Here is a 109,898-nt window from a genome sequence, read left to right as displayed (position 1 = left end):
GCGCCTACACCAATCGCGGGCTGCGTGTCGCGCCCTTCAAGCCGCAAAACATGTCCAACAATGCCGCGGTCACCGCCGATGGCGGCGAGATCGGGCGCGCCCAGGCACTGCAGGCCCGCGCCTGCCGCCGCGACCCGCTCACCGCCATGAACCCGGTGCTGCTCAAGCCGGAAGGGGAAACTGGCGCGCAGCTGGTGGTGCGTGGCCAGCGCCGCCAGTCCATGGCCGCGCGCGAATATTTTAGGCGCCGCGCCGAACTCCTCCCAGAAGTGCTCGCCGCCTATCGCGAATTGGCCGCTGACAGTGACCTCGTTCTGGTGGAAGGGGCGGGGAGCGCCTCCGAAGTCAACCTGCGCGCCAACGACATCGCCAATTGGGGTTTTGCCCGGGCCACATCCATCCTGACAATTCTGTTAGGTGACGTTCATCGTGGTGGCGTAATTGCGGCACTGGTCGGCACTTTTGCCGTAATCGATCCCGAAGACCGCGCGCTGATCGCCGCCACCATGATCAACAAATTCCACGGCGATCCCACCCTTTTCGACGGCGCCAAGCGCTTTCTCGCCGACAAAACCGGCGTCCCATGCCTGGGCCCTATCCCCCATTTCCCCGCCGCCCACCGCCTTCCCGCCGAAGACGTGCTGGCGCTCGAAGTCAGCCAACCCATTGCCAGGGCAGGCAGATTCACCATCGCCGTCCCCCGCCTGCCGCGCATCGCCAACTTCGATGACCTCGATCCCCTGCGCGCCGAACCCGGCGTCGAGCTCATCCTCGTCCAGCCCGGCCAACCCATTCCGCGCCAAGCCGACCTTGTGATCCTCCCCGGCTCCAAAGCCACCCGTTCCGACCTCGCCGCCCTCAAGCTAAATGGCTGGGGCATCGACATAAAAGCCCATCACCGCGCCGGCGGCCGCATTCTCGGGATCTGCGGCGGCTACCAGATGCTGGGCCAATCCATCGCCGATCCCGACGGCATCGAAGGCACCCCCGGCACCAGCGAAGGCTTGGGCCTCCTCGAGGTCGCGACCATCTTATCCCCCACCAAGCAACTGCGTCTCGAGCAAGCCATCCACCCCGCCAGCGGCCAGCCCATCAGCGGCTACCACATGCATATGGGCGTCACCCAAGGCCTTGATACAGCTCGCCCTTTCGCCGAAGTTGCCGGCCAGCCGGAAGGCGCCATCAGCCCGGATGGGCGAATCATCGGCACCTATCTGCACGGCCTCTTCGCCTCCGATCCCTTCCGCCGCGCCTTTCTCGGCGCCGTCGCTACCCCCGATCTCGACTATGAAGCCGGGGTCGAGCAAACCCTCGACGACCTCGCCGCCCATCTCGAGCACCACCTCGACCTCGACGCCATCCTCGCCCTGGCCCGGACTGCGCGGCCGTGACCAACCTCCTCATCGCCCCCATCGCGCTCCTGCTCGAACGCTGGCTCGGCTACCCCGACTTTTTTCTCCGCACGGTCGGCCACCCCGTAATTTGGTTCGGCAAGCTGATTGCCTGGCTCGACCACCGGGTCGACCGCGATCGCGTTTCCCCCGCCGGACAGCGCCGCGCCGGGGTGTTTGGCCTCGGCGTGCTATTGCTGGTGACCCTCGCTATCACTCTGCCGCTGCACCTGTTTTTGGGCGCGCTGCCCTATGGCTGGTTGGCTGAAGCACTGCTTGCAACTCCATTTCTGGCCCAAAAAGAACTCGGCCGCGCCGTCAACGGGGTGGCTTTAGACCTCGACCGCTCGCTGCCGGCAGGGCGCGAAGCGGTCAGCCACATCGTCGGCCGCGACCCCGAACAACTCGACGGGGCAGGGGTCTCTCGCGCCACCGTCGAAACCCTGGCGGAAAGCACCTCTGACGGTGTCATCGCGCCCGTGTTCTGGCTCCTGCTAGCTGGCTTGCCGGGCATTGCGCTTTACAAGGCGATCAACACCGCCGATTCCATGATCGGCCATCTCAGCCAACGCTATCGCTGGTACGGCTGGGCCGCCGCTAAGCTGGACGACCTCGTCAACTGGGTGCCCGCGCGTCTGAGCGCCCTTCTCATCGTGATCGCCTGCATGCTCGTACCGGGGGCCTCTCCTAGCGCTGCCTGGGCCACTATCCGCCGCGACGCCCGCAAGCACGCCTCACCCAATTCCGGCTGGCCCGAAACCGCTTTCGCCGGCGCGCTTGGCTTCGCCCTGGGCGGTCCTCGCGCCTATGGCGGCGAAATGGTGGATCTGCCGCTACTCGGGTCGGGCAAGCGCGACCTCGACGCCAATGACATTACACGGGCGCTGGTGCTCTACCGGGCAACTCTTAATGTGCTGCTGGCGGCCTGCATCGTCCTGCTGCTCCTGGGATGGCTGGTCGACTAGCCGTAAATCAGTCGTCCGTGGCGCCCTTGAGCGTCATCGGCAATCCGGCAATTACGAAGTACACATCCTCGCAGATATCGGCGAGGCGCTGATGGGCGGCGCCCGCGAGGTCCCGGAACGTCCGGGCCATCGCATTATCCGGCACAATGCCCAAGCCCACCTCGTTGCTAACGAGGATGACGCGGGTCTTCTCCATTTTCGCCAGCCCGTCGACGAGTTCCTCTACCGCCGTGGCCACATCGGAATTGGCGACGAGCAGATTGGTGATCCAGAGGGTTAGGCAATCCACCAGCACCACATCATGGTTGTCGCCAGCGCGCAGCAGCGTCTGGCTGAGCGCCAGCGGCTCCTCGATGGTGGTGAAGCGTCCGCCGCGGCCGCGCTGGTGGGTCGCGACCCGCTCGCGCATCTCGCTGTCCAGCGCCTGCGCCGTGGCAAGATAGGCTGGGCTGCCGCCTGAGCGAATCGCCAGCCGCTCGGCAAATGCCGTCTTGCCAGAGCGCGCCCCTCCCAGAACCAGCACATGCCGCTGCATCATCGCACCTTTGTGTTTTTGGCCGCGAGGGCCGGTTCAACGTCGGCCCCACTTTGATCCTTGGTATTACGCCGATTTGGCTGTGCAAGCGAGCTTGCCCCACACTGGAGATCCGGTGCTTATTCTACTTTCGTCTTAGCAGCTTTCGCACTATGGTCCGCGCCGAAACAAGCCTTTACCATCCCGGACTTTCCAACGGAGTTGACCCGCGTGCCCCGGTTTTATCTTGGCGTTGACGGCGGCGGCACCAATTGCCGCATCCGCTTGGCTGACGAAAATCTCCAAACGCTTGCCGAGGTCAAGAACGGGCGCTCCAACCTGCAGATCGACGGCGGTGACCCTGCCTACAAGGCCATCAGCGAGGGCACCCGCGATGTGTTTGCCGCCGCTGGTCTCGGTTATGCGGAAACCGCCGACACGTATGCCTGCTTTGGCATGGCGGGCGGGCGCATGGATACGGCGCGCGCCGCGTTCGCCGCACGGCCCTGGCCCTTTGCCGGGGTCCAGGTCTATGACGACATCGACATTGCCCATGCCGGCGCCCTTGCTGGCAATGATGGCGGGGTGATCATTGTCGGCACGGGGTCTGCGGCTCTGGCCGTGGTCGAGGGGCAGCGCTTCCAATGCGGCGGCTGGGGGTTCCAGATCGGGGACCAGATGTCGGGCGCGATCCTTGGGCGTGAACTGGTGCGCTATGCTGTCGAAGCCAGCGACGGGCTGGCCGAAGCTTCGCCTCTCACTGACGCAGTGCTTGCCGCCTTGGGCGGCGACAATCAGGCGGTCATGAGCTGGTCCTTTGCGGTCGATCTCGACGTCAAGATCATCAGCCGCGACGGATCGGAAGGGTGCGATGATGCCTTGATCGGGCGAGCTCCGGCAGAATTTGGCAAGCTGATCCCGCTGCTGATGGAATACTTTGATGCTGGCGACCCGGTTGCCCAAAAGATGATGACCGTACAACTGGGCTATGTGGATGCCTATGTGCGCTGGTTCCAGGCCCGCAACGCCAAGGTGATGGCGGTGGTCGGTGGCTTTGGGCAGCGCATCTTCCCCATCCTGCGTGAACGTTATGGCAATTTCGTCGCGCTGCCGCAGTTTGAACCGCTGCATGGCGCAGTTATCCTCGCCAAGCAAAACTTCGCTTCTGCCGCCAACAAGGGACTATAGCTCGTGTCCAGCCGCATTATTCCGGTCCAACCCTTCGACTACGTGGTTTTTGGGGCCACTGGTGACCTGACCAAGCGCAAGCTGATCCCGGCCCTTTATCATCGGTTCAAGGATGGGCAGTTCGACGAGCGGTCTCGCATCATCGGCGTTTCACGCTCTCCCTTGTCCGATGCCGAGTTCCAGACCCTTGCCCGGAATGCGGTCACGGAGTTTGTCGAGCAGGAATATCACGATGAGGCAACGATCGACCGCTTTGTGTCGATCTTCTCCTACGTCGCCAATGATGTGAGCGACCCGGCGAACTGGGCCGACCTGGACGGCGCGTTGCGGGACGATCCCGAGATCGTGCGCGCCTTCTACCTGGCGGTGGCACCCGACCTGTTCGAGCCGATAGCCGAATATTTGTCGAAGAAGGGCTATTACCGGCGCGACGCCCGCGTCGTGATCGAAAAGCCGCTTGGCCACGATCTCGCATCCTCTATGGAAATCAATGATGGCGTGGCCAAGATCTTCGAAGAAGATCAGGTTTATCGCATCGACCATTATCTGGGCAAAGAAACGGTGCAGAACCTGCTGGCGCTGCGCTTTGCCAACACCTTGTTTGAGCCGGTCTGGAACTCGGCCCATATCGACCATGTCCAGCTTACCGTTTCGGAATCGGTCGGCGCGGGAACGCGCGGCTATTACGACGAGAGTGGCGCCCTGCGCGACATGATTCAGAACCACATGCTGCAACTGCTCTGTCTTGTGGCGATGGAGCCGCCAGCCTCGGACGACGCCAATGCGCTGCGCGATGAAAAGCTTAAAGTGCTGCGCTCGCTCAAGCCGATTACTGCGGGGGATGTAGCGCGCATGACCGTGCGCGGGCAATATCGCGCGGTGTCTTCGGAAGGCACTTCGGTCAAGGGCTACCAGGAAGAACTTCCGGGCGAAAAGAAGGGTTCGCGCACCGAAACCTTTGTGGCGCTCAAGGCCGAAATTGGTAATTGGCGTTGGTCGGGCGTGCCGTTCTATCTGCGCACGGGCAAGCGCATGGCCCAGCGCGTCTCGGAAATCTGCATTCAGTTCCGCGCCATCCCGCACTCCATCTTCGATCACGCCGAAGGCGCGCCCAAGGCCAACAAGCTAATAATCCGCCTGCAGCCCGATGAGGGCGTCAAGCTGATGATGATGATCAAGGATCCCGGGCCGGGCGGCATGCGCCTGCGCGAAGTCCCGCTCAATCTGAGCTTTGCCCAGACCTTCACCGAGCGCACGCCGGAGGCCTATGAGCGGCTGCTGCTGGACGTGATCCGCGGCAACCAGACCTTGTTCATGCGCCGCGACGAGCTGGAAGCGGCCTGGAAATGGGTCGATCCGATCCGCGAGGCCTGGGACAATTCGAGTGAGCCGCCCCAGCCTTACACCGCCGGAACCTGGGGCCCGTCGGGTGCCATTGCGCTGATCGAGCGTGATGGCCGGACCTGGTATGAGGAAGATCACTAAGACCATGCTCGACCGCCGCACCTTTGCCGACAAGCCTACCCTCGCCAAAGAACTGGCAGAAGCCGTTGCGGATCGTATCCGCGCGGCCATCGCCGAGCGGGGCAGTGCAGCCATTGCCGTGAGCGGCGGCTCGACGCCCGCCCGCTTTTTCCAGGCCCTGGGCAAGTTCAAGGACATCGACTGGGAAAAGGTGGTGGTCACCCTCGTCGATGAGCGCTGGGTCGATGAAACCAACGATCGCTCCAATGCGCTGCTGGTCAACGAGCGCATGCTGCAGGGCCCGGCCGCGGTAGCGCGGTTCTTGCCCCTTTATTCCGGTGGCGATGCACCCGACAATGCAGCTGTAGAGCGCACCAACGCCCAACTGGAAGCGCTGCCGCGCCCCTTTGCGGCCGTGGTCCTCGGCATGGGCAGCGACGGGCATACCGCTTCCTTCTTTCCCGGGGGCGATACCCTAGCCGAGGCGCTGAGCGCGCCGGGACCAACCATCGCCATCCGGGCGCCTGGTGCGGGTGAGCCCCGCATCACTTTTACCCTTCCGCGTCTTCTGGAAACGGATGGGCTCTACCTCCATATCGAGGGGGAAGAAAAGGCCGCCGTTCTGGACGCGGCGCTGGGCGACGGTCCGGTCGAGGACATGCCCATTCGCGCCGTGCTGCGCTCCGGCCATCCGTTAACTGTATACTGGTGCCCATAGTCCCCGAAGCGCTCCCCAATTGACCGCTTTGGCCACTTGCGGCTCCACCAAGGAGCTCCAATGCCTGTTCAGCAAGCCATCCAGGATGTCACCGACCGCATAGCGGCGCGCAGCCGCGACAGTCGCGCCCAATATCTACGCCGTCTCGATGCTCAGCGGGAAGCGGGCGTTTATCGCTCGAGCCTGTCCTGCGGCAATCTCGCCCACGGCTTTGCCGCCTGCTCGCCCGCCGAAAAGGCAGCACTGGCCGGCACCAAGACCCTCAATCTGGGCATCGTCACGTCCTATAACGACATGCTCTCGGCCCATCAGCCGTACCAGTTCTATCCCGATATCATCAAGCAAGCGGCGGCCGCGATCGGTGCCACCGCCCAGGTGGCGGGCGGGGTGCCGGCGATGTGCGATGGGGTGACGCAAGGCCAGCCCGGCATGGATCTGAGCCTGTTCTCGCGCGATGTGATTGCCATGGCGACCGCCATTGCGCTGTCGCACAACATGTTCGACGCCGCCGTCTACCTGGGGATTTGCGACAAGATCGTCCCAGGCCTGCTGATCGGGGCACTGACCTTCGGGCATCTGCCGGCCGTGTTCATTCCCGCCGGGCCCATGCCCTCGGGCCTACCCAATGACGAGAAGAGCCGCGTGCGCCAGCTTTATATGGAAGGCAAGGTCGGACGCGCCGAACTGCTGGAAGCCGAGGCCAAGTCCTACCACTCGCCGGGAACCTGCACCTTTTACGGCACCGCGAACTCCAATCAGATGCTTATGGAGATCATGGGCCTGCATCTGCCCGGCGCCAGCTTCGTCAACCCAGGCACGCCCTTGCGCGATGCGCTGACCCGGCAAGCTACCGTACGAGCACTGTCCTTGACTGCCCAGGGCAACATCTGGACCCCGGTGGGGCACGTGATCGACGAGAAGTCCATCGTCAATGGACTGGTGGGCCTGCATGCGACGGGCGGCTCCACCAACCATACCATGCACCTAATCGCCATTGCGGCCGCCGCGGGGCTGCACGTGACCTGGGACGACATGTCCGATCTCTCCGACGCCACCCCGCTGCTGGCGCGCGTTTATCCCAATGGCGTTGCCGACGTGAACCACTTTCATGCGGCAGGTGGCATGGGCTTTCTTATTCAGGAGTTGTTGGCATCGGGTCATCTGCATGAAGATGTGAAGACCGTCTGGGGCGAGGGCCTCTCCAATTACACGGTTGAAGCCAAGTTAATTGAGGACAAGGTCAGCTTCGAGCCCGCTCCCAAGCACTCGCACCTGCCAAAGGTACTAACGGGCACGGACGCCCCCTTCCAGCAGACTGGCGGCCTCAAGCTCCTGACCGGCAATCTCGGGCGCTCGGTGATCAAGGTTTCCGCAGTCAAGCCCGAGCACCGGGTCGTCGAGGCTCCGGCACGGGTGTTCAACGGCCAGGAAGAAATGCAGGCGGCGTTCAAGGCGGGCGAGTTGAACGGCGACATGATCGCGGTTGTCCGCTTCTCGGGTCCGCGGGCCATCGGCATGCCCGAACTGCACAAGCTCACTCCCGCCCTTGGCGTGTTGCAGGATCGCGGCTTCAAGGTCGCTCTGTTGACAGACGGGCGAATGTCGGGCGCTTCGGGCAAGGTCCCGGCGGCAATTCATATGACCCCGGAGGCGGTCGATGGCGGCCCTATCAGCAAGCTGCGCGACGGCGACATGATCCGGCTCGATGCCAATGCGGGAACCTTGCAGTTCCTGGGCGATGAGGCCGAACTCCATGCCCGCCCGGCCGCCACCGAAGACTTGAGCAACCAGCAATGGGGTATGGGCCGCGAACTGTTTGCCGGCATGCGCAGCCTTGTGGGCGTAGCCGACCGGGGTGCCAGCGTATTCAGCTGAGCCCCGCTAGACCCCGAACGGGTAGGTTTCGGGGACCCCACGGGGCCGCTCGGTTGGGAGCGGCGTGACTGCCTTTGTCTCATTGAACCAGACAAAAGCGTCGAATTGCTCTGGCAGCACGGCATTGAAGTAATGGCTCTGCCGCTCCGTTTCGGGGCGGTAGATCACCCCGATCGCTCGCTCCAGCCGGGGTTCTGACAACGCCGACCGCAGCTGAGCGTCGCTGCGCCAATCGACCAGACCGCGCTCGACCCCGGCGTCGCGGAATATCCGCTCATGTGAATCGGGGCGGGCCGGACGGACCGTCTTTATCCGCATCGGCTCGTCCCAATCATCGGCCGCAGCCACCGTTCCGCGATCGGTGCCAAAGCCAATTGCAACTGCACGCTCGCCCCAGGCCGATTTGGCGTGATCGCCGATATTAAGCTGCCCCTGCCAGCCCATTTCGGTAGCCGCCGCCCGGCCCACATGCGAGTTGTGCGCCCAAACAATTGCCTTGGCGTCGGGACCCCGATGCTCCAGCACTGCCTCGAGCGTCTCGAACATATGCCGGTCGCGCAAATTCCAGGATTCGTTGGAGCCCTGATACATGACGCGGTAATATTGCTCGGCGGCGAGCACCACTCGGGCATTTTGGGTCGCATCGAAGAAATCGGCGCTGTCCTCACCTGCATAGCTGAATTGGTGACCCATTAGCTCGGTGAGTTGCTGCACTACCTTTTCTTCGCATGGGTCGATCTCGCCAGTGATGACGGAGCGGCCATACCATTCGGGCTCGGCTTGCCAGGGCGTCAGGCAGCCATACCGCCGTCGTGCCTTTCGCGCTTCCGCCGGATCCACCCGGTCGAGATAGCCCAGCACTGCACTGATCGATCCACGCAGGGAATAAACGTCAAGCCCGCGGAACTCGACGCGCCGGTTGAATGACAGTGCTGAATTATGGGTATGCAGCCAGCCCACAAAGTTGGCCACATCCTCGTTGCGCCACATCCAGGTGGGAAAGCGGGCAAAGGCGGTTTCATCATAGCCAGGGCCTGGCCGCTGGCGGACATGGTGATCAATCCGGTTCGCGTCGGGCCAGTCCGCCTCCACCGCGACGATGGAAAAGCCATGGTTGACGATCAGGTGGCGGGTGATGGCCGCGCGCGCAGCGTAAAATTCTGAGCTGCCATGGCTCGCTTCACCCAGGAGGAGGACTTTGGCGTCGCCGAACGCATCGAAGCAGCGCCCGAACTCGATCGCATCGGCCGGATGGGGTAGTGGCTGGATCGCCTGTTGTAGCTTGCGGACGATCCGGGCGGCTGCTTCCGGCCTCTCATCAACAACGCTCATCTCGACCTCCTGCAGGAGGTTAACGTCCTGCCCGGGTGATCGCTGCAGCCTTAACCTGGTTAGCGGGTACGTCCGAACAGGCGCTCGATGTCGCGCTGTTTAAGCTCCACATAGGTTGGACGCCCATGGATGCACTGGCCGGAATGGGGCGTACGTTCCATGTCGCGCAGCAGCGCGTTCATTTCCTCCACCCGCAACCGCCGGCCTGAGCGAACCGAGCCGTGACACGCCATGCGCGCGATGATCGCTTCCATCCGATCAGCCAAGGCCGAGCTGGTTTCCCACTCCGCCAAGCCATCGGCAATGTCCTGTACCAGTCCTGCGACGTCCGTTTGGCCTAACAAGGCAGGGGTCTCCCGCACCGCCACCGCTCGCGGGCCGAAGCGCTCAAGATAGAGCCCGAACCGCTCCAGTTCGGGGGCCGCTTCCTCGAGCCGGGTGCAATCCTCCTCGGGCAGTTCCACCACCACCGGGATCAGGTGGGCCTGGCTTTGTATCGGGCCCGCCGCCATTTGCTGCTTAAAACGTTCGTAGACAAGCCGCTCATGAGCGGCATGCTGATCTACCAGCAGCAGGCCATCGCCGTTCTGGGCGATGATGAAATTGTCAAACATCTGTGCCCGGGCGGTACCCAGCGGATAATCGCCTTGATCCCTGGCCTCTGGCACGGTTTCCACCCTGGCGCTGGGCTCGGCAAGGCCGGCGAGGCTCCGGGGCAGCGACCTCGGGGTGTCCACAAGCTGCCTGCTACTTAAGGATGGTGCGGCTGCATAGGGCGGGGCGGAATAGCCAAGCCCCGGGGTTTCTGCCAACTCAGGGGCCGATGCGAGGATTGGGTTTGAAAAGGCACCAAGCACGTCATCGGCAACACTGGACGAAGCCTTCCAGCCCGCTGCCGTCAGCGCTTCACCCACCGCGCGGATCACCGCACTGCGCACCGCTCCCGCATCGCGGAACCGTAACTCAGCCTTGGCGGGATGAACATTGACATCCACTTCGCCCGGATCGATCGCCAGATACAGCGCCACCACCGGAAAGCGGTCGCGGAAGGTGTAATCCGCATAGGCGGCCCGGATGGCGCCGATCAGCACCTTGTCGCGTACCGAGCGGCCATTGACGAAATAGAACTGGGACAGCGAATTGGCGCGGGTAAAGGTCGGCAAACCGGCGAGCCCCGCAACCACGACGCCATGGCGTTGCGTGGCAAGGGCCACGGCGTTGCGGGCGAAATCATCACCCATGATCTGAGCGAGCCGACCTTCGAGCGCACCCGACCCATGCACCGCGGGCCAATTGGCGGGTGAACGATCTGTTCCACCCAGCACGAAATGCACGCCGGGATTGGCCATGGCGAGCCGCTTGACCACTTCGGTGATCGCCCCGGCTTCTGCCCGGTCCGACTTGAGGAATTTGAGCCGCGCCGGCACATTGCGGAAGAGGTCCTTGACCTCAACCACGGTGCCGCGGTTGAGCGGGTGCGGGATCGGACCGTGTCGCACGCCATCCCTGACGGACAGGCGCAACCCGCTTTGCGCCCCCGCCGGACGCGAGGCGATAGAAAGTTCGGCGACCGAGCCGATCGAAGCCAAGGCTTCCCCACGAAACCCCAGCGTGCGGATCTCGTCGAGATCGTCAGCCGAAAGCTTGGATGTAGCGTGACGTTCCACCGACAGCACGAGATCGTCGCCATCCATGCCGCAGCCGTCATCCTCGATGCGGATCAGGCTTTTGCCGCCGCCGGCTGTGGTGACTGTGATGCGGCTCGCTCCGGCATCGATAGCGTTCTCCACCAGCTCCTTGACCACGCTCGCGGGGCGCTCCACCACTTCGCCCGCAGCGATGCGATTGACGAGGTTTTCGGGCAGTTGCCGGATCGGCATGGGCGATTCTCCTTGCGGCCAGCATAAGCCAAGCCCGCTGTTAAGCCGACCCTGCTTTTGTGCTGCGCGGCGACATTAGCGAACCATGACGGCCCGCACCGCATTGTATCGGGGCAGCAAGGAGCGCGCACCATGAGCGAAATCACTAAGCCCGGCAGCCCGGCAGACGAGGCCAAGGCCGCCAATGAAGCGGCCAACCGGCAGTTCAACGGCGACAAGCCGGCCCCTGGCGCCAAACTGCCCGAGGCCAACGACGACGTGACCAAAGCCAACCACGAAGCTAATGCGGAATTCAATGGTTCGGGGGAGGGCGCCCCTTCGGGCAACAGCGTGGGCGGATTGCGCGGCCCAGCCGATTAAGTCTAATCCTCCGGGACGAATGCGCCCGGAGAACCAATGCATGCCCCAAGCCGCTATGGATCTGGCCCTTGAGCTGGCCGAAGAAGCCGCAGCCGATGGCGAGGCTCCCGTTGGGGCGGTTGTCGTGGAAGGGGTGCAGATTCTGGCGGCCGAGCGCAACCAGATGCGTGCGCTCAACGATCCCACAGCGCATGCCGAAATGCTGGCCATCCGCGCGGCGCTCGCCCGCCGGGGCACCGGTCGGCTGGATGGCTGCGATCTTTATGTGACGCTCGAGCCCTGCGCCATGTGCGCCGGCGCCATCGCCCATACGCGACTACGTCGAGTTTATTTCGGTGCTGAGGACCCCAAGGCGGGTGCGGTGGAGAACGGCATTCGCCTCTTCGCCCAACCGAGTTGCCACCATCGCCCGGAAATCATCGCGGGGTTAGGAGCTGCCCGGTCTGAAGTCTTGCTCAAGCGCTTTTTCGCCAAGCTGCGCTAGCGCACCACGTCCGGCGAGCTGTCGATCACCGGTATCCGCCCTCGCATATAATCTTCCATGCGCTGCGACAGCATCCGCTTGAACCGGTCTTTGTCTGCATCCACATGGGCGAAAATTTCGCGCACCCGCCAGAACTCAAGCATGCCGAAGGACGAGACATGGGGGCGTATATAGATGTCGGGTGGATAGGCCGCCATCATATGCGCCGTCAGCGAGTGCATCATGATCTGGGCCGAGCCGAACCACATATCTATCGGCCTATGGTCGGTCTTGTTGAGCCCCAGCGAAGGGTCGCCATTTACATCAATCCCGATCAAGAAGTCGGTGCCGATATCGGCTTGGTCGAGCGGCAGCGGGTTAACGACGCCCCCATCGACCAGGACGTGATTGGCATAGCTCACCGGCTTGAAAAAGGTTGGAATGGCAATGGAGCCGGCAATGGCTGGCCGCAACAGGCCGGTGTTGAACACGACCTGATGCCAGGACTGGTAATCGGTTGCCACCACATAAAGCGGCACCGATAGCTCTTTGAAGGTTTCCGGGAACCCGAGGGGGGTGAAGGCATCAACGATGCTGGTGGCATCGAGCTGGGTCGGAATACCGTTTCTGAGAATGCCCCCAAGCCGGATATGGGTCGCCCAAAGCTTGCCGGCTATGATCCGCATCGTGCCCAGCACTTCCGTCGAGTGCTCGCGCAACTCCTTGCCCGTCATACCGGCGGCCCAGCCAGCGCCGATCAACGCACCGATAGAGGTTCCGGCGATAACCGAAGGCCGCAAGCCAAGCTCATCCATGGCCTCGATGTAAGGAATATGGGTGAGCCCGCGCGCCGATCCGCCACCCAGTGCTACCCCGATCTTGGGTCCGGCAGATGTGCTCACCCCGCTCCGCTCCGCCCGCAAGCCGCGCAAGTGATCCCCAAGAGCCTTGCCGCGCAGCTGCAGAGCGGTCAGCTTACGCCTGGGTGGAACGCCGTCAAAGGTGGGCGGCGGGGATGGTAAATCCGTGCCGTTGGTGTGGGGCTTAGGCGCGGTTACGCTCGATGGCCCGCCAGCCAATATCTCGGCGGCAAAAGCCCTCTGGCCAATCAATCTGGTCCACGCATCGGTAAACACGACGCTGCGCCTCTGCTATATCAGCCCCAAGCGCCGAAACGTTGAGAACCCGTCCCCCTGCTGCCAGTAAACGCCGGCCCTCGCGCCGCGTTCCGGCATGGAAGATTTGAACACCGTCGTGGTTAAGCTCGTCCAACCCCTTGATCTCCGACCCTGTCGTGTAGGAACCGGGATAGCCCTGGCTGGCAAGGATCACCGTCATGGCTGTCTCGGGGCTCCAGCGCACCTCGTGCCCCGCGAGAGCGCCAGTGGCGGTGGCATAAAGCAGTTCCAGCAGGTCCGACTGCAGCCGCAGCATCAGCACCTGCGTTTCCGGGTCACCGAAGCGGGCATTATATTCAACAAGCTTGGGGCCCTCATCGGTGAGCATCAGCCCGGCATAGAGCACCCCCTGGTAAGGCGTGCCGCGCGCAGCGAGGCCGCGCACGGTGGGCTCAATGATTTCGCGCAGAACGCGCGCTTCGAGATCGGGGGTCAGAATGTCGGCGGGGCTGTAAGCGCCCATGCCGCCCGTGTTGGGGCCGGTATCGCCCTCAAAGGCGCGCTTGTGGTCCTGCGCGGTGGTGAGCGGCAGAATGGTCTGACCGTCGCACAGAACGAAAAGGCTCACTTCCTCGCCCGTCATGAATTCTTCGATCACCACCGATGCCCCGGCGGCGCCGAAGGTGCCGCTGAAGCAGTCCACGACCGCAGCGCGCGCATCCTCCAGCGTTTCGGCGACCGTCACGCCTTTGCCCGCCGCAAGGCCATCGGCCTTGACGACGATGGGGGCCGTCTGGGTGGCGAGATAATCGAGCGCCGGACCTTGGCTCTCAAATCGGCGATAGGCGGCGGTGGGGATGCCCATTTCGTCGCAAAGCGCCTTGGTGAAGCTTTTAGAGCCTTCGAGTTGCCCGGCAGCACGGGACGGGCAAAAGCAGGCGATACCCGCCGTGCGCACATCGTCGCCAAGCCCGGCCACGACTTGTGCATCAGGGCCGACCACCACGAAGTCGATGGCCATCAGCTTGCAGAAGTCGATCACGGCTTGGTGGTCGGTGATGTCGATGGCGACGTTTTCGGCGATCTCGCTCGTGCCACCATTGCCGGGCGCGACAAAGAGTTGGGTCAGTCGTGGCGACTGCGCCAGTTTCCAGGCGAGCGCATGTTCACGTCCGCCCGAACCAATCACCAGAACCCGCATTCGCCCCTCCGTCACTGTCTGGCGCGGTGATGCACCAGAGGGTGGGCGCGGAGCAAGGCGGAACTACATTTCGGCTTCGCGGAAAATCGGCGTCACGTCCTCGTTCCACTCGCCACGGAACTTGGCGAGCCACCGTTCAGCCGGGGACTGGGACAGGCGAATGGTTTCTTCCAGCGGCGCCAGATGGATGGTTTCGTCCTTGCCCGCAGCATTGCGGCGATCCCGGCGCACAAGCCCGGCTTCGGCAATCCCGACGGCCTGGGCGGCGAAATCATACACATTGGTGCGCCCGAGCGGCGTGTCGAGGCCCAGGCGCGGCACTTCGCGGCGCAGGTGCTCGCGATCCTCCTCGGTCCAGGGCTGGATCATCTCATAGGCGGCTTCGAGGGAGATATCGTCGTAGAGCAGACCAACCCAGAATGCCGAGAGCGCGGTGACCGATTTCTCGTCGCCCATATCGGCGCCGCGCATTTCGAGGAACTGCTTAAGCCGCACTTCGGGGAAGATGGTCGAGAGATGGTCTTCCCAATCCTTGATGGTGGGCTTTTCGCCGGGCAGTTGGGGAAGCTCGCCCTTGAGGAAGGCACGGAAGCTTTCGCCCGCGACATTGACGTATTGCCCGTTGCGGATAACGAAATACATCGGCACGTCGAGTGCATAATCGGCATATTGCTCAAAGCCGAAGCCCTCTTCGAATGCGAAGGGCAGCATGCCGGTGCGGGCTGCATCGGTGTTGAGCCAGATGTGGGAGCGGAAGCTCAGGAAACCCGAATCGCGGCCATCCACAAAGGGCGAATTGGCAAAGAGGGCGGTGGCGATGGGTTGGAGGGCGAGGGCCACTCGCAGTTTGCGCACCATGTCTGCTTCGCTCGAAAAATCGAGATTGGCCTGCACTGTGCAGGAGCGGAACATCATCGAGGTGCCGAGTGTGCCCACCTGCTCCATATAGGGCGCCATGATGCCATAGCGCGACTTGGGCATGGAGGGGATCTCGGCGACCGACCAGGTCGGCGTCACGCCCAGCCCAAGGAAGTGGATGTCGAGCGGCGCGGCTGCGGCCTTGGCGACGCGCATATGCTCGGCCAACTCGGCCGCGGTGCCATGCAGGTCCTCCTGCGGGGCGCCCGAGAGTTCGAACTGCCCGCCTGGCTCGAGCGAGATGCCGCCCGCGACCTCGTTGTTACGCAGGCCGATGGGATTGTCCCCATCAAAAAAGGGCTCCCAGCCGGTGAGTTGTTGGACCCCTTCCAGCAAGGCGCGAATGCCCTGCGGGCCATCATAGGTGACGGGGCGGAACGGATTGGTGTGGAACACGTGCTTTTCGTGCTCGGTGCCGACCCGCCACTCGCTTTGCGGCTTGCAGCCGCGCGCCATCGCTTCGATCAGGTCGGCGCGCGTTTCGATGGGGGACGAGTGGGTGTCGGCGCCGGCCATGGGATGCTCTTGCAATGAGAAGGTCGAGTATGGCGCGAACATAGCGTTGCACCGCGACAAAGCAATCAGCTTATCGCCAATCACCGATGCTAGCCTGAATCACCGCTAGCGCTGCGACAGCCGCCGTATCAGCCCTGAGAATGCGGGGGCCGAGGCTGATCGGCACCACAAACCAAGAGCCATGCAGACGGGCGCGCTCCTCGGGCGAAAAGCCGCCTTCTGGGCCGATCAGCAGGCCGACGGGCGTGTCGCGCAGCTCAAAAAGCCGATCCAGCGGTGAGCCAGATGCCTCGGACTCGTCGGCAACAACCAAGCGCCGCTCGCCTTGAGCTTCGCTCCAGCCGTCCAGCAATGACCCAAGCGTGATCTCGCGCTCAATGCCGGGGACAGTCAACACTTCGCATTGTTCGGCCGCCTCCACGGCATTGGCGACGAGCCGTTCATGCTTGAGCCGGCTCACCTGGGTGAACTGGGTCAGCACCGGCTGGATGGTTCCAGCTCCCATCTCGGTGGCCTTCTGGATCACATAATCGAGCCGCTCGGTCTTGAGCGGCGCAAAGCCATACCAGAGCGGCGATGGCGGCGTTTGGGGTGCAATCTGCTCGAGGGTCTCAAGCACCACGGCCTTTTTTGCATCCACTACCATCCGGCAACGCCAAGCGCCGTGGCGGCCGTTGAACAACACCACTTCATCCCCCACGCTCTTGCGCAGCACCGCGGCTAGATAAAGGGACTGCTCCTTGCCCAGCGCAATTGGTGAGCCGGGCCCAAGATCAGGCTCGACATAAAGGCGGGGCAGGGTGGCGTGGGAGCGGGGCATGAGAAGGTCCGATGAGCGCAGAAAGCCAGCCAGCGGGGCGTGGCGCGATCAGCTCTACTCTAATTCGCGCAAACGCAGTAGAGCAGCAGCACGAGGCGAATAATCCGCGCCCGCGCAAGCAAATGAGGATAGCATGGCGAGCCCATTGGACGCTCAGATCGGAACGGGCGTTGCCGATGCCCCGCAGAACAATTGGGTCGATCGCTTCGCGCCCGCCTGGCTCAAGCCCTATGCGCGCCTCGCCCGGTGGGATCGGCCGATCGGCTTTTGGCTGCTGTTCTGGCCTTGTGCCTGGGGCTTCGGGCTTGCGGCTGTTGCCGACCCGGTCCGCGGCTTTGATTGGCGAGCCGCCGTGTTGATGTTTGTGGGCGCGGTGCTGATGCGTGGCGCCGGCTGCACGTTCAACGACTTTGTGGATCGCGACATCGATACCAAGGTGGCGCGGACCCGCTCCCGGCCGATCCCCTCGGGCCAGGTTTCGGCAAAGAAAGCGCTAGTGTTTCTGGTGGTGCAGGCGCTGCTGGGACTGCTGATCCTGCTGCAGTTCAATCCGTTCACCATTGTTCTCGGCGTGGCCTCGCTGGTGCTGGTCGCCATCTACCCCTTCATGAAGCGCGTCACCTGGTGGCCGCAGGCCTTTCTGGGCCTCGCCTTCTCCTGGGGCGCGCTGATGGGGTGGTCGAGCCAGACGGGCGGGCTGTCTGTCGCGCCGCTGCTGCTTTATTTCGGCTGTATCCTGTGGACCATCGGCTACGACACGATCTACGCCTTGCAGGACGTGGAAGACGATGCCCTGATCGGGGTCAAATCCACCGCCCTGCTGTTTGGAAAGCGCGCCAGAGCCATTGTGACCGGCTTTTATGTCGCGGCTTTCGTCTTGTGGGTAGCGGCGGCGGTGCTGGCGGGCGCAGGGGTGTTATTCGCCGTGCTTTCGCTGATCGCCTTGGGCCTCTTGTTCTGGCAGGTGCAAACCCTTGATGCGGGGGCCCCCGGCAATGCGCTGCTGCGCTTCAAGAGCAATCATTATGTCGGGGTTGTCTTGACCCTGGCTCTCCTTGCCGAGTGGGTCTGGTAAGGGCGCGCAAAACGCCAAAGGGACCAGCCGCACCACCGACTGGTCCCTTCAACGTGCTTGGAGGCAACTCGGAATCTAGTTCGCTTCGCCCTGGCCGGGCTTGCGGCGATTAAGGAAGCGGGGGCGGCGGGCGGCATCGGCAGCAAGGCGGCGCCGGGCAACCCCTTGCCCGAGCATTACCCCGTCCACCTGCTGCGAATAGGGCAGATAGGTGCCATCGCCCGCCTTGATAAACAGCGGCAGGCGAAGCTTGCGACCCCAGTTCTGCCATTCGGCGACGACGTTCTGGTTACCCTCTTCCTCGAACACCCGGTAGTTCAGGTTTTCGTCCGCATGGACCAGTTCGATCGCGCTCGTCAAAGCACCCTCGATGGAAATGGACGTCGCCACCGCGACGCCGATGAATTCATGCACTGGAACCTTGATCTTGATCACAATGCCGCTCTGCTCGAGCTGCTTGCGCACGGTCACGGTCTTTACCGGTTCCTTGGGGCCATTATCGTTTGCTGCAACAAAGCGGCGATCGATTACGTTCGGTCGGCCAAATGCCAGCACCACTGAACCGCCTTCTATGGCTAAGCCTTCACCCATTTGATCTGCCTTCCTGCTAACCCCGAGAGCTTATTGCGTGCTCTCTTTTGTGCGGCCAATCTAGCGCGTCCCCTTACCTGTCGCCTTAATCCGCTCGGTTAAGTTTATCTTGTTTTCCTGCAGGGTTAGCAGGATGTGACCCGGTGTAGGAGCCGGTTAACCCCAACCAATCGGCTGCTGGTTTGTGCGCATTACGCAAGGAATGGGGGCGAAATGTCCCAGGCCAGCTTGCACCTTGTCCAAAGCCGGGCACCGGCCTAGAACCGGGCCCATGCATGCAGCCCCCACCAGCGCCCAAGAAGATCTTGAACTGTTGCGCTCGAGCGCCGTCTCGGCGGGCATCATTGCCTGCGGCTTTTTCCGAGCACCGGTTAAGGCCTGGACCAAAGACAATGCCTCGCCCGTCAGTGAAGCCGATATTCTGGTTGATCGCTACCTTGCGGCGTCATTGCTCGCCGCGCGCCCTGATTATGGCTGGCTCAGCGAGGAAACGGCGGACAACCCGTCGCGCCTGACCTGTCGGCGCGTGTTTGTGGTCGACCCCATCGATGGCACGAAGGGGTTCTTGCGCGGCGAAGACAGCTGGACCGTTTCCCTGGCCGTCGTTGAGGACGGGGTGCCGATTGCCGGCGTGGTTTATGCGCCGGTGCGCAACGAAATGTATGATGCTTGCCGGGGCACAGGTGCTCGCCTCAATGGAGCGCCATTGCGCCGTCGTCGCCGCGCCGGAGCTTTGCCTTTGATTCCGGCGCCCACCGCGGTTCATCAGGAACTGGCCGCCGGGGGGTTGGATTACACCAGGGGTCCCTCATTGCCTTCGCTGGCATATCGCCTCGTACAGGTCGCTACGGGTAAGCTCGACGCTGCCGTCTCGCGTCGGGGTGCGCAGGATTGGGACATCGCAGCCGCCGCCCTGATCCTCGAAGAAGCCGGCATTCCGCTTGCCGATGTCTGTGTGGGGCAACCAGTGTTCAACAAGCGCGATGTTCGCCACGGCGCGCTTGCGGCCCTGAGTGACATGAGCCTAAAACCGCTTGTTCATGCAGCGCTGATCAAGGTCTATGGATGCCCATCCGCCGCCGAGCCGGCGCTCGATTCTCCCCAGCCTTCGTGATGGAAACCCCGTTATGCCAAGCACCAAACCAGAGCCCGAAAAGCAGTTGCTTCACCTCGTGATTGGCGGGGAATTATCCAGCCTGGAAGGCGTCACCTTTGCGGACCTCGACAAGGTCGACATCGTTGGCGTGTTCCCAAACTATGCCACCGCTTATGCCGCCTGGAAGCAAAAGGCGCAGATGACGGTCGACAGCGCGCAGACCCGCTATTTCATCGTGCATTTGCACCGCTTGCTCGACCCGCGCCCAAGCTAATCCTCGGCAAGGGCAGCGAGCACCGCTGCGATAGCGCCGGGCGGGCCGATGCGCTCACGGCCGAGCGCGCCAAGCTGCGCACGCTTGTCGGAATCTTCGAGCAGATCCCGCAACGCATCCCCGATTGCGCCCGCCTGCGGCGCCACGACCGTTCGCGCTTCTCCAAAGAGATTTTGTTCGTCATTGAAGCGCGAGCGGCGATCGCGTGCATTGATGAAGGTGATAACGGGCTTGCCCATTCCCAAGGCTTGAACCGTTGCCGTTCCTGCTTGGGACAGTACCAGGTCTGAATTCTCCAGCAGGCTCCCCAAGGCGGCGCCCCGTGCCAGGTGGATGGTAAGGCCCTCTTGGCCCAGCGTTCCCAGATCATTGGCTTCGTGACTGTGAAGGCCAATCCGGCCCAGATCAGCCGCGCGCGCCAGTTCATCGATATTGACGCTGCCGGCAACCGCCAGAAAGACGTCGGGGCGCAACGCCTCAGGTAGGGTGCGCAGCGCGGCAACCTGCAGCGCAAAGCTTTCAGGGGTAAGTTGGCGGCTGCCGGGCAGCAGGGTGACCGCCAGCGGACGCGTGCGACGAGCAGCAGCGTCATAGGCGCCATCTGGCACCGTATCCATCATGATATTGCCGGCGCAGCGCGCGTCGATACCGAGCGCCTGGAGGTTTTTTGACAATTTGGGGCTGCGAGAAAAAACGATGCGGCAGGTGCGCTTGATGGCCCAACGCTCCGCCACGGAATAAAGGCGTGCAGCACCGGTCTTGTAGACGTCGAGGTAAAACAGGTCGCGATGGCCGGTCACCAGCCCTGCGAGCACTCCAACCATGTCGCCAACGATCACGATGCGCTCGTAGCGACCAACAATTTGGCGCATGAATCGGAGGGCGGGAGGAACGACGGCGAGACCACCAGTCGCAAGGTCGCGCCGAATTGAACCCTTGACGTTGCGCCAACCCTCGGATGCAAGACTGGCGCGCGGACCCACGATTGGGCAAACGCCGGCAAAGGCACTGCCCGCGCCGATCATCGGATAGGCCTCGACGCGCGATCCCACCGGCAGGCGGGCAATAATCGCTGCGGCGATGCCGTCCTCCCCGTGGCCGTTCGTAATGAACAGGATTGGGCGGCGGGGCGGCGCTTCCACCACGCTCAGGATCCCAGGCCGTACCGCTCATAGGCTTGGTGCGCGGCCGCGGCATCGGCATAGGCCTCCTGCCGGTCAACATTCCAGTAGCTTAACTCATCGAGCGGGATGGCCTTGCCGGTAATGGCGCAACGCACAAAGGTGCCTGGCTTGAGCACGACATAGTCCCCGTCGAGATAGCGGACAACTGCCTCGCTGGCGGAAAAGCCTTTGTCAAATATGTTCATGCGGCGGCTCCTTACAGTCGGGCCCGATATAGCGCTCCCGAGCCTCGATCAAAAGAGGCTCTCCTGAGCTTGAGGCTCAGGATCGGCTGGACGCGGCTTGCGGCGGGGTGTCGCCGGGGCGCCAGTGATGGTGGCCGAAGTCTGCCCATCAGTTAACTCAATGCCCACGGTCTGCCCGGGCTGAAGTTCTGCGCGTTCGCGCACCAAATTGCCCGCCTCGTCCTTGATCACCGCAAACCCGCGCGCCAGAACGCTCTTGTAGCTGAGGGAAACCAGTAGTTTCCCCTCCTGATTGAGGGCGGCTCGCCGGTCAGCCAGGCCGAGGGCTACGCTTGAGCGCAGCCGTGCTGCCAGTGGGGCCAGCTGGCTCCGCCCGTGCCGCAGTTCGGCCTGCAAGCTGCGCGGGGAGAGCTTTGGTGCCACCGCCTCGAACAAGGCGCGCTTGCGCTCGAGCAACCGGCTGGCCACTGCATCCAGCCGCCCCGCACGAGGATCATAGGTAAAGCGGGCCCGCTCCACATTGAGGCAGAGCCCGCTATTGGCGCGATGGCTCAGGTTGCGCAGACGTTCCGCGCCGTCGCGGTGTCGCTGCTCGAGCAGCTGCGGGCGCAGCTTGGGCTCGACGCGCGACAGCCGCATGCGCTGCTCCTGCACCGAGTGGCGCAGGCACGAGAACAGATTGCTCGAAGCATGGTCGAGCCGCTGGCGCTGCGTCGCCACGAGATCGGAAGCGCGCGGCAGGGCGGCGGCTACCGCTCTATAGCGATCGCGCGCGTTGTTGGCGAGACGCCGGCTGGCGCCGCGCTGGCGGGCGCCGAGGTCATCGACATAGCCGATCAATTCGGCGCGCACCGGCACTGCCGCTTCGGCAGCAGCAGTTGGCGTCGGGGCCCGCATGTCGGACGCATAATCGACGAGCGTCGTGTCGGTCTCGTGTCCCACCGCCGAGATCACCGGAATGGCGCTGTTGGCGACAGCGCGCACCACCGCTTCCTCGTTGAAGCCCCAAAGATCCTCGATGGAGCCACCGCCGCGGGCCAGGATCAGCAGGTCGGGGCGAGGTATCGCGCCGCCGACGGCCAGACCATTAAAGCCCTCCATGGCGGCGACCACTTCCGGCGCGCAGGTGTCGCCCTGCACACGCACGGGCCAGACCAGCACGTGGCTGGGGAAACGATCCTCGAGACGATGGAGGATGTCGCGGATCACGGCGCCGGTTGGTGAGGTAATGACGCCGATCACCCGGGGCAAGTAGGGCAGGGGGCGCTTGCGCTCGCGGGCAAACAGGCCCTCGCCCAGCAGCTTCTTGCGCCGCTCTTCCAGCAGCGCCATCAGCGCGCCGGCACCGGCGGGCTCGATATTGTCGATGACGATCTGGTATTTGGAGGAACGCGGGAAGGTGGTGAGCCGGCCGCTCGCAATCACTTCCATCCCTTCTTCGGGCTTGAAGCTGAGGCGCGGGTAGCTCGTTTTCCACACCACAGCATCTATCGCCGCGTTCTCGTCCTTGAGCGTGAAGTAGCAATGGCCAGAGGCGTGCTGGCCGCGAAAGCCCGAAATCTCGCCGCGCACTCGCACCGAGCCGAATTCATCTTCCACCGTCCGTTTCACCGCTTGGGCGATCTCGGACACGGTGAATTCGGCGGCATTGGTCAATAGCTGGGGCATGGGATTGTGGTGCTCCGAAGGGGCAGCTCAGTCAAGGGCGCGGCCTATTCGGCGGCGACCGCCGTTGCAGCGGGCTGCACGTGCAGATTGCCCATCGAGCTGACAATGTGGTTGGCCAGCGCATCATAGATGCTGCCATAGGCGTGGCTCGCGCGCAGCAGCGCCAGCTGTGCATCGCCCAGGCGAGGCAGGTTCTGGTCATCGCTCACCACACGCATGCCCGGCTGCAGCGCGCTTTCGGGCAAGAACCCGACGGCCAGGTCCGACAGCACCGCGCTTGAGATCGCAAGAGCGTTGGAGGACGTGTAGGCGATGCGATAATCCTTGCTGACCCGGTTGAGTGCCTCAACGGCATCGGCCCGCCAGATGCAGCATTGCGGCCCGCAGGCGATCGGCAGCGGATCGCTCCCCAGGGCTTGCCCGCCGTGGGACGCGACCCAGAACATCTTTTCGGTGCGGAAGAGTTCGCCGAACGTGTTGCCGGTCCCCTGGGTGAAGACGATCAGATCGTAGCGCCCCGCTTTCATGCCCTCGAGCAATTGCTCGGATGCCATGCAGGCGACATCGACCACGATCTTGGGATGGGTGCGCTGGAAGTTGGAGAGAATGACCGGCAGCAGGCGGACCGCATAATCATCGGGCACGCCGAACCGGATCGAGCCGGCCAGATCCCCTTCTGAGAAGTGATCCATGATCTCGGCATTGGTGCGCAGCATCTTGCGGGCGCGTGAATACAGCGCCTCGCCGTGATTGGTTAGCGAAACGCTGCGGCCATCTCGCGTCAGCAACTGTTGTCCAAGCCGCTCTTCCAGCCGCTTGATCTGCATCGATACGGCGGACTGCGTCTTGTTCACCCGTCGCGCGGCCTCGGTGAAGCTGCCGCAATCGGCAATGGCGCAAAAGCTCTGCAACTGATCGAGATCGAGTGGAACGGCCATAGCGAGCATCACCGCATTTGATGGGAAGGATGAAATCTATTTGTTAGACGAATAGATGTCCAGCCCGTACTGATAAACTTACCGGCCGCGCAATGCTGCCGAGCCGGCCAGGTGCCGGCATCCTTCTGAGGTATCATCATGGCGCACTCGCTTTTCAGCGAGCGGCTCGTTGCGGCCGCTCCCGCTTTTCCTCGCCCTTTGCTCGCCCTGCGACGCTATCTGGCGCAGGCGCAAGTCGCACGAGCCCGTCGCCACGCACTCCGTGCCCTGCTAGAGCTCGAAGACTGCCGGCTCAATGATCTCGGTATCTCGCGCAATGACGTGCTTGAGGCAGCGCGTACTTCCAGCCGTTCCCCCGGTCTGGCGCTTTCTGCAGCGCGGGCTCGCAACGCCCGGCGCTAAACCAGTTCGCACCGGCAGACCGGCCGGTGCCTTTACGTTGGCCTGAGCGGTTCATGAACTGCTCCCGCCATCTCCCGGGCCGGTTTTTGCCACCGACCCTTTTCCTGATGACTTGCCGGACAGTGCCCCGGGGCACTCGTCCGGCTTTTTCTGGGATGTTTCGCCCGATCAGGGCAGCTTGGCAAAGCCGTCGGCAAAGCCGTTGAGGGAAACCGGAATGCCGATCCCTTCCTCGGGGGTCTTGAACACCACAAAGATCGCGTCCGTGCCGGTCGAGAGCGTTTCGATCAACGCATCATCGAGCATCACTTCGGCCACGCAGCCATTGGGCAGGCAGCGCACAAAGGCGACGCGTCCCATATCCTTGCCATCGACATTGAGCCCGAGCCCATTGGGCAGCAACACGCCAAGTGGCGCCAGCACCCGCAGCAGCCGCGCTTCACGATCGGCGGTCTTGAGCACGATCACGGACAGGCCGACATTAGGCTGATCCTCAGCCATCACATTCTGGATGATGGCGCATTGCTCAAAGCTTGCGCCAGGGGGCGTATCGCAGCTCATCTGCCAATCGCCGAACTGTTCGCGCACCGTTCCTTGTGCGTTGGCGGCTACGCCCCAGCCAAGCGTGGCCAAGAGCACAACGCCTGCAAAGGCGAGATGGTGCTTGATATTGTGCATCACTTTTCCTGTCTCCAGCCGATCTTCCGCGCGCGCAGGATGGCCGTGTATTTCCGGACAGCGGTGAACCCGCCATCAACCAAAGCTGTGGCTTCTAACCTGACATGAGCGTTCAACTGCGGCAAGGGTGAGGCACCAATGCCGCAACAGGCACATTTTGACGCAGAGTTAGACAGTGCGGGTGCGATGGACTCACTTGGTTTGATGTGATTTAGGTCAGGCCAGAGTTCTGCGCTCCGAGGTTGAGTCGGGGCGGCGTTAGCTATGCCGCATTGCCTCCTCAATCCCGGTGTGGATGCACCAGTTGATGCCGATAGGGGGTTTGTGTGACCAGGCAAGTCTTTGGAAGATTGAGTGCTGCTGCGGCAGCTGCGCTCGCACTGCTCCCGGCTGCGGCCATGAGTCAGGAACAAGCTAACCAGGGTTATGCTGCCCCGGGCCAGATCCATCTGATGGATTCGGTGACCCCGATCATGGACTCCATCACGGCGTTCCATGACGGCATCTTGTTGTGGACGATCTCGCTGATCGTGCTGCTGGTGCTCGTGCTGCTGATCGTTGTGATCGTTAAGTTCAATGCCAAGGCCAATCCGATCCCTGCTCGCTTCACTCACAACACTCTTGTTGAGGTGATCTGGACCGTGGTCCCGGTGGTGGTGCTGATCATCATTGCCATTCCGTCTTTTGGCGTTCTGGCTGATCAGTTGATCACCCCGGACGGGGAGCGCAAATATCTCGGCTCGCACGTCTTCTCATTTGGTGAGGTGGAAGTTCCCGCGCCCTCGCTGACCATCAAGGCGACCGGGCAGCAGTGGTACTGGGATTATGAATATGTCGATCAGGGGGTTGGCTTCACCCAGCTCCTGCTGGCCGAAGAAAGCACCGACGGCACGGATCGCCCTACGGTAAAGCCCAACCAGCCGCGTCTTCTCGCTGTCGACAACGAGTTGATCGTGCCGGTTAATGCCACTGTGCGCCTGCAGGTGACGGCTGATCCTGCCGGCGTGATCCACGCCTTTGCGCTGCCGTCCTTTGGCGTCAAGATGGATGCCGTGCCGGGCCGGCTGAACGAAACCTGGTTCAACGCTCGCGAGACCGGCATCTACTACGGTCAGTGCTCGGAGCTGTGCGGCAAGGACCATGCCTACATGCCTATCGCTGTACGCGTGGTGACCGAGCAGGAATTTGCAACTTTCATGGCTGCTCTTGAAGGCGGCGACTATGCTGCCGCCAGTGCAACGCTCGCGGCAGTCCAGTAAGAACACGGGTTAGGGGATCCTTTCCAAATGGCCGATATTGCTCACCTCGAAGCCCAAGCCACCGGTCATGCTCCTGTGGCGCATGATCCGCATCAGCCGACTGGCTGGCGCCGCTGGGTATATTCGACCAACCACAAAGACATTGGTATCATGTACCTGATCTTCGCCATTGTGGCGGGGATCATCGGTGGCCTGCTTTCGGGCGTGATGCGCCTGGAATTGCAAGAACCCGGCATCCAGATCTTCCACGGTCTGGCAGCGATGGCCTACGGCATCGAGGGCGGTGAAGCGCTCGATGCTGGCAAGCACATGTACAATGTGTTCACCACCGCCCACGCGCTGATCATGGTGTTCTTCCTCGTGATGCCGGCGACCATGGGTGGCTTTGCCAACTATTTCGCGCCCCTCATGATTGGTGCGCCCGATACGGCGTTCCCGCGCATCAACAACATCGCGTTCTGGCTGCTACCGCCCGCGTTCATCCTGCTGCTGATGTCGCTGTTCTTTGAAGGCACGGGCACCTATGGCTTGGGCTTTGGTGGCGGCTGGACCGTTTACCCACCGCTTTCGACCGCCGGTCACCCTGGCCCTGCGCTCGACTTCGCGATCCTCGCGCTGCATGTGGCCGGTATCAGCTCCATCCTTGGTGCGATCAACCTGATCACTACCATCTTCAACATGCGTGCTCCTGGCATGACGTTGCACAAGATGCCGCTGTTTGCCTGGGCAGTACTGGTCACCGGGTTCCTGCTGCTTCTGGCCCTGCCAGTGCTTGCCGGCGCCATCACCATGCTGCTGACCGACCGCAATTTTGGGACCACCTTCTTTTCGCCTGAAGGTGGCGGCGATCCGATCCTTTACCAGCACCTGTTCTGGTTCTTCGGTCACCCCGAAGTGTACATCATGATCCTGCCGGGCTTCGGCATTGTCAGCCACATCGTCTCGACCTTCTCGCGCAAGCCCATCTTCGGCTACATGGCCATGGCCTACGCCATGGTGGCCATTGGCTTCGTCGGCTTCGTCGTGTGGGCTCACCACATGTACACGACCGGCCTCAGCCTTGATGTTCAGCGCTACTTCGTGGCCGCAACCATGGTCATCGCGGTGCCCACCGGCGTGAAGATCTTCTCGTGGATCGCCACGATGTGGGGTGGCTCGATCACCTTCCGCACCCCGATGCTTTGGGCTGTCGGCTTCATCTTCCTGTTCACCGTTGGTGGTGTGACGGGCGTGGTGCTCGCCAATGCCGGTGCCGACCGTTACCTGCACGACACCTACTATGTGGTCGCACACTTCCACTACGTGCTGTCACTGGGCGCCGTGTTCTCGATCTTTGCTGGCTGGTATTACTGGTACCCCAAGATGACCGGGCACATGTACAACGAGTTCCTGGGCAAGCTGCACTTCTGGGTCATGTTTGTTGGCGTGAACCTGATCTTCTTCCCGCAGCACTTCCTGGGTCTCGCGGGCATGCCGCGGCGCTATATCGACTACCCCGACGCCTATGGTTTCTGGAACCGGATCTCTTCCATCGGCTATTACATCATGTTCGTCGGCATGCTGATCTTCTTCTACGCGATGTGGGAAGCCGCCCGGAAGAAGCGTCCCGCGGGTGACAACCCCTGGGGTGAGGGTGCGACGACACTGGAATGGACGCTGAGCTCGCCTCCGCCATTCCACCAGTTCTCGACCCTTCCCAATATGGACACCTCCAAGGCGCACTAAGCGCAGCATCAAGCCGGACCGCCCAAGTGCGGTCCGGAAAACTTAAGGCAAGGCGTGTGGCACTAGTTGACAACAGCACAATGATCTCCTCGGGGGCGAGCGAGGCGCGGGTAGAAGACTACTTCGCGTTGCTCAAGCCTCGTGTGATGTCGCTCGTGGTGTTCACCGCCCTTGTCGGCCTCGCAGTTGCCCCGGGCGGCATCAACCCGGTGATCGGGCTGATCGCTGTGTTGTGCATCGCCATTGGGGCGGGCGCCTCGGGCGCTCTCAACATGTGGTACGATGCCGATATCGATGCAGTCATGAGCCGGACGGCCAATCGCCCCATTCCGGCCGGGCGCATCAGCCGTGGTGAAACCCTGGTGTTCGGCGTTGTGCTGTCGGTGTTCTCCGTGGCGCTGCTTGGCCTCGCGACCAACTGGGTCGCCGCCGCTCTGCTCGCTTTCACGATTTTCTTTTATTCGGTGATCTACACCGTGTGGCTCAAGCGCTCGACGCCACAGAACATCGTCATCGGCGGTGCCGCCGGCGCCTTCCCCCCAATGGTCGGCTGGGCCGCGGTCACGGGCTCGATCACGCTCGAAAGCTGTGCGCTTTTCCTCATTACTTTCCTTTGGACGCCGCCGCATTTCTGGGCCCTGGCTCTTTACAAGCAGGGCGATTACGGCGCGGCCGGCATTCCGATGATGCCCAATGTGGTGGGTGAAGCCTCCACCAAGCGGCAAATCCTCGCCTATTCCGTTCTGCTCGCCGTTGCGGCCCTGCTGCCGACCGCGCTGGGCTTTGCGGGCCCGCTTTTTACCGTGGTGGCCGCGGTGACCGGCGCTTGCTTTTTGTACTTTGCCTGGCAGCTGTTCCGCGCCCCCGATGGCGTGCCGATGCGCAAGGCGGCGCGCAAGCTTTTCACCTATTCGCTGAGCTACCTATTCGTCGTTTTCTTCGCAGTCCTGCTCGATAGTTTCGTCGGGCGTATTGGAGTGTTCGGCTCATGAGTTCTCCCGAGGAGCCACACAAGGTTCAGCCTTTGGACCCTGCCGCCGAAGCTGCGCGCCTGCGCACCCGCCGGCGTCGCTCCATCGCACTTGGCGCCGCCCTGGCCCTGTTCGCGGTGATCTTTTACGTGCTCACCGTTATCAAGATGGGCCCCGGTATTTTGGATCGGGCACTGTGATGGCAACCATTGAGCATGCTCACAAAGCCGATCCGGGCCAGCGTAACAAGCGCATCGCCATCTCGCTAGGCGCGATTGTCCTGTCGATGGCGGGCCTGGCTTACGCTTCGGTGCCGCTTTACCAGTTGTTCTGCCAGGTCACCGGCTATGGCGGCACGACGCAAGTTGCGGCCGACAACCCCAAGGGCGTCATTGCTCGCGAGATGACGGTGCGCTTCGACTCCAATGTCGAATCTTCCTTGCCCTGGACCGTAACGCCGGCCGCTTCGATCACCGATCAGATCGGACGGGTCGATACCGTGAACTATGTGGCGACCAATCGGTCCGACAAGCCGGTTACCGGCATGGCGATTTTCAACGTCTCGCCCGATCGGGCGGGCGTCTACTTCAACAAGATCGAGTGTTTCTGTTTCACCGAGCAGACTTTACAGCCGGGGGAAACGGTGGAGATGCCGATCGTGTTCTTTGTTGATCCCGAACTCGATGATAACCACGAGCTCGCGACCATCAAGGAAATCACCCTTTCCTACACTTTCTATGCTTCAGACAACGAGGGAAGCTGAACATGGCCGAGATTGCCAAGAACCATGACTACCATCTCGTACCGCCCAGCCCCTGGCCGTTCGTTATGTCCGTTTCCGTGTTTGTTTTCGCGGTCGGGTTGATTTTCTGGATGCATCAGTGGACGCCCTGGATCTTCGTGATCGGTCTGGTAGGCGTGCTTTACACCATGTACGCGTGGTGGTCCGACGTCGTTCGCGAAGCCAATAACGGCGTTGATCATACCCCGGTTGTGCAGATGCACCATCGCTATGGCATGATCCTGTTCATCGCCTCCGAAGTGATGCTGTTCGTCGCCTTCTTCTGGGCCTATTTCGACGGCTTCTTCCGCCTCGACGATGTGGAGCAGTATGCTCGCATGGCCGCGACAGAAGGCAGCTGGCCACCGGCTGGCATCGAGCTGTTCGATCCCTTCCACCTGCCGCTGTTCAACACGCTGCTGCTCCTGACCTCGGGCACGACTGTCACCTGGGCGCACCATGCGCTGCTGCAGAACGATCGCCAGGGACTGAAGTGGGGTCTCATCCTGACGGTGCTGCTGGGTGCGGTATTCACCGTCGTGCAGGCCATCGAATATTCCGAAGCTGGCTTCTCGTTCAGCGGCAACATGTATGGCGCCACCTTCTTCATGGCGACGGGCCTGCATGGCTTCCACGTCTTGGTGGGTACGATCTTCCTTCTGGTCTGCCTGATCCGTGCCATGCGGGGCGATTTCACCCCAGAGCGCCATCTGGGCTTCGAGTTCGCCGCCTGGTACTGGCACTTCGTGGACGTGGTCTGGCTGTTCCTGTTCGCCTCAATTTATGTGTGGGGCAGCTGGGGCGTGGCGATCAATCACTGATCGCGCCATCGACAATATTCTAGCGAGGCGCAGCCAAAAGCTGCGCCTCAAGCTTTTCTGATGCAGCGTCGAGCCGACCATCGTGTTCTGTCCGTTGCAGCCGCCCTACCTGCGCCCGGCGCAATCCCTTTTGTCTGGCCCGGCTTGGCTTCCCCTGGAACCATCAAGGCCTTGACCCCCCCTAGGAGCCATCAATGACTTCGGCAAGTGAGCGCAGACCCGGCCGCGTCATGACCGGCATTTTCGTGGTGCTGATGCTGACGCTGACCGCTGTTTGCTTGTGGCTGGGCAATTGGCAACTTCAGCGGCTGGGGGAAAAGGAAGCGTTGGTGGCGGCGGTCGACGCCAGGCTTCATTCGCCGCCGGTTCCGGCTCCGCTTGTTGGGGAGTGGCCGGCGCTCGACTTGGAGGCGTGGAACTTCCAACCCGTCACACTGACCGGGGCGTTTCAGCCCGATCAAACCGTTGCCGTCTTCACCAGTCTCACCAATCCTCGCGGGCCCGCTGGGGGACCGGGGTATTGGGTAGTTACCCCTTTCGTGCTGGATGGCGGTGGCACCGTGTTTGTGAACCGCGGCTTTGTGCCCGAGCAGTATCGCGAAGCCGCCCAGGCCGACCGGGAGGGGGCGGGGGTGCCCATGACCATTACGGGCCTTTTGCGTCCGGGCGAAAAAGCCGGTTGGCTGGTGCCCGAGCCCGACACTTCGAATCGGGTTGAATGGGTCCGCGATCCCGAGCGCTTGGCCAATATGGTCGATCCGGCGCTCGCGCCGTTCGCCCCCTTCTATGTGGACATGGTGGCCGGCGAACCCGGAACCCTGCCACAGGGTGGCGAGACCATAGTGGAGTTCCCCAACAACCATCTGGGCTACGCGTATACCTGGTTTGGCTTTGCCATCGTCGCGCCCGTGATGCTGGTGGCCTGGTTGTGGGCGCAGCGCCGCCGCAAGGAGCCTCAGGGCTAAGCAAGCCGATGCTGCCTTGCGGTTCGCGCCTGCTTTGACTAGGTTGCACCAAATCTCGAAAGGCACTTGCGTTCGATGCAGTTTGTTTCTACGCGCGGCCAGGCCCCCGTGCTGGGTTTCGCCGATGCCGTGCTGGCTGGCCTAGCGTCTGATGGCGGGCTTTATGTGCCGCGCGAATGGCCGCAGGTTTCTGCCGCTGAAATTGCGGGCTTTGCTGGCAGGCCCTATCCGGAAGTCGCTTACGACATTATCAGCCGTTTTGTTGGCGATGATATCCCCGCGGCCACGCTCAAGACCATTATCGATGATGCCTATGCGGTGTTCCGCCACCCTTCGGTGGCGCCGCTGGTGGAACTCGAGCCTAACCATTTCGTGCTCGAACTGTTTCATGGCCCCACGCTCGCCTTCAAGGACGTGGCCATGCAGTTCCTCAGCCGCGTGATGGATTACATCCTGCAGCAACGGGGGCTTAGGGCCACCATTGTTGGCGCGACCTCGGGCGACACCGGCTCTGCTGCGATTGAAGCCTTCCGCGGCCGTGACACCACCGACATCTTCATTTTGCACCCGCGCGGTCGGACCTCGCCGGTGCAGCGCTTGCAGATGACCACGGTGCTCGATGCCAATGTGCACAACATTGCGCTCGAGGGCACTTTTGACGACTGTCAGAACAGCGTCAAAGCCATGTTCAACCACGCGCGCTTCCGTGACACGGTGCATCTCTCCGGCGTCAACTCCATCAATTGGGGCCGGATCGTCGCGCAGATCGTTTATTACTTCACCGCCGCTGTGTCGCTGGGCAGCCCGCATCGCCCGGTTAGCTTCACCGTGCCAACGGGCAATTTTGGCGACATCTTCGCCGGCTATTGCGCACGGGCCATGGGCCTTCCCATAGATAAGCTCGTCGTTGCGACCAACAGCAACGATATCCTGCGCCGGGCGATCGAAACAGGGCGCTATCAAACAGACGGTGTGGTGCCCACGATCAGCCCCTCTATGGACATCCAGATTTCGTCGAACTTCGAACGCTTGCTGTTCGAGGCTGTGGATCGTGACCCAAGCGCTGTGGTGCGGATGATGGATGGGCTCAAGCAGTCGGGTGGCTTCAGCTTGCCCGAAACTGCTTTGGCCAAGATCCGCCGGGACTTCGCGGCCGGCACCACTGATGAGGCCCAGACCAGCGCCACCATCGCCCAGACCATGAAGTCCGCGGCTTACTTGCTGGATCCTCATACCGCTGTGGGTGTCCATGTGGCACGCGAACACTTGCCGTCCAGCACACCGATGATCACCCTGGCCACAGCCCATCCGGCCAAATTCCCGGCGGCCGTAGCTGCGGCTTCGGGTATCGATCCTGCCCTGCCAGCCTGGCTGGTTGATCTGCACAGCCGCGAGGAGCGCCTCGAGGTGCTGCCCAACGACCAGGACCAGGTGGAAGCCTTTATTGCCGCGCGAACGCGCGCCGCCACAACAGAACGCTGAACAGGCGCTCGCAGATCGCGGCGGCCGGGAGGATTGCTTGAGCGTACAATCGACGACCCTCGATAATGGCATGGTGGTGCTCACCGACGACATGCCGCATCTGGAAAGCGCCTCGCTCGGGGTCTGGGTGAAGGCGGGGGCACGCAGCGAGCGCAAGGCCGAGCACGGGATCTCCCATCTGCTCGAGCATATGGCGTTCAAGGGCACCAAGGGTCGGACGGCGCTGCAGATCGCCGAGGCAATCGAGAATGTTGGGGGCGACCTCAACGCCGCGACCTCGATCGAACATACCGGCTATTTCGCCCGGGTGCTCAAGGATGATGTGGTACTGGCAGCCGACATTCTCGCCGACATCCTCCAGAACTCGCAATTCGATGACGACGAGCTGACGCGCGAAAAGCAGGTGATCGTCCAGGAGATCGGCGCCGCCCGCGACAATCCGGACGATCATGTGTTCGATCTGTTCCAGCAGGCGGCTTACCCCAGCCAGCCCATTGGCCGCACCATTCTGGGCACCGTCGACTCGGTGCGTGAATTCACCCCCGACACGATCCGCAAATATATGGGCCGCAACTATGTGGGCGACCACATGGTCATCGCCGCGGCGGGCAATGTGGATCACGAGGGCCTGGTTGACGTGGCGCGCCAGCGCTTTGGCGATCTCAAGCCCAATGGGGCACCGGCGCCCCAACGCGCTGAATACCATGGCGGCGAGGAGCGCCTCCTGTCCGACCATGAACAGGCGCATATCGTTCTGGGTTTTGAAGGGCGCGCCTATAATTCCGACGGCTTCTACGCCGCCCAGGTGCTGGCCTCCATTCTGGGTGGTGGGATGAGCTCGCGCCTGTTCCAGGAGGTGCGCGAAAAGCGTGGGCTGTGCTATTCCGTTTACGCCTTCCATTGGGCCTTTGCCGATAGTGGCGTGTTCGGTGTTGCCGCCGCCACGGGGGAAGACGAGGTCGAGGATTTGGTGCCCGTGGTGCTGGACGAACTGCGTCGCGCGACCGAGACCATCACCGATGATGAGGTTATCCGGGTCCGCAACCAGATTCGTGCCGGCCTGCTGATGTCCCTGGAAAGCCCTTCGGCCCGCGCCGGCCAGCTGGCGCGCCAGCAGATCTTGTGGGGCCGTCCGATTCCGATGCAGGAAACCGTTGAGCGCATCAATCGCATCACCGCCCAGCGCGTGCAGGAGGTCGCCGAGCAGTTGTTCACCACAGGGGCACCAACCCTTGCCGGCATCGGTCCGGTCGGAAAGCTGGCGGAAGTCGACGCTATCGGCGACCTGCTGAAGCGTTGAGCCGGCACCATGCTCTGGCCTTGGTCACCTCCGACATCGCCCCTGGCACTGCGTGGCCCAAGGGTGATGCTGCGCCTGCCCCAGCATGGTGATTATGACGCCTGGCATCAACTGCGCCGCTCCAGCCGCGATTTCCTGAAACCCTTCGAGCCCCGTTGGACCGAAGCCGATCTGGCGCGGCGGGTATTTGCCAGCCGGGTCAAGCGGGCCCGGGAAGAGGCCGAGCAGGGCAGTGATTACTCCCTGTTCATCTTCCACCCTCAAGGCGACCGCCAAGTCCTGGTAGGGGGAATTACCCTTTCCAATATTCGCCGCCGCGCGGCGCAGTTCGTTACCCTGGGCTACTGGATGGGCCAGCAATGGGCCGGGCAGGGGTTGATGACCGAGGCAGTCGGCGTGACCCTGCCTTTTGTCTTCGACACGCTGGACCTCCATCGCATCCATGCCGCATTTCTTCCCGGCAACATGGCGTCGAGGCGCGTGCTTGAGAAGAACGGCTTTGTCGAGGAGGGTTTTGCCGAAAAATACCTGCAGATTGATGGGCGTTGGGAAGACCACGTGCTGTTTGGCCTGGTCAAGGAACGCTACCAGCGGCTGCACTACGGACAGCGCTGATATCCACCGTTGCGCATCAGCAACACTGGGCAAAGCTTGTTCGATTCAGCTTTCCCGGCTACCACAGCGCAATGTCGCCACGCCAAGCCGTCGCCCTTCGCTTCTGAACGCGCCGGACCACTGCCTTAATGCAGCCTAGCGCAGGATATAATCGCCCCTGATGCGTCACCTTATTGCTCTCGCGACCTGCCTTGCACTCGCGCTGTTGGGCCTCGCGCCCGTCGCCGCCCTTGAGGTTATTACCGTCCCCCAGGACGTCAACGCCGTTAACCTTTCGGACGTGGTTCAGCTCCAGCAAGGCAGCGAGGGGCGGGTACAACTGTCTACCGCGCCCGGCGAGGACGGGATTATCCGCCGCATCGAGGTTTTGGCCAGCCAGCAGGGCACCAATCCCAACTGGGCCCTGTTTGCGCTGCGCAATGATAGCGACCAGCAGATCGAGCGGCTCCTCGTGGCCCCGTTCTTCCGTTTGCCAGGCTCGGGCGTGTTTCAGCCGGACCTGGGTAATGAGCGGATCACCGCGCTGACGCCAAGCGCCGGCATTCGCCCGGTGCGGCTGGCCGATAGCGAGGCCGATGTTTTCGAGATTACGCTCGATCCAGGTGCGACCGTAACGCTCGTGGCTGAATTGGCGACCGGCGAGTTGCCGGAGCTTTATCTCTGGGAGCCCAACGCCTACCGCGATTATGTGAACTCCTTCACGCTGTTCCGAGGGGTGGTGCTGGGCGTCGCCTCGCTTGCGGCCGTGTTCCTGACCATCATGTTTGTGGTCAAGGGCCGCGGGGTGTTTCCTGCAACGGCCGCCTTTGCCTGGGCGGTGCTGATTTACCTGCTGATCGATTTTGGCGTGCTGGGCCGATTGCTGGGCCTGCCCGCAGGGGCAATGCAACCCATCCGGGCAGCTTCGGAGGCTGGGATCGCCACGACCCTGGCGGGCTTTCTTTTTATCTATCTCAACCTGCATCGCTGGCATCTGCGCTTCGTGCATTTGGCGCTCGGCCTGGCGGCATTGTTCCTGGCGCTGTTTGCTTTTGCTTTTTTCCAGCCAGCGATCGCCGCGACGATTGCGCGTCTCGTCCTCGTGCTCCTTGGCGTGTCGGGCTTTTTCCTGATCCTTCTGCTTGCCCTGCGCGGCTATGACCGGGCAGTGCTGCTGGTGCCGACTTGGATCATCATCATTGCCTGGCTGTTTTTCAGTTGGCTGGTGATTTCCGGGCAGGTCTCCAATGACGTGGCCCAGCCGGCGGTGGGCGGGGGGCTGGTGCTCGCCGTCATGCTGCTCGGCTTTACCGCCGTGCAGCACGCTTTCTCGGAAGGGCAGGTGTCGATTGGCACATTGTCGGAGGTCGAGCGCCGGGCACTGGCGCTGACGGGTTCGGGCGATTTCGTGTTCGACTGGAATATCGAGCGCGACCGCGTTTCGGTCTCGGACGAGCTGGCAACGCGGCTGGGCGAAAAGCGCGGGGCTCTGCGTGGCTCGATCAAGCGCTGGCTCGACCGCGTTCACCCCGAGGACCGCGATCGCTTCCGCACGGCATTCGACACGCTGGTGGAACTGCGGCGCGGCAAGGTTTCGTCCGATATGCGCATTGCCGGCCATGACGGCAATTACCGGGCCTTCCGCATGCGGGTCAAACCCGTGCTGGGGGGCGACGGGCAGGTCAACCGTATCGTTGGCACGCTCCAGGATGTCACCGAGGATCGCGCGGCCCGGGAGCGGCTGCTGCATGATGCGGTGCATGATAGCCTCACTGGCCTGCCCAATCGGCAACTGTTCCTTGACCGCCTCGACCGCGCCCTCGAGCGGGGCCGGACCCCCAATGGCGTCAAGCCGGCTGTCTTCCTGATCGATATCGACCGGTTCATGGAGCTCGAGGAGCGGATCGGCCATTCGGCCGCCGACTCGGTGCTGCTCGCGATTTCGCGGCGCATTGCCCGCATCATGCGTCCACTCGATACGGTGGCCCGCATTACCGGCGACCAGTTCGCCGTGGTGCTGGCCGCGGAGCAAACCGCCGGGCGCATCGCCGAAACGGCCGAGCAGATCCGCAAATCGCTCAAGGCGCCGTTCAATTTTGGCGACCGCGACCTGACGCTAACAGCGTCCATTGGCATCACCATCTATGACAGCGAGCCGGCTACGGCCACCGAAGTGCTGCGCGATGCCGAGCTGGCGATGTACTACGCCAAGCGACTGGGTGGCGACCGGATCGAGGCTTACCGCGCTTCGGCCCGCTCCATCTCCGCCTACAACCGCACCAGCGAGGAGGACCTCGAGCGCGGCATGAAGAATGGCGAGCTACAGGTGCAGTTCCAGCCGATCATGGATATCCAGTCCGGCAAGATCGCAGGTGCGGAGGCGCTGATGCGCTGGAACCATCCAACGCGCGGGGTGGTGGCACCCGAGGAGTTCATTACCCTGGCCGAGCGCTCGGGGCAGATCGAGCGGCTGGGCCGCATTGCCTTTGAGCAGGCGGCCTACCACACCCGGGACTGGGTGAGTTCATTGCCCAACCTGTCCGAGGAGTTCTTCGTTTCGGTCAATCTGTCACCGACGCAGTTGGCGACGGAGGCGCTCCTCAACGACATTCGGACGATCCTCGGCCAGAATGCCGGCATTGCCAGCCACCTCAAGCTTGAGCTGACGGAGTCACAGGTGATGACCAATCCCGAGCACTCAGCCTTTGTGCTCGATGCCTTGCATAAGCTGGGGATCGGGCTGGCGCTCGACGATTTTGGCACCGGGCACTCCTCGCTCGGTTACCTGCACCGCTTCCCGTTCGACACCATCAAAATTCCGCCCGACTTCGTGCAGATCAGTGCCGTCAACGGTGCTGGACATACGCAGGGGCCGATCATGCGCGCCATCATTGCGCTAGCCAACGATCTCGATCTCGCCGTGATCGCGGAAGGCGTGGAAACCCAGCCGGAATTGGAGCGCCTGCGCGAGCATAATTGTCGCCTGGCGCAAGGTTTCGTGTTTGGCGCGGCGATGAGCGCCAGTGAATTCACCAAGCATCTGAGCGCCCAGCTGGCGCGCTAGCCCTCAGGGCTAGGCGTGGCCGGCTTCGGTGCTCAGATTGGCCAGGCTCGCATGCATGCTGGCCAGCGCCGCCTCGTAGCGCTGTTCCACCGGCGTTTCGAACACCAGATCATGGGTAAAGGGGACGGTGAGCCAGCCATTATTGCTGATCTCGCTTTCGAGCTGGCCGGCGCCCCAGCCGCAGCAGCCAAGGGCGAATAGCGCTGACTTGGGCGCAGGACCAAAGGCCATGGCACGCAGGATGTCGAGCGTTGCCGTCAGGCACACCCCATCGGCAACGGCATAGGTATTGCCGCTCTTGTAGTCGGCCGAATGCAGCACGAAGCCGCGGCCCTTTTCCACCGGGCCGCCGCGCATCACCGGGCGTTCGCGGATGGTGTCGGGCAGCCGGATCACGGCGTCGGGGTCGCCCAAGTCGAGCTCGTCGAGGATATCGGCGAACCGCATCTCGGTGATGCGCTGGTTCACGACCAGTCCCATGGCGCCGTCGTCGTTATGGCCAACGAGCAGGATCACGCTTTTGGCAAAGCGTTCATCTGCCATATCAGGCATCGCGACCAGCATCTGTCCTTCAAGTGTCGTCATAGCGCTATAATAGGCATTCGCCGCGGCACTGCCAAGTTGGGCTGCGTCAGGTTGGCATATCGGGGGCATCACGAAGCCCTGATGAGGCGTCAGCTTTTTCTTCACCTCATCCTGCGTTAATGCCCGCCCATGCAGTGCGCTCCGCTCATCGCCGCTCTTTTTGTGCTCGTCTCGCCCGCCTGGGCTGGCGAAACGCCGTGGCAGGAAGTGGCGCCGGGGGTGAAGCTCCGGCTGATCAGCACCGGCGAAGTGCGGGCCGATGGCTCGGCCATGCTGGGCCTCGAGATCGATATGCCGGCAACCACCAAGACCTATTGGCGGGTGCCGGGCGATACGGGCTTGCCGACCAAGCTCGATTGGATGGGGTCGGTGGGCATAACGGGCGGGCAGATCCATTGGCCCTATCCCTCTCGCTCCGAGACCGCGGACTATCTCGACTATGTCTATTTCGGGCCCACGGTGCTGCCCATCGAGGTGCGCGTCGACGGCGCCGAGCCGGTGGTGGAGCTCTCGGCGCTGTTGGGCATCTGCTCGGACATCTGCATGCCGGCCCAGGCGCGGTTCAGCCTGCCGCTCCAGCTCGGTGCGCCGGACCGGGCCAATGGTTTGCGCATCCGGCAGGCCCTGGCCGCCATCCCCCTTCCCTGGGACGGGTCGGGCGAGCCCATTTCCGGAGTGCAACTGGGGGCCGATGGCGAAAGCCTCGATGTCCGGATTGCCGATCCGGCGGTGGAGCCGGATTCGCTGATTGCCGCGACCGCTTCGGGCGAGCCGCTGTTTGGCAGTCCGCAAAGCGGGGCCGAGCCCGGGCTGGTGCTGGTGCCGGTTCGAGGCGAGGATGGCGCCGCCGATCTGCACAACGAAACGATCGAGTTGACCTTCATGACCAGCCGCGGGCCCTATGTCGTGGTTCGCAAGGTCGAGGGGCCGCAAGCGCCCGAGGAATGAGGAAATCGGGGATCGCCCTTGTATGCCTAACCAAAGCCGCATATCCCGGTCAGGAAGGTGGCGGTATCGGCCGCAAAGACGGCCTGCAATGGAGCAAAAACAGCAATGATCAAGAGTGGCGATGCGCTTCCGTCCGTGCCGGTAAAGCTTGTCGGGGCCGAGGGGAGCACTGACACCACCAGCGATGCCGTGCTGGGCACAGGCACGGTGGTGTTGTTTACCGTTCCCGGTGCGTTTACCCCGGGCTGCCACGTCAATCATCTGCCTGGCTTTATCGCCAACGAGGCCAAGCTGCGCGCCCAAGGCGTGGATCGCATTGTTTGCGCCGCCGTCAACGACCACCATGTGATGAAAGCCTGGGCCGAAGCCTCGGGCGCGGTGGGCAAGATCGACTTCCTGGCCGATGGCAATGGCGAGCTTGCCGACGCCATGGGCCTGAGCAAGGACCTCAGCGTTGCCGGCATGGGCAAGCGCTTCATGCGCTCGGCGCTGGTGATCCGCGATGGGGTGGTACAGATCGTCGCGCCCGAGGAGGGCCCCGGGATCACGGCCAGCGGCGCGCCAGCCATTCTGATGGCGCTGGAAGCGGCCAACACCCCTTCGACGCTCTAGGAGGCCGGTATGCGCAAGATTTCGCTTCGAGCGGCGGGCAAATTCGGTATGCGCGCCGGTAGCGCGGGCGTCGTTGCGGCGCTGCTGGCGGGTTGTTCCATGGGCGGGTTGATGGGCGGCAACGGCACGCCGGCGGCCCAGCAGAACCTGCAGAACGCCACCGCGAGCCCGGCCGCCATGGCCGAGGCGCAAACCAATGCCCTGCCGGCGATTGCCACCGAATGCCCGCCCATCAAGGTGCGGCCGGGCGGGGAAGCCATGTATTATTACGGCAATGGCCGCACCGGCGATCCGCGCTCACTGCAATATCAGGGCGTGATCGAGGAAAGCTCGCGCAATTGCGTGGTTTCCAATGGTCTCATCACGGTGCAGATGGGTGTGGTCGGCCGCGTGCTGCTGGGCCCGGCGGGCGACCAGAAATCGGTGACGGCGCCGATCCGCTTTGCGGTGGAACGCGACGGGCAGGCCGTGTTCTCGGAGAAATACTCGATCCCCGTGGCGATCACGCCGCCCGCGCAATCGGCCGAGTTCGTCAAAGTGGTCGAAAATGTCGCCATTCCCTATCTGGGGGGTGAGGAGATCACCATCTGGGTCGGCTTCGATACCCGCGGCTAAGTTCACCTCAGAAATCGAGCCGGGCGTGCCAAAGCGCCGCCCGGGTTTAACACCCTGCGGTTGCTGCTGCGTCATGGGGCGAGATTCGTCCCGGTGCCGGTCGTCCGGCCTTGCAGGATAGAGGTGGAACTCACCTCGCCCCATGTTTCCCAGGGACTCTGTGGTGAAAGACCGTCCTCGGCTTGGACCCGCGCCGACTAGGGCACGATGTGCCCGGTGCCCGGGGTGAGGTCGGGCCAGATCATCCGTCACCGCAGGAGATGGAGCGACCTCCACCTCACCCGGCATTCCCGCACCGACCGTTCGTCGCGACCGCGCAGCTTGTGCGGGAACAGGGGCGATTGTGCCTGAGGTTTTCGGGGGCGGGGATAATTTTCTTGCGGGGCTGGTGCTGGCGCCCTCGCCCTTCGAGGCCGCTGCGCGGCACCTCAGGGTGAGGGCTGGGAGGGGCTGGTGAGTGGGCGTTAAGGTTGGAAAGAGCAGGGAGCTTTCCGGAGCCCTCATGGTGAGGTGCGCAGCGAAGCGTAGCCTCGAACCATGGGGGCGGCCATCATCAACTTGCGAGTTGCCCCACAAAGGGCGTTTGAAGACGGTGCCACAGGCTCGATTGTCAGGCCGGGATAAGTCGGTCCAAGAGTCCCGGCATCGAGTTCTTGGATAGGCCTGAACCCCCACCCTTTCAGCCATTCGGGCATCGCCCTCATGGCCTTCTTGCCTCCGACCGCTCCACTGGAGCGATCGGCCGCGGAGCGGACGGCGCGAAGCCCCACAAGGGGGAGGGTGTCGACTGAAAAGGCGGTTCATCAAATGGCGGTCTAGCGACGGGCCGGTGCTGCACCCACGCAGAACCGCCACCCTTTCAGCCATTCGGGCATAGCCCTCATGGCCTTCTTGCCTCCCATCGCTCCACTGGAGCGATCGGCCGCGGTGCGGACAGCGCGAAGCCCCACAAGGGGGAGGGTGTCGACTGAGAGGCTTTACCGCACGCCCACAAAAAAGCCCCCGGCTGGTGCCGGGGGCTGCATTCACGCCGCCGAAGCCAGCAGCGGCTTATTCCGCCGCTTGCGCCAGCTCGGTGGGCTCCCAGCGCAGGATGGGACTGCGGGCGGCGCGGGTTTCGTCGAGCCGACGGCGAGGGGCCTTGGTGGGGGCGGCGGTGAAGCGCTCGCTATTGCCCGCCTTGGCTGCGGTCGCCAGTTCCACCATCACATCGCAGAATTGGTCGAGCGTCTGCTTGCTTTCGCTTTCGGTGGGCTCGATCAGCATGGCGCCGTGCACGACCAGCGGGAAATACATGGTCATGGGGTGGAAACCCTCGTCGATCAGCGCCTTGGCAAAATCGAGAGTTGAAACCCCGGTATCCTTGAGGAAGCTGTCGTCAAACAGCGCCTCGTGCATGGTGGGATAATCGGGGAACGGCACCGAGAACAGATGCTGCAGGCGCGCCTTGATGTAGTTGGCGTTGAGCACCGCATCCTCGGCGGCCTGGGCGAGGCCATCGGCGCCGTGGCTGAGCATATAGGTGAGGGCGCGGACATACATGCCCATCTGGCCATGGAACGCCGTGACGCGGCCCAGAGCCTGGTCCTGCACATGTTCCACCAGTTCCAGCCCATTACCGCTCTTGCGCACGAAGGGGACCGGCGCAAAGGGGGCCAGCGCCTCCGACAACACCACCGGACCGGCACCGGGCCCGCCGCCGCCATGGGGTGTCGAGAAGGTCTTGTGCAGGTTGATATGCATGGCATCGATGCCAAGATCGCCCGGGCGGACCACCCCCATGATGGCGTTGAAATTGGCGCCATCGCAGTAAAAGAACGCCCCGGCATCATGCACGGCCTGGGCAATCTCGATCACTTCGGGCTCAAAAAGGCCGCAGGTGTTGGGATTGGTCAGCATGATGGCCGCGACTTGGGGCGACAATGCCGCCTTGACCGCTTCCACATCGACGGTCCCATCGGCGCGGGCGGGCACGGCCTTGACCGAATAGCCGAGGAAGGCGGCGGTGGCCGGATTGGTGCCATGGGCGCTTTCGGGCACAAGCACGACAGTGCGGTGCGCCTGACCGGCGGCTTCCTGAGCGGCCTTGATCGCCATCATGCCCAAGAGCTCACCGTGTGCGCCAGCCTTGGGGGAGAGGGCCACGGCGGCGGTATTGGTGAGGGTCATCAGCCAATGGCTGAGCTGGTTCATCAGCTCGAGCGCACCCTGCACGGTGGAAACCGGCTGGAGCGGGTGGATGTCAGCAAAACCGGGCAGCCGCGCCATCTTCTCGTTGAGGCGGGGATTGTGCTTCATGGTGCACGATCCCAAGGGATACATGCCACTATCGATGGAGTGGTTCATGCGCGAGAGGCGCACATAGTGGCGCATGGCTTCGGGCTCGGTGAGCCCGGCGAGGTCAAGCTTGGCCTTGCGGCCAAAACCGCCCAAGCGATCACTGGCAAGCTCCACCTCGGGCAGATCGACCCCTGAATGCTCGGTATCGCCGATCTCGAACAGGAGCGGTTCATCGGGGATGAGTGCTGAGCCAGAGGCGCTGGTGCTGCCGCCGGTGCCGATACCGGAGGGCCGACCCTGATTGTTCATGCTCATGCCAGTTCCTCCGTCAGAGCCGCGGTGAGGGCGGCGATATCGGACTCGGTGGTGAGTTCGGTCGCGGCCACAATGATGAGATTCTCCACCTCGGGATCACCCGGCAGTAGGCGGCTCGCGGGCACCCCAGCCAGGATTCCCCGCCCGGCGAGCCGCTCGACAAGGCCAGCAGCCGGCTGGGTGACACGGATGGTCATCTCATTAAAGAAGGTCGTATTGAGCACCTCTATGCCCGCGACCCCGGCCAGCGCATCGGCCAGCCGCATCGCATTGGCATGGTTGAGGCGAGCCAGGCGCACAAAGCCCGCCTCGCCCAAGAGCGCCATATGGATGGAGAAGGCCAGGGCGCAAAGCCCGGAATTGGTGCAGATGTTGGACGTGGCTTTCTCGCGGCGGATGTGCTGCTCGCGGGTGGACAGCGTCAGCACGAAGCCGCGATTCCCGTCGGCGTCAACGGTTTCGCCGCAAAGCCGGCCCGGCATCTGGCGAATGAATTCCTTCTTGGTCGCCATGAGCCCAAGATAGGGGCCGCCATAGTTGAGGGCATTGCCGATCGACTGGCCTTCGCCGACAACGATATCGGCACCCAGCGCGCCGGGCGCTTCGATGAGCCCCAGCGACACGATCTCGGTGATGACGACGATCAGCAGCGCGCCCTTGGCATGAGCGGCATCCGCGGCCGCCTGCAGATCACGCAGATGACCGTAGAAGTCGGGGGTCTGCACGACGATGGCAGCGGTTTGCCCATCGATATGGTCGAGCAGGTCGCCCTGGCCCTCAGGGGAGGGGGAGAGGCAAAGGAGATCGGGATCGTCCTTGAGATAGGAGCGGACCACATCGCGATATTGGGGATGGAGGCCCCCGGACAGCACGATCTTGCGCCGGCGGGTGAGGCGCCTGGCCATCAGCACCGCTTCAGCGGTGGCGGTGGAGCCATCGTAAAGCGAGGCATTGGCCACATCCATGCCGGTGAGCTTGGCGACCTGAGTCTGGAACTCGAACAGCATCTGCAGGGTGCCCTGCGAGATTTCGGGCTGATAGGGCGTATAGGCGGTGAGCCATTCCGAGCGCTGGATCAGGTGATCGACCGTGGCGGGCACATGATGGCGATAGGCACCGGCGCCGAGAAAGAACGGGCCATCCCCCGCGGCATGGTTCATGCCGGCAAGGCGGCGCATATGCGCCTCGACCAGATATTCGGGGCTGTGCGCGGGCAGGTCGAGATCAAAGGATTTGAGGGCGCCTGCGGGCACGGCGCTGAACAGCGCCTCAACGCTCGTGGCGCCGATCACATTGAGCATGGCGGACCGTTCGGCCGCCGAATGGGGAAGGTAGCGCATGAGGGGGTCCGCCTAGAGCGTCAGTTGGGCATAGCCGTCGGCGTCGAGCAGGGTGTCGAGCTCGTCGGCATTGGCGATTTCAACCTTGAACAGCCAACCCTGCGCTTCAGGATCGCTGTTGATGAGGCCGGGCTGGCTGGAAAGGGCCGGATTGACCTCGGTGACGGTGCCCGTCACCGGGGCATAAATCTCGGACGCGGCCTTGACCGATTCAACGACGGCGGCTTCGGCGCCCTTGGTCAGCTGCTTGCCGACGTCCGGCAGCTCGACAAAGACGATATCGCCCAGCTGTTCCTGCGCATAAGGCGTGATGCCGACAATGCCGGTGGTGCCTTCAACGCGGATATATTCATGCTCGGGAGTGAACTTGGTGGTCATGGGAGAAGGCCTCTCAGCTGGCTTTGGCTTTGCGGAAATAGCGGTGGGGAACGAACGGCGTCGGGACGACCTCGGCGGGCTGGCTGCGGCCGCGCACGGCGACCTGCAGCTGCGTGCCGGGCGTGGCATGGTCGGGCGGCACAAAGCCGAGCGCGATGGCCTTGCCGAGCGACGGGGCAAAGCCGCCGCTGGTGACAACGCCAATGGGGGCCCCGGCGGCATCGAGGATTTCGGCGCCTTCGCGGGCCGGGGCGCCTTCAACCAGAAGGCCCACACGCACGCGGCTCAACTGGCCCTCGCGTTCGGCAAGGATGCGGGTGGCGCCGGGGAAATCACCCGCTTCGCGCCGGCGCTTGCTGACGGCAAAGCCGAGCCCCGCTTCAATGGGGGAAATGGTGGGGTTGAGGTCATGCCCGTAAAGCGGGAGTCCCGCTTCGAGGCGCAGGCTGTCGCGAGCGCCAAGGCCAATCGGATTGACGCGCTCATCGGCCACCAGCTGGTCCCAAAGAGCGGGCGCATCAGCGGCGGGCACGAGGATTTCAAAGCCATCTTCGCCGGTATAGCCGGAGCGCGCGACAAGGAGCTGCCCGTGCGCCCAAGGGAAGGCGGCATGGGTCATGAAGCCCAGATCCGCGGCGCCCGGGACGAGCGCGCCGAGTACGGCAACCGCTTCGGGTCCCTGCAGCGCCAGCAGCGCCTGATCGGCATCGGCGCGCACCAGGGTCGCGCGATCACCGGCCGCCGCTTCGATGCGGGCGAAATCGGCGTCCTTGGTGCCGGCATTGACGACGATATAGAGCTCGCCGCCCGCCTGGGGCGAGCGGGCGACCATCAGGTCATCGAGCGCGCCGCCTTGCTCGTTCAGCAGCAGGGTGTAGCGGATCTGGCCCGGCTTGAGGCCGAGGATGTCGCCGCAGATCAGCGGCTCGATGATCGCCGCAATGGCAGCATGATCCGCCTCGGCATCGCCACTGGGATGGTTGAGGCGCAAAAAGCTCGGGCCCATATGGCTGACATCGAAGAGCCCGGCATGGTCGCGCGTCCATTTGTGTTCGGCCATGATGCCGAGCGGATACTGGACGGGGAGATTATACCCGCCAAAGGGCACCATGCGCCCACCGGCAGCGAGGTGGCGCTCATAGAGCGGCGTGGTCTTGAGAGCTTCGGCGGCGAGTTGGGCCATAAACGCATCCCGGAAAATGAACAAGGCGACACGACTGCATCCGCCCTGCGGCGAATGGCGTGCCCCCTCTGTCCTCGACACCTGAGAGATTTCCCGGCTGAGCGCCGGTTGCTCCTTCGGTGGGACCGCAGCGTGCGGTCCGCTTTCCAGAGTTATCGCGTAAACTGCGGTCCTTTTGCCTGAGAGTTTCCGGGGCGGTTGCTCCTTCGGCGCTGGAGAAAACCCAGTCTCTCCCGCAGTGGCGGCAACATGCTGGAGATTCTCGGAGCCGTCAATCGACTCCTTGTGTTGGTCCCGGCCATCGCAGAGCGGTGATGGAGCCAGCGCTACAGGCAACGGGTTTTGCCAGCACGCTACGCGGGCGCTAGGGTGCGGCGAGCTTGGGGAGATCACCGATGCAAAGCCTTGGTCCTGTTGCACTAGCCGTGACGCTGATCGCAAGCCTCGTGCCGGTGAGCAGGGCGGCGGAACTGGCGCCGCTTGTCGGCATGATCAATCCGCAGAGTTTGCCGCCTTACCCATCGGAGGCGGCGGAGCAAGCCGGGCTGGATGATCTCTCGCCCGCCCTCAAGCGCTGCATAGCCGTTTATCGGCTGCATTATGCCTTGCAGCAGCAGGGGCAGGGCGCCACGGATGATCCGACGATCTATGCGCCCGAAGATGGCGCTTTGTTCCTTCAGGTGGCGAGCCAGCAAGCGCAGATCCCGAGCATTACGGCGGCGGTGGCGCAGGTGGCCGGGGAAATCGAGCCCATCCTCGCCGCTTATACCGATCGCGTAGTCGAGAACATCAAGGCGGGAACGCCGGCGGTGGACGAGCTGATTGCTGGCGATCTGGAGCAGTGCCGCGCCGTGGCGGTGGCGCTCAAGGCGTCCTAGGCGGGCCCACGCCGGCCCCGGATCGGATCACCGCACCAGGGACAGCAGGCGATGGCGACGCCTTCGTTGAGCGCGAAGAACCCGTCGCCGCTGACGGGGAGGAGATAAAAGAGATTGCTCGCCTGCGGGCCTTCGCCCACGAGCTTGGGGCTGACAAAGATCAGTTGATCTTCCACAGCCCGGGCCAGTTGGCCGCAGGAGCAGACTGGGCGCTCCGCCCAGCCAAATTGCCCCCAGACATCGTCGGCACTGACCTCGACGCGCCGCAGCTTATCCATCTCGCATCATCCCATGCACTTCGCCGCAGGGACAACCCTTGGGGCCGGTCACGGGTTCACAAGGAACACTAAACGGCTTCGAGGAAGCTTTCGGCGGTGCGCAGGTCGACCGACACCAGCTGGCTGACGCCGCGCTCGGCCATGGTGACGCCGAACAGGCGATCCATGCGGCTCATGGTGATTGGGTTGTGCGTGATACACAAGAACCGCGTTTCGGTGCGTTCGCGCATGGAATCGAGCAGGTTGCAGAAGCGCTCCACATTGGCGTCGTCGAGCGGGGCATCCACTTCGTCGAGCACGCAGATGGGCGCCGGGTTGGACAGGAACACCGCAAAGATCAGCGACAGCGCAGTCAGCGCCTGCTCGCCGCCTGATAGCAGGGTCATGGTTGCGGGCTTCTTGCCGGGCGGGCAGGCGATGATCTCAAGGCCAGCCTGGAGCGGATCGTCGCTTTCCACAAATTGCAACTCGGCGGTGCCACCGCCAAACAGGGTGGTGAATAGCTCGCGGAAGTAGCCGTTGACGCGCTCAAAGGCTTCGGTGAGCCGGGCGCGACCTTCGCGGTTGAGCACGCCAATGCCGGTGCGCAGCTTGGCGATGGCCTCGATCAGGTCATTGCGATCCTTGACCATGGCGTCGAGTCGGGCCTGGGTTTCCACCGCTTCGGCTTCCGCCGAAAGATTGACCCCGCCCAGGCGGTCGCGCTCGGCGCGCAGGCGCTCGAGCTTGCTTTCGGTATCGGCTTCGGCGGGAAGGGCCTGGTGCGGCTTGATGCCTGAAGCTTCAAGCGTGCGGCTGGCGGGAATGCCGAGGGTTTCCTGCACCTGCCGCTCAACGGCGCGCAGGCTCGCGGTGTGGCCGTTGAGACGCTCTTCGACGCGGGTGAGTTCGATCCGCACCTCGGCCAGGGCGGCGGCCGCGCTTTTGTGGGCCGCATCGGCTTCGCGCCAGCGGGTTTGGGCGAGCTCAACGGCGTGGCGGGCCGCCTCGTGATCGCGCCGGGCGTCCTCGATCTGGCGTTCGAGCTTGCTGCGCTTTTCGGCAAAGCCATCAGGAGTTTCGTCGCTGCCGCTGAGCTGCGCCTGCGCTTGGGCGCGGCGCCCCTCGAGCGTTTGCAGTTGGGCCAGCGCCGCATCGCGCCGGCGCGCCCAGTTGGCGGCTTCCCCTTGCAACTGGGCGAGCCGGCTGTCGCGCAGGCGGGCATCGGCTTCGAGGCTGACGAGGCGGTTGCGCGCGGTTTCGGCGCCCTCGCGCAACTCGCGCAGGCGCCGCTGCCGGGTTTGCGCCAGCGCCGCTGTTTCGGTGTCTTCGTTGAGCTCGGCCAGGCCGTCGGCCGCGTCCTCGCGACTTCGCTCGGCCTCCGCGATGGCCGTGGCGAGCTGATTGCGCGCCGCTTCAAACGCGCTGCGTTGCGACGCAAGATCGGCCAGCGCGCGTTCGGCAGCGTTGACGCCATCCTGCGCCTGGGTGACCGCGCGCTGGGCTCGGCGCCAGCCCTCGCGGCCATCGCGCTCATTGGTGCGCGCCAGATCGAGCGCTGAAGTGAGGGTTTCCACCTCGCGCTTCCAGCTGTTGCGCTCGCCCTTGGCACGGGTGATGTCGGCATCGAGCTCGGCGAGCCGATTGCGTTGCGCCAGCCGCTGGGCGGCGGGGCTTGGGGCATCAGCGGCGGCCACAAAGCCGTCCCAGCGCCACAGCGCACCATCAAGAGTGACGAGGCGTTGGCCGGGGCGCAGCGCTTGTTGCAGATCGGCGCCATCGGCGGCATGGACCACGCCGATCTGGTCGAGCCGCCGCTTGAGCGCCGGGCTGCCGGCGACATAGCGCGAGAGAGGCTCGGCGCCCTGGGGGAGCGCGGGATCATCGGAGCCATCGAGCGCCTCGCCCCAATGGAGGGGCGCATCGGGATCGGTAGAGGCTTCCAGATCATCGCCGAGCGCCGCGCCAAGGGCGGTCTCAAAGCCGGGCTCAACCTGTAGGTCGTCGACCACGGCGCGCCACATGCGATCGGTGAGATCGAGCATTTTGAGGAGGGTCGAGGCTTCCGCATCGAGCGCAATCAGCGCTGCTTCAATGGCCTGAAGGCGCGGCCGGGCGACGTCGATCCGGGCCTGGGCGGCAAGGGTGGCCTGTTCGGCGGCAAGGGTCGTCCGTTCAGCGTGCCCGAGGGCCTGCTGTGCGGCCCGCAGGGCATTGCGTTGCTCAAGCAGGGTCTGGTCGGCCTCTCCACGCGCATGGAGTGCGGCGGCGTCGCGGGCCAAATCGGCGGCTTGTGCCTGCAGCTTGGCGACCCGACGAGCAGCGTCTTCGAGATAGCGGTGGGCGGCGGCGCGGCGGGCTTGTTCTTCGGCCAGGGCCTGCTCGGCCACACGCGCTTGTGCTTCCGCTTCGATGACCTCGGCGCGAACAGTCTCGGCAGCATCTTGGGCTTCGGCCAAGGCCTCAGCAGCGGCTTCGGCTTCGCTTTCGAGGCGCTCGGTTTCAGCCTGGCCCGCCTCGAGCGCTGTCTCGCTGTCGCGCAGCTGTTGTTCTTCGCGCGTGCGGTCGGCGGCGAGTTGTTCCAGACGCCGTTCCAGTTCGGAGCGTCGTTCGTGGCTGCGCTGTTCCTGCTCGGCCAGTTGCTCGGCCAGGATGGTGTAGCGCTGCAAGACGGCCGCGGCGACCGAATCGTGCTCGCGCAGGGGCTCGAGTGCGGCTTCCGCCTCGTCGAGCAATTCCTGGGCCTGCCGTTCCTTGCTGGTCGCGTCACCCAAGCGGCGGATCAGCACCGCCTGGTTGGCTTCCGATTCCTTTTCGGCAAACACCGCTGCGACCCAGCGCAGATGGAACAGCGTGGCTTCGGCGCGGCGGATATCGCCGGAAAGGCCGCGATAGCGGATGGCAAGACGCGACTGGCGCTTGAGCACGTCGAGCTGAGTTTCCACTTGGGCGGTGATGTCATCGACCCGCTCAAGGTTCTGCTCGGCGGCGCGCAGGCGCAGCTCGGCCTCGTGACGGCGCGAATGGAGCCCCGAAATGCCAGCGGCTTCCTCGAGCAGGGCGCGCCGGGCGGTGGGCTTGGCCGAGATCAGCTCGCCAATCTGGCCCTGGCGCACCATGGCGGGGGAATGCGCGCCCGTGGAGGCATCGGCAAAGAGCAGCTGCACGTCGCGCGCGCGCACTTCGCGGCCATTAACGCGATAAACCGAGCCGGCCTCGCGCTCGATTCGGCGGCTGACCTGGAGCTCGTCGGCGGTGTTCAGGGCGGCAGGGGCGGTGCGATCGGAGTTGTCGAGCACCAGCGTCACTTCCGCCGAATTGCGGCCGGGCCGGCTCCCCGAGCCCGAAAAGATCACATCATCCATGCCCGAAGCGCGCATGGCCCGATAGGAGCTTTCGCCCATGGCCCAGCGCATGGCTTCCACGAGATTGGATTTGCCGCAGCCATTGGGGCCGACAATGCCGGTGAGCCCCGGCTCCATGGCAAGCACCGTTTCCTCGGCAAAGCTTTTAAAGCCATGCAGGCGAAGTTGGGAGAACTTCATGGCAGGCACACCAGGACGCGCCGGCCGCGGTCATTGAGGAAGCTTGGCAGGAGACTGCGCCCAGGCTTCCCGATCCCACCTAGGGAGAGGGAAGCCGTGGGCAAGCAATCAGGGCGCGGCGGGAGCGGCAGGCGCCACGGGCGTGGCAGCTGGAGCCGCAGGTGCCGCGGTCGGAGCCGCTGGAGGAGCAACGGGGGTTGCGGCCGGTGCAGCCGGCGTAGCAGCAGGAGCTGCCGCAGGAGCGGGCTGAGCCGCAGGTGCTGCAGCGGGCTGGGGAGGAGCTGCGCCGTTGCTTGGCGTGAAACCGGCGGGCACCAGCGCGTCGACTTCAGCGGCCAGCTGTTCAAGCGTTTTGTCGCCGGTGAGCGTCTTGCCGTTAACATAAAAGGTTGGTGTGCCTTCGAGTCCAAACTCGTTGAGCGCCTGCTCACGAATGGCTTCCATCCCGGTGAACAGGGCTTGATTCGTCAAGGCAGCATCAAAGCTTTCCTGGGTAAAGCCGAGCTGGGTCGCGATTTCGAGGATCGCGTCGCGCGGGGTTTCCGAAGTGCCCCAGTCCTGCTGGGTACGGAAATAGGTGCCGATGACATTGTGGTAATTCTCATCGCCCGAGGCTTCGGCGAGCATGAAAATGGCGGCGTCGAGCACATTGCGCACAAATGGACGCAGGATGAAGCGCACCTTGCCCGTGTCGATATAGGCTTCCTTGAACGGGCCATAAACCGTGTTGTGGAAGGTAGCGCAGTGCGGGCAGGTGGGTGAGGCATATTCGATCACGGTGACCGGCGCGTCGGGGTTGCCCAGCACCTTATCAGCGATGCCGCCGGCCGGAGCGAGCAGCTTGGCGGTGTCGACCATTTCGCCTTCCGCCGCGCCGGCGCTCGAAATGCCACATACGCTGAGCGCGGTGGCAGCGGCGGCGAGAACAATGGTGTCACGGCGGTTTAACTTCACGGCGAACGCTCCTGTTTTTGTTTGGGCGACACTATACGGGCGGGACGTGTCGGCAAGTGGGCATAGCTATCAACTGGGGGTGAACACACTATTTGCGTTTCGGCTCCGCTTGCGCGGCCAGTTGCAGGCCCAGCATCCGCAATGCTTCACGCACGCCTTCATCTTCAACCCCCGCCACCGCGGCGCCAATGCGCGCCTCGACAACCGGGTCCGGCGGAGGGGGAGGAGGCGCCTTTCCAGCTGAACCGGAGCTGAAGGGCTCGGCCGAGAGCCGGACCTGGCCCACCAGCACATAGCCGAAATAACGATTAACCGCCGCAGCAATGGCCGGGGCTTCATGGGCCAGCATCAGCGCATGGCCGGGCTGGCAGCGCAGGTATAGCGTGGCGCCATCGGCACTGCGCTCGCCGCGCGGCCAGCTAAGCTTGTCGGGGATCGCCACGGTGTTGTAGGGGGCGGGCGCCATGGCGTGCCAATGCTCGAGAATATCGCGGCTGGCAAAGCCGCGTTTCTTGAGCACGGGATCGAGCGCCCCCGCAATCGCATCGGCAACGCTGACGGCGCGGTTGCGACGCTTGGGTTCGGTAGGGGGCTTGACCATGCCGGCAAACTAGCTTCCCGACAAGGCAGCGGCAAGGCCACCTTCCGGCGATTGCTGGCGCCGATGTGACCAAGGCGGCCTTGTCGCAGGCGCCGCGGCAGGGCAAACGGAAGGCATGCAGCTTTCCCATTCCCGCCCCGTCGATGCCGCCGCGGTTCTGACCTGGTATGACCGCAATGCGCGCGACCTGCCCTGGCGGGTGTCCCCGAGCGATCGGGCGCGTGGTGTTCGGCCCGATCCCTATCGGGTGTGGCTGAGCGAAGTGATGCTGCAGCAAACTACGGTTGCTGCCGTGAAAAGTTTTTTCGTGCGCTTCACCAGCCTTTGGCCGACGGTGTTCGAGATGGCCGCGGCCCCGCTCGACAGCATCCTCAAGGAATGGGCGGGCCTGGGCTATTATGCCCGCGCACGGAACCTGCATGCCTGTGCGCAAGCCGTGGTGCGCGACCATGGTGGCGTGTTTCCGGCCACTGCCGAAGCGCTGCAGGCGCTGCCGGGGATTGGCGCCTATACCAGCGCCGCCATTGCCGCGATCTGTTTTGACGAGCGGGTGCCGGTGCTCGATGGCAATCTCGACCGTGTGCTGGCGCGGTTTTACGCGCTGCCGGTGCCGGTGCGCGAGGCCAAGGAGGAATTGCGCGCGGCGCTGGGCACAGCGGTGCCGGCGCGGGCGGGGGATTTTGCCCAGGCGATGATGGATCTGGGCGCCACTATTTGTGCGCCCCGCGCGGTGCTCTGCATGCTCTGTGCGCTGCAGGAGGGGTGCGCCGCGCTGCGCACCGCCCATCCGCTGAGCTTTCCGGTCAAGGCAGAAAAACCGGAGCGGCCGGTACGGCGCGGCCATGCCTTTGTGATGCGAGACGGGGCCGGGGATGTGTATCTGCAAACCCGGCCCGACAAGGGGCTGCTGGCCAAAATGACCGAAGTGCCGTGTTCCCCTTGGGGCGAGGCGTTGGCCGAACCCAGCTATCCCGCCCCCGGCGACTGGCGCCACCATGGCCAGGTGGTGCATGTGTTCACCCATTTCCGGCTGGAACTGGAAGTGTGGTCGGCAACAGTGGAGCCCGACGGGCTGGACAGCGGCTGGTGGAGTTCACCGGCTGATCTGCAAGGGGAAGCGCTGCCAACGCTGTTCCGCAAGGTGCTCGCCGGGGCGGGGGTGGAGGGGGCTTAAGCGGCGGCCATGGATAGTTCGTTCAGGCCGGAGCCCTGCACTTCACAGCCATCCATTGGCTTTCATGATCGGTGCAAGCAGATCGAGGTTCCGGGTGCGCTCGGCAGCCGCTGCGATCTTCGGGCAATTCGCCTTGAACCAGTCCTGTCCCGGTCTCCACGAGACCATGGCCGCTAGATAAGCATCGAGAACCGAGACGTTCTCGCCCATAACAAAGGGGCCGACAACTTCGCCTTCCAGCCACTGATACAGGTGCTGACGATGAGCATCACTGGAGGCGCGCAACTCGGACTGGGCAGAAGGTGCCCAGCGTTCGGGGTAATCGCCATGGGTGAATGTCGGGTAGACATTGGCGACCTGCCAGATCAGCAGGCGATAAAAGCGAAGTCGCTCCGGCGTGTCTTGGGGCGGTGCCAGGTGCGGTGCCTGATCAATCACCATAAGCGCGATAGCTGCGCTTTCGGTGATGACCTGCCCGGTTGCGAGGACCAGGGTGGGTATCTGCGCCAAGGGATTGGCTGCGGTAAGCGCATCGCGCGACGCACCGGGCTGATCGAACCCGGTGACATCGATAAGTTCATACTGCATGCCGGCGAGCGTAAGCATCGCCTCCGCAATGCCCGAACCCCAGCCGCGCACTCCATAAAGCTGCATCCCGTTCCCTTCCCGTTTCCGGTTGCTCAGCCGGTGACCTTAGCTGACCTGCAGGTTCCGCTCCATTGTGGGAGCATGGGTGGCACGATTACCAGTGAGCAGCAGGCGGCCCGCGGCAATTGCTGCAGCGAAATCAGTAGGCGGCAGTGAACCGCACGCGACTATGCCGATGTTGTTCAAGTTCGTCGACCATGGCGATTGCATAATCCGCAAAGCTGATTTTGCTGACACCAGCCTCATCAACAACCAGCTTGTCATCGCCCAGGCGGTAGTGACCAAGACGCGGGCCAGCAAAAAAGTCAGCGGCCGGCGAAAAGAAGATCCAGTCGATATCTTGCTCGGCACGAAGGTCTTCAAGGAAGGTGATGCCACCCTGCACAAAGGGTTTGGCTTCCTCGGGAAAGTCGGGCGCATCGATAAGCCGTACACCTGGTGCAACTTCCAGACTCCCTGCGCCCCCGGTGAACAGTACCCTGCCTATTCCAGCCTGCTTGACGGCAGACAATAGAGTTGCGGCAGGCACGTCGAAGCGCAAGGCGCTGATGACAGCGTCACTTCCGGCAATAACCTTGGAAAGCGCTGCAGGATCGAATGCGTCAGCACTGACTGCGGTTACTTCCGGAGCACGGGGCACGGCATCCGGGTTCTGGTCCACTGCGAGCACCGCGTGCCCCCGGCGTGCAAGCTCCTTGGTGATTTCCGAACCGGCGCGTCCGCTTGCTCCGAGTACTGCGATTTTCATTTGTCGTCTCCTGTGGTAGTAACCAACGGAAACCTAGTTATAGATAGAAACGACACATGCAAGACGGCACTTTCACCACATCAGGTTACGCCGAGGAAACCCGAACGGCACGCGGAACCGTCTTTGCCAGTGACTGTTCGACACGAAAGCTGCTCGACCGCATCGGTGACAAATGGAGCGTCCTGATCCTGCTTGTGCTGGGAGATTCAGAAGCCCGGTTCAACGAACTGAGGCGGCAAATCGGCGGCATTTCGCAGAAGATGCTAAGCCAAACCCTTCAATCGCTTAGACGGGACGGGCTCATCACCCGCGAGGTTGAACCTACTACGCCGGTAACGGTCACCTATGCGATTACGCCCCTTGGCCGTGAACTGCTGACCGCATTGCGCATGATGATCGATTGGGCAGAAACCAGGCTGCCGGAGGTTGAGGCGGCGCAGCGTCTTCATGACGGGGCCTCGCAGTCGCTGGATTGATAAAGTCTGCGTGACCTGGTTGCCAGCGCCGTGGCCGAAAGATGCCGGGTCCTTCGCCTGACACATGTCAGCGGACGACGGCGTGAACGAAGCTGCATCAAGGGCACGGACCGTCGCCTTGCGTGTGTTGTTCTCTATGGCTATCCCCAGGAAGGGGTCTATGCCGGGTTTATCCCAGCATCAGCCATGAGCGCTCCGGTGAGCACAACTGGGAAAGGCCCTTCCGAGAACCCCGGGCAAAGAAAAAGGCCGCCGGTTTGGAACCAGCGGCCTTGAAGTAGAGCCTGAATGATTGGAGGTCAGGATCAGGCAGAAAGCAAATCAAGTTTCGCGCGGATATCCGCCCGAAGGTCGTCGATGGGAGCGATATGGCCCCCTTGTTCGTAATGCCAGAAAGTCCACCCGTTGCATGCCTCGGCGCCCTGCACCAGCGCACCCACTTTGTGGATGGAGCCCTGATGGGAACCCGAGACGAGCGAGCCGTCTGCACGAACCATGGCGAAGTAACGTTTGGTTAAGTCGAAAAGTTGCGTGCCCGGTTCAATCATTCCCTGCTCGACCAGCGAGCCAAAGGGAATGCGGGTTTCCTTGCGCTTGGGCGTGACCGATTGCAGGGCTTCAAAGACACCCGGCCGGATGGTCGCGATGCGGTTGCGCGCGGCATCCACATAGATCTGCTCGCGCTCGATGCCGATGAAATGGCGCCCGAGCTTGCGCGCGACAGCCCCCGTCGTGCCAGTGCCGAAGAATGGGTCAAGCACGATGTCGCCGGGCTTGGTGGTGGCATTGAGAATGCGGAACAGGAGGGCTTCGGGCTTTTGCGTGGGATGCACCTTGCCGTCGTCCTCGCCCTTGAGGCGCTCATTGCCGGTGCACAGCGGAAACAGCCAATCGGAGCGCATCTGCGTGTCGTCATTGGCGAGCTTGAGCGCTTCATAATTGAAGGTGACGCGGCTTTTCTGGTTCTTGGCCGCCCAGATCAGCGTTTCATGGGCATTGGTGAACCTTGTACCCCGGAAATTGGGCATCGGATTGGCCTTGCGCCAGATCACGTCGTTGAGCATCCAGAAGTCGAGATCCTGGAGTGCCGCGCCAACGCGGAAAATGTTGTGGTAGGAGCCGATGACCCACAGGGCGCCATCGGGCTTGAGCACGCGGCGCGCCGCCGCCAGCCAGGCGCGGGTGAAACGGTCATAATGGGCAAAGCTGTCGAACTTGTCCCAATCATCGTCCACCGCATCGACGCGGCTTTGATCGGGACGGGTCAGGCCCGATTCCAGCTGCAGATTATAGGGTGGATCGGCAAACACCAGGTCCACCGAGCCAGCGGGCAGGCTGTTCATGTGGTCGATACAATCGCCCACAAGAATGGTGTCGATGGGGAGACGCCTTGGCTCCTCCGCAAAGGCCGGTTCGGCCCGACGCGCGGTACGCAACATACACTTAACCCTAACGCAACACTAACGCTCCTGTTGTAGCGCCTCAGGGTTAAGGGAGCGTGTGCAATGGGTTAGCGTGGAGTTAAGAGGCGAGCAGGACCGGGACAGCCGCCAGCGCCAACCGCTCGCGCGCTTCAGCAACAGGGGCAAAATCGGCGCGGTGATGGCGGCAGGGACCATGGTCCTTGAGGGCGCGCATATGCTGGGGCGTCGAATAGCCCTTGTGGCTGGAAAAGCCGAAATGGGGTGCATCGCAATCCATGATCCGGCACATCCGGTCGCGGGTGACTTTCGCGACGATTGAGGCGGCGGCGATCGAAACGCTGCGCCCGTCGCCGCCCACCAGCGCGAGGCCCTCGCAGGGCAGGCCCATGGGCACATCGCGCCCATCCACCAGGACACGGTCCGGCGTAACGCAAAGGCCGTGTACGGCCTGGGCCATGGCCCAGAGCGTCGCGCCGCGAATATTGCGGGTGGCGATGATGGAGGGAGGCGCGATCACCACCGAAACTCGGGCGGTGTCCACAATCTGGGCGAACAGCGCCTCGCGCACCTCTTCGGTCAGCTTTTTGGAATCGTTGAGGCCAACCGGAATGCAGGTGGGATCGAGTATCACCGCGGCCACGACCACGGGGCCGGCCAGGGGACCGCGGCCGGCTTCGTCCACGCCGGCGACGACGCGCGCCCCACGGGCCTGCGCGGCAAGCTCATGGGAATAATCGGGTTCAAGCTGGATGGGTGATTCGATCAGCATGCCGCCAGCATCGCGATGGGCCTGCGCGGCGTCAACCCGGCGCCAAGTCGCGCCGGGATCACAAATCAGAAGAGGCTCATCTGCCGGTCTTCGAGCTTGGGGGCGACGAAAAGGTCGCTGCGCAGGCCCGGAAGCTTGGCGTCGAGCCCATAGCGCTCGCGCGCCTTTTCGAAGCGCTGGGTCAGCAGGGTCGCATAAGGGCCTTCGCCCGTCATGCGGGTGCCCCAGCGCGAGTCATAATCCTTGCCACCACGGGTATCGCGCACCAGCGATAGCACATGCCGCACCCGGTCGGGGAAATGGCGCAGCAGCCATTCCCGGAAGATGTCGCGCACTTCGCCGGGCAAGCGCAGCAGGATCATCGCGGCTCCCTTGGCACCTTGGGCGGCGGCGGCATCGAGGATGCGCTCGAGCTCCATGTCGTTGATCGCCGGGATCATCGGGGAGGCGAGTACGGAGACCGGCACGCCCGCTTCCGACAGAAGCCGAATGGCTTCGAGGCGCCGGGCCGGGGAGGAGGCACGCGGCTCCATCTTGCGGCTGAGCTTGTGGTCCATCGAGGTCATGGAAATGCCGACCTTGACGAGCCGGAGCTTGGCCAACTCAGTCAGAAGGTCGAGGTCGCGGATCAGGAGGGCCGACTTGGTGGTGATGGTAACGGGGTGGCGCGTTTCCAGCATCACTTCGAGGATCCCGCGCGTCAGCTTATGCTTGCGCTCGGCGGGCTGATAGGGGTCCGTATTGGTGCCCATTGCCACCGGCTTGACGCGATAGTTCTTGGCGCCGAGTTCCGCGCGCAGCGCTTCCACCGCATTGGTTTTGACATAGATGTCGCGCTCGAACTCGATGCCGGCGGAATGGCCGAGGAAGGCGTGGCTGGGGCGGGCAAAGCAATAGGAACAGCCATGCTCGCAGCCGCGATAGGCATTGATCGAGCGATCAAAGCCGATATCGGGGCTGTCATTGCTGGTGATGATGGTCTTGGCGCGCTCGATATGCTCGATGGTTTCGAACTGGGGCAGTGTTTCGACGCTGTTCCAGCCGTCATCAAAGCTCTCCCGGGCCTGGCGCTCGAAGCGGCCGCTGCGATTGGATTGCGCGCCCCGGCCGCGATTGCGGCTGGGATCGACCAGTTCGCGCCGCGCCAGATCGGCGTCGCGGCTGCGGCTGAGCTTTTCCAGGGCTTCAAAGGACGGCGCTTGATAAAGGGCCATGAGGCGATCTCCTTGCGCTTGCCGGTCGAATCGCGACGGCACGCAGCGTGGGATTCACATAGCGCACGCACGAGAACAAAACAAGAACAAGGGTGAACAGCTGAGCTGCCTCGACCCATCAAATGGGCGTGGGGAACGGCTGATGCAAGACTGCCCTGCACGCGCGCGGGGTGGACTGGAGCGCTTGCACCCACTAAACTACCCGACCCGGCCAAGGGCGCTGACCCCACTCGCTTCGGCGATGTCGAAATCGGGTTGGCCCGATCGTCAGGGCTGTGTTCCAGCTGCCCGGGACCGAACAAATTCAATTCTGCGAAAGGCACACCATGTCCAGCGATGCTTCTGTTTTAGATGCTGTGCCCCCATCCGCCGCCGCAGCTGAGCCAGGGCTTGGCGCGCGCAATCGGCTGGTGATCAACCTGCTGCTGGTTTCGGCCTTTGTGGTGATCCTGAACGAAACCATCATGGGCGTGGCACTGCCGCACCTGATGACCGATCTGGGGATCACCGCAAGCGCCGGCCAGTGGCTGACCACGGCGTTTCTGCTGACCATGGCGGTGGTGATTCCCATCACCGGCTTCTTGCTGCAGCGCTTTCATACGCGGCCGGTGTTTGTCGCCGCCATGAGCACGTTTTCGCTCGGCACCCTGATCTGCGCCACCGCTCCTGGCATTGAACTGCTGATTGCGGGTCGGGTGGTGCAGGCCATCGGCACGGCGATCATGATGCCGCTGCTGATGACCACGGTGATGAACCTCGTGCCGCCCGCAACGCGGGGCAAGACCATGGGCAATATCTCGACGGTGATCTCGGTGGCGCCAGCGATCGGCCCGACCATTTCGGGCCTGATCCTGTCGCAGCTGGATTGGCGCTGGATGTTTATCCTGGTTTTGCCGATTGCGCTGGGGAGCCTCGCCCTGGGATTTGCGCGCATCCGCAATGTTTCGACGCCCAAATCCGTGCCAATCGATGTGATTTCGGTCGGTATGTCGGTGGTGGGTTTTGGCAGCCTGGTTTATGGGCTAAGCGGGCTGGGGGAAGCTGCGAGCCATCCCGGTCCCGTGCCGGCCTGGGCGCCGCTGGTGCTGGGCATCGTAGTGATCGGGCTCTTCGTGCTGCGCCAGCTGTCCCTCCAAAAGCGCGACCGTGCCCTGCTTGATCTGCGCACCCTGCAAACGCCGACCTTCAGCATCTCGGTGGTGCTGATGGCGGTGATGATGATGGCGATGTTCGGTATGTTGATCCTGCTGCCCATCTATCTGCAGAACGTTCTGGGGCTCTCGACGCTGCAGACCGGCTTGATGCTGCTGCCGGGCGGCCTCGTTATGGGGCTCTGCGCGCCAGTGGTAGGTCGGCTCTATGACAAACATGGCCCAACCGTGCTGCTCGTGCCCGGCGCGACCATTGTGAGCCTCGTCTTGTGGAGCCTGACCATGGTCACGGAAAGCACGCCCTTTGGCTGGCTGCTCGCCGCCCATCTGGCCTTCAGCGTCGGTTTGTCGCTGATGTTCACGCCCCTGTTTTCGGCGAGCCTGGGTTCGCTCCAGCCCAAGCTATATTCGCATGGCAGCGCCGTGATCGGCACGGTGCAGCAGGTGGCCGGGGCAGCGGGCACGGCGTTGTTTGTGGCGCTGATGACCCTGCAGTCGGCCAATCTGCTGGCCGGTGGTGCCGAGCCATTGGCGGCAGCGGCGGGCGGCATCCGCTCGGCGTTCTTTGTGGGGGCGATTATCTCGCTGTTCGCGATCGTGGCCGCATTCTTTGTGCGCAAGCCCAAGGGCGGCACGCCGGGCATGGTGCACGGGCACTAAGCTTCTCAAGGCTGGTGGAACTTCAGAACGGCGGCCTTGGGGCCGCCGTTCTGCGTTTCAGCGCTCGGCGAGACGTGGCATCACTTCCACGAAATTGCAGGGTTTGTGCCGATAATCGAGCTGATCGCGCAAAATGCCCTCCCAGGCGTCCCGGCAGGCGCCGCGGGAGCCCGGCAGGCAGAACACAAAGGTTTCCCCGATCAGCCCAGCCGTGGCGCGCGACTGAATCGAGGACGTGCCGATCTTGGTGGCCGAGTATTGGTGGAACAGGACCGAAAAGCCGTCCATGCGCTTGTTGAACAGCGGCTCGATGGCTTCGGGGGTGACATCGCGGCCGGAAAAGCCGGTGCCGCCCGTGGTCAGCACCACGTCCACTTGCGGGTCCGCAACCCAGGCCTGAACGGCCGCCCGGATCGCCTGCACATCATCAGGCACCACGCTGCGGCCAGCGCAACGATGACCATCGGCTTCCAGCATGGAAACAAGCAGGGCGCCGGAGGTGTCGGTCTCGAGCGTGCGGGTGTCCGACACGGCGAGCACGGCGATGGACAGGGGCCGGAACTCGCGGTCGTCAAATCTTGCCGTGATAAACATCGCTTTGCTCCGCTGCAGCCTGCTGTTCGTCGAGTTCGGTTTCCTCGATATCGGCCCGTGGATCAAGCGCCACCGTTTCTGGCGTCACCTGCTCGTCCGAGGCCATGGGCTGGAACGGGGTGCGCGTAGCTGCATCGGGCGCGTTGCGGATGCGCATGCGCAGAATGGCCGCGACGGCCAGGATGGCGTGGAAGATACCCGTGACGACAAAAAGCCCAACCGGCTGGAATGCACCCATGATCATGGAAGCGACGGCGGGGCCGATGGCGAGGCCAACACCCAGGGTCAGCAGCATGCCGCCAGCGATCTTGGCGAACTCGCCTTCCTTGGCGAAGTCATTGGCGTGGGCCACCGCCACCGCATAAAGCGGATTGGCGGCAAAGCCATAAGCGGCGAACAGCACATACATCGGCCAACCGGCGGCGGGGTTGAGCAGCACCAGGGTCAGGGCCACGAGGGCGGCAAAGGTGGACAGCCCGATCATCACCAGGCGGCGATCGATCCGGTCGGAAAGACGGCCAAAGGGAATTTGCGCGGAGGCCCCCAGAATGGCGGCAAGGGCAAAAAGAAAAGCGATGCCGCCCGCATCGAGCCCCTGGGCATAGCCGTAGACCGGCGCCAGGGTGCCAAAAGTGCCATTGGCCATGCCGCAGCAGAATGCGGCAATCGCAGCAATGGGAGAGGTGCGGTAAAGGAGGCGCAGATCAAGCCGCGCCGAGGATAGGGGGCGCGGCTGGGGCGTCGAGGTGAGGGCGGTCGGCAGCACTGCGCAAATAAAGCTGATCGCGCCCAGCACGAAGGGCACATAGCCGGCGGTGCCGGTCATGGACATGGCGAACTGGCCAAGCACCGACGAGCACATATTGACCGTGACATAGATCGAAAAGGTCGTGCCGCGGCTGCGGTTATCGGTCACCTCATTGAGCCAGCTTTCAACGATCATCGCGGCGCCGGCAAAGCAGAAGCCCGATAGCGCGCGCAAGACAATCCAGCTGATGTCGTTGACCATCAGCAGGTTAAGGAGGATCGTGACCGTGCCAATCGCGGCCATCACGGAAAACGCGCGGATATGACCGACATTGCGCACAATGAGCGGGACGACGAGCGAGCCCGAAACAAAGCCTACCGACCAGCCGGTACCGATCAGGCCGAGCGAGAGCAGCGAGAAGCCTTCTTCTGCGCCGCGAACCGAGAGCAAGAGACCCTGCAGGCCACCCCCGAACATCAGCAGGGCAGAGCCAAGGAAGAGGGCGTAAATCTTTACAACGGAGGCCATGACGCTTTCGGGGGAACGGAGTTGATTCGGCTGAGTGTGGTTGGATCACGCAACGGTGACATTAAGGGGGCAAAATCCCCCAGCCCAAGCTCCAATGTCAGCCGATGCCCAATTGGTCCATTTTGGCCTTGAGGCTAAGCAGGTCGCGCCAGGCTTGCTGCTTGGCAGCCGGGTTGCGCAGCAAATAGGCGGGGTGAAGCGTGGCGATGGCCTCGGTTTGATGGTTGCCGATGCTCACCGGGCTCCATTTGCCGCGCATCTTGATGATGCCCGTACTGGTGGAGAACACCGTCTGCATGGCCGGTCCGCCGACGGTGAGCACAAGACGGGGCGCCACCAGCTCCACTTGCCGTTGCAGGAAGGGCAGGCATAGGGCCAGCTCCTCGGGCGTGGGCACCCGATTGCCGGGCGGGCGCCAGGGCACGGTATTGGCGATATAAACCTTGGTACGATCGAGCCCGATGGCGCCGAGCATCTTGTCGAGCAACTGGCCGGCGCGACCCACAAAGGGGCGCCCCTGCCGGTCCTCTTCGGCGCCGGGGGCTTCCCCGATCACCATGATCTGAGCTTGGGGATTGCCATCGGCAAACACCAGCTGGGTGGCACGGAGCTTGAGCCCGCAGCCATCATAGGCGCGCAGGATCTCTTCGAGTTCAACCAGGTTCTGCGCCTTGGCCGCAAGGCTGCGCGCTTCGGCCGGATCGCCCCCGAGTGCAGGCATGGGTGCGCTCGGCGCGGCCGAGGCGGCGGGATTGGGGACGGCGGGGCTGGGGGCAACACGGGCAGGCGGGCGCTGGTTGAAGCGGTCCACCGGCTCTTCGCCAAGGGCCAGGTCCACACCGGCAGCCCGATACCATTCGAGCACCGAGACCATCTCGGCGTGATTTAGCGGTCGCATCTCGGCCATGTTCTCTGTTATGGCACACCGCGTTTGCCGCGGCCAGCCGCGCGTGGAAAGAGGCGACGGAGATTTCATGGCAGAAGCGGGCGAGCGCGAAAGCCTTTCCACCGATGTCGTGATCGTTGGCGCTGGTCCTGCGGGGCTGGCAGCGGCTATTCGCCTCAAGCAACTCCATCCCGATCTGGGCGTCACCGTGGTGGAAAAATCCGCCGAGATCGGCGGCCACATCATTTCGGGCGCGGTGATGGACCCCAGGGGCCTCGATGCCCTTTTGCCCGATTGGCGCCAAATGGGCCCGCCGGTGGGCCCGGCGGTCACGCGCGACACCTACCATTTCCTCACCGCCAACGGCGGGGTGAGCTTTCCCCATTGGCTGATGCCGCCGCAAACGCAGACGCCAGGAGGAGTGATCGTCAGCCTTGGGGATCTCGTGCGCTGGCTGGGCGAACAGGCGCAGGCGCTGGGCGTCGATATTTTCCCCATGACCGCAGCTGTCGATGTGCTGCGCAGCCCCGATGGGCCGGTGCGGGGCATCATCACCGGCGATCTGGGGCGCGATCATGCGGGCCATCCCAAGCCGGGCTTTGCCGAAGGCATTGCGCTTGAAGCCAAATATACCCTGCTGGCGGAGGGGGCACGCGGCTCGCTCGCCAAGGCGGTGATCGGGGATTTTTCCCTCGCGAACGATCCACAGAAATATGGGCTCGGGATCAAGGAAGTCTGGGAAATTGCCGCCGACCGGCACGAGCCGGGGCGGGTGGATCACTTTCTGGGCTTTCCGCTCGACAACAGCACGTCGGGCGGCGGCTTTGCCTATCATGCGGCGGACCGCAAGCTTTACCTCGGGCTGGTGGTGCATCTTGATTACGCCAACCCGACGCTCTCGCCCTTTGACGAGTTCGGGCGGTTCAAGACCCATCCCAAGATCGCGGCGCTGCTCGAAGGGGCGACGCGCCTCAGTTATGGGGCGCGCGCGCTGGCGACAGGCGGCTGGCAATCGGTGCCGACGCTGGCCTTTCCTGGTGGCGGGCTGATTGGTTGCGCGGCAGGGTTCATGAACGCGCCGCGCCTAAAGGCCATCCACAATGCGATTCTGTCCGGGATGGGGGCGGCCGAAGCGGTGGGCGCCGCCATTGCAGCGGGGCGCCAGCACGACGCAATCGAGGATTTTGCCGGCCGCATCATGGCCACCGGGATCGAGGACGAGTTGCGCGCCGTGCGCAATGTCAAACCGCTGTGGTCCCGCCTAGGCACGGCTATGGGCGTTGCCGCGGCTGGCGCTGAAATGTGGAGCAGCGAAATCCTGGGCCGTTCCCTGCTCGGCACGCTGCGCCACAAGGGTGCGGATTTTGCCGCCACCCGCCCCCTGAGCGAAGTGACGGCCAAGACCTATCCGCGCCCAGACGGGCAAAAGGTGTTTGATCGCGCCGCTTCGGTTTTTCTGGCCAATCTCGCCCATGACGAGGACCAGCCCAATCATTTGCGATTGACCGATCCGACCGTGCCGATCCGCGAAAACCTGCCGCGCTATGGCGAACCGGCCCCGCTTTATTGTCCGGCGGGGGTTTATGAGCTGGATCGCTCAGGGGCCGAACCGGTGTTTCGCATCCATCCGGCCAATTGCGTGCACTGCAAGACCTGCGACATCAAGGATCCCGCGCAAAACATCACCTGGGTTCCGCCAGAAGGTGGCAGTGGTCCCAACTACAGCGGAATGTGACTGACCCGCCGACCGGCCGCACTTGCGGCGCGGTCCCAAAACCGCCAATCTTGCCGCCCAGAACTGGGCCGGTTCGGCCAAGGGAGATCCAAGCCTCGTGTCAATGCTATCCAATCGTCTGGCGCGACCCGCCTTTGTTGCCCTGATGCTGACCGGCCTCGTGGTTCCCCTGGCGGCCCAAACGGCCCCCACGTCCACGCTCGACATGCTGTCGCTGTTCCGCCCCAGCGTGACCGGCTCCTATCTGGCCGGGCAAGGGGCGCTCAAGGATCTGCGCACCGAGGAAGCCGCACGCTATTTCAGCGATGCAGCCAAGGCCGACTGGGACAACCCGGTCATGGTGGAACGCGCCTTTATTGGCCTTGCCGCCGATGGGCAGATCGGGGAAGCGGCCTCCACGGCGCGGCACCTGCTTGAGCTCGACCCCGGCAACCAGCTCGCCGAACTGGTGCTGGCGACCGAAGCGCTCAAGGAGCGCCGCTACGGGGCTGCCGACCGCATGCTGGCCTCGGTGGGCCAGGATAGTTTTGTTGGCATCACGGCGGGCATTTTGCGGGCCTGGGCGATGATTGGCGACAATCGGGTCAAGGAAGCCGACAAGCTGCTCGATGGCCTGGGGCAGGGTGGGCTTGAGGATTTCCTCGTGTTTCATCGCGCTCTCATGGCGGAAGCGGCCGGGGACAACCAGCGCGCCATTCGCTATGCCGGCCAGGCCTTTGATGCCGAGCCCGGCGTTGCCCGAATCGTCGAGGTTTATGCCCGCGTGCTCGCCAATGCCGGCGAGTTCGACCAGGCCAAGGCTGCCATCGCCAAGTTCCAGGATGCGGGGCTGAGCCATCCCGTCGTCACCATCGTCAAGGAAGCGGTCGATGCCGGGCAGCGCCCCGGGATCTTTGCGGCCAATGTGCAGGTTGGTGCGGCCGAAATGTTCCACGGCATCGGCGTGGCGCTCGCGCGCGACAGCAGCATGGACGTCTCGGTAATGTTCCTGCGCCTAGCGCTGTATCTCGATCCGTCGGCCGATGTGGTGGCGCTGGCCCTCGGCCAGGTGCTTGATGCGGCCGACCAGCATGACGCGGCCAACCGCATCTATGAAAGCGTTCCGGCCAATTCGGCGATGAAGCCAACCGCGGTGGTTCGGGTCGCCCAAAACCTCGACAATATGGGTGATCGTCCCGAGGCGCTGCGCCGGCTGGGCAATATCGTGGCGACCCAGCCCGATGACCTCGATGCGGTGTCGGTTTATGGAGACATCCTGCGCACCGACGAGCAATACGCCAAATCCATCGAGGCCTATTCCACGGCGCTGGACCTCACCGGCGGCGAGAATGCATCGGATTGGCGCTTCTATTATGTGCGCGGCATCTCCTATGAGCGCAACAAGCAGTGGCCCGAGGCCGAGCGCGATTTCCTCAAGGCGCTTGAACTGCGACCCGACCAGCCGCAGGTGCTCAATTATCTGGGCTATAGCTGGATCGACAAGGACATGCACCTCGTAGAGGCACTGGCCATGATCGAAAAGGCCGTCGCTGCCATGCCCCAGGATGGCTATATCGTCGATTCGCTGGGCTGGGCCTTCTACAAGCTTGGCCGCATGGAAGAAGCGGTAAAGACCCTCGAACAGGCCGTGCAGTTGCAGCCCAACGACCCCGAGATCAACGACCATCTGGGCGACGCTTATTGGCGCGCGGGGCGGCGGCTCGAGGCCAAGTTCCAGTGGAATGTGGCGGCCTCCGTGGACGATATCGGCGTCGTCAAGGAGCGTGTGCAGCCCAAGCTGGCCAATGGTCTGGACGAACAAACGGCCGCCCAGTAGTTCGGGGCATGGGGCAGTATTGGACGCAGTCGGCGCCAGCCAAGGTCAATCTGGCGCTGCATGTCACCCGTCGGCGTGACGACGGCTACCACGACCTGCAAAGCCTGGTGGTGTTCGCCGACTTGGCCGACGAACTGGAAGCGGCGCCAGCGGCCAGCGACAGTCTTGCGATCACTGGCCCTTTTGCGCGCGGCCTGAGCGGTGGCGATACCAATCTGGTGTCGCGTGCCGTGGCCGCCTTTCGCGCCCGCTGGCCTGAGGCCGTGCCGCCGGGCCTCGCTATGCGGCTGCGCAAGAACTTGCCGGTGGCCGCTGGCATTGGCGGGGGCTCCGCCGATGCCGCTGCGGCGCTGCGCCTGCTCGCCGATCTGTCGGCCACGCCGATCCCTGTCACGGAACTGGCTGAGTTGGGAGCAAGGTTGGGCGCGGATGTCCCCGCCTGCCTCGTATCCGCCCCTCTGGTGGCGCGCGGGGTAGGGGAGATCCTTTCGCCGCTGCCAGCCTTCCCCGAATGCTATCTGGTGCTGGTCAATCCGCTGGTGCCGGTCTCGACGCCGGAAGTGTTCCGGCGCCTCCTTAAAAAGGACAATCCAGGAATGCCAGCCTTGCCTGAGCCGATGACCCGGCCCGCGCAACTGGGCATCTGGCTGGCGGAAAGCCGCAATGACCTGCAGGCGCCGGCAGTGGAACTGGTGCCCGAGATCGGCCGCATCATTGCTCGGCTTGGGGCGGCACCCGGCTGCATGCTGGCGCGGATGTCGGGATCGGGAGCAACGGTGTTCGGGCTGTTCGGCTCGGGTGCGCAGGCGCATCAGGCGGCCCATGAAATGCGTCGGGCGACGCCAGACCATTGGATTGCCGCGGCGCCGGTACTCGGGCCCTAGAACAGGCGCATCACGCTGAATTCGACCACGTCGGCCAAGAGCGCGTTCATCGCCCCAGCGGGAGCGGCGTTGAGCGCGTCGCGGGCGGCACCCGCATGGGCATGGGCCTGCCTTATGGTGCGCCCAAGGGTATCGTGCCGCTCCATAATGGCAACAACGCTGCGCACCTGATCGTCGCTCGCCTGGGCATCGCCCAGCGCGCCGGTGATCACTGCGCGCTCGGCCTCGCTGGCATCGGCCAGCGCCAAAATAACGGGCAGCGTCATCTTGCCTTCGCGCAGGTCATCGCCGCTGTTCTTGCCCAGCGTATCGCTTTCGCCCCGGTAATCGAGCACGTCATCCACCAGCTGGAAGGCGGTTCCGAGCTCAAGCCCGTAGCGGGCCAAAGCCTTACGGCCCGGCGCATCGGCGCCGCCCGACATCGCGCCCACTTCGCACGCGGCCTGGAACAGCACCGCAGTTTTGGCGCGGATCACTTCGGCATAGTCTTGGGGCGTGGTGGAAAGATCGCCAGTCTTGGCCAACTGGAACACTTCGCCCTCGGCCATGGCGGCCGACGCGGCGGAAAGCACGCCCAATGCTGCAATGTCGCCAGTTTCCACCATCATCATGAAGGCTTGGCCGAGGAGGAAATCGCCAACGAGGATCGAGGCCTTATTGCCCCACACCATGCGGGCAGCGGGCTTGCCGCGGCGCATATCGCTTTCATCGACCACATCGTCATGCAGCAGCGTGGCGTTATGCATGAACTCGACAGCGGCGGCGAAATTGATGGCCGAGCCCGTGCCCTTGCCGAACAAGGCAGCCGCAGCCACGGTCAGCATGGGGCGCAGGCGCTTGCCACCGCTTTCGATGAGGTAGCGGGCCAGCTCGGGCACCATTTCCACATGCGAATCTGCCCGCGCCAGGATCAGCGCATTGACCTTGGCCATGTCAGCGGCAGTAGCATCGATCAGCCGATCAACTGCATTGGCACTGAATGCCGGTTTGGATTGCGTAACAACAGACACGCGGTACGGTCCTCGTTTGCCCCTACTGGCAAATCTGGTTGAGCCTGATGCGCTTGCCACTTAAGCTCGCGTAAAAACCGGCCAATTGGGTGCGATGTCCCTAGACCAGACCAGCGACTTTGTCCAACAGCAAACCACGACGTCAGACGCCTTTCTGGGCGGCCGCATCACTGTGCGCCAACCGGCGCGGGGCTTCCGGGCGGGGCTCGACAGCGTGCTTTTGGGGGCTTCGGTACCCCCTAGCGCGCAAACACTGCTGGATCTGGGCAGTGGCGCGGGGACCGCGGCCCTCGTGGCCCTCGCGCATGCTCCGGCCCTGCGCGCCACGCTTGCCGAGCGCGATGAGGCCATGCTGGCGCTCGCACAGGATAATGCGGCCGCGAACGGCTTTGCCCACCGGGTGAGATACGCGCATGCCGATGTGGCCGGGCCGGGAAGTGCGCGTCAGGCGGCCGGAATCGAGGAGAATGCTTACGAGACGGTTATCGCCAATCCGCCGTTTTTCGATGCTGCCCGGGGCACGCTGGCGCGCGTACAGGGTCGGGCGGGAGCCCGGCACATGCAAAATGAACAACTGGAGCTCTGGGTCAAATCAGCCGCGGGCGCTGCGGCGGGCGGCGGCGAGGCCATTTTCATCTATCCCGCGCAGGGGCTGCAAGCCTTGCTGGCCGCGTTTGGCCGACGGTTCGGGGCGCTGACCATCCTGCCGCTCTGCGCGCGGCCCGATGGTCCTGCCACCCGAGTGCTGCTGCGCGGCATCAAGGGATCGCGGACGCCGTTGACGCTGCTTGGCGCGCGGGCGCTCCATGAGGCAGATGGCCGGGCGTTCCGGCCCGAGTTTGAAGCAATCTTCCGCGGCGAGGCGCGGCTTGTCTGGTAATCCCCCTAGATGCACCCTAAATGGGGCGGCGAGCTTGAAAGGAACCCGATGGCTGTTCAAACCCCTGCCTGGATGGGCCGGATCTGGCGTCGCCTGGGCGGCAACAAGACGGTCATCCCCGTGGTTCGGCTTCACGGCGTGGTCGCCGCTGAACAGCGCCAGGGGCGGCTGAGCATTGCTTCGGTGGAGCCCTTGCTGCAGCGCGCCTTCGCCATCAAGTCAGCGCCAGCCATCGCCATCGTGGTCAATTCTCCCGGCGGCTCGCCGGTGCAGTCGCGCCTGATCTCCAAGCGCATTCGCGACCTGGCCGACGAGCATGGCAAGCCGGTTCTCGTCTTCTTGGAGGATGCGGCGGCGTCCGGGGGCTATTTCATTGCCGTGGCGGGTGACGAGATCATCGCTGATCCCTCTTCGATCGTGGGCTCTATCGGCGTGATCATGGCCGGCTTCGGGTTTGTGGGCGCACTGGAAAAGCTCGGCATCGAGCGGCGGGTGCACACGGCAGGCCGCAACAAATCCACGCTGGACCCCTTCTTGCCGGAAAATCCGGGCGATGTTGAGCGCATCAAGGCGGTGGAGCTCGATATCCATTCGGTCTTTATCGAGCATGTGAAAGCGCGGCGGGGCGACCGGCTGCGCGCGCCGGACGATGTGCTGTTCACCGGCGAATGGTGGCCTGGGCTTCGCGGCGTTGAACTGGGGCTGGTGGATGCGATCGGCGACCTGCATGCAACGCTGCGCACCCGCTACGGCGCCGATGTCGTGCTCAAGTTCATTGCGCCCAAGCGGTCCTGGTTTGGCGTGCCACGCCTCAGCTTTGCCGCTGAACTGCCCGCCGCCATGACCGCTACGCTGGAGGACCGCGCCTTGTGGTCCCGGCTGGGACTATAGCCAATGACCGCAGTTCTGCTTCGCCTCGCCATCTATCTCGTCATCGCCGCGGCCATCTATCTGGGTGTTCGCAAGATCTGGCGCGACTGGCAGGGCCAGTTCAAGAGCCAGGATGAGGAAGCCCGGCGCCTGCGCCGCGAGGGTGACCAGGCCGAGCGCGCCAAGCCGGGCGTGATCGATCTCAAGCGCGACGCGGACGGCACCTACCGGCCGGGCGGACCCGGCGACGAGAACAATCGCCGTTGACCGCTCCCGGCAGCCTCAATAGAGGATGGACCCGCACAAAGGGACCACGCCCATGACTGACCGCCCCGCCCATATGGACCCCAAGAACTCGTTCCAGGGCATGATCCTGACGCTCCAAAATTTCTGGGCCGAGCAGGGCTGCGTGATTTTGCAGCCCTATGACATGCAGATGGGCGCCGGCACCTTCCATACCGCGACCACCTTGCGCGCGCTGGGCCCCAAGCCTTGGAACGCCGCTTATGTGCAGCCTTCCCGCCGGCCCAAGGACGGGCGCTATGGCGAAAATCCCAACCGCCTGCAGCACTATTATCAGTTCCAGGTTATCCTGAAGCCGTCGCCACCCGACATCCAGGAGCTTTATCTCAAGTCGCTGGCGGCGATCGGTCTTGATAGCGCCCTGCACGACATCCGCTTTGTCGAGGATGACTGGGAAAGCCCGACGCTGGGCGCCTGGGGCCTTGGCTGGGAATGCTGGTGCGATGGGATGGAAGTCAGCCAGTTCACCTATTTCCAGCAGGTGGCGGGCTTTGAATGCTCGCCGGTGCCGGGCGAAATCACCTATGGGCTCGAGCGCCTCGCCATGTATGTGCAGGGGGTCGAGAACGTTTACGATCTCAACTTCAATGGTGGCGGCGGCAACTCCAAGGTCACCTATGGCGATGTGTTCCTGCAGAACGAACAGGAGCAATCCAAGTATAATTTCGAGGCGGCCGATACCGAGATCCTGTTCCGCCATTTCGCCGATGCGGAAAAGGAATGCCGGGCCATTCTGGAAGCAGGCCGCGAGGGCGACCGCCACACCATGGCCGTGCCGGCCTATGAGCAGGTGATCAAGGCTTCGCACAATTTCAACCTGCTCGACGCTCGTGGCGTCATCTCGGTGACTGAGCGGCAAAGCTATATTCTGCGCATTCGCGAACTGGCCAAGGCCTGTGGCGAAGCCTGGCTGCACACCGCGGGCGGTGGCGCCTGAGGCGCCAGACCCCGCACGCCGCTGCAATGGACAAGGCTTCGTCCCCTTGCTAGGCACACCCCACACGCTCGAACGCCCGGTTTAAACCATGCCCGATCTGCTGCTCGAACTGTTTTCCGAGGAAATCCCTGCCCGTCTTCAGCGCCGCGCTGCCGAAGACTTGCGCAAGGCGGTGACCACAGCGCTGGTGGATGCGGGTCTCATTTACGAAGGCGCCAAGGCGTTCGTGACGCCGCGCCGGTTGGCGCTGACGGTTTCGGGCATTCCGCCGCGCTCGCCCGACACGCATGAAGACAAGAAGGGCCCCAAGGTTGGCGCGCCGCAACCGGCGATCGATGGGTTTTTGCGCTCGGCGGGGTTGAGCTCGATCGAGCAGGCCAAGATCGAAAGCGACCCGAAAAAGGGCGAGTTCTACGTGGCCCATATCCACAAGCCCGGCGCCGAGGCCGCAACGATTCTGTCGGGCCTGCTGCCGCGCGTGATCGCCGATTTTCCCTGGGCCAAGTCGATGCGCTGGGGCGCGGGCAGCACCAGCTGGGTGCGCCCGCTGCGCGCCATCACTGCGACCTTTGGTACCGAGAATGACGAGCCGATTGTGATCCCCTTCGAGGCTGCAGGGGTTGGGTCTGGCCAGACCACTTATGGTCATCGGTTCCTGGCGCCCGGAGCCATTCGTATCCGGCGCTTTGAGGATTATCTGATGGGGCTCGAGCGCGCCAAAGTCGTGCTCGACCTCGACCGGCGCAAGGACATCATCCGCAGCGATGCCGAACACCTCGCCTTTGCGCGCGGCCTGTCGGTGATTGGCGACGAAGGCCTGCTCGAGGAAGTGGCAGGGCTGGTGGAATGGCCTGTGGTGATGATGGGCGCGTTTGACCCGGCCTTTCTGGAACTGCCCGAAGAGGTGATCATCGCCACCATTCGCGCCAACCAGAAATGCTTCTGCCTGCGCGACGGGGCAGGGCGCCTGGCCCCCTATTTCATCATCACCGCCAATACGGTGGCGATCGACGGCGGCGCCGCGATCATCGCCGGCAATGAGCGCGTTATTCGCGCTCGCTTGTCTGACGCCAAGTTCTTCTACGAAGGGGATTTGGCGACTCCGCTCGAGCACGGTCTGCCCAAGCTCGAAGACACCGTGTTCCACGCCAAGCTCGGAACCCAGTTTGCTCGCGTCGAGCGCCTGGTGAAAATGGCAGGGCAGATCGCCCCGCAGGTGGGGGCCGATCCGGAACGCGCCAAGCGCGCCGCCATGCTGGCCAAGGCTGACCTCACCACCGGCATGGTCGGTGAGTTTCCTGAGCTGCAAGGATTGATGGGGCGCTATTACGCCCTGGCGCAGGGCGAGCCTGCTGACATCGCCAATGCCATCGAGCAGCACTACAAGCCGCTTGGTCCTACCGACGAGGTCCCCAACGATCCAGTCGCGATCGCCGTAGCGCTGGCCGACAAACTCGATCTGCTGACCGAGTTCTGGCGCATCAACGAAAAGCCCACCGGCTCGCGCGATCCTTTTGCGCTGCGCCGTGCCGCCTTGGGCGTGATCCGGATCATCACTGAGAACAACCTACGCTTTCCGCTGTTGGTGGAGCCGGACCTGCTGGCCTTCTTCCATGACCGGCTCAAGGTGTCGCTGCGCGATGCGGGCGCCCGTCACGATCTGATCGATGCGGTGCTCTCTCCCGAAAGCAATGACATGTTGCAGATCACCCAGCGTGCCGAAGCGCTGTCGTCGCTACTGTCCTCGCCCGACGGCATCAATCTGCTGGCCGGCTATCGCCGCGCCGCCAATATTCTTGCTGCTGAGGAAAAGAAGTTCTCGTTGACCTATGATGGCGAGGTCAAGCCCGAGCTGTTGCAGTTGCCCGAGGAAACCGCGCTGGCCGCGGCCGTGACGACGGTGCAGCCGGCAGTGGCGGCCCGGGTGGCAGAGGATGATTTTACCGGCGCCATGGGCGATCTGGCGGCCCTGCGCGCCCCGGTGGATGCGTTCTTTGAAGCGGTGCTGGTCAACGATCCCGATCCGGCCACGCGCATAAATCGGCTCAACCTTCTGGGGCGCCTGCGCCAGACAATGCATCTGGTGGCCGATTTCTCCAAGATTTCGGGCTAGCTGCGGATGGAACCCCGGGGGTAGCTCCGCTCGTTTCCCCTGCCACATCTAAGCTGCGGCAGGAATGAAGATATGAGCGTTGGATTATTGGCGTTGCTCGACGATGTCGCGGGACTAGTGAAAGTTGCCGCGGCGTCGCTCGATGACGTCGCGGGGCAAGCCGCCAAGGCAGGCGCCAAGGCAGCGGGCGCGGTGATCGACGATGCCGCTGTCACACCTAACTATGTGCACGGCTTTACCGCCGATCGCGAAGTTCCCATTATCGGCAAGATCGCGCTGGGTTCGGTCAAGAACAAGCTGATCTTCCTGTTGCCCGCGGCATTGCTGCTCTCGTTTTTCGCACCCTGGGTGATCACGCCCTTGCTGATGATCGGTGGGGCGTATCTCTGCTACGAGGGAGCCGAAAAGGTTTTCCATGCGGTCCTACCCCATCAGGCTGAGGCGCACGAGGCCGCACTGGTGCCGGCGGCGATCACCGCCCAGACCCTTGAGGACCAGAAGGTCGCTGGCGCGATCAAAACCGATTTCATTCTTTCCGCCGAGATCATGACCATCGCGCTGGCCAATATTCCGGTCGAGAACGTCATCACTCAAGCGATGGTGCTGGCCTTGGTCGGCATCGGCATCACGATCTTGGTTTACGGTGCGGTTGCGCTGATCGTCAAAGCCGATGATCTAGGATTGCTGCTGGCCAAAAAGGGCCGCACGGGCGCCGGGCGCGCTTTCGGCCGCGGGCTGGTGACCGGCATGCCAGGCTTCATGCGCGTGCTGAGCCTTGTGGGTACTGCGGCCATGACCTGGGTCGGCGGCAGCATTGTCGCGCATGGCCTGTACGAGTTCGGTTGGGACCTGCCTGAACACATCATTGAAGGGGCCGCTCACTGGGCCGAGCACACCTTCAGCTCGTTTGCGAGCCTTGCGGGATGGTTCGCTACCGCCTTTGTGGACTTTTTCTTCGGTCTGCTGCTGGGCACGCTGCTGATTCCGGTGGCGGGCTATGTGGTCTCCCCGCTCTGGGGTGTGATCAAGCGGATGCTGCCCAAGCGCGCCGCTAAACCGGCGGCGTAAAGGCGGCTCGCTTGGTCTTGAAGGGCGCCATGCCCTCATTGGCGAGCTGGTCGGCGCGCTCGTTAAGATCGTGTCCGGCGTGGCCCTTGACCCAATGCCAGGAGATGGTGTGGCGCTTGGTGGCTTCGTCCAGTGCCTGCCAGAGCTCGAGGTTTTTTACCGGCTTCTTGTCGGCGGTCTTCCAGCCGTTGCGCTTCCAGCCCTTCATCCAGCTTTGCACGCCGTTCTTTACGTACTGGCTGTCGGTATGCAGTTCGACCGTGCAGGGGCGGGTAAGCGCGTTAAGCGCCTCGATGGCGGCGGTCAGCTCCATCTTGTTGTTGGTGGTCAGCGCTTCCCCGCCGCACAATTCCTTGCGCTTGTCGCCATATTGGAGAATGGCGCCCCAGCCGCCCGGACCGGGATTGCCCGAGCAGGCCCCGTCCGTATGGATCACAACGGCTTCACTCACGGGGCGACGGTGACCTCGACGGGGCGCAGCTGCCGCGGCACGTTGAAGGCGATGTTCTCGACTGCCGTGACCTTGGCCTCGACCTTGATGTCATAGCGTTCGGCAAAGGCCTCGATTACTTCATCGACGAGCTTTTCAGGCGCCGAGGCACCGGCTGAGACGCCCAGGGTGCGAATGCCTTCGAGGCGGCTCCAGTCGATTTCGCTGGCGCGGTCGACCAGCATGGCAACGCGGCACCCGGCCCGTTCGGCTACCTCGACGAGGCGCAGCGAATTGGAAGAATTAGGCGAGCCAACCACGACCATGGCGTCGACCAGCGGCGCTACCGCCTTGACGGCCTGCTGCCGGTTGGTGGTCGCGTAGCAGATGTCTTCCTTGTGCGGGCCATGGATTAGTGGGAAGCGCGACTGCAGAGCCGCCACGATCTCGCTGGTGTCATCCACGGAAAGCGTAGTTTGCGTCACATAAGCGAGGGCTGCCGGATCGCGGGGTGTAATGGCCATGGCGCCGGCCACATCTTCCACGAGCGTAATGGCGCCGGGGGGCAACTGCCCCATCGTGCCCACGACCTCAGGATGGCCATGGTGCCCGATCAGCACGATTTCGTGACCCTCCTCGAAATGGCGCTGTGCTTCCACATGCACCTTGGACACCAGCGGGCAAGTCGCATCCAGAAACATCATGTTGCGGCTGCGCGCATCGGCCGGAACGCTCTTGGGCACACCATGGGCCGAGAACACCACTGGCGCATCGCCCGGCGGAATCTCGCTCAGTTCTTCCACGAAAACCGCGCCTTTTTCGCGCAGCCCATCCACCACATATTTGTTGTGGACGATGGCGTGGCGCACATAAACGGGCGCGCCATATTTCTGCAGGGCGAGTTCGACGATCTGAATGGCTCGGTCGACCCCCGCGCAAAATCCGCGAGGGGCGCACAGCAGGATGTCTAGTTGTGGCCGCTTTTCCATCCCCGATCAGATGCTTTCGCGAGCCGGCCAAGTCAAGCCTTGTTGCAGGCAGGCTAGCTCATAGGCATTATGCGCCGCGCGGCATGGCAGGGATAGCAAGGTGAGTTTGGCCCAGGAAATTTTTGCGATTGCCCCTGCGGTGGGCAAGGCGAACCTATCGGCCTCGCAGCTCAAATTGCTTTCGGGCAAGGCCCGCTGGATTTTCCGCGTCAGCGATGCCGGTTTTCCCACCATTCCCACGATCTGCATCACCCGGGCGGCATGGGAGGCCCTGCAGGCCGAGCGCACGCGCCGGGACGCCAAACTGCGCACCCACTGGATCGCGTGCCTGTTCAAGCTGGTCGGCGATGATGGGCAAACGCCCTATCTGGCGGTGCGCACTTCAGCGGCGTCCCATAATGCGGGCCTGCTCCCTGCCAAAACTGGCATTGCGCCCCCCCTGAGCGCGGCCGATGCCGTTGATCCCAACCGGCCCCTCGGACGTGCGATCAAGAACGCGTTCGACAGCTATGGCTTTGCGCGGCCGGGTTGGGGTGAAGCGCGCCCGGATGACGAACGCGCGCGCCAGATCGTTCTGGTGCAAAGCTCGGCAGGCGGGGCAATCGTGTCCTTTCTCACCCGCAACGCGGCAACCGGGGCGCTCGGGCCAGCTCCCACCGACGGCAATATGCTGCCAGCGTTGCCGGACAGCATAACCGCCCTTGTGGCGCTGCTCGATGCCAAGGCGGGGCGGCATATGTGCTGTTCGGTCGCGGTGAGCGGGAACGAGGCACAATTCTTGTCCGCACGGCCAGTTCAGGCCAGCCCCGCGGCCGAGCTTGAAGCGGCGGTGGACCGGGTGAGCCGCGGCGTCTGGTCACCGCAGAACGCCGTGTCACGCGTGGAGCCTGCCCGCCTGGCGCAGTTGCTGCATCCGCGCCTCAAGGCATCTGCTGCCGCCATTCCCATTGCCACCGGCCTCGGCGTGTCACCGGGAGCGGCCAGCGGTCCCATCGTCTTTAACGCCGAAGACGCAGCGCGCCTGCGCGCTCGGGGCAAGCATTGCATTCTTGTGGTCAACGAAACCGGCCCCGCAGATATCGAAGGCCTGAAGGCCGCGACCGGCATTCTCACCGCTCGTGGCGGCATGTCGAGCCATGCCGGCGTGATCGCCCGCATCACCGGCAAGCCCTGTGTGGCGGGCGTGCGGACCATGTCGGTAAACGCGACAGAAATGGTGTGCCGCATCGGCGAGCGCGATTATCGCACTGGCGACCGGGTGACCATCGATGGCACCGATGGGCAGGTCTATGCCGGGATGTTGCCGCTGAGCCAGCCCCATATCGGGGGCGCGATCGGCACGCTGCTGGGTTGGTCCGATCGCAGCCGCACCATTGCGGTGCGTACCAATGTGGAAACGGTGGAATCCGCCCGCACGGCGCTCAGCTTTGGTGCCGAGGGTATTGGGCTGGCGCGTTCCGAGCACATGTTCTTTTCGCCCGAACGCATGCTGGCGCTGCGCCGCGTGATCCTGTCCGAGGACGGCGACGATCGCAATCGAGCGGTGAACGGGCTGATCGGTTACCAGACCGGGGACTACGAGGCGCTGTTTTCCACCATGCGCGGGCTGCCGGTGACGGTGCGCCTGTTTGATCCGCCGCTGCACGAATTCCTGCCGCGGACTGAGGAAGAAATCGAGGACACGGCGGCTTCGCTTGGCCTGGCTGTCAGGGCGTTGCGGCTGCAGCTGGATCGTATCGCCGAGATCAACCCGATGCTGGGCCATCGCGGCGTACGGCTCGCCATCACTTATCCCGAACTGCTGCAGATGCAGACTCAGGCGCTGATGGCCGGCGCGCGTCAGGCTAGCGAAAGACAGGAAGAGCCGGTGGTGATCGAGGTCATGGTGCCCTTTGTCTCAACCGCGACCGAAGTGGCCTTTGTGCGGGACCGGGTGAATGCCATTGCGGCCAATTCCGGGCTCTTGCGCTCCGACCGGGTGCGGTTTTCCTTTGGCACCATGATCGAGCTGCCCCGGGCTTGCCTGCGGGCCGGCGATATCGCCCATCTCGTGGATTTCATATCCTTTGGCACCAATGATCTGACGCAAACGACCTTTGGCATTTCACGCGACGACGCGCCCACTTTCCTGACCGTCTACCAGCGCAAAGGCATTTATGAGCGTGATCCCTTTGTCACCATCGACGAAAAGGGGGTGGGCGAGATGATTTCCATCGCCATTGCCCGCGGGCGCGCTGCCAACCCCTCGCTCAAGATCGGCATCTGCGGCGAACATGCAGGCGATCCAGCATCCTTGCGATACTTTGCGGGGCTGGGGATCGATTATGTCTCCTGCTCGCCCTATCGGGTGCCGGTGGCGCGACTGACCTTGGCACAGGCAGCGTCTTAAAATTCGGGCTCGCAGTGCCTATGTTGTGAGCGCAGGGCCACCGATGGCGGAAGGGACATTTTGCTCGTGAACAAACTGCCAATGCTGGCGCTCATCCCGCTTCTTTTTGTTTCAGCGCCAGCGTTCGGGCAGTCAGATGGCGCGCAATGTGCCAGCATCCAAAATGGGGTCGAACGTCTGGCCTGCTATGATGCCTTGTTTAGGCCCGGTACTGCCCCCACTGCAGCGCTGGAAGCCGTGCTGGAATCTACCCAGCTGATCCCGGCTCGCCCCAGTGGCCGCGGTCCTGCAACCCTGACTGTGCGCTGTGAGGCGGGGCAGTTGAGCATCTGGTTTGGCTTTGCGGGCAATACGCTATCGGCCTTGGGCAATGATGCCGGTCTGACCCTGCAATATGATCTGCAAACCGACCGCAGTCGTACCTTGCCGGTGGACCCGACCAATACCGCCATCATCATCGGGGATCAGGCGGAAGCCGCCGCCTTTGTCGACAGCCTCGCGGGCGCGACCAATATCACGGCGCGGGTCACGCCGGTGAACTCGCGTTCTCTTTCGGTCCGGTTTCGGGTGGATAGCTTCGTAGACGAGGCGCAGGCTGTGAGGGATGGTTGCAGCTAAGTACTGCGACAAATCAGCCCGAAGGCCTCTTGCCCGGTTCTCGCCATTCTTCATCCACGTCACTGCCTGATTGGGCGTTTACTCCACGCTAACCCTAATAAGACATCATTTCACTGTCGGCCTCTTAGCGTCACTTTTGCCGATCAGTAGTTATGTTGCGTTTTGTTGAGTAGCTGAGATGGCCCTATCAAATCGGTCCGTCGTGCCCGTGCACGCGACCAAGTCGGCTCGTCGCCACCGTCCCCATGCCAAGCTTATGGCGTTTGGACTCGTGGGCGTACTGAGTTATGCGGGGCTCACCAGCGTCGCCTTCAGTCCCGCAGATGCGAGCGGCGAGTTAGCGGCACCGCCTGTTGTCGTCCAGGGCAGTCTTGGCGGTACAACAACGGTACAGACGCCACAATCGTTCGATCACCTGTTCGAGAGCGCTAGCTTTACCGGTCCCAACCGGGCGGAAAAGACCGATCGGCTTCGTCCGAAGCAGGATGCACTGGCAATTTCTCGTAGCTTCGAGGAAGTGCGCACCCGGCTCGCGGCGCTGCGCGTCGCCCCCGGCCAGCCCGAAGCCTTGGGCCAAAGCCAGATCGCCGACGCAGCCATTGAGGCACCGGGCGAGATCGATCCGGGTCCGCGCATGTCGGTGGCTTCCATTAATCCCGAAATCAGCTCCTCCGCCCTTGACGCCATCGCCGGGATTGCCCCGACCAGCACTGCTGGGGCTTTGGGCCAGCCCATGCCGGCGGTTGCCTCCGAGCAACTCGCCTATGCCCGCGCGAATGCGCCGGTTCTTGGTGCCTTTGACACTGGCAAGGCGGTCGAGGTTTCCGACAAGGAGTTGTGGTGCCTGGCCACGGCAATCTACTTTGAGGCGCGGGGCGAAAGCTATCGCGGTCAGGTCGCTGTTGCTCAGGTCGTGCTCAACCGCGTCAAGGATCACCGCTATCCCAGCACGATCTGTGGCGTCGTGTTCCAGAACCAGCACAAGCGCAATGCCTGCCAGTTCTCCTTTGCCTGCGATGGCATCCCTGAGCGGATTTCGGACAAGAAGTCATGGGCGCAGGCGGAAGACATTGCGGCGCGGTTTGTGGACGGCGAATTGTACCTGACCGAGGTCGCCGACTCCACCCACTATCACGCCACCTATGTGCGCCCCGCCTGGGCACCCCGCATGCAAAAGTTGACGCAGGTTGGTCTGCACGTGTTCTACAAATTCAAGCGCGGCTGGCTGTTTGGCTAGAACCGATCAGCAGACGCGATAGCTTTTGCCATATACGCAGGTAAAATCTCTGCCGATCCGCACTGCCGTTGCTGCATTGGCAAAGATCATCGACATGCCAGCCGTTGGAGTGAAAGAGGTCCAGCTCTGGCCGTCCCAGAACGAGAAGCGGTTGCCCGGACCGGGCTGCCCAACCGGCGAGACGCTGATGCCCGGATACTGGATGTGCTCTGAAACCAGCGCGTCAGTAGAATAGGTGCCGGTCGCCGTGACGGCGATATCCACCCAACTCACCCGGCCCGCCTCGATCTTCTTGACCCGGACGGTTTGGAGCGGGTTGGTGTCCACCCCTTCCTCATATTGCACCTGATACTCGCGATCATCAAAGCGCACGAGGCTGGCCGTATCGATGCCAACTCCGCGTTCCCCGGCGATTGCATCAACGACTATGCCAGGTCCAATCGCCGCCAAGGCGGTGGCGCAAACGGCGCCCAGACACATTCCGACTAGCATATGGCGCGTGGGTAGGTTCATGGCTGCGTCCCGAAATGAGGCGGTTTGATCCTGCTTGTTAACAAAGCAGTAACCTTTTTGCCGCAGCCGCAGCAAAGTTCAAACAATATTAGGGTTAACGAGTGGACTGCTAGGCGGAGCGCAGGATCGCCTCGCACGCAGCGATGAAGCGATCCTGCGCTTCGCGCGTCGGCCAGGGCCGGATCAGCCGGTCGAACTGATCAACGTCAAAGGCAGGCAAGCTCGGTGCGCCGAAAAAACGTTGGGCTTCAACAGCCGAAAAGCCGGCCAGATGCACGGCTTCGAAATAAGCGGCCTCGCGATCGGCTTTCTTGATAAGTTTTCCCAAGGCTGCACCGGCTGTAGCAGGGAGGGAAAACCGCAGGTAGATCGCGCCCAGCAGCCGGTCTTCCACCGTCTTGTAGTTGCCGCCCATCGCCGCCTTGAAGGGCGAGATGATGTCGCCCATCACATATTCAGGGGCGTCATGCAGCAGCGCCTGCAGCTGGGCGGTGTTGTCGGCCTCGGGGTTGTGGGCGCGAAACAATTCGAGCACGAGCACCGAATGCTGCGCGACCGAAAAGGCGTAGTCGCCCAGGGTTTGCCCGTTCCAGCGGGCGACGCGGGCGAGGCCATGCGCGATATCGGAAAGCTCGACATCGAGCGGGGAGGGGTCGAGAATATCGAGCCGTCGGCCCGACAACATCCGTTGCCAGGCTCGGTCTTTGCCGCGCGCCATGATGCCCCAAAGCTAAAAGAGTAGTGGCCGAACGCTACTCATCGGGCGTTGATTCGCCAAACGCATAGCTTGCGTAAGGCGGTAGGGAAAGGCGGACAGGCTTGCCCTCGACGGTCGCGGCGGAGGGATCGCTGATCCGGTCGAGCCGCAGGATGGCAACCGCCTGGCCGTTTACCACTTGGCCCAGCCGCCCCGCTTCGCGTTCGCCCGCCAGTACGGCGCTGCCGGAGGGTGCGTCCACACCATCAACGATCACGGGCCGACGGCGTGCCGTGCCCCGATGCTTCATGCGGCTGACCACTTCCTGGCCGACATAGCAGCCCTTGGCGAAGTCGATTCCCTCGAGCAGGTCGAGCCCGATATCATGGGCAAAAGCGTCATTGGCGGGAAAGTCATTGCCCTGGTGCAGGATGCCCTGGGCGATGCGCTGCTCGTGATAGGCCGTGTCGTCCGCGATCCAGCCGCTGAGCGCTTCCACCGGGGCGATCTGACGCCAGCCCAGCCTGACGGGCCCCAGCCGATCGAGATGGCTGATCGCGGCGGGGTCCTGCTCGGTGGCAAAGCCGACGCGGTGGGTTTCCCGGAGATCATCGATCACCACCTGGGCGCGGAGGCGATACATCTTCATGCGCTTGAAGAAATCGTCGGCCACGGAGTGGTGCACATCGAGCCAGATCGCGTCGCCTGCGTAACCGGCCAGGCCTTCGGCGAGGATCTTGCCTTGAGGGGAGAGCAGCGCCCAGGCGACACCGGCTTCGCCCGTGCCATCGCCCTGCGCGGGGATATGGCCGGTGACGACATCGTTGAGCAGCTTGTGGGCGTCAACGCCCGAAAACCGGAACACTGCCCGGTCGGCGCGCAGATAGGTGGTCATGATCGTCTTGCTTCCCCAGACTGTCCGCCCGCAGCGACTGCTGCGGGGCTTTCGGACATGGCGCGAAGCGCTAGCATTTTCAAGAACGCGGCAGGGGTCAACCGCTTGCGTGTTCGCAGGCAGGCACCAGGCGGAATCAGATCTAGCTATTGCAGCGTGCGGTCCAGATTGTATTCGCCCGCGCGGATGCGGTCGGGCAGCAGCGCCACCATTTCGGCAGCCGCATCATCGCCATGCAGTTTGACGAGAGTCGCCAGCGCCGCAAACAGGGAAGCATGAGCGAGCGAGGCGCATTCCACCCCGTCGTCTTCAGCGCCATTCCAGGCTTCCGCCAGATATTCGAGCGCGATCTGACGCTCGCTTTGCTCGTGGCTGGGCAGCTCGATTTCGGCTGCGGTGATGAAGAGAGATTTTCTGGTCGCCATGCCGAGCGGGTTAACATGGATGAACGAGGCTGGCGCACCACAAATGAGTGAACGGTTAACGCAACCTGCGCAAGTTTCGTTAATGCGGCGCGGCAGGCCTATTCAGCGTAGCGGGTGTGGATCTCGCGGGCGGTTTTCTCCGCTTCGATCAGCAGGCGCGTGAGTGCTTCGCGGGCGCTGGGCGTGCAGGCGCGATGAAAACGGGCATAGGCGGTGTAGCCGGCGTTGAAGGCTCCGGCCAGACGCTGGCGTTGGTCATCATCGGGCTCGTCGAGTTCGATCAATTCGGCCATCTGAGCGCGCCAGTCTTCCGTGCCCGCCTCGCAAAGCGGCTGGAGGAAATAAAGGCTCCCCATGATCTCGGCGAGCCGCTCCATGCGCGGCTGATAGGGCGGATCGATCGCCAGCGCCGGCGTGAGGAAGGTCAGACAAAAGGCCGCCGCAATGGGGGCGAAACGCAGCTTCACTTGGATCCTGATCTCCTGATGCAGGGCGCTCTTAGCATTACCCGGCCAGAACGGCGAGGCATTGCCGGATCACGTCGTCGAGCCGGGTCGTCGTGCGAAAGGCGGGCAGCGCTGCGGGATCGACCCATTTGTGATCAGCGATTTCACTGGAGGGCATGATGGTGCCGCTGAAATCCGAGGAAACAAAAACGGCCAGCTGGTAGGTGCCGCCGCCGCCCAGCTGCTGCACCAGCACGGGCTGCGGATTGCGAACGGCAAGGCCCAGCTCCTCCTTGACCTCGCGGATGACGCATTGCTCGATGGTTTCGCCGGGCTCGAGACGGCCCCCCGGGAATGTCCACAAATGCTGATAGGGGGGAAAGGCGCGCTTGATCAACAGCACCTTGCCGTTGCGTACCAACGCCACGCTGGCGGCGTTTGGAAGGTCCGTCATCTCGGCTCCATTTGCGATTCAACACTGCACCCCCTATTTTGGGGCGAGCATCAGGGAGAAGCAAATATGTGTGGTCGCTATGCGGCAACGCTGCCGCCCGAGCAGATGGCGGAACTGTTTCGCCTGCTCAACCGGATCGAGATGGTGCCGCGCTTCAACATCGCGCCCACCCAGCCGGTCGTGGCGATCTGGGAAGAAGCGGGGCGGCGCGAGGCGCATTTTGCCCGCTGGGGCCTCGTGCCGCGCTGGGTCAAGGATCCGCGCGAGTTTCCGCTGCTGGTCAATGCCCGGGTCGAGACCATGGCCGAAAAGCCGGCCTTTCGCGACGCGCTCAAGCATGGCCGCTGCATCATCCCGGCCAGCGGCTATTACGAATGGCACACCGGGCCCGACAAGAAAAAGCAGCCCTATTACATCACCTATGCCGATGGCCGCCCAATGGCGCTGGCCGGGCTTTACGCCACCTGGGTGGGCCCGGAGGGCGAGGAGATCGACAGCGTCGCGACCATCACCGTGCCCACCAACAACCAGCTCTCGGTGATTCACGATCGCATGCCCGCCATTCTCGATGGCGAAGCGATGGAGCATTGGCTGGATGTGCGCGAGGTGCGCGCCGAGGAAGCCCGGCAGCTGGCGCTGCCGCTGCCCGATAATGTGCTGAGCTACCGGCCGGTCTCGACCCGGGTGAACGCCGCTGCAGTTGATGATCCGAGCCTTATCGAGGAAGTAACGCCCGAACTGGCCGAAGCCGCGCCGCCGCTGCGGCGCAAGGCCGCTGGTGCGGGAGCCCAGCTCGATCTGTTCTAGGCGGGAGCAAGGGAATGGAGCAGTTTACCGGTGGATGCCTGTGCGGGAAGGTTCGGCTGGTGGCGTCCGGCCGGCCCTATCGGGTCGGGATCTGCCATTGCCTTGATTGCCGCAAGCATCATGGCGCGCTGTTTTATGCGGCGGCAATGTTTCCGCAGGAGGCCGTGGCGGTCAGCGGGGAGGTGGGGGAGTTCGCCGGGCGGTGTTTTTGCCCGACTTGCGGGTCTTCGGTTTTTGCCCGCTCTGGCGATGAGATCGAGGTGCATCTGGGCGCGCTCGATACGCCCGATCAGCTGGTGCCCAGTTACGAATCCTGGACGATCCGGCGTGAAGCCTGGCTGCCGCCCTTTCCGCTCAGCCACCATTATGAGCGCGGCCGCAACCATGCCAGCCGCTTCGAGGACGAGGGCCCGGCCTAAACGCCGATGCCGAAATAGCCCAGCGCATCGCCCATCGCGTCTTCCTCATAGCCGAGGTGAGAGAGCAGGATGCGCTCAAGCGTACGGTAGACCGTCTTGGCGTCTTCGAAGTGCTCCGGAGTGGGCTCGGTCGCCAGCGCGTTAAGCGCATCAACGAGCCGCAGCAGCAGTTCATGGACGACCACATGCTCGGCCCGCAGCCGCTCGGCGATGGCCTTGAAGGCGGCGCCCTGTTCGGCGAGGGCCGGGAAGATCGCGTAGTCTTCAATCGAATGATGGGTGTCGACGAACTGGCAATATTGCCCGCACAGATTGCCGAAGCGGCGGAAATTGCTGACCATCAGGAGGCCCGAGGTTTCGCTCTCCACCTGTTCGGGCGAAACGGCACCGGTCGAGGCGCGCTCGATCAGGCGCCCCAGCACTTCCATGTTCTGGCGCAGATGATCATGGATCATCTTGAGATGCTGGCCGGGCAGGCGCTGGTCTGGCGTCAGCCCTTCAAGCTTTTGCAGCGGCGGGCGGGTGGCATCGTCCAGAAAGGCAATGTCATCGAGCATGGGCAGGTCCCCTGTGGTTGCCCCGAAATGGGGCAAGCAGGAGATGCGATCAAGTAGGCACGCCCAGGTGACTGGGCCCCGTCAGCCCAGCATCTTGCCGGGATTGAGGATGCCCTTGGGATCGAGCGCATCCTTGATCGCCCGCATCATCTGCAGCGCCACCGGGTCCTTGACCTGGCGCAGGAGGTCCACCTTGAGCTGGCCGATGCCATGCTCGGCCGAAACCGAACCCCCGAGCTTGAGCACGATCTCATAGATGGCGGCGTGGACCGGCTCGGCCCCTGCCATGAACTGCCCGTTGTCGGCGCCGGGCGGGGGGCTGAAATTGAAGTGGATGTTGCCGTCGCCCATATGGCCGAACGGCACGGGGCGGATGCCGGGCACCACCTGCGCGGCGGCAGCCGAGCCTTCTTCGATCAGCCGGGGCACGGCGGCGAGGGGCACCGAAACGTCGTGCTTGATCGAGGCACCTTCGCGCGACTGGCACTCGCTCATCTGTTCGCGAAAGGCCCACATGCGGGTGCGGTCCTCAAGGGACTCGGCGACCACGGCATTGTCCACCAGCCCTTCGGAGAACGCAGCTTCCAATGCTTCCTGCAGGAGGCCCGGCCGGCCGCCCTTGGGCCGCAGCACCTCGATCAGCGCATACCAGGGGGAGGGGCCGGCGGTGGGATCGCGATCGAGCATGGCGTGCCGCAGCTGGATCTGCAGGCCAATGAGCGGGATCAGCTCAAAGGCGTTGAGCTGCGCGCCCGCGCGGTCCCGCATCAGCTGGAAGAGAGTAAAGGCCGCGTCGGGCGAGGCGATATTGACGAGGGCGGTTTCATATTCCTCGGGTTGGGGGAAGATCTTGAGGGTGGCGGCCGTGATGATCCCGAGCGTGCCTTCGGCGCCCACCAGCAGATCCTTGAGATCATAGCCGGTATTGTCCTTTTTGAGCCCGTTGAGGCCCTGATAGAGCCGGCCATCGGCCAGAACCGCCTCGACCCCCATGCACAATTCCCGCGCATTGCCATAGGCCAGCACATTAACCCCGCCGGCATTGGAGGAGAGGACGCCCCCGATCCGGGCCGAGCCTTGCGAGGCCAGCCACAAGGGAAACATGGCGCCCTCGGCTTCCGCCGCCCGGTGGGCATTTTCCAGCACAACGCCCGCTTCGGCCACCATGGTGCCGGCACCCGCATCGATGGCGCGCACCCGATCGAGCCGCGCGAGGCTCACGATCACCTCGTCGCCGCGCAGGGGTACCTGCGCACCCACGAGGCCGGTATTGCCGCCCTGCGGGATAATGCCCACGCCATGCTCATTGGCCCAGCGGGTCAAAGCCTGCACCTGCTCAACCGAGCCGGGCAGGGCTACCGCTGTTGCCGGGGTGTGGAAGCGCTTGCGCGGCTCATGCAGAAACGACCCCATCCGCTCCGGGGAAGCGATCACCTGATCGGCACCCAGCAGGGATTGAAGCTGGGCGATGGTCTCGGCTGGGCTGAGTGGCATGGAAAACCCCGGCTGGTGCAGTGCAATTGCAGGGCAGCGAACTTGCCCCTTTGCCCCCCGATGTGCCACAACCCTGCCAACGACTCCAGCAAGGGATAACAATAATGAGCACTGGATTGATGGCCGGCAAGCGTGGCCTGATCATGGGCTTGGCCAACAACCGCTCGATTGCGTGGGGCATCGCCAAGCAGCTGCATGCGCAGGGCGCCGAAATGGCGTTTTCCTACCAGGGCGAAGCGCTCAAACGCCGCGTCGAGCCGCTGGCGGCCGAAGTGGGCTCCGATTTCCTCGTCGAGTGCGACGTCTCCGATGAGGCGGCGATGGACGAGACCTTCCGCCAGATCAAGGAAAAGTGGGGCAGCCTCGACTTCGTCGTGCATGCCATCGGCTTTTCCAACAAGGACGAGCTTGAGGGGCGCTATCTCGATACCAGCCGGGACAACTTCGCGCTGACCATGGATATCTCGGTGTATTCCTTCACCGCCGTCGCGAAGCGCGCCGAGCCGCTGATGAACCCGGGTGGCTCGCTGCTGACGCTGACCTATTATGGCGCGGTCAAATACGTCCCCAACTACAATGTCATGGGTGTCGCCAAGGCCGCGCTCGAGGCTTCGGTGCGCTATCTCGCCGTGGACCTGGGCAAGAACGGCATCCGCGTCAACGCCATCTCGGCCGGCGCGATCAAGACGCTGGCGGCTTCGGGCATTTCGGGCCTGCGCGACATGCTGCACTGGCAGGAAGCCAATTCGGCGCTGCGCAAGAATGTGTCGATCGATGATGTGGGTGGCGCGGCCACCTATCTCCTGTCGGACCTCGCGGGTGGCGTCACCGGTGAAATCCACTATGTGGATGCCGGCTTCAATGTTGTCGGCATGAAGCTGCTCGACAACGACACGCCAGCGTCCAGCGAATAATCTTCAAGGTTTCGAGTTTCCCATGAGTGATGCGTTCCAATGGCCTGACTTCTATTTCGCGCGCCATGGTGAAACCGACTGGAACCGCGAACAGCGCTACCAGGGCACGCGTGACATTCCGCTCAACCGGGTTGGCCAGCTGCAGGCCGACGCCAATGGGGTGCTGTTGCGCGAGCTGCTCGAACGAGACGGCAAAGACCCCGCTTCGCTCAACTGGTTCGCCTCGCCCCTGAGCCGCGCGTCCGAAACCATGGACCGGATGCGGGCGGCCTTCGACGTGCCGCTGCCGCCCGTGATCCACGACCGACGGCTGATGGAGATCTCCTTTGGAGCGCTGGAAGGGCGTCTCCATTCCGAGATCAACCGGGAACAGGCGCTGGCCCCCGGTATGCGGGATGCGAGCTATTGGACCTTCCGGCCTGAGCGCGGCGAGAACTATGACGACGTGGCGGTGCGCCTGCTCGAATTTGCCCGCGACCTGACGCAGAACGCCGTGGTGGTGGCCCATGGCGGCGTACTGCGGGTGTTGCGGCACCTGGTGGAAGGCACCGAGCGCGCCGAAGTGCTGAACTGGCCACCGCCGCAAGGGGTGATCGCCCATTTCAGTGGCGGGCGCATGGCACTTTACGCGGCGCTCGACACCTGGAACGCGCCGGCTGATTGACCGGCCTTTCCTGTCCAGACAGGGGCAAGCAGGAGTTTTTGCATGTCGTTCAACACCTTCGGGCAGCTGTTCCGGTTCACCACCTGGGGCGAAAGCCATGGGCCCGCCTTGGGCGTGGTGGTGGATGGCTGCCCGCCCGGCCTGCTCCTGACCCCTGAGATGATCCAGCGCGACCTGGACCGCCGCAAGCCCGGCCAATCCAAATATACCACGCAGCGCCGCGAGGCGGACGAGGTGCGCATCCTCTCGGGCGTGTTCGAGGACGAGCGCACCGATGGGCCGCGCACTACCGGAACGCCCATTTCGCTGATGATCGAAAACACCGATCAGCGCTCCAAGGATTATGCCGAGATCCGCGACAAATACCGGCCGGGTCACGCCGACTATACCTATGACCAGAAATACGGCATCCGCGATTATCGGGGCGGCGGGCGCACCTCGGCGCGCGAAACGGCCGCCCGGGTGGCCGCAGGAGCCGTGGCGCGGCAGGTGCTGGGAGGCATTACCATTCGCGCGAGCCTCGTCCAGGTGGGGCCGCACAAGATCGACTATTCGCGCTTTGACTGGTCGCAGGTCGACCAGAATCCGTTCTTTTGCGCCGATGCCGAGGCGGCACTGCTGTGGGCCGATTATCTCGATGGCATCCGCAAGGCCGGCAATTCGGTCGGGGCCGTGATCGAGGTGGTCGCCGAGAACGTACCGGCGGGCTGGGGCGCCCCGATCTATGGGAAGCTCAGTGCCGATCTCGCCTCCGCGATGATGAGCATCAATGCGGTCAAGGGCGTGGAGATCGGCGCCGGCTTTGATGCAGCGAGCCTGACCGGCGTCGACAATGCCGACCAGATGCGGGCAGGGGCCGAGCGGCCCTATTTCCTCTCCAACCATGCCGGCGGCATTCTGGGCGGGATATCCAATGGCGATCCGGTGGTGTGCCGCTTTGCGGTCAAGCCGACTTCATCCATCCTGCAACCGCGCCAAACCGTCACGACCGCCAATGCCGATACGGACATCATCACCAAGGGCCGCCACGACCCCTGCGTCGGGATCCGCGCCGTGCCGGTGGGCGAAGCGATGATGGCCTGTGTGCTGGCCGACCACTTCCTGCGGCATCGCGGCCAGACCGGGCGCGATGGCGCACTGGGCTTCGAGCGAAACTAGTTCGAGCGCTTGCGCACGAATTCAGTGCCGAGCACGAGGCCCTTGATGGCATCGTAGCGGCAGTCGATCTCGTCGGGATTGTCGGTCAGCCGGATCGACTTGATCACCGTGCCCTGCTTGAGGGTTTGGCCGGCGCCCTTGACCTTGAGGTCCTTGATCAGCACCACGGCATCGCCATCGGCGAGCGGGGTTCCGGCGCTGTCCACGACGGTTAGCGTTGCCGCGACATTGGCGGCGGCAATCTCGGACGCCGGGCGCCATTCGCCGGTCTGCTCGTCATAGATATAGTCGTCGTCAGCTGCGGCCATGCCGGGCTCCGGGTTGGGCCGGCCTGGGCCGGATGAAGTCAGGGCGTGCGGCGAAAGATCAGCACCGTTTCCACATTGCCATCGCCGCCTGCGATAGGGGAGGTGACGGAATGGCGATGGGCAAAGCCCTGGGCTGCCATGAAGGCGATCACGTCCTCCAAGGCCGTAGCGATGGCGGGCTCATTGGTGACGATGCCGCCCTTGCCCACATTGGGGCGCCCGACCTCGAATTGCGGCTTGAACAACACAACGGCATCGGCCGTGGAAGTGCAGAGCGCGAGCGGGCCGGCCAGGACCTTGATCACCGACACAAAGCTGACGTCGGACACCAGGACGTCGATGGGCTCGGGGATCAGCTCAGGCGTGAGGTCGCGCGCATTGACACCCTCCATGCTGACCACGCGATCGCTGCCCGTGAGGCGTTCATGCAACTGACCATGGCCGACATCCACGGCGTAAATGCGCCTGGCGCCACGCTCCATCAGCACCTGGGTAAAGCCGCCGGTGGAGGCGCCTACATCGATGCAGGTTTTTCCCGCAACCTCGATCTGCCCGGCATCGAGCCCGGCCACGAGCTTGAGGGCCGCCCGCGAGACGTAGTTGGCGGCGGGGTCGCTCAAAGCGAGCTTGTCATCCCGGGCTACCATCTGGTTCTGCTTATGGGCGACCACTCCGTTGATGGTTACGGTGCCGCGCAGGATGGCGTCCCGCGCCCGGGCGCGGCTCGGCACGAGGCCGCGCTGCTCGAGCGCTAGGTCGAGCCGGATACGGTCGCTCAATCTTCAACCAGTCGCTTGACCTTGGCAACAGCCGTTTCGGCGGCTTCGCCATAGGCAACAGTGCCATCAAAGCTGCCATCGGCATTGATCAGGAAAGTCGAAGCGGTGTGGTCCACGAGATAATACGGATCGTTCGCTTCACCGCTTTTTTCCGAGAATACGCCAAAGGCGGCCTTGGCATTTTCCGTGGCCTCCGGGCTGCCGACCAGGCCGATAATGGAAGGATCATAACCCTCCACATAACCTTTTACCGTTTCGAGCGTGTCGCGCTCGGGATCGACCGTCACAAAGATGATGCGCAGGTCTTCGGGAGAAAGGCCCAGCTGCTGGCGCCAAGCGGTGGTTTCAGCGAGGGTGGTGGGGCACACATCGGGGCAGAAGGTGTAGCCAAAGAACACAAGGCTCGGCTTGCCGCGCAGATCGTCCTGGGTGAAGGTTCCGCCCTGGGTGGATTCCAGGGCAAATTCACGGCCGGTCAGGCCAAGTGGCCGAGCCGGGGGGCGGAACAGGTAGAGCATGGTGGCGGCAAAGGCGACCACGACCACAAGGCTCCACAAAGCGATCCGGAACCGGCGCAAGGATTTGGGCGATTGTGACATGGCTCAGGCGTCCAGCGGTTCGGTGCCGGTGGCGCGGCCATCGCGCGACAGGGTGATCTTTTCGATGCGCGCTTCGGCCGTGCGCAGCAGGGTTTCGCAATGGGCTTTCAGCGCTTCGCCGCGCTCATAGATCGCGATGGATTCCGCCAGCGGCGCCTTGCCGCTTTCCAGCTTGCCGACGATTTCCTCCAGCTGGGCCAGCGCGGCCTCGAAGCTGAGGGACTTGACGTCTTCATGGGTTGGTTCGGCCATAGGAAATCCTATTCTTCGAGACGGCCCACAGCGCCGTCCATCAGCATGGCGACATGGTGCGAAACGCCCCCGGCCAGGCCCTTGAGGTCATACCCACCTTCAAGCAGCGATACAATCCGGTTGGCACAGTGGCGTTCCGCCACATCCATGAGCTTGCCGGTGAGCCAGCTGAAGTCTGAGGACTGCCAGTTGAGCTGGGCGAGAGGGTCGCGGGCGTCGGCGTCGAAGCCCGCCGACAGCAGCAGCAGATCGGGTGAAAAGTCGATGAGGGCGGGGATGATGCGCTCGAGATAGGCTTCGCGCATGGCTTCGCCGCCGCTTTGCGGATCGAGCGGCACATTGACGATATTGCCGACCCCCGTTTCGCTGGCGGCCCCGGTGCCGGGGTAAAGCGGCATCTGGTGGCTTGAGGCGTAGAAGACGGTGGGGTCGTCCTTGAAGATATCCTGGGTGCCGTTGCCGTGATGCACGTCGAAATCGATGATGGCGATGCGCTCGGCGCCGTATTTGCGCTGCGCTTCGCGGGCGGTGATGGCGGCGGTGTTGATGAGGCAAAAGCCCATGGGCCGGGCGATTTCGGCGTGATGGCCCGGGGGGCGGATGGCGCAGAAGGCGTTGTCGACTTCGCCGAGGAGAACGGCGCGCAGGGCGGTGAGGGCGCCGCCGAGGCCGGTGGCGGCGGCGTCCATGGAGCCGGGGGAGATAAAAGTGTCGGCATCGATCCGCCCGATACCTTCGAGGGGGCGGGCGTGGCGCAGGCCGGCGAGATAATCGGGGCTGTGCACCAGCTCGGCCAGGGTCAGATCGGCGAAATCAGCGTTGCGGCGCAAGAGCTTATCGAAACGCGGCCGCGCCAGCGCTTCTTCCACTGCAGCGATGCGGTCGGCCCGCTCGGCATGTTTGGGCGGGGTCTCGTGGTCGGCAAAATTGGGCTGGCTGACAAGAAGAGTGGTCACAGGGGAGGGGCTCCGCGAAGGCATCGTCTTGACGTGCTGGGGCTTGGTTGTCAAACCAGCGCCATGAAGATGAACGACGGATTAACGGTTTCCGATCCCACCGACCCACAAGAGGCTGCGGCCTTGCTGCGGGCGGGAAAACTCTGCGCTTTTCCAACCGAAACCGTTTATGGGTTGGGCGCCGATGCGACCAACCCCGATGCGGTGCTCGCGATCTATGAGACCAAGGGTCGGCCGCGGTTCAATCCGCTGATCATCCATTGCGCTGACCTTGGCATGGCCGAAGCACTGGCGCAGTTCTCGCCGCTGGCGCGGCGGCTCGCGGCATTGTGGCCGGCGCCATTGACGCTGGTGCTGCCGGCACGGGCTGGCAATGGGCTGGCCGATGTAGCGACGGCCGGGCTCGACACCGTGGCGATCCGCATTCCCGACCATCCGCTGGCGCTGGCAGTGATCCGTGCGGCGGGGCGGCCGCTGGCAGCGCCGTCGGCCAATCCATCAGGAAAGTTGTCGCCCACCACGGCCGAGCAGGTGCGGCGCGGTTTTGGGGGCAAGGTGCCGGTGCTGGATGGCGGGCCGTGCAAGGCTGGGGTGGAATCCACCATCATTGCCGTGGATGGCGAGCGGTTGGTGCAGTTGCGAGCGGGGGCGATGGCGCGCAGCGAGATCGAGGACCGGCTGGGGGTCGCGGTCGAGCAGGCCAGCGCCGACGCGGCGGTAGCGGCGCCCGGGATGCTCAAGAGTCATTACGCGCCGGGCGCGCTGATGCGGCTCAACACCACTCCGAGAGACGGCGAGGCCTATCTCGCCTTTGGCGACGCCCCCGATTTTGCGGGGCCCATGCGCAACCTGTCCCCGAGCGGGGATTTGCATGAGGCGGCGCGGAACCTCTTTTCCATGCTGCATGAACTCGACGCCACGGGCGCGCCGACAATTGCCGTCGCGCCCATCCCCACAACGGGGCTGGGGGAAGCGATCAATGACCGGCTGGAGCGCGCGGCGGCCCCGCGCTAGGGCAGGGGCCGAAAGCTTAGTCGCGAACCTTGTAGGGTTTCTGGTCGCGCCAGAAGCGCATCAGGCTTTCAAGGTCCGGATCGCCGCCCGGGGGCAGCACAACCCGCAGGTTCACGTACAGGTCGCCATCGCCATAAAGACCCTTGCCCTTGAGACGCAGGGACTTGGAAGTATCGACGCCCGGCGGCAGGTTGAGCTCGACCGAGCCATCGAGCGTGGGGACGCGCACCTTGACCCCAAGCACGGCCTCGTAAAGCGTGATGGGCAGATCGGTGCGCAGATCGCTGCCGTCGCGGCGGAAGGCCTTGGACTTCTCGAACTTGACGGTGACCAACGCATCGCCGTTTTCCCCGCCAAAGGGGCTGGGCTGACCCTGGCCCTTGAGGCGGATCTGCTGGTTCTCCTCGACCTTTTCGGGGAGCTTGACCGACAACACCTTGCCGCTGGGCATCCGCACCGGGATGGAAGCGGCCTTGTGGGCGTCTTCGAGGGACACAGCAGCAGTGACGATGATGTCCTCGCCCTTGCTGCGCAGGCCCGCACTGGTGCTGGCCGTGCCGGTAAAGGGATCCCACTGGGCGCCGCCACCGCCCGCGCTGCGGCTGGCGCCACGCGGCTGGCCGCCAAAGCCGTTCATGAATTCCTTGAGAATATCCTCGGCCGAAAAGCCGCCCTGCGCCGAGCGGGCGCCACCGGCGCTGCCATAAGCGCCCGGGTTGAAGCCGGGGTGACGCGGATTGCCATCGGCATCGATCTCGCCGCGGTCGAACTGCGCGCGTTTTTCGGCGTCGTTGAGCAGGTCATAGGCATTGGTCGCCTCAGCAAACTTGCTGTGCGCGCTTGGATCGTCTGGGTTCTGATCGGGGTGGTACTTCTTGGCCAGCTTGCGATAAGCGGACTTGATGTCCTTTTCGCTCGCCGTGCGAGGCACCCCAAGTACGGTATAGGGATCGCGCATGGGTTCCAATCAGTTGAGGGTTGCGAGGCGTTGCTTAGCCTCTGGTTCAAGCTCTATATGGCGAGCGCCCCTCCCAATGTCTAGTTTGGGTGGCCCGAAGGGTAGCGGAAAAGCAAAAGGACAGGTCGATGTTGCAGACACTTACCGAACGGCTGTTCGATGACAGCGACCGCTCCGAGCTCGATCCCTTCGCCTTGTTCGAAGAATGGTTTGCCCTGGCCAAGGAGGGCGAACTCAACGATCCCAATGCGATGGCGCTGGCGACTGCCGATGCCGATGGCATGCCGGATGTGCGCATGGTGCTGCTGAACGGGCGCGATGAACGGGGCTTTGTTTTCTTCACCAATTTCGAAAGTGCCAAGGGGCGCCAGCTGCTGGCCAATCCCAAGGCCGCCATGCTGATGCATTGGAAATCGCTGCGGCGGCAGGTGCGCGTGCGCGGACCGGTGGAAGTGGTGTCGGTCGAGGAAGCCGATGCCTATTTCGGCGCGCGACCCAAGGGCTCGCAACTGGCGTCATCGGCTTCCCTGCAGTCGCGCCCGCTCGATAGCCGCGAAACGCTCGTCGAGCGCGTGGCGGAGCTAACCGAAAAGGTGGGTGAGAACACCGTGCCACGGCCAGCGCACTGGTCGGGCTTTCGCATTGTGCCGCTTGAGATCGAATTCTGGAAGGACGGACAGTTCCGCCTGCATGAGCGGGTGCGGTTTATGCGCCGCCCGGAGCGCAATGCCGGCTGGACCAGCACGCGCCTTTACCCCTAGCATTGCCCACCAGTTGATCCTTTCGCAAGACATGCGCGCTCAGCTCGCACCATATTCAAGACCGGCGGCCAAGTGCGCATTCTGATCAGAACTTCAAAGACCGCTATCTGGGCGCGCTGGCTTGGGGGGCTCGCCGTGCCGGTGCTGGTGATCCCGGTGGTGATGCACCGGTTGCGCTGGCTGACGGGGGATTTGTTCCTCGTCGCCATGGTGCTCGCCTGCATTATCGCCGTGCTGGCGGTCGGCACGGCCATCGTGGCGCTGGCTCGCTTGTGGCAGAGCGGCGACCAGGGCTGGAACCGCGCCCTTGGGGGGCTGGTGATGGGGCTGCTGTGTCTGGCCCCTTTTGCCTGGTACGGCAATCTGGCGCTGACCTATCCGCCCGTGACCGATATCGCGACGATCGACCGGGGCGCCATGCCCCTGGTGTTCGAGCCCGGCACTGCCGCCATGCCGCCGCCGCGCACGCTGACGCGCGAGCAGATCGCGGCGCTGTTTCCCAATGTGGAAACGCGCGAATATCCGCTGACGCCCGAGCAGGCCTATGAAGTGGTGCTGCGCCAGGTGACGAGCCTGGGCTGGGATTTGCGCCTGCAACGCCCGCCGCTGGGGAGCGAGCCCGGGCGCATCAATGCCCAGATCATGACCTGGCCGGGCTGGCGCGAGGAAGCGGTGTTCCGCATCGAGGCCGGGCCCGAAGGCTCGCGCGTCGATATGCGGTCGGCCTCGCTGCATGCCTTTCATGATTTTGGTAGCAATGGCACGCGCATCGAGAGCTTTTTGAGCGCGCTGGACGACGAAGTCACGGTGCTGTTGCGCGACAATCCCAGCACCACCCAGCCGGTGGATGCCGAGGCCGAGGAGACCGGCGAGTCAGAGACTGACGCGGAGGCCGAGGAGGCCGGATCGGAGCCGTAACCGGCCAAGATCGGCGAGATATTCCAGTTGCGCGCCCACGGTCATGGCCGCGGCCCAGCGCACGGGCAGGGACACATCGGGATAGAGCGCGCGCACAATGGCGGGAATGGAGCGGGCGCCTTGCTCGACCGCGGCGATGATCTGCCGATTGCGCTCCTGTCGGTGGGCGAGGAGCGCCTGGGCATAGCTCGGACCATCTTCGATGGGGCCGCCATGGGCCGGAACATAGCGGCGATAGGGCAGGGCGATGAGCTTTTCCAGCGACTGGAGATAATCGGCCATCGAACCGTCCGGGCTCGCGACAAGAGTGGAATTCCAGCCCATGACGTGATCGCCCGTCAGCACGGTGTCGGTGCCGGCAAGTCCAAAGGCGAGGTGATTGGCGCAATGGCCCGGCGTCGTATGCACCAGGAGCTCGAGGTCGCCGGCCAGGATGGTTTCCCCGTCCCGCAATACACGGTCGGGCTGGAGTTCCCAATCGGAGGAGCGGCGCAGGGCGTTGGTTTCCCCTGGGCGCAAGGGGCGGGACAGGCGATGCGCGCCGCCGAACCACAGGGGCGCGTTGAGTTCGGCGGCCAGTTGGGCGGCGCCGGCGCTGTGGTCGCGATGGGTGTGGGTGAGGATTATGGCGCTTACCGGCCGCCCGGCGATGGCCTGCTCGAGTGCGGCGCGGTGCGCCGAATCATCGGGGCCGGGATCGATGAGGGCGAGCTGCTCGTGTCCGAGGAGGAAACTATTGGTGCCGGTGAAGGTATAGGGGCTGGCATTGGGCGCGGTGACGCGCACCAGGCCTGGGGCCACGGCAACAGCCTTGCCGGTCTGGGGATCGAAGCTGCGCTCGAACACGAGCTTGGGAGGTGTTACCATTGCACTCACTAGGGCGAAAGACTAAGACTGGACAACCATATGGCTCCCCGAGCGGAAGCCGCATCATCTGCAGAAAGGTATGAAATGGCCGTGACCTTGACCACGCCCAATACGCTCCTCGGCGCGATCCAGCCACAGACAGGCACGGCCAAGCTGGCCGCCAATCTGGCGACCGTCGTGCTGGGCACGCTGCTGATCACGGCAGCGGCCAAGATCAACGTGCCGGTCTGGCCCGTGCCGGTGACCCTGCAGGGCATGGCCGTGGCCGCTCTGGCCGGTGCCTTTGGCCTGCGCATCGGCGTTGCCACCGTGGCGCTGTACCTGCTGCAGGGCGCGATGGGGCTGCCCGTGTTCGCTGCCGGCGGCGGTATGCTCTATCTCGCAGGCCCGACCGGTGGGTTCCTTCTTGGCTTCCTGCCCATGGCTGCCATCATCGGCTGGGCTGCCGATCGCGGCGCCTCGCGCAAGGTCCTGCCGATGCTGGGCGCGATGCTCGCCGGTGAAGCGGTGCTGCTGGTGCTGGGGTTTGCCTGGCTGCTGGTGCTGTCGGGCCAGGCGGGCTGGATCGACCAGTCCAATGTGCTGGCTTCCGCCTGGAAGGGCGCTGTCGAGCCGTTCATCGTTTGGGACGGACTCAAGATGGCCCTCGCCGCGCTGACCGTGACCGGCGCCTGGAAGCTGCTGCAGTCCAAGCGCTAAGCGCCACGAAGAGAAACGCGAAAGCCGGTCCCGAGGGGCCGGCTTTTTTGTTGGGCTCGCTCAGTCGCCGATCGGCTGCATGGGCTCGCCCGCCTCGATTGTGGTGAGGCTTTGGCGCACGCGCCGCAACAGCTCCAGCACTTTGGGGCCGATGGATTCGGCGGCAGCCATGGCGAGGATGTCGACCACGGCCAGCATGGCATAGCGCGAGGACGAGGGCTTGTAGAGCTGGGTCTGGTCTTCCTCAAACACAAAGGGGACGAGGTGCTGCACGGCGCCTGCTAAGGGCGTTCCGGGCTTGGTGATGGCAATGCAGGTGGCATCATATTGGCGGGCGACCGCCACCGCATCGAGGATCGAGCGCACGCGGCCGGAGGTGGAAAACGCCACCACCACGGTGTGCTTGTCCGCGACTGAGGCGCTCATGGATTGCAGCTGGGGATCGGCATAGGCGGTGCTGTTGAGCCCGAGGCGAAAGAGGCGGTTCTGCAGCTCCACCGCGGCCATGGAGGAATTGCCGCCGGTGCCATAAACGATGATGCGCTTGGCGCCGGCGATCCGCTGGCCAAGGCCAGTGACATCGGTATTGGCGAGGGCGACGCTGATGAGGTCGAGCGCCGAATGGGCGCGGCTGCAGATGGTCGAGACCACTTGCTGGGAATTGTGGTTGGCTTCGGTGGTTTCAGCCGCGCGCAGATAGGCCCCGCCCAGCGCCAGGGCCTGGGCCATATGCACCTTCATGTCGCGGGTGGAGGCAAAGCCCAGCGAGCGCGCCAGCCGGGTCACCGTGGGCTCGCTGACCCCGGCGCGGGCGGCGATCTCGGCGATGGGGGCGGTGGTGGCGAAGTGCATGTCACCAAGGATCACCTCGATCAGCCGCACTTCGGCCCGGTTGCCCTCCTCGAGCCGCGCCTTGAGGCGGGCAATGATGTCGATCCGCGGCTGGGGCGCAAGCGGCTTGGCGCCCGGCTTGCCCGCCATCACTGCACCGTGGCGGTGGAGGGCAGGCGCAGGCCGGTCGAGGCGTCAAAGATGTGGATGTGGCCGGGCTCGGCCCCGAGGCGCAGCAGCGTGCCGGGGGCGGGATCGAGCCTGAGGCGGAACACGCAGCGCACTTCGGCACCGGCAATGCGCCCGAACACATGGGTTTCGGGGCCGGTGGTTTCCACCACTTCGGTCTGGAACTGCAAGGGGCCGTTGTCGAGGAGGACATAGTTTTCCGGGCGGATGCCGACATCCACCACGGTGCCGTCGGGTGCGTCCACCGGGTTGACCGGCAGCTGGCCGCCATCGGCGAGCTCGATCGCCGCGCCGAGGGCGGTGCGCCGATAGGTGCCGGAGATGAAGCTCATGGCGGGCGAGCCGATGAAGCTGGCGACAAAGCGGTTGACGGGGCGGTCATAGAGTTCGAGCGGGGCGCCGATCTGCTCGATGCGGCCGCCATTCATGACGACGATCCGGTCAGCCATGGTCATGGCCTCAATCTGGTCGTGGGTGACGTAAACCATGGTGGTGCCGAGCTTTTGGTGCAGGGCCTTGATCTCGGTGCGCATCTGCACGCGCAACTTGGCATCGAGGTTGGAGAGCGGCTCGTCGAACAGGAACACCTTGGGGTCGCGCACGATGGAGCGGCCCATGGCGACGCGCTGGCGCTGCCCGCCCGAGAGCTGGCCGGGGGTGCGATCGAGATAATCGCCGAGATTGAGGATCGAAGCGGCACGCCCCAGCGCCTGCTGCGTGGCCTCGGGCTGTTCCCGGCGCATGCGGGGCCCGAAGGTGATGTTGTCGCGCACATTCATATGCGGAAAGAGCGCATAGGACTGGAACACCATGGAGATGTCGCGCTTTTGCGGCGGCACGTCATTGGTGCGCGCCCCGGCGATGAAGAGGTCGCCCCCGCTGATCTCCTCGAGGCCCGCGATCATGCGCAGCAAGGTGGATTTTCCACAGCCCGAGGGGCCGACGAGCACGATGAACTCGCCATCATTGATGTCGAGCGAGACCCCATGCAGAACCCGGGTCGGGCCATAGCGCTTTTCAATGTTCTGCAAGCTGAGTTCAGCCATCTCACCTCTCCCTTCACCCATGGGTTTTGCCCGGTCAGGTTACCCCGGTAATGTAATAAAGCAACATTGCCGTCACAATTTACTTGAAACTTCCTCGAATATGAAAAAATCTATCACGAGGCGATAGGGGAGGTCCGCTGAGGGAAGCCTTCCAGGCCTGCCACAATGGGAAGGGAATGTTCATGTCGTTGCACTGGTTGAAAGTCGCGGCTGCGACCGGCGTCGCCGCCATCGCGCTCGCAAGCGCCTCGTATGCCCAGACGGTCCGGGTGACCGTCGCCGAGTACAGCTCCAAGACCGGCCCCTATTTCGAAAAGGCCGCCTCCGAATTCGAAGCCGCCAATCCGGGCACCGACATCCAGATCGAAGTGGTGCCGTGGGATGTGCTGCAGCAAAAGCTGACCACCGATATCTCGGGTGGTGCCAATGCCGATCTCGCCATTATCGGCACCCGCTGGCTGATCGACTATGTCAGCCAGGGCATCGCTGCCCCGCTCGATGACTACATCACCGACGATTTCCGCGCCCGCTTCATCGATACCTTCCTCAGCCCCTCGGTGATGGACGGCCAGACCTATGGCCTGCCGATCGCCGCCTCGGCGCGCGCCATGTATTACAACAAGGCGCTGTTCGAGGAAGCCGGCATTGCCGAGCCGCCCGCCACCTGGGACGAGCTCAAAGCCGCGGCCGAAAAGATCAAGGCGCTGGGCGGCGATGCCTATGGCTTTGGCCTGCAGGGCAAGGAGATCGAGACGGACGTCTACTTCTATTATGCGCTCTGGTCGCAGGGCGGCACTCTGATGGAGGAAGACGGCACGTCGGGGCTCGACACCGAAGCCGCCTATGCCGCCGCGCAGATCTACAAGGACCTGATCGATGGCGGCCTGACCGAGCCGGGCGTCACCTCGCTCAACCGCGAAGACGTGCAGAACCTCTTCAAGCAGGGCCGCATCGGCATGATGATCACGGCGCCTTTCCTTGCCAACCAGATCAAGGAAGAAGCGCCCGACCTGCAATATGGCGTTGCCGCCATTCCCGCCGGCCCCAATGGCGACCGCGGCACCTATGGCGTCACCGACTCCATCATCATGTTCGAGAACAGCCAGAACAAGGACACGGCCTGGAAGTTCATGGACTTCCTCTTCACCACCGAAAAGCGGGCCGAGTTCGACGAGAACGAAGGCTTCCTGCCGGTCAATGCCGAAGAAGCGGCCATGCCGCTGTTTGCTGACAACGCTGACTTGAAGGCCTTCACCGACCTGCTGCCCAGCGCCCAGTTTGCGCCGGTGATCGCCGGCTGGGAAGAAATGGCCGCCGCCACCTCCAATGCGCTGCAGCGCATCTATCTGGGCGAGGGCGAGATCAAGGCCGAACTCGACCAGGCCGCCGCCGAGATCAACGGCATCATCGAAGCCAACAACTAGCATCTGCAGTGCGGGGCGGCGGACCGAACCGGCCGCCCCGTCTTTTTCGCTACCAACAACAAGGTCCTGCCAGCGCATGAACCGGTCGATCTTCACCAACCCTTATGTGCTGATCGCTCCTGCATTCCTGCTGGCCGCCTTCATCATCCTGTGGCCGCTGTTTCAGATCGGGGAAATCTCGATCAGCAATGTCAACCGCTTCGGGCAGTTGCGCGGTTTTGCCGGCCCCGAAAACTTCACGGCCGTGCTGGCCGATCCGCAGTTCCTCGCCTCGCTCTGGCGCACGGTGATCTGGACCGTCGGCATCGTCGCGGGCACCATCCTCGTTTCCATTCCCGTGGCGCTGATCCTCAACGAGGATTTTTATGGCCGTGGCCTCGCCCGCGTCATCATCATGCTGCCCTGGGCGGTGTCGCTGACCATGACTGCCATTGTCTGGCGCTGGGCGCTGAGCGGGGAAAGCGGCATGCTCAATTCCGCGCTGATGGGCCTGGGCCTCATCGACCAGAACATCCAGTGGCTGGCGCAGGCGGGTACCGCCTTTCCCGTGCAGATCGCCATCGGCATTCTCGTCTCGATCCCCTTCACCACCACCATCTTTCTTGGCGGCCTGTCCGCGATCCCCGACGATCTTTATGAAGCCGCGCGGCTCGAAGGGGCCAGCGGCTGGCAGATTTTCCGCACCATCACGCTGCCCCTGCTGCGGCCCTTCATCAACATCGCGGTGGTGATGAACACGATCACCGTGTTCAACTCGTTCCCCATCATCTGGGCGACCACCCAGGGCGGGCCGGCCAATTCGACCGATATCCTCGTCACCTACCTCTACAAGTTGGGCTTTAATTTCGGCAAGCTCGGGGAGGCCTCGGCGCTGTCGCTGCTGATGTTTGCGCTGCTGCTGTTCTTCACCATCATCTATGTCCGGCTGGCCATGCAGGGAGAGCGGGAATGAAGACTTCGCGCCTGCTGCGCCGCTCGATCATCTCCTGGCTGATCCTGTCGCCGCTGATCATTGCCGTGCTGTTTCCCTTTGCGGTGATGTTCATCACCGCCATCAAGCCGGCCAGCGAAGTGCTGCGCCCCACCTGGTGGCCCAGCAATCCGCAATGGAGCAATTTCGTGACCATGTGGAACGCCACCAATTTTGGGGCGGCCCTCTGGAATTCCATCTATGTCGCGGTGCTCTCGACCGTGCTGTCGATCGCCGTTTCGATTCCGGCCGCCTATGCGCTGAGCCGCTTTCGCTTCACCGGTAAGGGTTTTGTGCAGCAGTTCCTGCTGATCAGCCAGATGCTCTCGCCCATCGTGCTGGTGATCGGGCTCTTCCGCTTGTTGGTGGCACTCAAGCTCCTCGACAATCTGAACGCCGTGGTCTTTGTCTACGCCACCTTCAACATCGCCTTTTCGGTGTGGATGCTGCAGAGCTATTTCTCGACCATTCCCAAGGACCTCGAGGAAGCCGCCTGGATGGAGGGCGCCACCCCCTGGCAGGCGCTGCGCAAGGTGTTCCTGCCCCTGGCGCTGCCGGCCGTGACCGTGACCGCCATCTTCTCGTTCATTAATGCCTGGAACGAGTTCGTCATTGCCCTGACCATGCTACGCAACCAGGCAAGCTACACCCTCCCCATCCAGGTGTTCTCGCTGGTGGCCGGCCGCTACACGGTGGAATGGCACCATGTGATGGCCGCAGCCTTCGTCGCCACCATTCCCATCGCCATCGTTTTTGCCTGGCTGCAGCGCTATCTCGTGCGCGGCCTGGCGCTGGGCGCGGTGAAATAAGGCGCCACCCCCACCAACCACTGTTCACCCGATCGCCGCTCGCATGGGGCCACCCCGCGAGCGGCACACTTCAAGGAGCTTTCCGATGGCTTTGCCCGGAACCAGTTATGACCTCGTGCTCAAGGGCGGGCGCGTCATCGACGAACGCAATGGCATCGATGGCCAGTTCGATCTTGCCATCAAGGCCGGCAAGGTCGCCGCCGTAGCGCCGGCAATCGAGGCCGGCACGGCTGCCGTGCGCGATGTGTCGGGGTGCGTCGTCGCGCCCGGGCTCATCGACATCCACACCCATGTTTATCACAAGGCCACGTCGCTCAGCGTCGATCCTGGCTTCATCGCCCGCCGCTCGGCCTGCACCACGCTGGTGGATGCCGGCAGCGCCGGAGCCGGCAATTATGACGGGTTCCGCGATTATGTGATGAACCACTCGCCCTATCGCATCCTCGCCTTTCTCAACATTTCCTTTCCCGGCATTTTCGGCTTCGACAAGGATGTATCGATCGGCGAAGCCACGGCCCGCGCCATGCTGCCCGTGCACCGGTGCGTGGAAAAGATCGAGGCCAATCGCGACCGCATCATCGGGGTCAAAGTGCGCATCGGCGGCATCGTCACCGGCGATCTCGGGCTGGGAGCGCTGGAGTTGGCGCTGGAAGCGGCCGAAGCGGTCGATCTGCCGCTGATGACCCATATCGGCACGCCCCCGCCCAGCTATTCCGACGTCGTCGACATGCTGCGCCCCGGCGATATCCTGACCCATTGCTATCGCCCCGATCCCAATTCAGCGATCGGCGAGGATGGCAAGGTGCTCGATGCCGTGTGGCGGGCGCGCGAGCGCGGCGTTCTCTTCGACATTGCCCATGGCATGGGCGCCTTTGGCTATGACACTGCGGAAGCGGCGCTGCGCGACGGCTTCAAGCCCGACCTGATTTCTTCCGATGTCCATGTGATCGCCGTGGAAGGGCCGGGCTATGACATGCTCCACACCATGAGCAAGCTGCTCAATTGCGGGCTGACCCTGGCCGAAGTCATCGGCATGTCCACCAGCCGCTCGGCGCTGGCCATCCGCCGGCCCGAACTGGGGCAACTCGGGGTTGGCGCGCCCGCCGACATCACCGTGCTGCGCCAATATGACAGCAATTACGTGTTCGAGGATGTGGTCGGCACCCGCCGGCAGGGCTCGACCCTGCTGCAGCCCGAAGCGGTTTATCTCGCTGGCAAGGAAATGGAAGTCAGCCGCCGCCCCTTCGAAGAGGCGTTTTTGCGCGGCCATCACCACGCCCATTAGAGGGTAGGGCTTGCCCCTGGCTGCGGCGCCGGTTCCCGGGCGCTGCCTTGCCGGCAAGTTGAACAGGCCGAACCAAAAAGAAAGCAGCCCCCGATCCCCCGGGCTGCTTTCCCTTGCCTGGATTATTCGCTGAAATCGAATTCGGCGAGTTCGCAGACATTGTTGTTGGCCGAGACGAGCTGGTCGCCATCATCGAACACGGCCAGGAAATCGTATTTGCAGTAACCGCTGCCGTCATCGATATTGATCATGACGCTGGAGCCTGAAGCCAGCACATCGCTGCCCAGAATATCCTCTTCCCAGTTTTCGGTACCGGTGTTGGAGGCATAAAATTCGGTGATCACATAGGACGTCTTGTTGTTGATCTTGACCTTGCGGTCGAGCGCCGACGCCGTCACAACGCTGGCACACAGCATCGCCAACGCGATGACTGCCGAAAACTTCTTCATGATATCCCTCAATGTTGCAGAACTGCGCCCCAGCCCTACTGGTCCGAGCATCTACTTAGCAACAGGATTCTCGGGAGGGGCAAGGGCGGCAGGGATGGTGTCGCGAGGCGATAGGGAAGGGCGCGGCTGGAACAGGAACGGTCGATCCTTCGCGCGTGCTGCTTACGACCTGTTCCCGAGCAACGCTCCTAAAGCTGCGCCAACGCCCAAGCCGACGGCAACGCCGACCGCCAGATTGTCCAGCACTGTCAGGCCGACTGCGGCTCCAATGGCGAGCCCGATCGCTATTGCTGCGCCCATGCACCTTCTCCATCCGACCGAACGCGAACACGGTAATACCGGCGCCAGGGAAGCCAAGTTCGCAGGGAACGGCGAGAAAAAACCGGACCTCCTGAGAGGCCCGGTTTGGTTGGTCGGAGTAGAGTGATTCGAACACTCGACCCCCTGCTCCCGAAGCAGGTGCGCTACCAGGCTGCGCTATACTCCGTCAGAACGTCCGGGGTTTGCTGGTGCGAGCCCCTGGCTGGGCCGTTATCCCTCGCGTTGGCGGCTTTATAGCCGCGGCGGGCAAGGCATTCAAGCACTCTCGATCAAGCAAATTGAGTGGCGCCGGAGCGTGTTGCACAGTGCCGGCAAAGCGTGTAGGAACCGCCGCAGTTGGGGCGTCGCCAAGTGGTAAGGCACCGGTTTTTGGTACCGGCATTCCTAGGTTCGAATCCTAGCGCCCCAGCCAGGATTTTCTCGCCCCCCGTTTACGGCATGGGCCTCCGTTCCGTCTTGCCGGTCAGCAGAACCCATGATTTCGCCGGTATGCCTTACGTTGCGGCATCCATGGTGAGCTCCAGGCTGCGCAAGCGCTTTTGCGGATCGTACATATCGGACACGATCATCAGCTCATCGGCTTGCGTGCGCTCGATGATCTGCTGCAGGCCACGACGGACGGTTTCCCTGCTGCCGATGACGCTGAAACCCAGCATCTGCCCGGCCTGGGCCTTTTCCATCGGTGTCCAATAGGTGTCGATATCATCGATCGGCGGCTGCATGAGCTGACGCTGTCCGCGGAAGATATCTGCGAACGACATCTGTTGCGACGTGGCAAGGAAACGCGCTTCCTCATCCGTTTCTGCGGCAATCACATTGACGCCGACCAGCGCATAGGGGGCGGCGGCCTGTTCGGATGGCTTGAAACGATCGCGATAGATCGCCAACGCCTGATCCAGCGCCTGGGGCGCGAAATGCGAAGCGAAACCATAGGGCAGACCCAGTTCAGCCGCCAATTGCGCACCGAAAAGGCTCGATCCGAGAATCCAGAGCGGCACATTGCTGCCTGAGCCAGGAACGGCTTCAATCCGCTGGTTTGGCCCGGCTGGCGCGAGAAAGGCCTGCAACTCCAGGACGTCCTGCGGGAAGTTGTCGGCATTGGCGGGCTCGCGCCGCAAGGCGCGCAATGTCAACTGGTCCGTGCCTGGAGCGCGTCCCAGGCCAAGGTCAATGCGCCCCGGAAACAGCGTCTCCAGGGTTCCGAACTGTTCAGCGATGACATAGGGAGCGTGATTTGGCAGCATGATGCCGCCGGCACCGACGCGTATCGTGCTGGTTCCAGCTGCGATATGGGCGATCACCAGTGACGTGGCCGCTGTGGTCACACCGGCCATGTTGTGGTGCTCGGCAACCCAGATCCGGCGATATCCCAGCTTTTCGGCGTGCTGGCCAAGCGCCCGCGCCTCATCAAGTGCCGTGCGCCGGTCAGCGCCTTCGCGCACACGACCCAGTTCGAGAATAGAAAGTGGGATCACCCTGAAATGCCTCGGCTAAAGTAAACAGTGTCCGATCCCCTCCAAGCCGAAGGAGACCGTCGTATCCACCCCAGATAGGTGGGCTGCTGCACCAGTTCAATCGCGGAGGCGCTTGTGGCTGGTGAAGTCCAACATAGCAGGCCTATGCTATCCGAGATCCTGAGGGAGCAGTTTGAGCGACACGAGCGCTTAACGACCCCGTGGCAGCCGTTCCGGGCGCCGAACCAGCACGGAGGATTTCAGGATGGCAAATGGACGGGTTGAGCGACCGGAACGGGGCGCTTTGCAGAAGCCGTCTCAGTCAGTGGGCTACCGATACAGGTTTTAAATGTTGAGCCCGCCCCCGGAAACTCAGTCGGCCTCCGCTCCAACTGCGTAGAACGGGTCGGGTTTGTCGACAATACCAGCCAAGGGAACAACAGGGCAGATCGGGGCGGCATCAGGCTCCAGGTGTCGCAAATGACGCACATCGGCGCCTGCCGTTGATGAGGAGGTCGTGCTTCAAGCACAGCCCATCCTGTGCCCGGACCGATGCGGCCGCCGAGGACAGCGCTGTCAGCCCGGGCAATTCACGTTCAAGCCGCCCCGGATCACTGCAGAAGTGTGCGCAGGAGAAACAGGTCTCGTGCGGGGCCTTGCTGCCGTCCAACCCATTGCGGATGAGGGCAAGAAGGCTCATTGGCCCAGCGCTTCCCAGTAAAAACCAAAGACATAAACCGAGAGGATAAAACCGAGGACCACATTGACGGCCACCCCGGCGGTGAAGGCGCCAAACGGTTTGGGACCTGCGGCGGCCAGGTCGCGAAAGCGGGTGGTCAGGCCGATGCTGAAGAAGCAGAAGATGAAGGTCCAGGTGAACAGATTCCGGATCGGCCCGATCAGGTTGGGAATGACGATGCTGTTATAGTCCTCAAGGCTGTATTGGGTGGTCACCGTGGTGATCACGGCCGAGGCCAGAAAGAAGCCGATCACGAATTTGGGGAAGCGCCGCCAGATTTCGCCGACATCGGGAGCGCTCCCTCCCGGACGGGCATCCCAGCGCATGGTCGCGACGATGGCGAGCCCCACGGCCCAGATGCCGATCCAGGGATCGCGACCGACGACCTTCATCAAGGTAAACGCCTGCACCGCTTGTTCGGCGGTGCCAGCAATACCATCCACCCGCCCGGCATAGCCCCCATAGGCCTGGGCCGCGGCGATGCCCGCGGCATCGGCAAATTCGGAGGTGCCGATCCAGGCGCCGGCGATCCCGGTGGGCAGCCCCAGCGCACGGGCAACGAGCGGGAGAACAAAGATCATCACGATCGCCCAAAGCACGACAATGGTGATCGTAACGGCGGTGTCCTCCTTCTTGCCGCCCACGGCGCCCGCTACGGCGATTGCTCCCGACACGCCGCAGACAGCGCCCCCCACGCCGAGCGTCGCGGCGAAGCGCCGGTCAAGGCCAAGCCGCACGGCCACCAGATAAATCACGCCGAAGGTCGTCAGCGACACAAGGGAAGCCTGCAGGATAGCAATGGGCCCGGCCTTGGCGATCAGCGACAGCGGCACGGTGGCACCGAGCAGCACGATCCCGGTCTTGACGTAGAACTCGCCCTTGAAGCCGGCATCGAGCCAGCGCGGCAGCCCTACGGTGTTGGCAATAACGAGCCCAAGCAGAAGCGCGACCAGGGGCGGCTCGAGATTGAAGTGCACCGCTTCCTCCCACTTGCCGATCACAGAGATGGCATAGGCCGCCAGGAAGAGCAGGGTGAATGCGGGTGCGAAGGCGCGAATACTTTGGCCAAGCGCTGCGAGCGCGAGCGAGAAGGCCACCAGCCAAAACAGATACAGCGCGCCGTAGCGCGGCCAGTTTGCCGCCAGGTCGTCGATTACCTGGGAGAAGTTGCTCCACTGCGGCGGCACCACCGCCAGCGAGCGCAAGCTGCCCCCGCTCCAGAACAAGAGGCACCCTATTGCGACCACCGTCAGGCCAATCCAGATGGCCCACCAGTCTTCCTTGCGCCATAGCTCGCGCCAGCCTGACGGGGGGGCATCTTTGGCCGGCGCGGTGGTGTCCGTCATGATCATGATCCCCCAAAGAGTTGTAGCGCGGCGGCATGCGCGGCCGAGGGCGAATGCAGGGCGCGGGTTCCACAGCACGTTGCGAGCTTGCGGTCTGCTGGAGGCGCTGCCCGTCCGAAGTCGGGCGCGAGCCTAGGTCTTGGGAATTAAGACGGACGAAGCCACAAGCACGCAAATTATACCTAAAGCGGCTTGCAGCGGAGGAAACCTGGGGGGCCAAGTACGCCGCTGCTATTCTCTAGGGCTGTTCAGAACCGATCGACAAAGTCCAAAGTGGCTGCCGGCTTCCGGGTAGGAGCCGTCGACACTAAGTTTGTCGATATCCCGGTAGCGCTTGTCGCTAAAGGTTTTCGCCTTTGGAGCTTTGCCAAGAAGTTATCGGTCTGCAATCCACCCGTTCAAAGCTGTTCCCCGACCGCAAACCGCGCGGGCAGCCTTCAGGATCTCGATTGCATGGGTTGAACGGAGAAGAGCTCGACCTTGAGATCGGGATAGTCACGCAGGATCGGCTTGTGCGCAAACCATGAACGGGCCCGATTGCGTGGTGATCGCCCTTGGCGCAGGCGCGACGGGTTGATCAGTTCGGCGGTTCTCGCCGAGTTGATCGGGGCGGGGGCTCACTGGTGTCCAAGCGGTCGGGGCCCTCAGGCGGACCGCTCACCTACCTCGCTGCCCACTAGCCGAGGCCGCTTCGTTGGCCTTGCTGAACCGCACGAGGAACTTGGCGCCGCCGTTATCGCTCCTGCCCACAGAGATGCTGCCGTTGTGCCGCCTGATAATCTCCTTAACCAGGCTCAGGCCAAGACCGGACCCTTCGTTCATGGGCTTGATGCGATGAAATGGCTCAAAAATCCAATCCCGGCGATCTGCGGGAATACCGGGTCCACTGTCGCTGATGGCGATCGACCGGTCCGC

General features: G+C 63.5%; 110 protein-coding genes, 2 tRNA genes and 1 riboswitch (1 of these 113 running past the window's edge). Of the genes, 56 read left to right on the top strand and 56 right to left on the bottom strand.

The features are described 5' to 3' along the window. Both AC3YMN_RS15130 and cbiB read left to right on the top strand, forming a co-directional pair. Window positions 1-1,391: the 3' portion of a cobyric acid synthase gene (locus AC3YMN_RS15130; protein ID WP_489890633.1), read on the top strand. It extends 76 nt beyond the left edge of the window; only the last 1,391 of its 1,467 coding nucleotides appear in the window; its start codon lies beyond the left edge, outside the window; it ends in the stop codon at window positions 1,389-1,391. Further along, window positions 1,388-2,356 (top strand): adenosylcobinamide-phosphate synthase CbiB, encoded by a 969-nt coding sequence (gene cbiB / locus AC3YMN_RS15125; protein WP_489890632.1) that lies wholly within the window; start codon window positions 1,388-1,390, stop codon window positions 2,354-2,356. The genes AC3YMN_RS15130 and cbiB overlap by 4 nt, the downstream gene beginning before the upstream one ends. 7 nt (window positions 2,357-2,363) lie before the next feature. Here the strand turns inward: cbiB and cobU are convergent, their stop codons facing one another. Continuing rightward, window positions 2,364-2,891, bottom strand: a complete 528-nt coding sequence (gene cobU / locus AC3YMN_RS15120) for a bifunctional adenosylcobinamide kinase/adenosylcobinamide-phosphate guanylyltransferase (RefSeq protein WP_489890631.1) — start codon at window positions 2,889-2,891, stop codon at window positions 2,364-2,366. 210 nt (window positions 2,892-3,101) lie between these two features. Here cobU and AC3YMN_RS15115 point away from each other — a divergent pair, with 210 nt between their 5' ends. The 4 genes from AC3YMN_RS15115 to edd are packed head-to-tail and all read left to right on the top strand — an operon-like array spanning window position 3,102 to window position 8,115. Further along, the gene (locus tag AC3YMN_RS15115; protein ID WP_489890630.1) at window positions 3,102-4,058 is read left to right on the top strand and encodes a glucosamine kinase nucleotide-binding domain-containing protein; all 957 of its coding nucleotides are present in this window, start codon (window positions 3,102-3,104) and stop codon (window positions 4,056-4,058) included. A gap of 3 nt (window positions 4,059-4,061) precedes the next feature. Then, window positions 4,062-5,543 carry a glucose-6-phosphate dehydrogenase gene (gene zwf, locus AC3YMN_RS15110; protein ID WP_127752155.1) on the top strand — a complete coding sequence of 494 codons (1,482 nt, stop codon included), beginning with the start codon at window positions 4,062-4,064 and terminating at the stop codon, window positions 5,541-5,543. Next, entirely contained in the window at window positions 5,527-6,240 is a 714-nt protein-coding gene (gene pgl, locus AC3YMN_RS15105) for a 6-phosphogluconolactonase (RefSeq protein WP_489890629.1), read from the top strand. Before zwf ends, pgl begins: the two co-directional genes overlap by 17 nt. A 60-nt stretch (window positions 6,241-6,300) precedes the next feature. Next, on the top strand, window positions 6,301-8,115 hold the full coding sequence (edd, locus tag AC3YMN_RS15100) for a phosphogluconate dehydratase (RefSeq protein WP_489890628.1): 1,815 nt from the start codon (window positions 6,301-6,303) through the stop codon (window positions 8,113-8,115). 6 nt (window positions 8,116-8,121) lie between these two features. On the opposite strand, the gene AC3YMN_RS15095 is transcribed toward edd, so the two are convergent. Continuing rightward, complete coding sequence (locus AC3YMN_RS15095; protein WP_489890627.1) at window positions 8,122-9,447, bottom strand: erythromycin esterase family protein; 1,326 nt, start codon at window positions 9,445-9,447, stop codon at window positions 8,122-8,124. Window positions 9,448-9,506: 59 nt separating this feature from the next. After that, window positions 9,507-11,327 (bottom strand): DNA mismatch repair endonuclease MutL, encoded by a 1,821-nt coding sequence (gene mutL / locus AC3YMN_RS15090; protein WP_489890626.1) that lies wholly within the window; start codon window positions 11,325-11,327, stop codon window positions 9,507-9,509. Window positions 11,328-11,459: 132 nt separating this feature from the next. Between mutL and AC3YMN_RS15085 the strand changes: the two genes are divergently transcribed. Next, entirely contained in the window at window positions 11,460-11,687 is a 228-nt protein-coding gene (locus tag AC3YMN_RS15085) for a hypothetical protein (RefSeq protein WP_489890625.1), read from the top strand. 40 nt (window positions 11,688-11,727) lie between these two features. After that, window positions 11,728-12,171 (top strand): nucleoside deaminase, encoded by a 444-nt coding sequence (locus tag AC3YMN_RS15080; RefSeq protein ID WP_210258514.1) that lies wholly within the window; start codon window positions 11,728-11,730, stop codon window positions 12,169-12,171. On the opposite strand, the gene AC3YMN_RS15075 is transcribed toward AC3YMN_RS15080, so the two are convergent. From AC3YMN_RS15075 to AC3YMN_RS15060, 4 genes are all read right to left on the bottom strand, one after another. Continuing rightward, window positions 12,168-13,052, bottom strand: coding sequence for a patatin-like phospholipase family protein (locus AC3YMN_RS15075; protein WP_489890624.1), 885 nt, complete (start codon window positions 13,050-13,052; stop codon window positions 12,168-12,170). The two genes, AC3YMN_RS15080 and AC3YMN_RS15075, sit on opposite strands and share 4 nt — an antisense overlap. A gap of 142 nt (window positions 13,053-13,194) precedes the next feature. Next, the gene (gene purD / locus AC3YMN_RS15070; RefSeq protein WP_489890623.1) at window positions 13,195-14,469 is read right to left on the bottom strand and encodes a phosphoribosylamine--glycine ligase; all 1,275 of its coding nucleotides are present in this window, start codon (window positions 14,467-14,469) and stop codon (window positions 13,195-13,197) included. Window positions 14,470-14,532: 63 nt separating this feature from the next. Further along, a complete protein-coding gene (locus AC3YMN_RS15065; protein ID WP_489890622.1) occupies window positions 14,533-15,903 on the bottom strand; it encodes a glutamate--cysteine ligase in 1,371 nt (456 codons plus the stop codon). Between the two features lie 70 nt (window positions 15,904-15,973). Then, window positions 15,974-16,723: a 16S rRNA (uracil(1498)-N(3))-methyltransferase gene (locus AC3YMN_RS15060; RefSeq protein ID WP_489890621.1), complete on the bottom strand. Its 750-nt coding sequence runs from the start codon at window positions 16,721-16,723 to the stop codon at window positions 15,974-15,976. A gap of 133 nt (window positions 16,724-16,856) precedes the next feature. Here AC3YMN_RS15060 and ubiA point away from each other — a divergent pair, with 133 nt between their 5' ends. Then, window positions 16,857-17,798, top strand: coding sequence for a 4-hydroxybenzoate octaprenyltransferase (ubiA, locus tag AC3YMN_RS15055; RefSeq protein ID WP_489890620.1), 942 nt, complete (start codon window positions 16,857-16,859; stop codon window positions 17,796-17,798). A 75-nt stretch (window positions 17,799-17,873) separates the two neighbouring features. Here ubiA and AC3YMN_RS15050 read toward each other — a convergent pair whose 3' ends face one another. Further along, window positions 17,874-18,389, bottom strand: a complete 516-nt coding sequence (locus AC3YMN_RS15050; protein ID WP_127752165.1) for a DUF6101 family protein — start codon at window positions 18,387-18,389, stop codon at window positions 17,874-17,876. Between the two features lie 271 nt (window positions 18,390-18,660). Between AC3YMN_RS15050 and AC3YMN_RS15045 the strand changes: the two genes are divergently transcribed. Together AC3YMN_RS15045 and AC3YMN_RS15040 are read left to right on the top strand one after the other, a co-directional pair. Continuing rightward, window positions 18,661-19,503: a 3'(2'),5'-bisphosphate nucleotidase CysQ gene (locus tag AC3YMN_RS15045; RefSeq protein ID WP_489890619.1), complete on the top strand. Its 843-nt coding sequence runs from the start codon at window positions 18,661-18,663 to the stop codon at window positions 19,501-19,503. Window positions 19,504-19,516: 13 nt separating this feature from the next. Next, window positions 19,517-19,759: a DUF4170 domain-containing protein gene (locus AC3YMN_RS15040; RefSeq protein ID WP_127752167.1), complete on the top strand. Its 243-nt coding sequence runs from the start codon at window positions 19,517-19,519 to the stop codon at window positions 19,757-19,759. On the opposite strand, the gene AC3YMN_RS15035 is transcribed toward AC3YMN_RS15040, so the two are convergent. Genes AC3YMN_RS15035 through AC3YMN_RS15020 form a run of 4 tightly spaced genes read right to left on the bottom strand, consistent with a single transcriptional unit; the run spans window position 19,756 to window position 23,734 of the window. Further along, window positions 19,756-20,901 (bottom strand): hypothetical protein, encoded by a 1,146-nt coding sequence (locus AC3YMN_RS15035; protein WP_489890618.1) that lies wholly within the window; start codon window positions 20,899-20,901, stop codon window positions 19,756-19,758. The two genes, AC3YMN_RS15040 and AC3YMN_RS15035, sit on opposite strands and share 4 nt — an antisense overlap. A gap of 5 nt (window positions 20,902-20,906) precedes the next feature. Then, window positions 20,907-21,128 carry a DUF2093 domain-containing protein gene (locus AC3YMN_RS15030; protein ID WP_489890617.1) on the bottom strand — a complete coding sequence of 74 codons (222 nt, stop codon included), beginning with the start codon at window positions 21,126-21,128 and terminating at the stop codon, window positions 20,907-20,909. 48 nt (window positions 21,129-21,176) lie between these two features. Continuing rightward, window positions 21,177-22,796 carry an exodeoxyribonuclease VII large subunit gene (gene xseA / locus AC3YMN_RS15025; protein WP_489890616.1) on the bottom strand — a complete coding sequence of 540 codons (1,620 nt, stop codon included), beginning with the start codon at window positions 22,794-22,796 and terminating at the stop codon, window positions 21,177-21,179. A 44-nt stretch (window positions 22,797-22,840) separates the two neighbouring features. Further along, window positions 22,841-23,734: a LysR family transcriptional regulator gene (locus AC3YMN_RS15020; protein WP_172122576.1), complete on the bottom strand. Its 894-nt coding sequence runs from the start codon at window positions 23,732-23,734 to the stop codon at window positions 22,841-22,843. Between the two features lie 138 nt (window positions 23,735-23,872). On the opposite strand from AC3YMN_RS15020, the gene AC3YMN_RS15015 reads away from it, so the two are divergent. Beyond that, a complete protein-coding gene (locus AC3YMN_RS15015; RefSeq protein WP_489890615.1) occupies window positions 23,873-24,136 on the top strand; it encodes a YjiS-like domain-containing protein in 264 nt (87 codons plus the stop codon). Between the two features lie 168 nt (window positions 24,137-24,304). On the opposite strand, the gene AC3YMN_RS15010 is transcribed toward AC3YMN_RS15015, so the two are convergent. Next, window positions 24,305-24,814 carry an invasion associated locus B family protein gene (locus AC3YMN_RS15010; RefSeq protein ID WP_127752173.1) on the bottom strand — a complete coding sequence of 170 codons (510 nt, stop codon included), beginning with the start codon at window positions 24,812-24,814 and terminating at the stop codon, window positions 24,305-24,307. 398 nt (window positions 24,815-25,212) lie between these two features. Between AC3YMN_RS15010 and coxB the strand changes: the two genes are divergently transcribed. The 11 genes from coxB (at window position 25,213) to AC3YMN_RS14955 (ending at window position 37,776) form a co-directional block, all read left to right on the top strand. Then, complete coding sequence (gene coxB, locus AC3YMN_RS15005) at window positions 25,213-26,073, top strand: cytochrome c oxidase subunit II (protein ID WP_127752174.1); 861 nt, start codon at window positions 25,213-25,215, stop codon at window positions 26,071-26,073. Window positions 26,074-26,100: 27 nt separating this feature from the next. After that, window positions 26,101-27,798 carry a cytochrome c oxidase subunit I gene (gene ctaD / locus AC3YMN_RS15000; RefSeq protein WP_127752175.1) on the top strand — a complete coding sequence of 566 codons (1,698 nt, stop codon included), beginning with the start codon at window positions 26,101-26,103 and terminating at the stop codon, window positions 27,796-27,798. 56 nt (window positions 27,799-27,854) lie between these two features. Next, entirely contained in the window at window positions 27,855-28,790 is a 936-nt protein-coding gene (locus AC3YMN_RS14995) for a heme o synthase (protein WP_489890614.1), read from the top strand. Continuing rightward, window positions 28,787-28,969: a cytochrome c oxidase system small membrane protein gene (locus AC3YMN_RS14990; protein WP_127752176.1), complete on the top strand. Its 183-nt coding sequence runs from the start codon at window positions 28,787-28,789 to the stop codon at window positions 28,967-28,969. The genes AC3YMN_RS14995 and AC3YMN_RS14990 overlap by 4 nt, the downstream gene beginning before the upstream one ends. Continuing rightward, window positions 28,969-29,532 carry a cytochrome c oxidase assembly protein gene (locus AC3YMN_RS14985; RefSeq protein WP_489890613.1) on the top strand — a complete coding sequence of 188 codons (564 nt, stop codon included), beginning with the start codon at window positions 28,969-28,971 and terminating at the stop codon, window positions 29,530-29,532. Before AC3YMN_RS14990 ends, AC3YMN_RS14985 begins: the two co-directional genes overlap by 1 nt. A 2-nt stretch (window positions 29,533-29,534) precedes the next feature. After that, window positions 29,535-30,371 (top strand): cytochrome c oxidase subunit 3, encoded by an 837-nt coding sequence (locus AC3YMN_RS14980; RefSeq protein ID WP_172122579.1) that lies wholly within the window; start codon window positions 29,535-29,537, stop codon window positions 30,369-30,371. A gap of 194 nt (window positions 30,372-30,565) precedes the next feature. Further along, window positions 30,566-31,336, top strand: coding sequence for an SURF1 family protein (locus tag AC3YMN_RS14975; protein WP_489890611.1), 771 nt, complete (start codon window positions 30,566-30,568; stop codon window positions 31,334-31,336). Between the two features lie 75 nt (window positions 31,337-31,411). Then, window positions 31,412-32,818, top strand: coding sequence for a threonine synthase (gene thrC, locus AC3YMN_RS14970; RefSeq protein WP_489890610.1), 1,407 nt, complete (start codon window positions 31,412-31,414; stop codon window positions 32,816-32,818). 37 nt (window positions 32,819-32,855) lie between these two features. Beyond that, window positions 32,856-34,118, top strand: coding sequence for a M16 family metallopeptidase (locus AC3YMN_RS14965; RefSeq protein WP_489890609.1), 1,263 nt, complete (start codon window positions 32,856-32,858; stop codon window positions 34,116-34,118). 66 nt (window positions 34,119-34,184) lie between these two features. Further along, complete coding sequence (locus AC3YMN_RS14960; protein ID WP_248305237.1) at window positions 34,185-34,733, top strand: GNAT family N-acetyltransferase; 549 nt, start codon at window positions 34,185-34,187, stop codon at window positions 34,731-34,733. A 160-nt stretch (window positions 34,734-34,893) separates the two neighbouring features. After that, a complete protein-coding gene (locus tag AC3YMN_RS14955) occupies window positions 34,894-37,776 on the top strand; it encodes an EAL domain-containing protein (protein WP_489890608.1) in 2,883 nt (960 codons plus the stop codon). Between the two features lie 9 nt (window positions 37,777-37,785). Here the strand turns inward: AC3YMN_RS14955 and AC3YMN_RS14950 are convergent, their stop codons facing one another. After that, a complete protein-coding gene (locus tag AC3YMN_RS14950) occupies window positions 37,786-38,361 on the bottom strand; it encodes a YqgE/AlgH family protein (protein ID WP_172122582.1) in 576 nt (191 codons plus the stop codon). A 129-nt stretch (window positions 38,362-38,490) separates the two neighbouring features. Between AC3YMN_RS14950 and AC3YMN_RS14945 the strand changes: the two genes are divergently transcribed. From AC3YMN_RS14945 to AC3YMN_RS14935, 3 genes are all read left to right on the top strand, one after another. Beyond that, entirely contained in the window at window positions 38,491-39,309 is an 819-nt protein-coding gene (locus AC3YMN_RS14945) for a protein-disulfide reductase DsbD domain-containing protein (protein ID WP_489890607.1), read from the top strand. A gap of 105 nt (window positions 39,310-39,414) precedes the next feature. Beyond that, on the top strand, window positions 39,415-39,921 hold the full coding sequence (locus AC3YMN_RS14940; protein ID WP_172122584.1) for a peroxiredoxin: 507 nt from the start codon (window positions 39,415-39,417) through the stop codon (window positions 39,919-39,921). Window positions 39,922-39,930: 9 nt separating this feature from the next. Further along, on the top strand, window positions 39,931-40,536 hold the full coding sequence (locus AC3YMN_RS14935; protein WP_489890606.1) for a hypothetical protein: 606 nt from the start codon (window positions 39,931-39,933) through the stop codon (window positions 40,534-40,536). 1,050 nt (window positions 40,537-41,586) lie between these two features. Here AC3YMN_RS14935 and gcvPB read toward each other — a convergent pair. From gcvPB to gcvT, 4 genes are read right to left on the bottom strand one after another with little or no spacing between them, the layout of a single operon-like run. Beyond that, window positions 41,587-43,131, bottom strand: coding sequence for an aminomethyl-transferring glycine dehydrogenase subunit GcvPB (gcvPB, locus tag AC3YMN_RS14930; protein ID WP_489890605.1), 1,545 nt, complete (start codon window positions 43,129-43,131; stop codon window positions 41,587-41,589). Next, a complete protein-coding gene (gene gcvPA, locus AC3YMN_RS14925) occupies window positions 43,128-44,471 on the bottom strand; it encodes an aminomethyl-transferring glycine dehydrogenase subunit GcvPA (protein ID WP_489890604.1) in 1,344 nt (447 codons plus the stop codon). Before gcvPA ends, gcvPB begins: the two co-directional genes overlap by 4 nt. Window positions 44,472-44,483: 12 nt before the next feature. Further along, window positions 44,484-44,849 (bottom strand): glycine cleavage system protein GcvH, encoded by a 366-nt coding sequence (gene gcvH, locus AC3YMN_RS14920; RefSeq protein WP_489890603.1) that lies wholly within the window; start codon window positions 44,847-44,849, stop codon window positions 44,484-44,486. 13 nt (window positions 44,850-44,862) lie between these two features. After that, a complete protein-coding gene (gene gcvT, locus AC3YMN_RS14915; RefSeq protein ID WP_489890602.1) occupies window positions 44,863-46,032 on the bottom strand; it encodes a glycine cleavage system aminomethyltransferase GcvT in 1,170 nt (389 codons plus the stop codon). A 157-nt stretch (window positions 46,033-46,189) separates the two neighbouring features. Then, a riboswitch (glycine riboswitch) is annotated at window positions 46,190-46,278 on the bottom strand. A 149-nt stretch (window positions 46,279-46,427) separates the two neighbouring features. Here gcvT and AC3YMN_RS14910 point away from each other — a divergent pair. Further along, entirely contained in the window at window positions 46,428-46,910 is a 483-nt protein-coding gene (locus AC3YMN_RS14910) for a hypothetical protein (protein ID WP_489890601.1), read from the top strand. Here the strand turns inward: AC3YMN_RS14910 and AC3YMN_RS14905 are convergent. From AC3YMN_RS14905 to AC3YMN_RS14890, 4 genes are all read right to left on the bottom strand, one after another. Next, entirely contained in the window at window positions 46,907-47,188 is a 282-nt protein-coding gene (locus AC3YMN_RS14905) for a hypothetical protein (RefSeq protein ID WP_489890600.1), read from the bottom strand. The genes AC3YMN_RS14910 and AC3YMN_RS14905 overlap by 4 nt on opposite strands. 68 nt (window positions 47,189-47,256) lie before the next feature. Beyond that, a complete protein-coding gene (locus AC3YMN_RS14900; protein ID WP_489890599.1) occupies window positions 47,257-50,712 on the bottom strand; it encodes a chromosome segregation SMC family protein in 3,456 nt (1,151 codons plus the stop codon). A gap of 108 nt (window positions 50,713-50,820) precedes the next feature. Further along, window positions 50,821-51,666, bottom strand: a complete 846-nt coding sequence (locus AC3YMN_RS14895; RefSeq protein WP_489890598.1) for a DsbA family protein — start codon at window positions 51,664-51,666, stop codon at window positions 50,821-50,823. Between the two features lie 88 nt (window positions 51,667-51,754). Next, on the bottom strand, window positions 51,755-52,267 hold the full coding sequence (locus AC3YMN_RS14890) for a DUF721 domain-containing protein (RefSeq protein WP_127752196.1): 513 nt from the start codon (window positions 52,265-52,267) through the stop codon (window positions 51,755-51,757). Between the two features lie 115 nt (window positions 52,268-52,382). On the opposite strand from AC3YMN_RS14890, the gene AC3YMN_RS14885 reads away from it, so the two are divergent. Next, window positions 52,383-53,441, top strand: a complete 1,059-nt coding sequence (locus AC3YMN_RS14885) for an A/G-specific adenine glycosylase (RefSeq protein ID WP_489890597.1) — start codon at window positions 52,383-52,385, stop codon at window positions 53,439-53,441. Window positions 53,442-53,483: 42 nt separating this feature from the next. Here AC3YMN_RS14885 and AC3YMN_RS14880 read toward each other — a convergent pair whose 3' ends face one another. Both AC3YMN_RS14880 and AC3YMN_RS14875 read right to left on the bottom strand, forming a co-directional pair. Next, window positions 53,484-54,095 carry a glutathione S-transferase family protein gene (locus AC3YMN_RS14880; protein WP_489890596.1) on the bottom strand — a complete coding sequence of 204 codons (612 nt, stop codon included), beginning with the start codon at window positions 54,093-54,095 and terminating at the stop codon, window positions 53,484-53,486. A 133-nt stretch (window positions 54,096-54,228) separates the two neighbouring features. Beyond that, entirely contained in the window at window positions 54,229-54,837 is a 609-nt protein-coding gene (locus tag AC3YMN_RS14875; RefSeq protein WP_172122601.1) for an NAD(P)-dependent oxidoreductase, read from the bottom strand. A 56-nt stretch (window positions 54,838-54,893) separates the two neighbouring features. On the opposite strand from AC3YMN_RS14875, the gene AC3YMN_RS14870 reads away from it, so the two are divergent. Further along, window positions 54,894-55,313 carry a winged helix-turn-helix transcriptional regulator gene (locus AC3YMN_RS14870; protein WP_127752200.1) on the top strand — a complete coding sequence of 140 codons (420 nt, stop codon included), beginning with the start codon at window positions 54,894-54,896 and terminating at the stop codon, window positions 55,311-55,313. Between the two features lie 305 nt (window positions 55,314-55,618). On the opposite strand, the gene AC3YMN_RS14865 is transcribed toward AC3YMN_RS14870, so the two are convergent. The 3 genes from AC3YMN_RS14865 to AC3YMN_RS14855 form a co-directional block, all read right to left on the bottom strand. Continuing rightward, entirely contained in the window at window positions 55,619-56,752 is a 1,134-nt protein-coding gene (locus AC3YMN_RS14865) for a site-specific DNA-methyltransferase (RefSeq protein ID WP_172122602.1), read from the bottom strand. Between the two features lie 82 nt (window positions 56,753-56,834). Continuing rightward, complete coding sequence (rnhB, locus tag AC3YMN_RS14860) at window positions 56,835-57,506, bottom strand: ribonuclease HII (RefSeq protein WP_489890595.1); 672 nt, start codon at window positions 57,504-57,506, stop codon at window positions 56,835-56,837. Window positions 57,507-57,571: 65 nt separating this feature from the next. Next, the gene (locus AC3YMN_RS14855; protein WP_489890594.1) at window positions 57,572-58,720 is read right to left on the bottom strand and encodes a PA0069 family radical SAM protein; all 1,149 of its coding nucleotides are present in this window, start codon (window positions 58,718-58,720) and stop codon (window positions 57,572-57,574) included. 326 nt (window positions 58,721-59,046) lie between these two features. Here AC3YMN_RS14855 and AC3YMN_RS14850 point away from each other — a divergent pair, with 326 nt between their 5' ends. Next, entirely contained in the window at window positions 59,047-60,531 is a 1,485-nt protein-coding gene (locus tag AC3YMN_RS14850) for an MDR family MFS transporter (protein ID WP_489890593.1), read from the top strand. Window positions 60,532-60,588: 57 nt separating this feature from the next. On the opposite strand, the gene moaB is transcribed toward AC3YMN_RS14850, so the two are convergent. The 3 genes from moaB to AC3YMN_RS14835 all read right to left on the bottom strand — a co-directional run bounded on the left by moaB (window position 60,589) and on the right by AC3YMN_RS14835 (window position 63,308). Continuing rightward, the gene (moaB, locus tag AC3YMN_RS14845; protein WP_172122606.1) at window positions 60,589-61,125 is read right to left on the bottom strand and encodes a molybdenum cofactor biosynthesis protein B; all 537 of its coding nucleotides are present in this window, start codon (window positions 61,123-61,125) and stop codon (window positions 60,589-60,591) included. Further along, on the bottom strand, window positions 61,103-62,401 hold the full coding sequence (locus AC3YMN_RS14840) for an MFS transporter (protein ID WP_489890592.1): 1,299 nt from the start codon (window positions 62,399-62,401) through the stop codon (window positions 61,103-61,105). Before AC3YMN_RS14840 ends, moaB begins: the two co-directional genes overlap by 23 nt. Before the next feature lie 97 nt (window positions 62,402-62,498). Beyond that, window positions 62,499-63,308 carry a uracil-DNA glycosylase gene (locus AC3YMN_RS14835; protein ID WP_127752207.1) on the bottom strand — a complete coding sequence of 270 codons (810 nt, stop codon included), beginning with the start codon at window positions 63,306-63,308 and terminating at the stop codon, window positions 62,499-62,501. Between the two features lie 67 nt (window positions 63,309-63,375). On the opposite strand from AC3YMN_RS14835, the gene AC3YMN_RS14830 reads away from it, so the two are divergent. From AC3YMN_RS14830 to AC3YMN_RS14820, 3 genes are all read left to right on the top strand, one after another. After that, window positions 63,376-65,022 (top strand): electron transfer flavoprotein-ubiquinone oxidoreductase, encoded by a 1,647-nt coding sequence (locus AC3YMN_RS14830; RefSeq protein ID WP_489890591.1) that lies wholly within the window; start codon window positions 63,376-63,378, stop codon window positions 65,020-65,022. 103 nt (window positions 65,023-65,125) lie between these two features. Continuing rightward, window positions 65,126-66,838: a tetratricopeptide repeat protein gene (locus AC3YMN_RS14825; protein ID WP_489890717.1), complete on the top strand. Its 1,713-nt coding sequence runs from the start codon at window positions 65,126-65,128 to the stop codon at window positions 66,836-66,838. Window positions 66,839-66,846: 8 nt separating this feature from the next. Next, window positions 66,847-67,722 (top strand): 4-(cytidine 5'-diphospho)-2-C-methyl-D-erythritol kinase, encoded by an 876-nt coding sequence (locus AC3YMN_RS14820; protein WP_489890590.1) that lies wholly within the window; start codon window positions 66,847-66,849, stop codon window positions 67,720-67,722. On the opposite strand, the gene AC3YMN_RS14815 is transcribed toward AC3YMN_RS14820, so the two are convergent. Further along, window positions 67,719-68,732, bottom strand: a complete 1,014-nt coding sequence (locus AC3YMN_RS14815; RefSeq protein WP_489890589.1) for a polyprenyl synthetase family protein — start codon at window positions 68,730-68,732, stop codon at window positions 67,719-67,721. The genes AC3YMN_RS14820 and AC3YMN_RS14815 overlap by 4 nt on opposite strands. A 94-nt stretch (window positions 68,733-68,826) precedes the next feature. On the opposite strand from AC3YMN_RS14815, the gene AC3YMN_RS14810 reads away from it, so the two are divergent. The 6 genes from AC3YMN_RS14810 to AC3YMN_RS14785 all read left to right on the top strand — a co-directional run bounded on the left by AC3YMN_RS14810 (window position 68,827) and on the right by AC3YMN_RS14785 (window position 74,903). Continuing rightward, the gene (locus tag AC3YMN_RS14810; RefSeq protein WP_489890588.1) at window positions 68,827-69,612 is read left to right on the top strand and encodes a tRNA1(Val) (adenine(37)-N6)-methyltransferase; all 786 of its coding nucleotides are present in this window, start codon (window positions 68,827-68,829) and stop codon (window positions 69,610-69,612) included. 48 nt (window positions 69,613-69,660) lie between these two features. Then, window positions 69,661-70,503, top strand: a complete 843-nt coding sequence (locus tag AC3YMN_RS14805) for a S49 family peptidase (RefSeq protein WP_489890587.1) — start codon at window positions 69,661-69,663, stop codon at window positions 70,501-70,503. A 3-nt stretch (window positions 70,504-70,506) separates the two neighbouring features. Beyond that, the gene (locus AC3YMN_RS14800) at window positions 70,507-70,749 is read left to right on the top strand and encodes a hypothetical protein (RefSeq protein ID WP_489890586.1); all 243 of its coding nucleotides are present in this window, start codon (window positions 70,507-70,509) and stop codon (window positions 70,747-70,749) included. 52 nt (window positions 70,750-70,801) lie between these two features. Then, window positions 70,802-71,722: a glycine--tRNA ligase subunit alpha gene (locus AC3YMN_RS14795; protein WP_127752213.1), complete on the top strand. Its 921-nt coding sequence runs from the start codon at window positions 70,802-70,804 to the stop codon at window positions 71,720-71,722. Between the two features lie 88 nt (window positions 71,723-71,810). Then, complete coding sequence (glyS, locus tag AC3YMN_RS14790; protein WP_489890585.1) at window positions 71,811-73,835, top strand: glycine--tRNA ligase subunit beta; 2,025 nt, start codon at window positions 71,811-71,813, stop codon at window positions 73,833-73,835. 72 nt (window positions 73,836-73,907) lie between these two features. Further along, window positions 73,908-74,903 (top strand): DUF808 domain-containing protein, encoded by a 996-nt coding sequence (locus AC3YMN_RS14785; RefSeq protein ID WP_489890584.1) that lies wholly within the window; start codon window positions 73,908-73,910, stop codon window positions 74,901-74,903. Here the strand turns inward: AC3YMN_RS14785 and rnhA are convergent. Together rnhA and ispH are read right to left on the bottom strand one after the other, a co-directional pair. Beyond that, complete coding sequence (rnhA, locus tag AC3YMN_RS14780; protein ID WP_489890583.1) at window positions 74,887-75,354, bottom strand: ribonuclease HI; 468 nt, start codon at window positions 75,352-75,354, stop codon at window positions 74,887-74,889. The two genes, AC3YMN_RS14785 and rnhA, sit on opposite strands and share 17 nt — an antisense overlap. Beyond that, the gene (ispH, locus tag AC3YMN_RS14775; RefSeq protein ID WP_489890582.1) at window positions 75,351-76,322 is read right to left on the bottom strand and encodes a 4-hydroxy-3-methylbut-2-enyl diphosphate reductase; all 972 of its coding nucleotides are present in this window, start codon (window positions 76,320-76,322) and stop codon (window positions 75,351-75,353) included. Before ispH ends, rnhA begins: the two co-directional genes overlap by 4 nt. Before the next feature lie 100 nt (window positions 76,323-76,422). On the opposite strand from ispH, the gene AC3YMN_RS14770 reads away from it, so the two are divergent. From AC3YMN_RS14770 to AC3YMN_RS14760, 3 genes are all read left to right on the top strand, one after another. Next, window positions 76,423-78,711, top strand: coding sequence for a putative PEP-binding protein (locus tag AC3YMN_RS14770; RefSeq protein WP_489890581.1), 2,289 nt, complete (start codon window positions 76,423-76,425; stop codon window positions 78,709-78,711). A gap of 66 nt (window positions 78,712-78,777) precedes the next feature. Further along, entirely contained in the window at window positions 78,778-79,329 is a 552-nt protein-coding gene (locus tag AC3YMN_RS14765) for a hypothetical protein (protein ID WP_489890580.1), read from the top strand. A gap of 178 nt (window positions 79,330-79,507) precedes the next feature. Next, a complete protein-coding gene (locus AC3YMN_RS14760; protein WP_489890579.1) occupies window positions 79,508-80,566 on the top strand; it encodes a cell wall hydrolase in 1,059 nt (352 codons plus the stop codon). Between the two features lie 6 nt (window positions 80,567-80,572). Here the strand turns inward: AC3YMN_RS14760 and AC3YMN_RS14755 are convergent, their stop codons facing one another. The 6 genes from AC3YMN_RS14755 to AC3YMN_RS14730 form a co-directional block, all read right to left on the bottom strand. Further along, window positions 80,573-81,079 carry a hypothetical protein gene (locus AC3YMN_RS14755; RefSeq protein WP_489890578.1) on the bottom strand — a complete coding sequence of 169 codons (507 nt, stop codon included), beginning with the start codon at window positions 81,077-81,079 and terminating at the stop codon, window positions 80,573-80,575. Between the two features lie 109 nt (window positions 81,080-81,188). Then, the gene (locus AC3YMN_RS14750) at window positions 81,189-81,797 is read right to left on the bottom strand and encodes an HD domain-containing protein (protein ID WP_489890577.1); all 609 of its coding nucleotides are present in this window, start codon (window positions 81,795-81,797) and stop codon (window positions 81,189-81,191) included. Window positions 81,798-81,831: 34 nt separating this feature from the next. Next, entirely contained in the window at window positions 81,832-82,671 is an 840-nt protein-coding gene (gene ygfZ / locus AC3YMN_RS14745; RefSeq protein WP_489890576.1) for a CAF17-like 4Fe-4S cluster assembly/insertion protein YgfZ, read from the bottom strand. Between the two features lie 146 nt (window positions 82,672-82,817). Continuing rightward, window positions 82,818-83,096, bottom strand: a complete 279-nt coding sequence (locus AC3YMN_RS14740) for a hypothetical protein (protein ID WP_489890575.1) — start codon at window positions 83,094-83,096, stop codon at window positions 82,818-82,820. Between the two features lie 98 nt (window positions 83,097-83,194). Beyond that, window positions 83,195-83,563 (bottom strand): TIGR02301 family protein, encoded by a 369-nt coding sequence (locus AC3YMN_RS14735; protein WP_489890574.1) that lies wholly within the window; start codon window positions 83,561-83,563, stop codon window positions 83,195-83,197. Between the two features lie 37 nt (window positions 83,564-83,600). Further along, window positions 83,601-83,996 (bottom strand): NUDIX hydrolase, encoded by a 396-nt coding sequence (locus AC3YMN_RS14730; RefSeq protein ID WP_172122622.1) that lies wholly within the window; start codon window positions 83,994-83,996, stop codon window positions 83,601-83,603. A 66-nt stretch (window positions 83,997-84,062) separates the two neighbouring features. Here AC3YMN_RS14730 and AC3YMN_RS14725 point away from each other — a divergent pair, with 66 nt between their 5' ends. Together AC3YMN_RS14725 and AC3YMN_RS14720 are read left to right on the top strand one after the other, a co-directional pair. Next, window positions 84,063-84,803 (top strand): SOS response-associated peptidase, encoded by a 741-nt coding sequence (locus tag AC3YMN_RS14725; RefSeq protein WP_489890573.1) that lies wholly within the window; start codon window positions 84,063-84,065, stop codon window positions 84,801-84,803. 14 nt (window positions 84,804-84,817) lie between these two features. After that, a complete protein-coding gene (locus AC3YMN_RS14720) occupies window positions 84,818-85,222 on the top strand; it encodes a GFA family protein (protein WP_489890572.1) in 405 nt (134 codons plus the stop codon). Here the strand turns inward: AC3YMN_RS14720 and AC3YMN_RS14715 are convergent. Together AC3YMN_RS14715 and AC3YMN_RS14710 are read right to left on the bottom strand one after the other, a co-directional pair. Next, window positions 85,219-85,779, bottom strand: coding sequence for a hemerythrin domain-containing protein (locus tag AC3YMN_RS14715; RefSeq protein ID WP_489890571.1), 561 nt, complete (start codon window positions 85,777-85,779; stop codon window positions 85,219-85,221). The genes AC3YMN_RS14720 and AC3YMN_RS14715 overlap by 4 nt on opposite strands. Before the next feature lie 81 nt (window positions 85,780-85,860). Next, entirely contained in the window at window positions 85,861-87,273 is a 1,413-nt protein-coding gene (locus AC3YMN_RS14710) for an FAD-binding oxidoreductase (protein WP_489890570.1), read from the bottom strand. 104 nt (window positions 87,274-87,377) lie between these two features. Here AC3YMN_RS14710 and fabI point away from each other — a divergent pair, with 104 nt between their 5' ends. The 3 genes from fabI to aroC are packed head-to-tail and all read left to right on the top strand — an operon-like array spanning window position 87,378 to window position 90,009. Then, on the top strand, window positions 87,378-88,187 hold the full coding sequence (gene fabI / locus AC3YMN_RS14705) for an enoyl-ACP reductase FabI (protein WP_172122627.1): 810 nt from the start codon (window positions 87,378-87,380) through the stop codon (window positions 88,185-88,187). 22 nt (window positions 88,188-88,209) lie between these two features. Next, window positions 88,210-88,851 (top strand): histidine phosphatase family protein, encoded by a 642-nt coding sequence (locus tag AC3YMN_RS14700; protein ID WP_489890569.1) that lies wholly within the window; start codon window positions 88,210-88,212, stop codon window positions 88,849-88,851. A gap of 42 nt (window positions 88,852-88,893) precedes the next feature. After that, window positions 88,894-90,009: a chorismate synthase gene (gene aroC / locus AC3YMN_RS14695; protein WP_489890568.1), complete on the top strand. Its 1,116-nt coding sequence runs from the start codon at window positions 88,894-88,896 to the stop codon at window positions 90,007-90,009. Here aroC and AC3YMN_RS14690 read toward each other — a convergent pair. The 5 genes from AC3YMN_RS14690 to AC3YMN_RS14670 are packed head-to-tail and all read right to left on the bottom strand — an operon-like array spanning window position 90,006 to window position 92,903. Beyond that, entirely contained in the window at window positions 90,006-90,317 is a 312-nt protein-coding gene (locus tag AC3YMN_RS14690; protein ID WP_489890567.1) for an alkylphosphonate utilization protein, read from the bottom strand. The two genes, aroC and AC3YMN_RS14690, sit on opposite strands and share 4 nt — an antisense overlap. 38 nt (window positions 90,318-90,355) lie before the next feature. Further along, window positions 90,356-91,096, bottom strand: a complete 741-nt coding sequence (locus AC3YMN_RS14685; RefSeq protein ID WP_489890566.1) for a TlyA family RNA methyltransferase — start codon at window positions 91,094-91,096, stop codon at window positions 90,356-90,358. Further along, on the bottom strand, window positions 91,093-91,695 hold the full coding sequence (locus AC3YMN_RS14680; protein WP_489890565.1) for an SCO family protein: 603 nt from the start codon (window positions 91,693-91,695) through the stop codon (window positions 91,093-91,095). The genes AC3YMN_RS14685 and AC3YMN_RS14680 overlap by 4 nt, the downstream gene beginning before the upstream one ends. A gap of 3 nt (window positions 91,696-91,698) precedes the next feature. Next, window positions 91,699-91,947, bottom strand: a complete 249-nt coding sequence (locus tag AC3YMN_RS14675; RefSeq protein WP_127752237.1) for an exodeoxyribonuclease VII small subunit — start codon at window positions 91,945-91,947, stop codon at window positions 91,699-91,701. An 8-nt stretch (window positions 91,948-91,955) separates the two neighbouring features. Further along, on the bottom strand, window positions 91,956-92,903 hold the full coding sequence (locus tag AC3YMN_RS14670; protein ID WP_489890564.1) for a histone deacetylase family protein: 948 nt from the start codon (window positions 92,901-92,903) through the stop codon (window positions 91,956-91,958). A 63-nt stretch (window positions 92,904-92,966) separates the two neighbouring features. Between AC3YMN_RS14670 and AC3YMN_RS14665 the strand changes: the two genes are divergently transcribed. Further along, window positions 92,967-93,917, top strand: coding sequence for an L-threonylcarbamoyladenylate synthase (locus AC3YMN_RS14665; protein WP_489890563.1), 951 nt, complete (start codon window positions 92,967-92,969; stop codon window positions 93,915-93,917). 16 nt (window positions 93,918-93,933) lie between these two features. Here the strand turns inward: AC3YMN_RS14665 and AC3YMN_RS14660 are convergent, their stop codons facing one another. After that, window positions 93,934-94,875: a DnaJ C-terminal domain-containing protein gene (locus tag AC3YMN_RS14660; RefSeq protein WP_173087313.1), complete on the bottom strand. Its 942-nt coding sequence runs from the start codon at window positions 94,873-94,875 to the stop codon at window positions 93,934-93,936. Window positions 94,876-95,003: 128 nt separating this feature from the next. On the opposite strand from AC3YMN_RS14660, the gene pdxH reads away from it, so the two are divergent. After that, complete coding sequence (gene pdxH, locus AC3YMN_RS14655) at window positions 95,004-95,636, top strand: pyridoxamine 5'-phosphate oxidase (RefSeq protein ID WP_489890562.1); 633 nt, start codon at window positions 95,004-95,006, stop codon at window positions 95,634-95,636. Between the two features lie 72 nt (window positions 95,637-95,708). Then, on the top strand, window positions 95,709-96,554 hold the full coding sequence (locus AC3YMN_RS14650; protein WP_489890561.1) for a DUF1499 domain-containing protein: 846 nt from the start codon (window positions 95,709-95,711) through the stop codon (window positions 96,552-96,554). On the opposite strand, the gene AC3YMN_RS14645 is transcribed toward AC3YMN_RS14650, so the two are convergent. After that, the gene (locus AC3YMN_RS14645) at window positions 96,510-97,421 is read right to left on the bottom strand and encodes an MBL fold metallo-hydrolase (protein ID WP_489890560.1); all 912 of its coding nucleotides are present in this window, start codon (window positions 97,419-97,421) and stop codon (window positions 96,510-96,512) included. The two genes, AC3YMN_RS14650 and AC3YMN_RS14645, sit on opposite strands and share 45 nt — an antisense overlap. 84 nt (window positions 97,422-97,505) lie before the next feature. Between AC3YMN_RS14645 and AC3YMN_RS14640 the strand changes: the two genes are divergently transcribed. After that, window positions 97,506-98,120, top strand: coding sequence for a biotin transporter BioY (locus tag AC3YMN_RS14640; protein WP_489890559.1), 615 nt, complete (start codon window positions 97,506-97,508; stop codon window positions 98,118-98,120). A 60-nt stretch (window positions 98,121-98,180) separates the two neighbouring features. Here AC3YMN_RS14640 and AC3YMN_RS14635 read toward each other — a convergent pair whose 3' ends face one another. Both AC3YMN_RS14635 and AC3YMN_RS14630 read right to left on the bottom strand, forming a co-directional pair. Then, on the bottom strand, window positions 98,181-99,101 hold the full coding sequence (locus AC3YMN_RS14635) for a MurR/RpiR family transcriptional regulator (RefSeq protein WP_489890558.1): 921 nt from the start codon (window positions 99,099-99,101) through the stop codon (window positions 98,181-98,183). Continuing rightward, window positions 99,101-100,186: an ABC transporter ATP-binding protein gene (locus AC3YMN_RS14630; RefSeq protein WP_489890557.1), complete on the bottom strand. Its 1,086-nt coding sequence runs from the start codon at window positions 100,184-100,186 to the stop codon at window positions 99,101-99,103. The genes AC3YMN_RS14635 and AC3YMN_RS14630 overlap by 1 nt, the downstream gene beginning before the upstream one ends. A 182-nt stretch (window positions 100,187-100,368) precedes the next feature. Between AC3YMN_RS14630 and AC3YMN_RS14625 the strand changes: the two genes are divergently transcribed. The 4 genes from AC3YMN_RS14625 (at window position 100,369) to AC3YMN_RS14610 (ending at window position 104,674) form a co-directional block, all read left to right on the top strand. Next, complete coding sequence (locus AC3YMN_RS14625; RefSeq protein WP_172122639.1) at window positions 100,369-101,610, top strand: ABC transporter substrate-binding protein; 1,242 nt, start codon at window positions 100,369-100,371, stop codon at window positions 101,608-101,610. 76 nt (window positions 101,611-101,686) lie between these two features. After that, window positions 101,687-102,562: a carbohydrate ABC transporter permease gene (locus AC3YMN_RS14620; RefSeq protein WP_489890556.1), complete on the top strand. Its 876-nt coding sequence runs from the start codon at window positions 101,687-101,689 to the stop codon at window positions 102,560-102,562. Next, on the top strand, window positions 102,559-103,389 hold the full coding sequence (locus AC3YMN_RS14615; protein WP_127752249.1) for a carbohydrate ABC transporter permease: 831 nt from the start codon (window positions 102,559-102,561) through the stop codon (window positions 103,387-103,389). Before AC3YMN_RS14620 ends, AC3YMN_RS14615 begins: the two co-directional genes overlap by 4 nt. A gap of 85 nt (window positions 103,390-103,474) precedes the next feature. Next, window positions 103,475-104,674 carry an amidohydrolase/deacetylase family metallohydrolase gene (locus AC3YMN_RS14610; RefSeq protein WP_489890555.1) on the top strand — a complete coding sequence of 400 codons (1,200 nt, stop codon included), beginning with the start codon at window positions 103,475-103,477 and terminating at the stop codon, window positions 104,672-104,674. Between the two features lie 122 nt (window positions 104,675-104,796). Here the strand turns inward: AC3YMN_RS14610 and AC3YMN_RS14605 are convergent, their stop codons facing one another. The 3 genes from AC3YMN_RS14605 to AC3YMN_RS14595 form a co-directional block, all read right to left on the bottom strand. Next, entirely contained in the window at window positions 104,797-105,123 is a 327-nt protein-coding gene (locus tag AC3YMN_RS14605; RefSeq protein ID WP_489890554.1) for a hypothetical protein, read from the bottom strand. A gap of 162 nt (window positions 105,124-105,285) precedes the next feature. Continuing rightward, window positions 105,286-105,423, bottom strand: a complete 138-nt coding sequence (locus AC3YMN_RS14600) for a glycine zipper domain-containing protein (RefSeq protein ID WP_489890553.1) — start codon at window positions 105,421-105,423, stop codon at window positions 105,286-105,288. 110 nt (window positions 105,424-105,533) lie between these two features. Next, window positions 105,534-105,610: transfer RNA gene (locus AC3YMN_RS14595), tRNA-Pro, on the bottom strand. A 171-nt stretch (window positions 105,611-105,781) separates the two neighbouring features. Between AC3YMN_RS14595 and AC3YMN_RS14590 the strand changes: the two genes are divergently transcribed. Continuing rightward, a tRNA-Gln gene (locus AC3YMN_RS14590) sits at window positions 105,782-105,856 on the top strand. An 82-nt stretch (window positions 105,857-105,938) separates the two neighbouring features. Here AC3YMN_RS14590 and AC3YMN_RS14585 read toward each other — a convergent pair. From AC3YMN_RS14585 to AC3YMN_RS14575, 3 genes are all read right to left on the bottom strand, one after another. Continuing rightward, window positions 105,939-106,919 carry an LLM class flavin-dependent oxidoreductase gene (locus AC3YMN_RS14585; RefSeq protein WP_489890552.1) on the bottom strand — a complete coding sequence of 327 codons (981 nt, stop codon included), beginning with the start codon at window positions 106,917-106,919 and terminating at the stop codon, window positions 105,939-105,941. A 675-nt stretch (window positions 106,920-107,594) separates the two neighbouring features. Next, window positions 107,595-108,983, bottom strand: a complete 1,389-nt coding sequence (locus tag AC3YMN_RS14580; RefSeq protein ID WP_489890551.1) for a YeiH family protein — start codon at window positions 108,981-108,983, stop codon at window positions 107,595-107,597. 657 nt (window positions 108,984-109,640) lie between these two features. Next, window positions 109,641-109,898: ATP-binding protein (locus AC3YMN_RS14575; protein ID WP_489890550.1), on the bottom strand; the 258-nt coding region annotated here is incomplete at its 5' end.

It is taken from the genome of Devosia sp. Z11_6 (genome assembly GCF_058133665.1).
This window is presented reverse-complemented; position numbering and strand designations above follow the sequence as displayed.

What these genes read in the sequence shown, in the direction of transcription:
- thrC (WP_489890610.1), top strand. Translation starts at nt 31,412, where the DNA reads ATGCAGTTTGTTTCTACGCGCGGCCAGGCCCCCGTGCTGGGTTTCGCC.
- AC3YMN_RS14750 (WP_489890577.1), bottom strand. Translation starts at nt 81,797, where the DNA reads ATGGCGCGCGGCAAAGACCGAGCCTGGCAACGGATGTTGTCGGGCCGA.
- AC3YMN_RS14990 (WP_127752176.1), top strand. Translation starts at nt 28,787, where the DNA reads ATGAGTTCTCCCGAGGAGCCACACAAGGTTCAGCCTTTGGACCCTGCC.
- AC3YMN_RS15045 (WP_489890619.1), top strand. Translation starts at nt 18,661, where the DNA reads ATGCATGCAGCCCCCACCAGCGCCCAAGAAGATCTTGAACTGTTGCGC.
- AC3YMN_RS14880 (WP_489890596.1), bottom strand. Translation starts at nt 54,095, where the DNA reads ATGCAGCTTTATGGAGTGCGCGGCTGGGGTTCGGGCATTGCGGAGGCG.
- AC3YMN_RS14680 (WP_489890565.1), bottom strand. Translation starts at nt 91,695, where the DNA reads ATGTCACAATCGCCCAAATCCTTGCGCCGGTTCCGGATCGCTTTGTGG.
- fabI (WP_172122627.1), top strand. Translation starts at nt 87,378, where the DNA reads ATGAGCACTGGATTGATGGCCGGCAAGCGTGGCCTGATCATGGGCTTG.
- AC3YMN_RS15050 (WP_127752165.1), bottom strand. Translation starts at nt 18,389, where the DNA reads ATGGGTGAAGGCTTAGCCATAGAAGGCGGTTCAGTGGTGCTGGCATTT.
- AC3YMN_RS14875 (WP_172122601.1), bottom strand. Translation starts at nt 54,837, where the DNA reads ATGAAAATCGCAGTACTCGGAGCAAGCGGACGCGCCGGTTCGGAAATC.
- AC3YMN_RS14600 (WP_489890553.1), bottom strand. Translation starts at nt 105,423, where the DNA reads ATGGGCGCAGCAATAGCGATCGGGCTCGCCATTGGAGCCGCAGTCGGC.
- purD (WP_489890623.1), bottom strand. Translation starts at nt 14,469, where the DNA reads ATGCGGGTTCTGGTGATTGGTTCGGGCGGACGTGAACATGCGCTCGCC.
- AC3YMN_RS14635 (WP_489890558.1), bottom strand. Translation starts at nt 99,101, where the DNA reads ATGGCGGGCAAGCCGGGCGCCAAGCCGCTTGCGCCCCAGCCGCGGATC.
- AC3YMN_RS14710 (WP_489890570.1), bottom strand. Translation starts at nt 87,273, where the DNA reads ATGCCACTCAGCCCAGCCGAGACCATCGCCCAGCTTCAATCCCTGCTG.
- AC3YMN_RS14985 (WP_489890613.1), top strand. Translation starts at nt 28,969, where the DNA reads ATGGCAACCATTGAGCATGCTCACAAAGCCGATCCGGGCCAGCGTAAC.
- AC3YMN_RS15085 (WP_489890625.1), top strand. Translation starts at nt 11,460, where the DNA reads ATGAGCGAAATCACTAAGCCCGGCAGCCCGGCAGACGAGGCCAAGGCC.
- cobU (WP_489890631.1), bottom strand. Translation starts at nt 2,891, where the DNA reads ATGCAGCGGCATGTGCTGGTTCTGGGAGGGGCGCGCTCTGGCAAGACG.
- AC3YMN_RS15015 (WP_489890615.1), top strand. Translation starts at nt 23,873, where the DNA reads ATGGCGCACTCGCTTTTCAGCGAGCGGCTCGTTGCGGCCGCTCCCGCT.
- AC3YMN_RS14950 (WP_172122582.1), bottom strand. Translation starts at nt 38,361, where the DNA reads ATGACGACACTTGAAGGACAGATGCTGGTCGCGATGCCTGATATGGCA.
- AC3YMN_RS14820 (WP_489890590.1), top strand. Translation starts at nt 66,847, where the DNA reads ATGGGGCAGTATTGGACGCAGTCGGCGCCAGCCAAGGTCAATCTGGCG.
- AC3YMN_RS14755 (WP_489890578.1), bottom strand. Translation starts at nt 81,079, where the DNA reads ATGAACCTACCCACGCGCCATATGCTAGTCGGAATGTGTCTGGGCGCC.
- AC3YMN_RS14800 (WP_489890586.1), top strand. Translation starts at nt 70,507, where the DNA reads ATGACCGCAGTTCTGCTTCGCCTCGCCATCTATCTCGTCATCGCCGCG.
- AC3YMN_RS14690 (WP_489890567.1), bottom strand. Translation starts at nt 90,317, where the DNA reads ATGGCCGCAGCTGACGACGACTATATCTATGACGAGCAGACCGGCGAA.
- AC3YMN_RS14830 (WP_489890591.1), top strand. Translation starts at nt 63,376, where the DNA reads ATGGCAGAAGCGGGCGAGCGCGAAAGCCTTTCCACCGATGTCGTGATC.
- pgl (WP_489890629.1), top strand. Translation starts at nt 5,527, where the DNA reads ATGAGGAAGATCACTAAGACCATGCTCGACCGCCGCACCTTTGCCGAC.
- gcvH (WP_489890603.1), bottom strand. Translation starts at nt 44,849, where the DNA reads ATGACCACCAAGTTCACTCCCGAGCATGAATATATCCGCGTTGAAGGC.
- glyS (WP_489890585.1), top strand. Translation starts at nt 71,811, where the DNA reads ATGCCCGATCTGCTGCTCGAACTGTTTTCCGAGGAAATCCCTGCCCGT.
- ygfZ (WP_489890576.1), bottom strand. Translation starts at nt 82,671, where the DNA reads ATGACCACCTATCTGCGCGCCGACCGGGCAGTGTTCCGGTTTTCGGGC.
- aroC (WP_489890568.1), top strand. Translation starts at nt 88,894, where the DNA reads ATGTCGTTCAACACCTTCGGGCAGCTGTTCCGGTTCACCACCTGGGGC.
- AC3YMN_RS14580 (WP_489890551.1), bottom strand. Translation starts at nt 108,983, where the DNA reads ATGACGGACACCACCGCGCCGGCCAAAGATGCCCCCCCGTCAGGCTGG.
- pdxH (WP_489890562.1), top strand. Translation starts at nt 95,004, where the DNA reads ATGTTGCAGACACTTACCGAACGGCTGTTCGATGACAGCGACCGCTCC.
- ubiA (WP_489890620.1), top strand. Translation starts at nt 16,857, where the DNA reads ATGGCGAGCCCATTGGACGCTCAGATCGGAACGGGCGTTGCCGATGCC.
- gcvPA (WP_489890604.1), bottom strand. Translation starts at nt 44,471, where the DNA reads ATGCGCTACCTTCCCCATTCGGCGGCCGAACGGTCCGCCATGCTCAAT.
- gcvT (WP_489890602.1), bottom strand. Translation starts at nt 46,032, where the DNA reads ATGGCCCAACTCGCCGCCGAAGCTCTCAAGACCACGCCGCTCTATGAG.
- AC3YMN_RS14675 (WP_127752237.1), bottom strand. Translation starts at nt 91,947, where the DNA reads ATGGCCGAACCAACCCATGAAGACGTCAAGTCCCTCAGCTTCGAGGCC.
- AC3YMN_RS14740 (WP_489890575.1), bottom strand. Translation starts at nt 83,096, where the DNA reads ATGGCGACCAGAAAATCTCTCTTCATCACCGCAGCCGAAATCGAGCTG.
- AC3YMN_RS15060 (WP_489890621.1), bottom strand. Translation starts at nt 16,723, where the DNA reads ATGCCCCGCTCCCACGCCACCCTGCCCCGCCTTTATGTCGAGCCTGAT.
- AC3YMN_RS14640 (WP_489890559.1), top strand. Translation starts at nt 97,506, where the DNA reads ATGGCCGTGACCTTGACCACGCCCAATACGCTCCTCGGCGCGATCCAG.
- AC3YMN_RS14665 (WP_489890563.1), top strand. Translation starts at nt 92,967, where the DNA reads ATGAAGATGAACGACGGATTAACGGTTTCCGATCCCACCGACCCACAA.
- ctaD (WP_127752175.1), top strand. Translation starts at nt 26,101, where the DNA reads ATGGCCGATATTGCTCACCTCGAAGCCCAAGCCACCGGTCATGCTCCT.
- AC3YMN_RS14785 (WP_489890584.1), top strand. Translation starts at nt 73,908, where the DNA reads ATGAGCGTTGGATTATTGGCGTTGCTCGACGATGTCGCGGGACTAGTG.
- AC3YMN_RS14840 (WP_489890592.1), bottom strand. Translation starts at nt 62,401, where the DNA reads ATGGCCTCCGTTGTAAAGATTTACGCCCTCTTCCTTGGCTCTGCCCTG.
- AC3YMN_RS14760 (WP_489890579.1), top strand. Translation starts at nt 79,508, where the DNA reads ATGGCCCTATCAAATCGGTCCGTCGTGCCCGTGCACGCGACCAAGTCG.
- AC3YMN_RS14720 (WP_489890572.1), top strand. Translation starts at nt 84,818, where the DNA reads ATGGAGCAGTTTACCGGTGGATGCCTGTGCGGGAAGGTTCGGCTGGTG.
- AC3YMN_RS15040 (WP_127752167.1), top strand. Translation starts at nt 19,517, where the DNA reads ATGCCAAGCACCAAACCAGAGCCCGAAAAGCAGTTGCTTCACCTCGTG.
- AC3YMN_RS15095 (WP_489890627.1), bottom strand. Translation starts at nt 9,447, where the DNA reads ATGAGCGTTGTTGATGAGAGGCCGGAAGCAGCCGCCCGGATCGTCCGC.
- AC3YMN_RS15080 (WP_210258514.1), top strand. Translation starts at nt 11,728, where the DNA reads ATGCCCCAAGCCGCTATGGATCTGGCCCTTGAGCTGGCCGAAGAAGCC.
- AC3YMN_RS14940 (WP_172122584.1), top strand. Translation starts at nt 39,415, where the DNA reads ATGATCAAGAGTGGCGATGCGCTTCCGTCCGTGCCGGTAAAGCTTGTC.
- moaB (WP_172122606.1), bottom strand. Translation starts at nt 61,125, where the DNA reads ATGTTTATCACGGCAAGATTTGACGACCGCGAGTTCCGGCCCCTGTCC.
- AC3YMN_RS14615 (WP_127752249.1), top strand. Translation starts at nt 102,559, where the DNA reads ATGAAGACTTCGCGCCTGCTGCGCCGCTCGATCATCTCCTGGCTGATC.
- AC3YMN_RS14910 (WP_489890601.1), top strand. Translation starts at nt 46,428, where the DNA reads ATGCAAAGCCTTGGTCCTGTTGCACTAGCCGTGACGCTGATCGCAAGC.
- AC3YMN_RS14975 (WP_489890611.1), top strand. Translation starts at nt 30,566, where the DNA reads ATGACTTCGGCAAGTGAGCGCAGACCCGGCCGCGTCATGACCGGCATT.
- AC3YMN_RS14810 (WP_489890588.1), top strand. Translation starts at nt 68,827, where the DNA reads ATGTCCCTAGACCAGACCAGCGACTTTGTCCAACAGCAAACCACGACG.
- AC3YMN_RS14870 (WP_127752200.1), top strand. Translation starts at nt 54,894, where the DNA reads ATGCAAGACGGCACTTTCACCACATCAGGTTACGCCGAGGAAACCCGA.
- ispH (WP_489890582.1), bottom strand. Translation starts at nt 76,322, where the DNA reads ATGGAAAAGCGGCCACAACTAGACATCCTGCTGTGCGCCCCTCGCGGA.
- coxB (WP_127752174.1), top strand. Translation starts at nt 25,213, where the DNA reads ATGAGTCAGGAACAAGCTAACCAGGGTTATGCTGCCCCGGGCCAGATC.
- AC3YMN_RS14605 (WP_489890554.1), bottom strand. Translation starts at nt 105,123, where the DNA reads ATGAAGAAGTTTTCGGCAGTCATCGCGTTGGCGATGCTGTGTGCCAGC.
- AC3YMN_RS14715 (WP_489890571.1), bottom strand. Translation starts at nt 85,779, where the DNA reads ATGCTCGATGACATTGCCTTTCTGGACGATGCCACCCGCCCGCCGCTG.
- gcvPB (WP_489890605.1), bottom strand. Translation starts at nt 43,131, where the DNA reads ATGAGCATGAACAATCAGGGTCGGCCCTCCGGTATCGGCACCGGCGGC.
- edd (WP_489890628.1), top strand. Translation starts at nt 6,301, where the DNA reads ATGCCTGTTCAGCAAGCCATCCAGGATGTCACCGACCGCATAGCGGCG.
- AC3YMN_RS14795 (WP_127752213.1), top strand. Translation starts at nt 70,802, where the DNA reads ATGACTGACCGCCCCGCCCATATGGACCCCAAGAACTCGTTCCAGGGC.
- AC3YMN_RS15010 (WP_127752173.1), bottom strand. Translation starts at nt 24,814, where the DNA reads ATGCACAATATCAAGCACCATCTCGCCTTTGCAGGCGTTGTGCTCTTG.
- AC3YMN_RS14900 (WP_489890599.1), bottom strand. Translation starts at nt 50,712, where the DNA reads ATGAAGTTCTCCCAACTTCGCCTGCATGGCTTTAAAAGCTTTGCCGAG.
- AC3YMN_RS14955 (WP_489890608.1), top strand. Translation starts at nt 34,894, where the DNA reads ATGCGTCACCTTATTGCTCTCGCGACCTGCCTTGCACTCGCGCTGTTG.
- AC3YMN_RS15030 (WP_489890617.1), bottom strand. Translation starts at nt 21,128, where the DNA reads ATGAACATATTTGACAAAGGCTTTTCCGCCAGCGAGGCAGTTGTCCGC.
- AC3YMN_RS14905 (WP_489890600.1), bottom strand. Translation starts at nt 47,188, where the DNA reads ATGGATAAGCTGCGGCGCGTCGAGGTCAGTGCCGACGATGTCTGGGGG.
- AC3YMN_RS15065 (WP_489890622.1), bottom strand. Translation starts at nt 15,903, where the DNA reads ATGGCCGGCGCCGACACCCACTCGTCCCCCATCGAAACGCGCGCCGAC.
- AC3YMN_RS14960 (WP_248305237.1), top strand. Translation starts at nt 34,185, where the DNA reads ATGCTGCGCCTGCCCCAGCATGGTGATTATGACGCCTGGCATCAACTG.
- AC3YMN_RS14805 (WP_489890587.1), top strand. Translation starts at nt 69,661, where the DNA reads ATGGCTGTTCAAACCCCTGCCTGGATGGGCCGGATCTGGCGTCGCCTG.
- AC3YMN_RS14620 (WP_489890556.1), top strand. Translation starts at nt 101,687, where the DNA reads ATGAACCGGTCGATCTTCACCAACCCTTATGTGCTGATCGCTCCTGCA.
- mutL (WP_489890626.1), bottom strand. Translation starts at nt 11,327, where the DNA reads ATGCCGATCCGGCAACTGCCCGAAAACCTCGTCAATCGCATCGCTGCG.
- AC3YMN_RS14625 (WP_172122639.1), top strand. Translation starts at nt 100,369, where the DNA reads ATGTCGTTGCACTGGTTGAAAGTCGCGGCTGCGACCGGCGTCGCCGCC.
- AC3YMN_RS14730 (WP_172122622.1), bottom strand. Translation starts at nt 83,996, where the DNA reads ATGACGGACCTTCCAAACGCCGCCAGCGTGGCGTTGGTACGCAACGGC.
- rnhB (WP_489890595.1), bottom strand. Translation starts at nt 57,506, where the DNA reads ATGCTGATCGAATCACCCATCCAGCTTGAACCCGATTATTCCCATGAG.
- AC3YMN_RS14935 (WP_489890606.1), top strand. Translation starts at nt 39,931, where the DNA reads ATGCGCAAGATTTCGCTTCGAGCGGCGGGCAAATTCGGTATGCGCGCC.
- AC3YMN_RS14890 (WP_127752196.1), bottom strand. Translation starts at nt 52,267, where the DNA reads ATGGTCAAGCCCCCTACCGAACCCAAGCGTCGCAACCGCGCCGTCAGC.
- AC3YMN_RS14630 (WP_489890557.1), bottom strand. Translation starts at nt 100,186, where the DNA reads ATGGCTGAACTCAGCTTGCAGAACATTGAAAAGCGCTATGGCCCGACC.
- AC3YMN_RS14610 (WP_489890555.1), top strand. Translation starts at nt 103,475, where the DNA reads ATGGCTTTGCCCGGAACCAGTTATGACCTCGTGCTCAAGGGCGGGCGC.
- AC3YMN_RS14835 (WP_127752207.1), bottom strand. Translation starts at nt 63,308, where the DNA reads ATGGCCGAGATGCGACCGCTAAATCACGCCGAGATGGTCTCGGTGCTC.
- AC3YMN_RS14660 (WP_173087313.1), bottom strand. Translation starts at nt 94,875, where the DNA reads ATGCGCGATCCCTATACCGTACTTGGGGTGCCTCGCACGGCGAGCGAA.
- AC3YMN_RS14980 (WP_172122579.1), top strand. Translation starts at nt 29,535, where the DNA reads ATGGCCGAGATTGCCAAGAACCATGACTACCATCTCGTACCGCCCAGC.
- AC3YMN_RS14885 (WP_489890597.1), top strand. Translation starts at nt 52,383, where the DNA reads ATGCAGCTTTCCCATTCCCGCCCCGTCGATGCCGCCGCGGTTCTGACC.
- AC3YMN_RS14865 (WP_172122602.1), bottom strand. Translation starts at nt 56,752, where the DNA reads ATGTTGCGTACCGCGCGTCGGGCCGAACCGGCCTTTGCGGAGGAGCCA.
- AC3YMN_RS14825 (WP_489890717.1), top strand. Translation starts at nt 65,126, where the DNA reads ATGCTATCCAATCGTCTGGCGCGACCCGCCTTTGTTGCCCTGATGCTG.
- AC3YMN_RS15020 (WP_172122576.1), bottom strand. Translation starts at nt 23,734, where the DNA reads ATGGCCGTTCCACTCGATCTCGATCAGTTGCAGAGCTTTTGCGCCATT.
- AC3YMN_RS14725 (WP_489890573.1), top strand. Translation starts at nt 84,063, where the DNA reads ATGTGTGGTCGCTATGCGGCAACGCTGCCGCCCGAGCAGATGGCGGAA.
- AC3YMN_RS14700 (WP_489890569.1), top strand. Translation starts at nt 88,210, where the DNA reads ATGAGTGATGCGTTCCAATGGCCTGACTTCTATTTCGCGCGCCATGGT.
- AC3YMN_RS14850 (WP_489890593.1), top strand. Translation starts at nt 59,047, where the DNA reads ATGTCCAGCGATGCTTCTGTTTTAGATGCTGTGCCCCCATCCGCCGCC.
- AC3YMN_RS14645 (WP_489890560.1), bottom strand. Translation starts at nt 97,421, where the DNA reads ATGGTAACACCTCCCAAGCTCGTGTTCGAGCGCAGCTTCGATCCCCAG.
- AC3YMN_RS14945 (WP_489890607.1), top strand. Translation starts at nt 38,491, where the DNA reads ATGCAGTGCGCTCCGCTCATCGCCGCTCTTTTTGTGCTCGTCTCGCCC.
- xseA (WP_489890616.1), bottom strand. Translation starts at nt 22,796, where the DNA reads ATGCCCCAGCTATTGACCAATGCCGCCGAATTCACCGTGTCCGAGATC.
- AC3YMN_RS14855 (WP_489890594.1), bottom strand. Translation starts at nt 58,720, where the DNA reads ATGGCCCTTTATCAAGCGCCGTCCTTTGAAGCCCTGGAAAAGCTCAGC.